Source organism: Bradyrhizobium sp. USDA 4369 (genome assembly GCF_054056435.1).
In genome coordinates this window covers 1-110,890 of sequence record NZ_JBSRYH010000002.1, presented here as the reverse complement: position 1 = coordinate 110,890, position 110,890 = coordinate 1, and the positions used below count along the sequence as shown (strand labels likewise).

Genomic DNA, 110,890 nt, shown 5'->3' with positions numbered 1-110,890 from the left:
CCGTTGGTTGATTTTGGCACGAAAGACCGAAATTTGGCATTGAGAGCCTAGGCGCTACTCAAATCTGGCACTGGCCTGTCATGTGCGCAATGACGTGGCACAAATGGCCGCCGCGTTTGAGCTGGTTTTCCCCGCTTTCTGATGAGAGCGCCGTTGACTTGGGGCTACTTTCGGGTGGGTGGTTGGGTTCGTTTGATGCACCCCAGATCGTGAGCCTCGAATGTTCGACGCGGAGAATGCCGATAGCCAGCTCTTCCTGACCCGGCTGTTTCAGTGTCTCGCCAACCCCAACACCCGCAAGATCGTCGAACTACTGGCGTTAGGACCACGCTCGTTGGGCGAATTTTTGCAAGTCATGGACAGCACGGAAGCTCGCATTAAAGCGGCCATCCAAGTCCTTCAGACGGTCGGTCTGGTGTCCGAAGGGAAGGATAGAGGGGGCACAGCCACCGTCTATCTCCTTAACCGGACCGGCTTGAACCTCGCACAGTCTTGGCTCGATCGCGTCGACTCGATCGCCGGCGATCCGATCAAGAGCGAGAATTAAGCTCGGAGATCGGCATCATCACATCCTTCAATCCATCGCTGGAACCGTCCGCGAAGCCGAAGAGCGCCTCAATGCGTGACCTGACGATTTCCTGGGCAGCCGCAGAGGGCAGGCGGGCGACAGCCGCCGACAAAGTGCCCGCGGCCTTGATCCGAGAGATCACGTCGCCCCTGGTCAGGTCTTCCGCAGCGGATGCCTTCATCTTTTGCAGAACGATCTCATCAAAGGAGGCCGGCCATCGCTTCAATTGGAGGAATCCCGCCGGCGTGTTCTTGGGAGAGATTGCAAGGCTGAGATCTTCCGGCAGCCATCTAAAGTAGCTTAACCACGCGGCAAATTTGAGTGCGTCCAGGCAAGACAGGTTGCTGACCGGGGCGGGCAGTCGGAAATCGTGGTTGAAAAGGTAACGAGCGAGCTCCCTGACTGCAGCGACAGTTTCCGGTGGACTTTGTCTGGGGGCAACTGAACGTAGGTCAAGTTTGCAGACTTGGCACGACCAGACGTTCGGAAGGTTTCTCCACGCCAGCAGGTTAAGACACTTCGGACACCGGTCTAGCAGCGTTTCACCCGTTTCGATGTCGCAAATCAGCCCCGACAGAAGCCAGGCGTTCTTTATCCGGGCGTTTTTGCCATCGGCGGCCATTCGCCCGGGAGCGAGACGGCGGCGTTCGGGAGCCAGCCATCCCACCGGCAAAACGCATCCCATGAACTCGGTGCGATCCTTGAACATACGCCACGCACCTTTCGACAGCTTTTTGTGGTCGAAGGAACCCAAGGCCGCGAGTTCAGCGATCGCGTCAGTTCTCGAAGCGATCGTCGGAACCGATTGGTCGGTCATCCCGAGATGTAACGATAGCAAGGTGTCCGTATCGATTCTGCCCATTGGCGCAAGACGTACGGCGATCGAGGCGATTGCCTCGTCTTCGAATTGCTCGATCGTGCGCAACCATGGAGTGTTGGCTCTCATATGTGCAGATCCACGTGATGTTTCGCGGTGAACACCTCTTCCGGCAGCCGGTTGAGATGCTCGTCCAGGAAGGGATTAAGACCGAGCATGATCTTCTCGTTGCGAAACACACGATCGAACCCGGCGGCGATGTCTGCTTTCGTCAGTTCCTCCGGGTCCGTTCCGTCGGTACGGATGAAAGCATGAACAGTCGCCGCGTCGACGAGAAGGGCGTGTCGGCCCGGCCGTCCCCGCTGAGCGTAGAAAGTAGCGCGCATCGTGAGGGGATCGTCTTCGTTTTCGGTGAACCAATTCTTGTGGTACGGGAGCCGATCTGAGAACGTGCCTACAAACGCATCATGCTCCTCGGTGTTGAATCCGAACGGCTCCAACTTCTTGAAGCCCCCGGATCGTTGCCGGGTGGCGTCGACTTCATCTCTCATGGTCTCGAGGGCGGGCGCGCCGATGACGCACAGAGGCGCATTGCATTGGTTTTCGAACGAAAGAATGAGGCGGCCGAGCTTCACGATGCCTTTTCTGTCGTCAGCCATGTTCTGAGCTTCGTCCAAGAAGACGCCATCGATGCCGTTGTGATTGACGTTTTCTATGAGTGTTCCGACACCCTCGTCTTCACCCAAACGAAGGCTGCTCCGATCGTTGAAGATCTTGTCGTTGATAAGACGTGCCAAAGTGCGCGGCGTGGCGCCTCCCGTAAGATCAGCGTAGATGAACCGCTTTCCATTGCCGGACAACAATTGCACCTTCGCTTTCGATATCTTCTTGCCGGTCTGTTCCCGCAAAAGGCGCTTGACGATCTCGCTCTTGCCGCAACGAGACCACCCTATGACGTACGCACTGGCGTTCTCGCCGTCGTCGCGAGCCGATCCGAGCGACAGGCGAAGCATGTCGCGGGTCTCTTTCGCTTGCGGGTGCTCGACGAAGATCTCCCGGACCGATTTCCGCTTCGCGGCCAATACCGGCGAAGAGAGGATGCTTTGATATCTGCCGTCCATATCCTAGTCGCTCCGCACTTCGTCGACCGGAAACCTCAGCTTCTTTCGCGGCTGCGTCGACGGCGAGGGCGTTACGGCAGCGGTCTCTCCGTTGACGATGGACGGCGGAAGCGGCGCAACCGGCGTGCCGTTGTGGGTCATCTCGACGGAGCGCGGCTTGAAAGTCCCGAATTTTTCGATCAGTTCTTCCGTGCGCGCCAGCGCCGGTTGTTCGGCACCATAGGCCAGCACTCCAGTCAGGCGCGGAAGTCGTGCATCCGGAAGATCGGAGGTCTTCGGCGGCACTTGGTCCAGGGGCACCATGCCCATCGTCTCCAGTGCAGTGTCGAACAGATGGTTGAATCCTTCCTGGTGAGAGGCGTGGCCTGTCGGGGCGTGCTTTTTCGCCAGAATGAACTTCCGATGCATCTGCCACTGAAAGCGATTCAGGCCATGAGCCCGCTCATCCGTCGATTTCACATCGAATTCTTTCGGAAGATGCTCGTTCCCATGATCAAGGGCGGTCGGGTCGGCAACGATAGCGCGGCCGACGTCGAGGAGTGGGATGCGGATCCTAACAGGCGTCGGCACCTGCTCTCTCGGACCGAAGCAGCCGGATCGAGCCCTCATCGCCTGTAGTTGCTTGGACTGGTACACGATGTTGTCGCGTTGAATGCCGTGCCGGTCGGTAGTCGCATCGACTTCGAGTGACGGGATCAGATCCCAGCGCTCCATTTCCTCCTTGGTCATGACCTGGGGTCGATGCGAAGGAGACGTCGCGCCGGCGAGCCAACGTTCCTCGGGGGTATCGTAGTCCATTCCGCGCTGCTTGCGGCGCGCATAGACCTCGATGAGCCACATGTGCAGCAACATGATGAAGTCGTCGATGGTGATGATGGCTTCCAGCTTGGGCCGTCTGGCGCCCCGATGTTGCGGACTCGATCCGGTCGATCCCTTCAGCCAGTCGATGAAGTCCGATTCCAAGGTTCCAAACCAGCGCTCCACATACGGTTTCGTGTCAGGCTGGTGCGGGACGGCATGCTCGAAACCGATCTGGACACGCGCGAGAGCCCTACGCATCTGCTCGCTAACGAACTCTTTCGCGTTGTCGTATCTGATCTTTCTCGGCTTACCGTAAGCGAGCCATGAACCTCTGATTTGAGGAAATCGCTTCGCGAGCCAATGCTTCGGCCTGATGGCGTTGTCCAACGCCATCAGAGCGGGGTAGAGGCCGCCCGGCTCGAAGGATGGAAACAAACCGAGCGGATAGCCCGAGTGGGTGTCCAAGATGACGCAGACCCAAAAGCGGGGAATCGCTGCAGCCGACCAAGCTTTGCCAAACGGCGTCTGTCCGAGAATGCCGAGAAAATCGAACTTGTGGTGGTCGATTTCGGCGACGTCCAAGATGCGCGTCGGCCGCTCGAACTTGCCCGAGCCGCCGAACTCGAGGTCGGCCGCCTGTTTGCCTTTGTCTTTCGCCAGCCTGATCCAAGCGTTGTAGCGACGAAATTCGGTTTGAACCGTCGTCAGTTTGGCTTCTGGAAGAGGTTTTTCGAGCGGCTCCTTCTCGGCCTCTCCGTTCGCAATCCGCTCCTCGTTCGCGGCGTTGCGCGCCTCCGTCTCCCTATTCCTGTCTAATAGGGGCGCATTCCGTTTTGATATCTCGAGGTTGACGCGAATGAGAATCTTGGTCGGCCCGAACTTTGGCGAGATGTCGAGCATCTTCCTGATTTCCAGGGCGATGATGCTGAAGATCTCGTCCGGCAGCTTGCGCTTCCGGGCTTTGATCGCGTTCAGGTGCACGCAGGCGCGTTCCTGCATCTGCGTTTCCAGCTCCTTCTTCACCCAGCGCAGCAAGGAGCGGCTCGAATTGTTCGGCTGGAAGATCTTCCTGCCGGCGGGGAGGGCCTGGTTCTCCGCGAAGATCTCGGCGTTGACCTGCTCGATGATGAGGTCGGCGTTATGGTGGCTTCGATCGAACGGCTTCCCCGGCGGCGCGATGAGCATCCGGTTCACGAAGGCGGCGATGTACCGGTATTTCGTCTCCGCGAGGGTTCGCGGTCCTTGGTTGATAGTGCCGTAGGCCTTCGCGATCAGCGCGCGGGCCTCGTCCAATGATTTGGAGACGTCGAACGTCAGCCGCATTCGGCCCGGATGATAGTATTTTTCTTCGTCGAGCAGCTCGAAGAGTCTGGTGGTCGAATAGCGGGCGACTTCGCCGCGATCGACATTCAGGAAGAGGTGGGGGCCCTGGTCGGGCATCTTGCGCAGAATCTGTGCGCAGCGTTGTCGATCAGGACGACCTGGTCGGCCTCGAGACCGTCGAACAGGATCGAATCCAATGAAGGCTCGATGTCGTTGCCTTCGGTCGCATGATAAGGAAGCGCAGTTTGCGGTTGTTCGGTGACGATATCCAGCATCAGACGTGTCCCTTGCGGACGATCGTGTCGCCGTCGATCGGCGAGAACGTGTCGATCGAGACGATATTTTCCGGGATGCGCGAGAGCACCACGCCGCGCGGGAAGATGGTCTCGGCCAGGATGGTTTCGCAGTGAGACATCGGCAATGAGCCGCCTGCCTCCATCAATGCCGAGACGAGCCGGTTCAGGTCCTCCGGTTCGATGTCCCAACGATCGTTCGCGATGATCTCATCGACGATATCCGGATCGCCCCAGCGCTTTGCAAGCCCGCGCTCCGTGACCACGCGCCAAGGCACGCCAGCGAGCCGGTAAGCGAGCCGGACGCGGCGTAGGCGAGCCCGCAGAAGCTTGGCGTCCTCCCATCTCGCCCTTCCGTCCTCGTCCCAATCCGCGGGCCTTGGCGGCCTGAGCTCCTCCCAACCCTTGACTTCGTAGCGCACGAAACGGGCAACCTTGACGGGGTATCGCACGAACGCCCCGTCTTCCTCGATCAGGTAGTCCGGGGTGTAGATCTCGTTCCGATGTTCGCCGAACAGATTCATCCGGATCGTCTCCGGTTGAGCCCAGACCCGCTTTACGCGCAGGAGGCAGTCGGCCGCCCTGACCAGACGTTCCTCGAACCCTCCTTCATGGATCAAGTGACGCCCCATCTTGCGGCTGAAATGGCCCCCGACCACGTGATTGCGCCGGCCAGTGATCACCTGCCGCGTGGCCTCGTTGTCTTCCAAACGGAAGACCTCGACGCCGTCGCAGAGATGCTCCCAGACCGGCGCGATCTTTCGACGATTACGTGGCATCGCGACCTTCGTCGAGAAGACGCATGGCCCGCGTTTCTTCGATATGATCGAGAAACGCCGTCAGGTACCTGACGCTGATGAACTCGATCGACCCATCGGTGTAGATGCGAGCCGGCCTACCGAATTGACCGTCGTGTCCATCTACGAACCGTTCGAGCTTCGCGAAGAAGCGCTCGGCTTCAGTCTTGCGGGTGAGCGAAGGGATAACGGGCATGGAAGACCTTTTCGCCAGAGAGTCGGAACGTGCAGCCGCTTGACGCTGCACGGATTCGGTCCGGCAAAAGATCACCAAGAAAGACTCTTGCGACTTGGAATCGGACGTGCGATTCTCGGTCGGCCAAGAGGATATCTTGGTCGTTCTGCCGAATGGTGACCGGAGACAATCCGGATATTGGCGGACATGGGTCTAAGGCTGGCTTTTGTGGGCGCCGAAGACCTTTCTAACTACGCGCGATCGGAGTCCGCTCCGGTCGCGCGTCTACGCAAGCTGGTGCATGATGTTGTCCTTGCCGCGCCGGTATGGCGCATCGCATTGAATAACATGCGCGTTTTGGAATCCTATCGAAATGAATCTGGTGGATTTCGGATGCGGTTTTTCGGTCGTTTTGCGGAAAATCATCTGAGTGGTCCTGATAGTGTCGCCAAATTTTGCGCCTATTGACTCTTGTCTTCGTTTGCTGCACGCGCGCGCGAAGTATGCGGCACCCCAGGCGCTAAGCGTCCCTCGTCGTAAAATATCGCCACGCACTCGCGATGCCGATTCCCAGCGCCGCTGCGACGACCTCGGGCGCCGCTCCGGATCGCGCGAGATCGAAGCCGATCGTGTTACGTAGCGAAGTCGGGACGGCCGAACGTGAGACCCCGGCTAAGCTCCTCGATCGACGGAAGGCGAGTTGAAACGAGCGCGCCGAAAGCCGGGTGCGCCGCTTGGTCACGAACAGCGGATCGTCGTCGCCGAGCTCGAACGGGACGTGATCGAGATATCCGTTTAGCCGATCGATCGCTTCTTGCGAGATCGTGGCCGGTCGAGGCTCGAGATGCGACTGGCGGACGAGGACGGCGGCAAGGATCGGGCTGAAGTCGCGAAGGTTCAACCCAACGATTTCGGCCGTCGTCAAGGCTGAAGTGGCTGCGACGTGGATCGCAGCCGAGTCGCGCATGCGCGTCCAGCTATCCTCGTGGTCCCAAGTCGAGAGAATAGTCTCGATGGATTCTTTCTCGACCGGTTCTCGGTGCACCCTGCCGCAAGGAGGAAGGCGGCAACTCAAGAGCTTTGAGCAGTCGTGCGACCCCTCCTGAGCAAGAAAGCGTGCGAAGTTTCGTAGACCTGCAAACCGCCTGTAGATGGTGGAGGCGGCGGCGCCGTCAGCGCTCCAAAGCTCCGCGACACGGTCGGCTGCCGACTGGTCCATCGCGACGACTGCGGAGATGTCGATGCTACCGATGGCCTCGGCGACATCCCTTAGATCTCGAGCGTAACAGTCGACCGTCGACGGGGCCGAGCCCGCCGTGGCAATGGCGTCGAGCCAGAAAATGCTGTCTGGAACGAAAGGTAGCGTCTGTTCCTGCGTGACCATGGAAACTCGCCAAGTTAGACTTCAAAAGTCAGGCGCCCGAGCCACCGCCGTAGCGCGTTCGGCAAGCGGCCATACCGAATGATGGCGGTCGTGCCTCTCGACGCGGCAGGCGCCGACCCGGGGCCGGCATGCCGGTCAAATGATTGGCGGCCTCCGCCAAGTCGATTTCGCAGCTCGAGATCGACGCAGAAGCGGAAACGTTCGGTATCCGGAGCGAACCTACGACACGCCCGCCTGGTTCGAACCCGCCAGGGCCGATCTCCACTGTTACGCAAAGCATATACGCCTCCATCATTTGCCTAGGGATTTTGAGTTCCGGGACGACGGTTGTCCTCGAACAGGATTCGGATCGCCTCGCCGGACAGGTGCCGCTTCTCGGCGAGGGCATTTGCGACGGCGACGATGGCGTCTTGATTACCCCGGACCAGCCGGGCGGCCCGCTTCTGCAGGCGGACCAGATCGGTTTCTACGCGCCGGCGCAGCGTCTTGTCCCGCGAAACGGCCTTGAGAACGCGACGGTAATCCGACGTAAAAGCGAGATCGTCTCCCAAACCCGTCGCATGAAGCGATGCGATCATCCGAGTGGCGATCGCCATGTCGCTCTCCTCATCAAGACCGCTGCCAACGGAAACTTCTCCAATCAGCAAATGCTCGGCAGCCCGACCGCACAAGGTAGCCACGACGCGGGCCTCGAAGTCGCGTCTTGTCGGAAGATCGCCGTCATCCTGGACTGACGTCGTCTGTCCGGCGGCGCCATCCCGCGTCCGGACGACGATGCCGCGCAGGGTGGCGCAACGCAGGACCAGGATGCCGACGGCGTGCCCGGCCTCGTGCACGCAGATTCGGCGCAAGCGCGCGGGTGGAATGGCCTCGTCGGGCAGCGCGACCGCACGGACGTCATCGGCGCGGAGCGACCGGTCCTCGCGACGGGCGATCCGTCTCGCATCGCGCGTCACCATCATGAGTTCGGCGCCCGTTGATCCCTCGAGGAGCCGTCCGAGCTCGGCACGCTCGCCGCTCTCGATCTCCGGCAGATAGTGGGAGAGAATGTTGATCGTGCCGGCGAGATCAGGACGCCGGACCTCGATGGCCTTTTCGTAGCGTCCCGGGCGCAAGAGCGCCGAGTCGATGCGATCGAGATAATTTGTGCAGGCGATGAAAATTGTCTCCTCGCCACGACCGCTGCCGCCGCGCGAAAAAGCATCGTCCAACCTGAGCATGAAGTTGGTCAAAACGGGTAACCACCAGTCACGGCCTCTACTAGAAATTGTGGATCGGTCTGGCAACGCGTCAAGCTCGTCCAATAGAAAAACACAACTATGGGTAGATATCATTTCGAACATGGCATTGGTCGCCTGCACGACCCCGCCGAGCGCTCCATCCGACCGAGCGAAAAGATCTGCGACCGAATAAGCGAGGAGGGGGCGATTCATATGCTTCGCCACCAGTTTTGCCAGGGTCGTCTTACCGGTTCCGGTTTCGCCGAACAGCACTACTGAACGGCTCAATTGGCTGAAAGGAACACGGTCTTTCAGATCGGTAGCCAAGTCTAAAAAAAATCGGCGAGCCGCGCCGTATTCGATGGCTGTCTGGAGTGACGGCAATCGATCGTCGCCTTCAGAACCGATCCGCCGCCTTGTGGCTCGCTCCATGCGGGTGACGATCTGGCGGGAGGTCGATCCGGGCCGGAAGGCGGCAGCCAAATCGTTGATGTCCAGGCCGGTGCCCACAAGAGCAGGCACGTCCGCGGTGACGGTACGGCTTAGATGCCTTTCGAGCACCTGCCGGAGGGCCTCGCCGGTTGGCGAGGACAAACGGATCGTGTGGTCCGCGCTCGCGATCAGCGTCGAGGGGAGGATATCTGACGACGTGGCGATGCCTACGACCGAGCGGCCGTCGACCAGAACCCCAGACACGCTGGAGTTTCCGACCGTCCCCTTGTGTTCGGAGCGGGAAGACCCGTCCCTGGCGATGATGTGCCAACGATCGCCGTACCGACGCTTCCAGAACCTTTCACAGGGGGAAACCCATGTCGCAGCGGGCACGATCACAATGATCGCTAACGGCGCCTTGCCGGAGACGGAGCGCCGCAGCGCCGACGTCAACGCTTCCTCGAATGCGACTTCGAGGATAGCGTCGGTCGGCAGGCGTTTTTTGTCGCCGGGCATTTCACTCTCCGGAATGTCGACTTCGATCGGACGCAGATCCCGAAAGCTCACTCGCGCAGTCTCGTCAGAGTTCTCGGTCCGAGCGGCGCCGATACAAGGTCCAGTGCGATGAGATCGATGCAGGCGAGAGCCATCACCGACGGCACCGGATCGCGGTCGGTCCGCAGGCTTTTCAAGAGATCCGCGAGCGGCATGGCTCCTTCGTCCGTCAGGGCGCCGAGGATCTGCAGGCGCAGGCCGATTTCGACCGAGTGGTCTGCGTGTTTCCAGACCATCCTCGCGTTCGTGCAGCCGGGCTCGTTGAGGATCTCGGACTCCGTCCGGACCAAAGGGCGAAGACCCAGATCGAGAAGGCTCTGCGCGACGAGTAGGCGCTGCGCCGTGGAGCGGCGTGGCCTGGCTTCGACGACATCCAAATGATAACGACCGTCGTCGCGCTGGATGACGACGGCATCTATCTTCGTCAGCGCGGTGGCGATCTGATCCTCCGACAGATACTCGATCGATCTAACAGTGGGGTCGAGCGAGGCCTGTACCAGCGCGTCCCGCATAAGATGATGCCGCACTGGTATCGCTCGGCCGCATTTTGCCGACACGAACTGACCCTTGCGGTCGAAGCCGCCACTCATCCTTTCGATGCGCATGAGTTCACCCACTTTCGCCGTGCGGATAACCGAATGAGTGGCTGGGTTCTTCCGCCAGGGCACGGAAAAGGCGCGGAAGCCGCAACCCGCGCTGCCAATCGATGGCTCCCATCTTCACGTCTCCTCGGTGCCGAACGGAGCGACGTCGACGAACGTGTCGCTCTCGCGGTCGTATCGGCCATGCAGGATACTCCGACGCTTTCCCACGACGCGCTCGAAGACGTAAGTGTCGTCACCAGGCTGAACCCGGACCGGTCGACGGCCCTCCGCGTGGGCCCCGCAGCGGGTCGTCACCCAGCGGCCGCCGTGCAGCCTGCCGGGTCCGCCGCAGACCTCGCAGGTGACAGCGCTCCGGGCCTCGGCGAGATCGACAGCCTCCTCGACCTTGGCGGCGGTCTCGGGAGAGAGGTCGCCCTCCCAATAGAAACGCAACGTTCCGAACTTCTCCTTGACTTGGATCGTATGGAAAGAGCCGCCGTCCGCCAGCACCGCGGCTCGGATCCGCCCGCACGCACGTGCCAGCAAGTCTTCCCAGCCGTCGTCGACCGACGGCCAGCCCTGGGCGCGCGGGGGATCGCCGACCGGCTGAAAGAGGTCGGCGTAGGTCGTTACCAGATCGGCGCGCCAGTCCCGACTGCGGTCAGCCATGGCGCTTCTCCTTCGCGATGTTCTCCGCCGGCGCGTGCACGAACGCGTCCGACGCCCAGTCGTATCGGACGCGTTCGAGAGTGGAGCGCCGTCTCACGATGCCCCGGCGCAGAAAGACATCGTGGAATCCCGAAATGACCGGAACGGCAGTACCCTGCTGGTGGCCCTTGCAGGCCGGGAAGATACGGAACGCGCTCGCGAACAGGCGACCCTGGGCGCCGCACTCGGCGCATGTCGAAAGCGATCGGGCCTCCGCGAGAGCAACGGCTTCTTCGACCTTGAGCGCCGACCGCTGCGGGAGCTCCGAACGGCTGGTCCAGTGGACGCGGAGAGCTCCGTGCTCAGCAACCATGTGCGTGAAGTAGACGGTGCCATCGCCCGACACGGCGGCCACGCGCTCGGCGAGCCGCGCCACGACGTTCTGCCAGCCATCGTGACACCTTGGATAGCCGGGTGCGAACGGCACGCCGCGAAAGGATCGCACGAACAGATTCGGATATCTCCGGATGAGGTCGTCTTGCCATGTCATCTCTTGGCTCCTGCAACTGGCGGCTTCACGAATTCCGTCGGCCTGTTCTCTGCTGCCGCAAAGCACTGGCCGCGCAACGCGATCAAGGCATCGGGCCCGAATTTCATGGAAAGGTCGGAGACGAGAGCGCGCCTGCACATCAGCGAGCACACGACGGGGAACGCATTGTTCAAGCCGATCGCACTGCCCAATTCCTTGATCGACATGCGCTGGTAGCTCAGGGCAGTCTCGATATCGGCGCGCAGGCTACGACCGACATCCAGTCCGCGGTGACCCCAGATGCGGTCGCTGTTGGTTGCGCGAGGCTCCGCCTGGATAGTATCCGCGTCGACCTCCACCCGAGCGATGCGATGCAGGTCGAGCGCGATCAGCAGCATTCCCTCGGAATCGAGATCGCGGTACTCGCGCTCGTCCACGATGTCGTATGCGACCGCTGTCTGCTTGAATTGCGCGACCAACATCCCGATCTCGACATCCCGGCCTGCGACCGACAACGACTCCACAAGCTCTAATGAGAGCACATCCGGATCGAGCGTCAGCTGGACAGCGAGTCTGTGAAGATTCGTGGCGCGGCCGGAACCGATCTTGGCTCGGCCGCTCGCCGAAAGGAGATCGATCGCCCGATATCGAGCTTGGGACTTTGAATGCGCCACCAATGTCTCCGACCTGTTCGGAAGGCGAAGTCTCGCAAAGGCGACGTGTTCGCATGGGGTCACCAGGCTTCGTCCTTGCGTGGGCAGATAGAGAGCAGGTGTAGTGCAGGGAGTCAAGATAGTTAGCTATCTAGAACTGGATGGGTAGCTATCTATGAATGCTGATGGCCTGTGGATATCTTCAAATAGCGGAAAATCCGGGCTTTCGCCCAAAGTGGCACAATGTTAGAGAGTGTATCAGATAGTCAGCTATCTAACGTCGAAGGAGAGGATCGTGCGCGCACCGAAGAAGGGAGCGTCCAAGGCTCGGAAACGATCGGACAAGAGGAGCCAACTCCTTGTCTACCTCCGGCCGACTCTCATCCGTCAGCTCAAGCTCGCCGCACTGGCGATGGGGCAGCCGGCGTACGAGCTTGCGGAGACCGCCATTGCGGAATGGCTGGAAAAGCGCCAGAGCGAGATCAGGCGGGCGGCCGCCGAGATTGCTGATGGCAACAAATGATCCTGCGGTCATGACCGGGCCCATTCGCTTCAATGCGGACCGCTACGTCGAATCCGGCTCTGCCGGCTTGTCCGTCCTGACTGGAAGATATAGGGACCGGTCAGGTAGGGGAGCCACCAGCCGCAGCGAGGCCTCTTTCGTCGGCGGAAACTGGGGTCTCAGCGGCGTTCCGGGGCGAGCCTGGGTATCAGGTCGTCTTCGGACGTCGTGATTGCCTTGCGCCGCCCGCCGCTGCAGGGCCTAAGAAGGATGCCGGATCCGACCTATAGTCCGCCGCGCCGATGATCTGATGCGCCGCAGGGGGCCTTTCACGGATATCTAGCACTGCCGTTCCGGTTAGCGTAGTAGTCTCGCCGCGGTGCCACCGAGTACGCGAGCGCGATCGGCGTGCGTCAGGAAGGGAAGCCCGAACCGCATATGATCAAGACATTCAAGATAGGTGCACGGTCGACGGGTAAGATCGGAGCCCCACATGATGCGGTCCGTACCGAAGGCGTCGAAGGTGCGTTGCGGATAGGGCATTAGCCGGCGAAACGGATAGGAGTCGTCGGTAGAGCAAGGCAGCGAGCTTGCCTTGACAGCGACGTTCGGAAGTCGCGCCTGGGCGAGAATCTCATCGAGATCGGCAAAACATTGCTCGTCACGCAATGCGCTTTGCGCCGTTTGCCGAACGCCTCAACTGCGCTGCCCTGGCCGCCACATTTCTTCCGCCGCTATTTCCTGGTTTTTTCCGAGGATAGCGACCGGGAGCGAGCCGAGACAGCCGTCGCAGCCTTCGCCAACATCAGGCGGCCAATATCGGCGTGATCATGCTCCGGCCGGACGGTGCGAAGCCGATAGTGCTGCTCGCGCCGAGTGGGCTGCCGTCCCCGACAGGCGACATCGGCTGCAGCGCCTCTGCCATCGCGGTAGATGGCGCGATGATTGGGTCGCTGCGCCAGTGGTGGATGAGTTCGACGAGAGTCGCGAACCGGCAACGTCCTTCCGCCGCTGACCTCACGCGGAATCACTGAACGTTTAAGACCAACATCAGCCCACCCCCACCGCCCTGCTCGACGTTGTTGTTGGCCGTGTGATGAGGGATATGGCAGTGGACCAACCACTTCCCCGGCCGGCGAGCGGTCCAAACAACGTCGTACCGTTGGCCCGGACCAACGTTCACGGTGTCCGCCTGATAACGGGCGCTTTCGGCGAGCGTGACGCCATCCACCGCCACGATCTCAAAAGGGCCGCCGTGCACATGCATGGGGTGGACGAAGTTGTTGTTGGTGCCGATGAAACGCAACTTTATCGTCTGGCCAACCCTCATCTGCACGGTGTCGGTCGCAGGAAAGGCCTTTCCATTGATGGTGAAGTAGTTGGGGAGCGCGCCCTCCATCAGCATCGCGGGATAGGTGAGCCATTCGCGCTTCAGCCACTCCTGAAGTTGTATCGTGTATTCAAGGTCCGCTTTGACCTCGGACGAGGGGTCCGCCGGCTGGATAATGAGCGCACCGTAGAGACCGAGTGCCTGCTGACGGTCGGGATGATCGTGGCTGTGATAGAAGTATGTGCCGTGCTGTCCGACGGTGTATTCGTAGCTGTGTGAACCGCCGGGCGGGACGGGCGGCTGGGTGATCTTTGCCGGCCCGTCCATCTCATTTGGTACGATTAGTCCGTGCCAATGCACCGTCGTGCTCTCGGGCAGCGCGTTGTGAAAGTTGATCCGGACGTGATCGCCTTCCGTCAATTCCAGCCGAGGCCCCGGAATTTGATGGTTATACGCGTAAGCCTGAACCGCAACGTCCGGTAAGATATTCCAGCGGATCGCGGAAGCCTCGATATCGAACACCTTGACGCCATTCTCCAGCCTTGGCTGAAGCACCTGGTCGCCGCGCGCCGTCGGCGGCGCTTCGTAGCCGACCTGTCGCGGCTTCACCGCTGCCATATCCCGCATGGCAGCGGCCGGCAGGTCGAACGTGTTGATCATTCCGGGCGGCATGATCGGGCCGTCCACATCGTGCGCGCTCAGGGTGAGGTTCACGTAGAAGCCCGGCCATACCATTCCGGTGACAAGCAGCAATGCTGTCACCCCCGCCAAAGCGGCCAGTTGCGGAACGGTCGCCTGGCTCCTCATCCCGGCGCGCCCATGATCATCACCGTGCCGATCGTGATGTCCGCCGTGTGCGTCGGACCGTTCGGTCATGAGCCCATGCTTGATGCCGGCGTGTACCATCCAAACGTTGAACGGATAGGCCGTGATGAACCCGACGATCACGCCAAGGGACATCACGCCCCAAAACGTCAGTTCGAGGGGATCCATGGCGCGCATATCACGCCCCATCATCAGGAAGCTCATCGTCGGCGCCATTCCCGCCATCATCGCATTCATGCTGATGAATTCCGGCATGAAGCTCATTTTCACGTTCTGCCAGTACGAACCGCCCATCATCCGCTTCATGAACAGCGACTGGAAGATGAAGAGCCCGAACGAGAATCCCGCCAGATATTCCACGATCAGATCGATCCACATCGGCAATCCGAGGAAGGCCGTCGTCGCTGCGGCAAGGATGATGCCGGTCGCGTCTCCGGCCACGCAGTGGATTGTGCTGCCGACCCTTGCTTCCACAGCGGGGAAGTGAATCGTTCGTGTTCTCCTGGCCGCGGCTCTTTGTCGGCGAGTACGTAGAGGAGCAGGCCGAACGGCCCCATGTAGAGCGTGATGAGGACGAACGCCCATTTCATCACGGCAGGCTCGGGATTTCCGGCGAACTGGTCGTACGCGACGTAGGCGGTCGAGATGACTGCTATAACGAACCAGCCGAGCAGAAAATAATCGTAGGGAAGGGCGATCACGGCTGCTCCAATGCGTTGTTCGTGACGAAACCGTCGCATAGGGTCTTCGTTCCTTTCTGACTCGAAGTGAGAAAATGTTGGGTTTTGCTGTAATATTTTTGACCCGCGAACGTCGCGGGCGCTCGGATATGCGCGATGTGGATCGACAAGCATGATTGAAACGATGCTGTATCCGGGCTCGACGGACCTATTGCGCGTGTTGATCGAGCGATGGCGACAGGACCCTGGGTCGACCTATCGCACGTGGTTCTTGTGGGATGAGCGCCTGAAGAACTTCAGGTCGATTCGGCGCGGCATCGCTCAGGTGGTCGAGGAGATCGGGGGCGGAACGTTCGGCAACGTGTACAGGGGCTCCTCCCTCGAAACGATCGTGGGGTCGATCGCGGAGCAGAGGCAGATCTTCAAAGGAGCCGATCACGCCTTCCTATGGAAACCGAAGCTTCGGATCCCGGACATCTATGAGGATGCCGGAAATCAGCGGGCTTTCGGTCAACTCCTGCATCACTGTTCTTGCTGCAGTACCGAGCAGGAGCTCGTCGAAGGAATCGACACGATCGATCGACTGAAGATCAAGGGTCTCGGGCCCGCTGTCGCCAATCTCCTGTACTTCCTGCACCCGACGCTGATGCCGCCATTCAACACCGCGATCGTGAACGGCTTCAATGCGATCACGGGCGCCAAGGTGAAGCTCGGCCGATGGGATCAATATCTTGGGATGCGAAGCGGCATCCTGGAGCTGAACCGCGCTTATCGGGATATTCTCTCCAACGATCTCGGCGCAATCGCGGGATTTCTGTTCGATGTCGGTACCGGGCGCTTCAGCGCGCCTCCTGTCGGCAATGGCGAGACAGCAAGAGACGCTTGGCTATCCGAGTTGTCGAAGGCGCGCGAGACCGCAAAAAGGCTCGAAGCTCCCATTGCGGCGGCGCGCGAGAACGATCTTACCCATACGGAAGTCCAAGCCTGGCTCCGCGACCTGGGCCTGGCGCTCGGTTATCGGATATGGATCGCTTCGAACGATCGGGGACGCTCATACAATGGCGCCATGTTGGCATCCGGTTGCATCGACCGTCTGCCCTCATCAATCGAAGATGCCGCGGGCGCAGAATCGATCCGGCTCATCGATGTGCTCTGGTTGGATGCCGCGAGCGATCGCGTGGTCGCTGCTTTCGAGGTCGAACACACGACCTCGATTTATTCCGGGATCGTCCGCATGCTCGATCTGGCGCTAAGCGGCGACCTGCATACCGCGGGCGGACTGTTTCTGGTTGCTCCGGACGGCAGGGAGGACGAGGTGCGTAATCAACTTCGTCGGCCGGCGTTCAGTCGCGTCGCTGACTTGCAGGTACGCTACCTGCCGTATGGCGAGCTGGAGCGGAACAAGGATGCGATCGCCCGCTTCGGGACAGGCATGAAAGGCATTCAGGCGATCGCGCGACTTCTTTGACCCGTCAGACCCGCGTCGTCCGCAGTCGCAGCGCGTTGCCGACCACGCTGACGGAGGACAGCGCCATCGCGGCCGCAGCGACGATCGGCGACAGCAGCAGTCCCAGCGTCGGATACAGGACTCCGGCCGCAATAGGGATACCTGCGGCGTTGTAGGCGAAAGCAAAGAAGAGGTTCTGCCTGATGTTCCTCATGGTGGCGCGTGACAACCGCCGCGCACGGACGATGCCGTTGAGATCTCCCTTGAGAAGAGTGACGCCCGCGCTCTCCATCGCCACGTCCGTTCCCGTGCCCATGGCGATGCCCACTTCGGCCGCCGCCAAAGCCGGCGCGTCGTTGACGCCGTCGCCCGCCATGGCGACGCTTCGTCCGTCCTTCTGCAGCTTTGCGACGACCGCACTCTTCTGATCGGGCAGTACCTCGGCTTCGACATCCGCAATGCCGAGTCTCCGGGCGACCGCCTCGGCCGTGGTCCGGTTGTCGCCCGTCAGCATGATGACCCTCACGCCCTCGGCGGCCAGGTCGCGCAGCGCCTCGGGCGTCGACTGCTTCACGGGATCGGCGATGGCCAAAATGCCCGCGAGCCTGCCGTCGGCGGCCATGTTGATGACGGTTGCACCTTCACCGCGCTGACGCTCGGCTTCGCTTTCGAGGGCAGATGTATCGACACCCTCCGAACGCAGGAAAGTCGCGTTGCCGAGGAGGATTTTCTTGCCCTCTACCGTTCCGAGGGCGCCTCTGCCGACCGGCGAGTCGAAGTCCTTGACGTCGGCCGTCTGAATTCCGCGATCCTTGGCCGCATTGACGATGGCATCCGCCAGCGGATGTTCGCTGGCGCGTTCGACGCTGGCGGCGAGCCGCAGCACGTCCGCCTCCGAATATCCACTGACCGGTACGATCGCGACGACCTTCGGTTTGCCTTCGGTCAAAGTGCCGGTCTTGTCGACGACAAGAGTGTCTATCTTCTCCATATGCTCAAGCGCCTCGGCGTTCTTGATGAGCACGCCCGCTTGTGCGCCGCGCCCGACCCCGACCATGATGGACATCGGGGTCGCCAGGCCGAGCGCGCACGGGCAGGCGATGATGAGAACACTGACCGCCGCGACGAGACCGAAGGCGAGGCGGGGCTCTGGACCGTAGACGGCCCAAGCGGCGAAAGCCGCGACAGCGATCACGATGACCGCCGGAACGAACCAACCCGCGACCTGATCCGCCAAACGCTGGATGGGCGCGCGCGAGCGCTGCGCCTGCGCCACCATCTGCACGATCTGAGACAACATCGTATCGCTGCCGACCTTTTCGGCCCGCATGACGAATCCGCCGGAGCGGTTGAGCGTGCCGGCGATCACCTTGCCGCCGACCTCCTTGCTGACCGGCATGGATTCGCCAGTCACCATCGACTCGTCGAGCGAAGATCGGCCCTCGACGATCTCGCCGTCGACTGGCACCTTTTCCCCCGGGCGGACGCGCAAACGATCGCCCGGCCGGAGCTCCGCGATCTGGACTTCCTCGTCAGAGCCGTTCTCCCGGATGCGGCGTGCCGTTTTCGGCGCGAGGTCCAATAGCGCCTTGATCGCTCCGGAAGTGGCTTCTCGCGCGCGCAACTCGAGCACCTGCCCGAGAAGCACCAGTACCGTGATGACCGCGGCCGCTTCGAAATACACGGCCACTGCGCCGTCATGACCCCGGAACGTCGAAGGAAACGCAGCGGGAAGAACCGTCGCCACCACGCTGTAGACCCAGGCGACTCCCGTACCCATCGCGATCAGCGTGAACATGTTCAGATTGCGCGTCACGACCGACTGCCAGCCGCGGACGAAGAACGGCCACCCTGCCCATAGGACGACCGGCGTCGCGAGAACGAACTGGATCCAATTGGAAAGCGACTGGTCGATCCAACCGTGAGCACCGACGAGGTGAGCGCCCATCTCGAGGACCACGACCGGAACGGAGAGGGCGAGACCCACCCAAAACCGACGGGTCATATCGACCAGCTCGGGATTGGGCCCCGCGTCCGCGGTGGCGAGCTCGGGTTCGAGCGCCATGCCGCAGATGGGGCAATTGCCTGGTCCAACCTGGCGGACCTGCGGATGCATCGGGCAGGTGTAGATCGTGCCTTCGGGCACGTCAGCCTGCGTTTTCTTCATCTCTCCGTGTAGATATTTCGCCGGATCTTCCGCGAACTTCGTCCTGCAACGGTCCGAACAGAAGTAGAAGCTCCGACCTCCGTGCTCGGCCTTGTGACGAGCCGTGTCCGGGTCCACCTCCATTCCGCAAACGGGATCCACCGTGGTCCCCTGCGCGCCACCATGATGATGGTGGTGAGCATGGTGCTCGGAAGCCGATGCGGTGGACTGGCAGTGTCCGCAGCAGTTCTTGTCGGTCTTCTCGGAATTCGGCGTGTCTGGCCGAGCCATCGTCAGCTCCATCTTGCGGAATGTACCCTAGGGGGGTATATACGTGGCATGAGAAACGACATCAAGGCTACGTGCCAGAAACGTTTGAACCGCATCGAAGGTCAGGTTCGCGGCCTGGCGAAGATGGTCGGAGAGGATCGGTATTGCATCGACATCGTCACCCAGATCTCGGCGGTCAGGGCGGCGCTTCGCCGCGTCGAGGAAGAGATCCTGCGGGATCACGTGTCCCATTGCGTGGAACATGCGATCCGCAGCGGCGACAAGGCGGATCAAAGGCGAAAGATCGCCGAGCTGATGGACGTCGTGGGCCGAGCGAACAGGTAGCGCCGATGGGATCACCAATGATTGAGCTGGATCAAAGATTCTGCATGTCCCTGGGCTATGGTATCCTCCGGGCTGATAAGGTGTTGTCCGGCTAAGGAAGTGATGGCGAGCAAGTAACAACGATGCGGTTCGTCCGAACGATTCTGGCATTCGCGATTGCCGCCTCCTTGGCGCTGGCGCCGCTCGGCGCGTCCGCGACGGGCTTGGCTATGACCGCGTCGGACAGCACTTCCACGATGCAAATGGAAGCGTCGGCCGACATGTCGATGGATTGCTGCCCGGACGACACGACAGGCACGCCCATCCACAGCGAACACCACAAGTGCGGTTCGGGATTTTGCTGCGTAGGCAGCCTGACCGCGCTTGGAGACGTGCGAAGCATCGCGTTCCGTTTCGACCCTGCCGCGGAACGTAAAGCAGCCATCCCGGCGGACCAGATCGTCACGGTCCAGGCAGGCAATCCTCCTTTTCGACCTCCTCGAATCTGATCTCACAAAGCCCGACGTCGCGCAGCAGCCTGCGACGACTGACGTGCGCGCTCCTAGCGCCACGACCGAGATCACATCATGAGGACAGGACAATGCTTTCCAAGTTCAGCACCGCGGCTTTGGCCGCCACGATTTCGCTCGCCGCGTCGGCCGCCATGGCGGGCGCCGGCGACTACGCCTTCGAACCCGTCAATCCGGAGATGAAGAAGGGCGACGATGTCACGCTCGCCGTTCGCTTGACCAACAAGCAGACCGGCAAGCCGGTATCGGACGCCGTGATCTTCAGGACACGGGTCGACATGGCTCCGGACGGGATGGCCGAAATGGAATCGCCGGTCGAGCCGCTGCCGTCAAAGGAGCCCGGCGTCTACGCTTTCAAGACCGATCTGCCGATGGCCGGCCGCTACCAGGTCACGCTCTCGGCGAAGGTTCAGGGTGAGGCGGAGACCGTCACCGGCAAGCTGATCGTCAAGGCGATCAAGTAGCACCCATCGGGTGCCGCTCGCCGGCGCCCGACATCCCGTTTTTCAGTCGTTCGGATGCGCGCTGCTGCGCGCGAGGACAACACGCCATGAATACCTTTCGTTTTCTGACTACTCTCGCGGTGGGCGGCGGCTTGAGCTTGGGGGCCTACTGGTACTTGAACGATGGGCGCTGGCCCGTCCGTACCGACATGGCTGCGGTTGCCGCAGCGGCAGACCGAACGCCGCTCTTCTATCGTGATCCGGGCGGAGAGCCGTTTTGGTCTGCCGGACCGAAAAAGGACGACCACGGACGGGATTATCTGCCCGTCTACGATGACGGCCAGACGGTCGACGAGCCGGCAAAGCCAAGGCAGCAGGCGAATTCTTCCCGCAGGATCCTCTACTATCGTAATCCGATGGGTCTCCCGGACACCTCGGCCGTGCCGAAGAAGGATCCGATGGGGATGGACTACGTCCCCGTTTACGAAGGCGATGACGCCGACGACGGGTCCGTGAAGCTGTCGCCCGGCAAGATTCAGCGCACCGGCGTCAAGTCGGAGCCGGTCGAGCGGCGCGCGATCCGAGTCTCGGTGAAGGTGCCCGGTACGATCCAGCTGGACGAGCGTCGGGTGTCCGTAATCGCCATGCGAGCCGAAAGCTTCCTCCAGAAGGTCGCGGACGTGACCACCGGAACGCGCGTCCGGGCGGGCCAGCCGCTGATGCAGATCTACAGTTCGGCGGTGGCTTCCGCGGCCGCGGAATACTTTGCGACGGTCACTTCCAAGACGGTAGGGGGCGTCGAAGTGTATGGCCGTGGGTCGCGCCAGCGACTTACGAACCTTGATGTGCCCGACCAATTCATCGCCGAGATAGAGAAATCTCACGTCGCGCCCGTCAACGTGCAGTGGTTGGCTCCGCGGGACGGCATCGTGCTCGAGCGCAACGCCATCGAGGGTATGCGGGCCAACCCAGGCGACGTGCTGTTCCGGATCGCCGACATCTCGGTGGTCTGGGCCCTGGTCGACGTGGCCGAACGCGATCTCGGGAACATCGCGGTCGGTCAGCCGGTCGAGGTCCGCGCCCGGAGTTTCCCCGGGCGGAGCTTCGCCGGAAAGATCTCGGTCATCTACCCGCAGGTGAACCGCGACACGCGGACCGCACGCGTCCGGATCGAACTCACCAACCCGGACTTCGCGCTGCTGCCCGATATGTATGTCGATGCCACGATCGACACCGCGGATGCCGCGCCAGTTCTGGCCGTGCCGGACAGCTCGGTGCTCGACACCGGCAGCCGGCAGGCGGTTCTGGTTGACAAGGGAGAAGGGCGCTTCGAGCCGAGGGAGGTGCAGCTCGGCCGCCGCGGCGGCGGCTACATCGAGGTGCGGAACGGCCTTGCCGACGGCGAGGCGGTGGTTACCTCGGCCAACTTCCTGATCGATGCGGAAAGCAACCTGAAAGCGGCGCTTAAGGGGTTCGCAGAAGCTGCGCCACAAGATCCCAGTGCCGCCGGCGACCACGCAATGGGAGAGCACAAATGATCACCCGCATCATCGCCTGGTCCGCCCGCAACCTGCTGCTTGTACTGTTCGGCACCGGCTTCGCGGCCGCGGCCGGACTATACGCGCTCGTCCACCTTCCACTGGATGCGATTCCGGACCTCTCTGACACGCAGGTCATCGTCTACACCGAGTATCCCGGCCAAGCGCCGCAGGTAATCGAGGACCAGGTCACCTATCCGTTGACGACGGCGATGCTGACGGTACCGAAATCGAAGGTCGTGCGCGGCTTTTCGTTCTTCGGGGTATCGTTCGTCTACGTGATCTTCGAGGACGGCACCGACATCTACTGGGCGCGATCGCGCGTGATGGAGTTTCTGAACAGCGCGACGTCGAGATTGCCCGCAGGTATCACTCCGACCATCGGTCCTGACGCCACGGGGGTCGGCTGGGTCTACCAGTACGCCGTCATGTCCAAGGAATTGAATCTCGCGGACACCCGCACGATCCAGGATTGGAACCTCAAGTTCGCACTGGCCAAGGCCGAGGGCGTCGCCGAGGTCGCCAGCATCGGCGGGTTCGTCAAACAGTACAACGTCGTGCTCGATCCGCAGCGGATGCGGGACCGTGGCATCAGCATGCAAAAGGTCCGAGAGGCCATCCGCGCCAGTAACGCCGACGTCGGAGGCCGCACTGTCGAACTGTCCGAGTTCGAGTACGTCATCCGCGGCAAGGGCTACGTCAAGAACATCAACGATCTCGGCAACATCGTGCTGAAGACCTCCGGAGGCACCCCGGTGCTGCTCCGGGACGTCGCCAACGTCGAGCTTGGGCCGGACGAGCGGCGTGGTATCGCCGAGCTGAACGGCGAGGGAGAGGTCGCGAGCGGTATCGTGCTGCAGCGCTTCGGCGTCAACGCTCTGGACGTCATCGAGAACGTCAAGAAGCGGTTCAAGGAGATCGCGAGCAGCCTGCCGAATTCGGTCGAGATCGTGCCGGTCTACGATCGGTCCAACCTTATCTTCGCCGCTATCGATACCCTCAAGCACACGCTCTTCGAGGAGAGCATCGTCGTCGCGCTGGTCTGCATCGTGTTCCTGCTGCACGTCCGCAGCGCATTGGTCGCGATCCTTATGCTGCCGGTCGGCGTTTTAATGGCGTTCGGCGCCATGATGCTGCTGGGGTTGGGCTCAAACATCATGAGTCTCGGCGGCATCGCGATAGCGATCGGAGCCATGGTGGACGCCGCGATCGTCATGATAGAAAACGCTCACAAGCACCTCGAACGTGCGAAGCCGGATCAGTCACGGGTTCAGATTTTGATCGACGCTGCCTCCGAAGTCGGGCCGGCGCTGTTCTTTAGCCTGCTGATCATCACGGTGTCTTTCATGCCGATCTTCACGCTGGAATCGCAGGAGGGACGGCTGTTCAGTCCGCTGGCATTCACAAAGACCTTCTCGATGGCGGCCGCGGCTCTGCTATCCGTCACCTTGGTGCCGGCTCTCATGGTGATCTTCGTGCGCGGCCGGATCGTCCCCGAGAGCAGAAATGTCATCAACCGCTTCCTGATTTGGATCTACCGGCCGGTAATCAAGGGCGTCCTGCGAGCCAAGACGCTGGTCATCCTCGCTTCGGTGGGAGTCCTTGCAGCTTCGGTCTGGCCCGCGCGACAGCTCGGTACCGAGTTCATGCCGTCGCTCAACGAGGGGACCCTTCTTTACATGCCTACCACGCTGCCGGGAATCTCGGTCACGAAGGCCGCCGAACTGATGCAGATGCAGGATCGGATCATAAAGTCGTTCCCGGAAGTCGCGTCCGTCTACGGCAAGGCGGGAAGGGCGGCCACAGCGACGGACCCGGCGCCGACCGAGATGTTCGAAACGGTCGTGAATCTCAAACCAAAGGAACAGTGGCGGCCCGGGATGACCGTCGACGGCCTGATTGCGGAAATGGACAAGGCATTGCAATTCCCGGGCGTCTCCAACGCCTGGACCATGCCGATCAAGGCGCGCATCGACATGCTGTCGACAGGCATCCGCACTCCGATCGGAGTCAAGGTGATGGGCACCGACCTGGTCGAGATCGATCGGCTCGCCAAACAGATCGAACGCGTGATCAAAGCCGTGCCCGGCACTTCGTCGGCGTACGCCGAGCGGGGCATCGGCGGTTACTATCTGGAGATCGTTCCGGATCGCGAGGCGCTGGCTCGCTACGGGATCCTGATCCAAGACTTGCAGGACACCATCGCGGCCGCGTTGGGAGGTCAGACCGTCACCACCACGGTGGAGGGCAGGCAGCGCTTCACGGTGAACATGCGCTACCCGCGCGATCTCCGCGACAATCCGAAGGCCATTGCCAATGACATCCTGGTTCCGATGCCGGCGGGCGGCGCCGTGCCGCTGGGCGAAGTCGCCAAAGTCGAACCGGCCCGCGGGCCGACGTCGATCCGGACGGAGAACGGGCAGCTTGCGACCTACATCTACGTGGACATTCGGGATCGCGACATCGGAAGCTACGTGACGGACGCGCAGCGCGCCGTCACCGACAGTATCCAATTCCCAGCCGGCTATTATGTGGTCTGGAGCGGTCAATACGAATACATGCAGCGCGCGGCTGCCCGTTTAAGGATCGTGGTTCCGGTGACGCTCACGATCATCTTCCTGCTGCTATATTTGAACTTCAAGGCATTGACTGAAACCCTGATCGTGATGCTCTCGCTGCCGTTCGCGCTGGTGGGCGGAATCTGGATGATGTGGTGGCTCGGCTTCAATCTCTCCGTCGCCGTCGCCGTCGGGTTCATCGCACTGGCGGGAGTCGCCGCAGAGACGGGCGTGGTGATGCTGATCTATCTGGATCATGCACTGGCCGAGATGAAGGCCAGGCGCAGCGCGGAGGGCCGAGCCTTCAGCCGACGTGATGTCCATGCTGCCATCATGGAGGGGGCGGTCGAGCGCGTCCGCCCCAAGATGATGACCGTAGTGGCAATCATGGCGGGACTACTGCCCATCATGTGGAGCACGGGAACGGGATCGGAGATCATGCAGCGCATTGCCGTGCCGATGATCGGCGGGATGACGTCCTCCACGTTGCTGACGTTGATCGTGATTCCGGCGATCTTCGGCCTGGTGAAGGGACGCGGGCTTCCGGAGGGCGACGCAACGACCGGGCTTGCTACTGACGACCCGCAGGATGTGCCAAGGGCTGCGTGAATCGGGAATTTGGACAGAACGGCATCGCGAGGGCACATGAATGGGCTTGCAACGATCGAGGCGGACGGCGGCGTATGCGTTCGCCCGAGCGCACGATCATGGTCCGAACCGGCTTTGGCAGAAGAGTGGCAAAACAAAACGGAGCGAAACGTGAAAGAACGAACCTCTATTATGACCCGGCGATCGCTTGTGACACTGTTGGCCGCGGCGGCCCTGATCAAGCCCGCCGAGGCGATCGCACAAGGAACCGCAATCACGGTGCACAAGGACCCGAACTGTGGATGCTGTACTTTTTGGGTGCAGCATATGCGCGACGCCGGATTCTCCGTTCGGGTCGAGGAAACCGCGGATATTGCGTCGGTTCGGGCTCGTCTCGGCATTCCGCCGAGGTTGGCTGGGTGTCACACGGCGGAGGTCGGTGGCTATCTCGTTGAGGGCCATGTGCCGGCGGATGCCATTCGGCGCCTCCTCTCGGAGACTCCCGATGCGAAGGGCATCGCCGTGCCGGGCATGCCGGTGGGATCGCCCGGTATGGAAAGTGGACATCCGCCGCAACCCTATACGGTCATACTGTTCGGGGCGGATGGCCAAAAGCCTTTCATGCGCTTCGTCGGCAAGCAGGTGATTGACTGATCGCGAACGAAGCGACGCCCTGGATGAACTCGCCACGACTTCACTTCTATCGCATGCGAAAGCGATGTCAGGTGTACGTTACGAAGACCCAGGATGGCGCCAGTCGGCAAGACCGAGCAGTTGACTCCGCCCGGGGAGGGAAAAATATCGCGCTCTCCTTTACCGAGCCGATCGTCCCCGCCGAGCAACGCGCTCGACGGACTTAGAGATTTGCGTGAGCGAGGTCGTAAAATCGGGGATATCGACCATAGCCAGTAGCAGCCCAGCAATCCAGAACAGGTTCTCGTGGGTGAACATCCCTAAAAGCCCCAGGGTGGCGACAATCTGATATTGCACCTTCTGTTCCGTGTGAGCGATGTGCTCCGGTAGATGGTGCAGACGTAACATCAAGACGCCGAACATGAAGACGAACAGCACCAGGAATATTCCCATGGCGATCATCAACGGATCCCGCTGCTCGGCCCCAGCAACGAACCAAGGCAGATGAACGCCGGGAAATTGCGCTTGTTGCTCCGTCATTGGCGGCCCCTTACTGTCCCGGGACATAGGGACCTGCCCCGATCGATCATTGATCCAAGTCAATTACCGGCTTCGCTGAGCCGCTGTGCCTTCCGCTTGACCTATAGAGATGACCTGACGCGAGTGAATTGCGACCTCTCACAGGTAAGACCCGGAACGCCGAGACCGCACGAAAGCAATTTCGACCAGACTTCCTCCGCTGTTTCCGCGAACTTGAAAAGGTCGCAGTCGGATCTGTCGATCGTGCCGCTTTCGATCAGCGCCTCGAAGTTGACGGCGGACCGCCAGTAGTGCTCGTCGAACAGCACGATGGGAATGGCGGGCGACTTCTCCGTCTGTCTCAGCGTAAGGATCTCGAACAGCTCATCGAGCGTGCCGAAACCGCCGGGGAATGCGACGAGCGCATTGGCGCGCATGGCGAGGTGCATCTTTCTCATCGCGAAGTAGTGAAATCGGAGCGTCAGGGCGGGCGTGGAGTAGGGATTGGGCTGCTGCTCCTTGGGAAGCGTGATGTTGAACCCGATGGAAGGCGCTCCCGCATCCGATGCACCGCGGTTTGCGGCTTCCATGACGCCGGGACCGCCGCCGGTCGCGATCACGTTGTCTCGGATGCCGCCGTTCGAGGTCAAGGCGCCACCACGCTCGGAAGCCAGGCGCGCGAAGGCGCGCGCTTCTCGATACCATCGCGAGTGCGGTTCAGGTCCGTCCTCTCGCACCCGCGCAGAACCAAAGACGACGATGGTGGAGCGCACCCCCCACGACCTCAGGTATTCCTCAGCCTTGGCGTACTCCAGCATGAAACGCATGCCGCGCATGGAATCGCCGAGCAGAAAATCCTGATCGAGCGCAGCCAGCGAATAGGCCGGCGAACGGATCTGCTCCGCGTTGGAAGTCGACGAGTTCTCAGTCGACCTTGTCGGCTTGTCTTCCATCGCTGCACCTATGCCACTGCTCGTTGCCTTCTATTCCGTCCTCCAATCGCAATTCTTGAGTTACGTCAACGAACTCGCGGAATCCGTTCGTATATTCCCGCAAACGCGGTCGTAGGTGTTCGAGCCGCCAAGGCACGAACGAAACTGCGGTCGAGCCCGCGAATGGGCCAAGGGCAAGGAAACGAAGGGGGGACCGAATGACTCTAAGATTGTCTTTCTTGGGTGGGGCAGGGACCGTTACAGGCTCCAAGTATCTTCTGGACTCCGGATCGCATCGCATTCTTGTCGATTGCGGCCTCTTTCAAGGAAAGCGGACTCTCCGGGAAATGAATTGGACAAGCTTCCCCGTCCACCCAGCGAGCATTTCGGCCGTCGTCCTTACTCATGCCCACCTGGATCATTCGGGCGCACTGCCGCTGCTGGTGAAGCAGGGCTTCGCGGGTCCTATCGTCTGTTCGGAGGCGACCGCCGCACTCTGCGAGGTACTGCTGCGCGATTCGGGCCACATCCAGGAGCAGGACGCACTGTTTGCCAACAAGCATGGGTTCTCGAGACACAAGCCGGCCCTTCCTCTCTACGGCGTGAAGGATGCCGAAGCTGCGCTGCGGCTACTGAGGCCGATCTCGTTTCGCCGCGAACATGCCCTGCCTGGCGGAGGACACACAGTGCTCCGACACGCTGGGCACATCCTTGGTGCAGCATCGGTCGAGCTGGAGTGGAATCTAACGTCGATCGTCTTCTCGGGGGATCTGGGGCGGCAAGACGATCCTATCATGTTGCGGCCGGAAGCCCCTACGCAGTCCGACTACCTTATCGTCGAATCGACATACGGAGACCGCTCTCATCCGACCATCGATCCGCAGCGCGAACTTGAGGAAATCGTCGCAACGACGACCAAACGAGGCGGCACGGTGGTCATTCCGGCCTTCGCGGTCGGTCGGGTCCAGGTGCTCCTCCACTACTTCGAACGCATCAAATCGGCCGGAGGGCTTACCAACGTGCCGATCTTCCTGGATAGTCCGATGGCGGTCGACGCCAGCGATATCTTCTGCAGGTTCAAATCGGATCACAAGCTCACGCATGAGGAATGCCGCAGGACATGCGCCGTCGCGACCTATATCCGCTCGGTCGAGGATTCGAAGCGTCTTGGCGGCAGCCCGATTCCCAAGGTCATCATTTCCGCGAGCGGAATGGCTACCGGCGGCCGGGTGCTTCATCACTTGAAGCGTTTCGCGCCGTATCAGAAAAATACGATCCTCTTCGTAGGCTACCAGGCCGAGGGCACTCGGGGGGCCGCGATGACGTCGGGAGCGAAGTCAGTCCGTATTCATGGCGAGGATGTACCTGTCGCTGCGGAGGTCCGGAACATAGAAGCTCTGTCAGCGCACGCCGACGCCAATGAGATCCTGACGTGGCTAAAGAGCATCGGAGGCGCTCCAAAGACGACGTTCATCACTCACGGTGAGCTGCGAGCCTCGAAGGCGCTACAGGCGCGAGTTTCGGCCGAACTCGGTTGGACCAGTCTCGTTCCGGAGCAGGGTCAGGAAGCTCTGTTGGCTTGAACCAATCCCGACCGACGGCAGTGATCCGACGCGTTCGGACCGAAGGATCACTGCCCTGCGATCACTGATCCTTCTTGGGGCCCATGTGATGCGGCACATCCGTCTTGGGACCTCCGCCGTAGTGATGGCTGCCGCCCGATCCGCTCTTCGACCCCGTGCTTTTCTTCTTGCCCATGTGATGCGATTCCGTCTTCGGCCCGCCCGAATAGTGGTGACCACCATCGTTCGATGGAGTCGTTTGTGCCATGGCGGGGGCGATGGCGAAGGACAAAACGGTGGTGGCCACGAGCAACTTGCGCGCGTTCATATGATTCTCCTGTTCGGTCTTGATGATGATCGCAAGCGATCAAACCAGATGTCTGAAGCGGAGACAATGCAGCGCGAACATCGGTCGGAGTAGTTGAGCGAGATCAATAATCGTCGTGTGGATGATGTAGTCGATGCACAAATTGAAGGCGCGGAGACGCGACGCAAGAGACGATGTATTCTTACAGAGTTCGTTCAAATTCTTTTTCACTCAGCTCAGCATCGTTTGCGACGAACGACGTGTCGATTCATTACGCCGATCTGAGCAAAAAGTTTTTCTTGGCGATTGGCTGCGCATCTGAGAGTGGTCAAGACCGTTCACAAAGCGGTCTGTCGGCATTGCGATCGGCCATCGATATTTCGAGGATAGGAAAGGCGCAATGGCCGCAACGCTGAATTGGATCATCGTACGCCCGCAGCGTGACGACGATCCGGACCGCTGCACTCGCTCGCCCGGCAGCTCAAGATAAGCCCCGGACTGTCGGGCATACTCTGTCGTCGCAGCGGGGATAACACTCGCGCGACGACAGAGTTCGAGCATTAAGATGGTGCATGATGTGGCTAGTCGAAAATTGATCCATATTGGGCGCTGCCGAATCAACATCGTCGGTTCGCGTCACCAGCTCACGTTCCGGCAGCCGAGACATCCTGGATCCGTATGAGCCTCTCATCGACCATCTACTCCCGCGCCGATAGCACGCGCCGTATAGCGGAGGCGAGGGCGGGAATCGCTTCCAAACGTCCTGAGCGAATCCGCTTCGCAAAGGTTCGCTCACCGGAGGGAAGATGATCGTTCACGCGACGACGCATAAGGTTGTCGCTATGGTGCTCGCCCGAGCCGAGCGCAGGTCGTTCGTTCCGTTGGTCGGGCTGACGGCATTTATCTCCGCGTTGTCGATGAGCGTGCCCGTGGAGTGGCTGGTCGTCGCTGCTTCATTGGCCAACCGACGCAGATGGATGTTGATCGCTTCGATTGCCGCGATGGGAAGCGCGATCGCTTCGCTCGGCCTGTATCTCGCGTTTCACCACTTCGGCTGGAATCTCTTGCTCGCCCGTTTTCCGGACCTCGCAGGCTCGCAAGCCTGGCTACAAGCTACCGATTGGCTATCAAAATACGGTCTAATGGCGATATTCGGACTGATGGCTTTGCCGTTGCCTTTCCCCAAGTTGCCCATGCTTGCGGTAGCGGGGATCTATCGGCTGCCGATCGCGGACGTCTTCGTCGCTATCCTTGTCGGCAAGGTTATCAAATATTTGGTCTACGCGTATTTGGCTACGCGGTTCCCATTGGCGCTGCGCTTTTTCACCGAACACCGCTGGATCGCTGCCAGCCTGACGGCGAGCCGCGAAGGGAGAACGCCGATCGTCTCTCCGTCGGTGCGCGGGGCCGGCAGCGAAAGAAGTGAGGAAGCTAGGATTGGCTGACGAAAAGACTGGAGGCTGGACGCTACAGATTGCCATCTTCATACAGGAGCGCTTCCGGGAGGCGACGACCCTAAGGTTCGGGCTGCCGAAACCGCAGAGAGATCTCCGACTGGACCTGTTTCGGGGTCTCGCGAATTGGTTGATCTTCCTGGGCCACATTCCCGATTCGGTCCTGGCGTGGTTTACGACGCGAAACTACGGCTTCAGCGACGGCGCCGATTTGTTCGTGCTGATCTCCGGCTACACCGCGACGTTCGTGTTCGGGAGGATCATGATGGAGCATGGCTTCGTGATAGGTGCGACCAGGCTCCTTCGTCGGGTGTGGCAGCTCTACGTCGCTCATCTCCTGCTGTTCTTCGTGTATCTGACGTCAGTGCACTATTTCGCGCACAAGTTCGATACGCCGCACTTGATGGACCAGTTCAATGTCAAACTGCTGATGGATTTCCCGGTCGAAACCCTCACGCAAGGCTTTATGCTGAAATTCAAGCCGCTCAACCTGGACGTCTTGCCACTCTATATCGTGCTGATGGCGGCATTCCCGATTGTGCTGTGGTTCATGCTCAGATGGCGCAACGCTGTTATGATCGGTTCGATCGCGCTGTACCTCGCTGCGCGTCACTACGACTGGAATTTTGCGTCTTATCCCTCGGGGGTCTGGTACTTCAACCCGCTCACATGGCAGTTGCTTTTCGTCGCCGGTGCGTGGCTTGCTCTTGGAGGAGCCGCCGCGTGCAGTGCCCTACTTCGGTCGCCCTTCATCCTGGCTCTGAGCGTCGCGTTTCTTCTGTTTGCCCTGATGGTCTCGCTGGCCGAGCGAATCCCGGAACTGCAACGTTACATTCCCGAGGTCGCCGCCGGAATGTTCATTCCAAACGACAAGACCAATCTTGCTCCCTACCGAGTCGCGCATTTGGCCAGCCTGGTATTCACCGGCATATCGCTGATTCCCGTCGATTGGCCCGGCCTTCAATGGCCCATCCTTCAGCCGCTGATCAGGTGCGGGCAGCAATCTCTGCCCGTGTTCTGCGTAGGGCTGTTCCTGTCCTTCATCGCCCATTTCGTTCTGGACTTCGGTTCGGAAGGCTTGTTGGCCCAGCTCCTGGTCGGAGGCGTGGGCCTGTGGATCCTGACGATGATTGCGTACTATCGAACCTGGTCAAAGCAGGTCGACAAGAGCTTGTCGTCCGGCCAAAGATCGAATTCATCGGGCGGCAATGTCGAATCGTGACGTTCGGTTTGCTTTGAGGTCGGCATGATAACTTCCGAGCGAATCTTCGCCGACCAGACGCAGGGCGCGATCCTGCACGGCCTTCATTGGACCGCATCCGCAATCGAACTGCTTGGAGTGCTGGTAATCGTGGGCGGCGTCGTGACTGCGACGGCGTTTGCGCTTCGCGAAATGGGGCAGGGAGCATTTGTCGATGCATTTCGGTCGTACCGGGCGAACCTTGGTCGAGGCATTTTGCTCGGGTTGGAGTTCCTGATCGCCGCAGATATCATCGGAATGGTCGCGATCGTACCGTCGTTCGATCGACTCGGAATTCTCGCGGTAATCATCGCGATCCGTACGTTCTTAAGCTTCTCCCTTCAGATCGAGATCGAAGGTCGGCTGCCTTGGCAGCGGCGCAAGCCAGCCGCCGATGAGGCGGATGGGGCGGAGCTCTAGGGCGACGATCCGGTGTCGCGGGAGGTTGGTATCCCATACAGGACCTGGAACATGCGCTCCAAAGAGGCGTCCCGATTCGATCGGGCCGTCTGGATCAGCGTGGTGACGAGATCGAAGAGGGTGCGCTCGCTCTTGAGGTAGGGATTGTCGTCTGAAAGGGGCGAGCGGTCGTCACGGATCGCCTTCGCAAGGCTTGGCAGGCCGTAAAGCCAAGGCGAAAAGGACGCCGAAAAGACATATCGACTCATCCGCATCGGGTGAAGCCATTTGGCGGTTTCCGCCAAGAAGGGATTGGAGCTCGCCCGAACGAGAGGGCTGAAGAAGGCGCTATAGATGCTTTCAGTCATCGCGGAGAAGTCCGCGATGCGCGCGAAGGCGGGATCCGGACGAGGAAACTTGAGATCTTCGACCTTCCGGGATTCGAACCGCACTGCAAAAGGTAGATTCGACAGGCTGTCCGAGGGGGCGCGATCCTCGATCTTCATTTCATACAGACCGGGCGCCAGGCCTTCGATGTCCGGAAGGCTGGCGAGAATGGCGCGATGTTCGCGTTGGGCCACTTTGCCGGAGACGAAGATCCCAAGATGACCCACGTGCGGATTCGTCAAATAGACGATACGTTGGCCGGCCTCGATCAAATCCCCAGTCGTCGGGTACACGATGGGAATCCAGCCGAGCGCCTGATGCGGCGGCGTGATGTTGTCGCCGTAGGACGCGAACACGATCAGCGGGTTCCGTATACGGCGCAGATCGGCAACGCAATGCTCGCAGATGCGGAAGCGGCCGCCCTCGAGCTGGTTGCCTATGAAGAGGTTTTCGACGATCGCCAGAATCTCTTCCTTGCTCAGGAAGAAGAAGCTTCCCCACCAGCGTTCGAATTCGAGAAAGCGTTCGCTTTCTCGATCGATATGCGTGAACAGTTGGACGTATTTCTCCCACTGCGCCTCGGGCTTCAGGCTCTCGAAGTTCTGGGCAAGCCACGCGCCGTCGAACCTTCCATCGCTGAGATCGGCAACGAGGTGTGCGAGCCAGGCTCCGCCGTTGAATCCCGCTGCGAGCCGAATCGGATTCACGCCGGCTTCGCCCGACCAATATGAGAGCGGGGAGCCGTTGAGTACCGCGGGGCCGACGAGACCGCTGCAGTCCGCGGAAAGCAGGGTCACCGCCCAACCGGCCTGGCAATTTCCGTACAGTATTGGTGGTTGCCCCGGATGCCGGGTGCTCACCGCCTCGACGAAGCGCCGAAGTGCGTGCAAGACGTCGGCGAGAGTCTGGCCGCGACACGGCTGAGGGAAGAAGGATACGAAATAGACCGGATGGCCCTCCGCCAGCGCGATGCCGACCTCGGAGTCCTGTTTGAATCCGCCGATGCCGGGTCCATGTCCTGCCCTCGGATCCAAGACCACCACAGGCGGTTTCGCCTCCGATCCGGTGTCCACATTCTCATCGAGGATGCGAAGCAGCACGTAGTTGACGGGGCGTTCGAACTGGCGAGCGTCAACGATCGTCTCGAAGCGGAAGTCGAGCAGGGGCGGAGATCCTTGCCGTTCGTGTTCGATCAGGTTGTCCGCTCGTTGCCGAAGCGTGTCCCAGAACAGGATCGAGCGCTCTAGCAGATCTCGAGCGTATGCTTGCAGCGCATCGCCGCCTTCCGGCGAGCGGGCTGGGCGCGTTGGATCGTCGCCGAGCAAGTCTTTGGGTGTTGCGAGCTGCGAGTTGGTGGCGGCGTGCATCGACTGTTCCTGAAATCAGATCGCTTCGAAGGTTCGATGCTAATAGCGAAGTCGCTGTCGCGAGACGAGTGTAATTTTTTGACGGGTCGCGCGTCTATATTAGACAGTGCAGCGTAACACGCGAAGCTATCAACCGCGTTGTTGATCTACCTCAAGATTAGTCGCACTCGAGTTGGTTAGGGAGGCGGTCGACATTTGTCTGACTGAAAGTTGGAGGAGATTATGGTGACTGCGAAAAGGTTCATGGGGACTGCGGCGACGATCATCGTCATGAGTCTTGTTTCGGTTGGGCTGGCGTCGGCCGAAGTCGCTGCGAATGGACGTGAGCGGCTCGCGATGATGGACGACATGAAGATGAAGTCCGATTCGTCGAACCCTTCGAGCATGGGAAACATGTCCCAACCCGGCGCTGCGAGCGGCGGGTCGGCAGACGACAAGATGAAGATGCAGGGGCCAGGTCAGATGCCGGGCCAGCAGCAGGACTCCGGCATGATGCAGATGATGCAGATGATGGAGCGAATGCACAATCGGATGTTGCCGTCCGGCAGCGGCATGGGAGCGGGTGTCTCGGCGAGCGGTCCCATGGACGTCACCGAGCGGCTGGAAGGTCGTATCTCTTTCCTCAAAACCGAGTTGCAGATCAACGACAAGCAATTGGCCGACTGGAATCTGTTGGCCGATGCGTTGCGTTCGAGTCGGCAACACCTGCTGGAGGCGCGAAAGCAGCTTGTCATGGACGACAACATGACGGGGCCCAACCGCATCGTTCGGTATGAGCAGCACCTGAACGAGCGTTTGGAGGCGATCAAATCGGCTCGCACCGCCTTCAGTCGGCTCTACGGATCGCTCAGTGACGGGCAAAAGCAGACGGCGGATTCCATCCTGCTGCCTTTGATCGCGACGTTCTGACGAAGGCATGCTTGAAAAACGACGATCGTATCGATGCCCAAATTTGCCTCCCGACGTAGCGCTGCTTTGCGAGCGGTGATCCTTTGCGCTTCGCTTCTTGCGACGGCCGGGCTGGCGGCGTCGCCCTCACTCCCCGGGTTGGTCCCGGGGGATGCACGCCAACATGGCGAGCCTGCCGAGACACGTTCGGCATGGCGCTTGGCGGAAGGCGGGGATGGTCACTCCGCGCACCACCCGAATAGCTCCGATACGGGAAGCGCCGGTGCGCCTATGGCAAGCCCACCGTCGGGAGGCTCGGCGCCCGCAGCGGTGCCGAGCGAGTCGAATTCTGGCATGATGGGTATGATGGGCGAGATGATGGGACGCCCGCGTAAGGAATTCTATCCGTCGTTGATGGAAATGCCCGCTCTTTCCGCCGAGCGCCGGCGCGAGCTCGAATCTCAGGCTCGCGCGCGGATCGGCGCCGAAATCGATGGCATGGCCAACGCGGAAATGGCGCTGCGGCACGCCCTCGCGTCAGGCAAGGCCATCGAAGCGGATCTTGCTTCGCGCCAAATTCGGGAGGCACTCAACCAGGTGCAGAGCGGCGTGATCGTGTTGCGCTCGCTCGAGGAAGGAAAGTCTCCGCAGCAGATCGCGCAGAACTGGTTCAAGAGCCAGATGAATCTTTCGCAATCGGAGCGCCCTTCCTCCGACGGAGTGCTGGGCGTTTCGTGGTTCCACGTCATCACGATGGGCCTGCTCGCGATCGTCTCGTTCGGCATGCTGGCCGTCTATGCCGTGCGCATGCGTCGGGCCAACGCGCTTGTCGATCGGCTGACTCGGTCGCCGGTCGCCGCATCCGGATCGATGCCGGCACCCGTGATTCCGACGGCTGATGCGCCGAGAGCAAAGGCCACGGTCGCTGCAGCCCCCGCAGCAGGCGCCGCCGCCCGGATCCAGGAGACCATTGCGCCGGCCGCGGCGACTTCAGCCGGCGGCGAGCCAACGAAGGGGAGAGGGCTCTGGAAAGGCAAATTGAAGGTCTGCGCCATCTTCAACGAGACGCCGAGTTCTAGGACCTTTCGGCTCCAGAATCCGCAAGGCGGCGCCATTCCCTTCGAATTCCTGCCGGGCCAGTTTCTGACCTACTCCGCACAGATCGACGCGAAGACCGTCAGACGATCCTACACGATCGCGTCCTCTGCGGCTCAGACGGCCTACGTGGAGACGACAATCAAGCGCGAAGATGGAGGCGTGTTCTCCGAGTACATGCACGACGAAATCAAGGAAGGCGATCTGTTGGACGTGATGGCGCCTTCCGGGGCCTTCACTTTCACCGGCAAGGAGGCAGACAGTGTCGTGCTTATCGGTGGAGGGGTCGGTATTACCCCATTGATGGCAGCGATTAGATATCTCTTCGATATTTCCTGGCCCGGGGAGGTCTATCTGGTCTACGGCGCGCAGACGACCGAGCAGTTCATCTTTCGTGACGAACTGGAGTATCTGCAACGCAGGATGAACAACCTCCACGTTGCCGCCACCATGGCGCGGGCGGCAGGTACGACCTGGATGGGGAGCGAGGGCCAGATCACGGCCGAGTTTCTTGCGCGCTCGGTCCCCGATCTGTCCAAGCGGCGCGTCCATCTATGCGGCCCTCCTGGAATGATGCAGGCACTCAAGAAGACGCTCGTCGAACTTGGCGTACCGCCGGAGCAAGTCAAGTCGGAGGCGTTCGGACCCGCGCTCGGCGCCGTGCCGCCTCCGGGACGGACGGTTATCGAAAGTGGGGAGTCCGAGATCAAGGGCGGGACGCCTTCGATCGGCCCGGCGACGGCCTCCATCCGGTTTGCCAAGTCCGGCAAGGCAGCTCCGTTGCCTCCGGACAAGAGCGTGCTTGAAGTCGCCGAGTCCATCGGCGTCTCGATCGACTATTCCTGCCGTGCGGGCACCTGCGGTATCTGCAAGACCCACCTCATCGAAGGCAGCGTCACGATGGAAGTCCAGGACGCCCTTACCGAGGAGGACAAGGCGGGGGGGATGATACTGGCCTGCCAGGCGAAGTCGGTTGGGAATCTGGTCGTCGAGGCTTGAGATGGGCGGCAGGGAGCGATTGATCGTCGATATCGTCTTCGCGAGCCTCTTGCTGCTGGCTCCGGCGTTTCTTCTCCACTCCGATCCGAGATTTGCGGGAAGCCTGGCCGGCTTCGCTTTGGGAGCATCAGCAGCCGGCTTGATGGTGCTCCTTCTCATCTACCCCCTTGCGAAGTACGTGCGCGGCTTCAAGCCTCTTCTCGGCCGTATCGTCTCCATGCGCACGCTGTTGGAATTTCACGTCTACGCCGGGATAGTCGCGGCCTTCCTCGCGCTCCTCCATACGGGACACAAGTTTCAAAGCCCGCTGGGAATCGCGCTCATCGTCAGCATGCTCGTCGTGGTCGTGACCGGCTTCGTGGGGCGGTACTACCTGCCGCAGACTGCCGCCGAGATCCGCGAACAACAATCCCGCCTCGCTACGCTACGGGCCACCTACGATCGGACCGCGCTTGCCCTTGCGGAGAGTGAGATCGGTGATCCCGGCGTTGCGCCTCCGGCAAGCGCATCGGCTGTGCAGGAGGTCCCGATACTGCAGGTCGTCGAGGGCATTTCGGACATCGAATATTCGATCGGATCCCAGGAGGCCATCAAGAAGGTCTTCATGCAGTGGATCGGTGTTCACGTAATCGCTGCGATCGCGATGTACGCGATGCTGGCGCTGCATATTGCCGGAGAGGTCTACTACGGACTTCGGTGGCTCGCGTGAGCTTCAGAGCTATCGTCTACAGCGTGTGCATCACGCTCGCCGTCGCCGGCGTGGCAGCGGTATCCGCGGCGCTGTACAAAGGCGGGTCGTCGTCCGTTGTGGGGTGGAGGGATGCAGTAGTTCCCGGACCTCTCTCGGAAAAACACGCGTTCCTGGCCGACAAATGCGAAACTTGTCACACGCCGGTGAGGGGCGTCGAGACTTCCGCCTGCATCGCCTGCCATACGACGGCCGCTGCGGACCTGGGAAAGCAGGCGACGGCGTTCCACGCGACGAGCAAAGAGTGCCGAGGGTGTCATCTCGAACATGCGGGTGGCGCCCGTCCGACCAAGATGGATCACGCAATGCTCCTGCGGATCGGCGGCTTTTCCCGAGAGCGCGGCGCTTCGGCGAACTCGATCACCGGTCAGATGATCTCGGACCTTAAGGATTTCCTGAAAGTCCCGAAGTCTGACGAAGCGGAAAAGACCGATCTCGATTGTGCGAGTTGCCATAGCAACCGAGACCCACACCGCGGATTGCTTGGACGCGAATGCGGCGGCTGCCACGCGCTGGCTTCGTGGAGTATTCCGCAGTTTCTCCATCCGTCTCCTACCTCCAAGGAATGTGCGCAATGCCATCAGGCTCCGCCAAGCCATTACATGCATCACTTCGTCATGATGGACCGATCGATCACGGGACAGGAACATGCCAGCGTCGAGCAATGCTTCCTTTGCCACCGCACCGACTCGTTCAACGACATCAAAGGTGTTGGATGGTTCAAGCACCATTGATTCAAGTTGCCCGACGCCTTTCAAGCCGATTCTTGATCTGGATCAACTTTGTGCGGCGTATGTGCCGCTATCATAAAGTTGAGATCATGGCTCCGAGCGCCAGTGTGCCCGACGCCAATGAAGCGATGCCGATTGGGCAGGGGCGACTTTGGTGTCTTTCGTTGCTGCTGATCGTGTCCATGGCTGCGGTCGATGCTCACGCCGGTGTGACCATCTCGGACCGACGCTACTGGCCCAGCGAGGCGCGGACCAGCCCGGGACGATTGATCGACATTCTTCCTCAGCCCTATGTCTACCCTGAAGCCGGTGTCGCAGCGGGGTCCCGGATCACGCCCCGTAAGAAACCGAGGAGGAACCGGTGACTGCGGAACATCACGCTTGGCCGATCGCCGGCAATGACGTTCCGCTATTGGCGCGGTGCGTAATAGGAGCTATATTTCGCGCGTTCGACCGACGGAAATGGGATGATTAGACTAACGAGGCCAGCGCGCAGGTGGTGGGGGTGGTTTGTCGCCATCACGTATCTGCTTGGCTCGCTGACCCCCCTCTCTGGCGGTCCCGCTTCCCGCCGATCTCGCCCAACTGTTGGTTCAGCGATCTCAGGTCGCCGATCACGCGCACGATCATCAGCATGGCCATAGCCACCAGCACGGTCATGATCACCAGCATGCCCTCAGCGACCATCAGCATGGTGCGTCCGGACAGCAGCACAGCCATGGTGGTGATAAGGTAGCCAGCCATTCACACCAGGAGGTTGCGCCGGCGTCCGATCCCGTCGATCGCGATTCTGACGACCAGCATGGCAATTGCTGCGGCTCCGTATTGTGTCTTAGCGCGGTCTCTCCTAAATCGCCTTCACTCCTCCAGTTCGCGCCTCTGCAATCCCGGTGCGAACTCAAGCCGGACTCCGTTTGCGCCGGCGAAGCGCTCGGTCCGCTTTATCGGCCGCCAATAGCCTGAAAGCACGCAATTGATGGGCAGTCGCGCTCCTTTTCGGGGCGCGAGTAGTCGTACGTCCGTGCTTATCAGGGGAAATCTATGTTGGCGCAAATGGTGGCGAATGACGCCGCCGCATCGAATGCATTCTCGCGAATGAAATCTAGGCGCGCGATCGCAAAGCGCGCGATTCTGATCGGTCTGCTCTGCCCGCTTCTCGCCGGCTGTGCAGTCACGACGCCCGTCAAAAATCCGGATCCAGCAGACCCGACGGCCAAGGTGGCCCGCGTCGGATATGCACCCACGACCAGGCCCTACGTCAGTCTCCGGCCAGCGGCGCCGGTCGGATGGCGGGAGCAGAACCAGCGCGTGGCACCTGCGCCGAAGAACGAAAAGTAGGGGAAGGCATGCAGCTTGCCACTTCAAACCGTACCTCGCTCATTTCCACATCGAGGCCAGGAATCGTTGCGCTGTCGTTCGCGCTGCTGCTTTCGGGCTGCGCCGCATTCTCTCCGGATGCGGGCATGTCCGGCGTCGCCGACGTCGTGTCCAATACGATCAGGAAGGATGTGATTGCCGTTCGATCCGTCGAAGACGGCGAACGAGCCGATGCCCTGGTGACGCAGCTCCTACGCCGGACCTTGTCGGTGGAGTCCGCGGTCCAGATCGCGTTGCTGAACAATCGGGGCCTCCAGGCCGCCTACAACGAGCTCGCCCTGGCCGAAGCCGACGCGATCGAGCAAAGCCTGCCGCCTAATCCCACCTTTTCCCTTTCCCGCATATCGGGGGACGGCGGATTCGAGTTCGAGCGTCAAGTCGTCGGGGACATCCTCGCGTTGGCGACGCTGCCGTTCCGCTCGGAAATCGCCCGACGACGATTCCATGAAGCGCAACTGCGTGCAGCGTTGGAGACACTGCGTCTGGCTGCCGACGTGAGACGGGCATACTACCAGGCAGCCGGGTCCAGCGAGCTGGCAGCTCTCCTGTCCGACACGAAGACGACGGCCGAGACCATCGCCCAGCTCGCGGAGAAGCTCGGGCAAACCGGTGGTCTGAACAAGTTGGATCAGGCTCGCGAACAGGTCTTCTACGCGGAAATCACCGCCGATCTCGCTACCGCCCGGCAACAAGCCACGTCCGCACGGGAACGGCTGGCACGACTGCTCGGCGTCTGGGGCGGGCAGGTCGATTTCAAGCTCCCCAAGGCTTTGCCTGCACTACCACGTAGCCCGAAGTCGCTCCCGAACATCGAAGTAGAGGCTGTAGGACGTCGCGTCGACCTTCAGATGGCTCGCATCGAACTCGATCTTCTGGCGAAGGCGCTCAATCTGACGGAGGCGACGCGCTTCGTCACGTTGCTCGATCTCGCCGGCATCAGCCGGAAGACCAAGGAGCCCGAAGGAGCGCCGTTCCGACAACGCGGCTTCGATCTTCAGTTGCAGATCCCGATCTTCGATGGCGGCGAGGTGCGCGTCCGCCAGGCCGCCGAAAGTTACAACATCGCCCTCAATCGGCTGACCGAGAAGGCAGTGAACGTGCGTTCCGAAGCGCGAGACGCATACCGGGTCTACCGCTCCACCTACGATATTGCCGGCCACTACCAGCGAGAGGTGGTGCCGTTGCGAAACATCATCTCGGATGAGGCGCAACTGCGTTACGGCAGCATGCAGATCGACGTCTTTGCGTTGCTGGCGGAAGCCAAGCTGCGGATCGCCGCGCAGCGAGCTTCCATAGATGCCCGACGCGACTTCTGGCTGGCCCACTCCGACCTGCAGAGCGTGGTCGACGGCGGAGGCCGTTCCGAAAATCAACCAGAGAGCCGTCCATCGACCAATTCGTTGGCGAGCGGAGGATGAGGAGATGAGCATGATATCGAGACGAAACTTTCTCGGCACCGCAACGGCGCTTGCGAGCGCGAGCATGGTCTCCGGACGCGTGCAGGCGGCGAGCATTCCCGAGGCGCCCACGACAGACAAGGTGACGAGCCAACCGCCACTGTATCCGACGAGCGGACGAGAGTACCGACCCGTCGTGACCCTCAATGGCTGGTCGCTGCCTTGGCGGATGAACGGGGATTGGAAGGAGTTCCACCTGGTCGCCGAGCCTGTCGTTCGTGAATTCGCACCCGGCATGAAGGCTCACCTCTGGGGCTACAACGGCCAGACGCCGGGGCCGACGATCGAGGCCGTCGAAGGCGACAAGGTCCGCATCTTCGTCACGAACAAGCTGCCGGAATACACGACCGTGCATTGGCACGGCATGATCCTGCCGTGCGGCATGGACGGCGTCGGCGGTCTGACACAGCCCCACATCAATCCGGGCAAGACGTTCGTCTACGAGTTCGAGCTCAAGCACAGCGGCACCTTCATGTACCACCCGCACGCGGACGAAATGGTCCAGATGGCGATGGGCATGATGGGAATGTTCGTGGTCCACCCCAAGGACCCACGCTTCCGGCCGGTCGACCGCGACTTCGTCTTCGTCATGAGCAGCTACGACATGGACCCGGGGACCTACGTGCCGAAGGTCACCGAGATGACGAATTTCAACATGTGGTCGTGGAATGCGCGCGTCTTTCCCGGAATCGATCCCTTGCCCGTGAGGCTCGGCGATCGCGTGCGCGTTCGGATCGGCAATCTCACGATGACCAACCATCCGATCCACCTTCACGGGCACAGCTTTTCGGTAAGCGGCACGGACGGGGGCTGGGTTTCGGAGAACGCGCAGTGGCCCGAGACCACGATTGATGTCCCGGTGGGATCGATCCGGGCTTTCGAAGTTCTGGCCGACAACCCCGGCGACTGGGCGTTCCACTGTCACAAGTCGCATCACACGATGAATGCGATGGGGCACGATCTCAGAACTCTCATCGGCGTCTCGAAGAAAGATATCGCGAAAGCGGTGAAGAGGCTCGCCCCGGATTCGATGGCGATGGGGTCGACCGGCATGGCCATGGGCGAAATGGAGATGCCGCTTCCCGACAACACGCTGCCCATGATGACGGGGTCCGGACAGTTCGGCCCGATCGAAATGGGCGGCATGTTCACGGTCGTAAAGATCCGTGAAGGCATGGCGCGCGACGACTACAGCGATCCGGGTCCGTACAAGTTTCCTCAAGGAACGGTTGCCTACGAAATCGAGACGCCGGCTACGGCGCCATCGCGGCAAGACGGCCGACCGGACGGCGGCCATCGGATGCCGATGAAGGGAATGAAGGGATGAGACGCCTGAAGACACCGAGCATGAAACCCCAGCAAGGAAGACAAGCGATGAAGAACTACACCAATGTGATCGCCGCAGTCGCGATGACGATGTCCCTTTCGACCGCAACGTTGGCCGGCCCCGGTCATCACGATGGGCATCAACACGATGAACAATCGTATTCCGCAGGCGAACCTGGCGACCCCAAAAAGCCGGCCCGTATCGTGCCGATCACGATGGGCGAGCCCGGCGGCAAGATGGCTTTCGTGCCGAACAGGGTCGAGGTGAAGAAGGGCGAACAAGTGAAGTTCATGCTGCGGAACAGCGGAGAACTCGACCACGAATTCGTACTCGCGACCCCCGCGGAGAATCTCAAGCACGCCGAAGCGATGAGGAAAAATCCGGACATGGAGCATGACGACCCGAACGCGAAGCGGCTCGCGCCGAAGCTGGTCTGGAAATTCAGCAAGGACGGCGAGTTCGAATTCGCCTGTCTCATTCCGGGTCACCGCGAGGGCAACATGATCGGAAAGATCGTCGTGAAGTAAGTCGGCCATAGCAAGAAGAAGAGGAAGAGTAGGATGTTGAAGTTATCCGTGAGATCCGCACTGTTTGCCGTCGCCATCGCGGTCGCTCCCGTCGCCGCGTTCGCGCAAGCGAACCTCGTCACCGGAGAAGTGAAAAAGGTCGACGAGGGCGCCGGCAAGATCACCCTGAAGCATGGCCCGATAAAGAGCCTGAATATGGACGACGAGGAGATGACCATGGTCTTCCGGGTCTCCGATCCGTCGATGCTCAAGCAGGTCAAGGCCGGCGATAAGGTCCAGTTCGAGGTCGAACGACAGACCGGTGGCATCACGATCACCAAGCTTCAGAAGGCGAAATGACCGCGGCCGTCGGGGCGGATCGGTGAATCGGCCCCGACGGCAACCGCGGTGTGATCAGGCCTGGAGATATCGGCCGGGGACCTGCAACGAAGTTCTCCCCGATGGTGTGGACCATGGGACTGCATGAATTCAGAATTGGGACGGAACGCTCCGAAGGCGAACTTGTACCACGCGTGCCAACGACGCTTGACTGTTGGGCGGCCGAAATCGGTCTCGGCCAGACCGAGGAGTTATCATCCGCGGGACATCTCGCGTCGCGAGGCCTGGCTTCCGTCGTCTTCGACCTTTCGGCTGCAGCCGCCGTGATCGGGATTCCGCTCGCGCTATCTCTTGCGCAAGAGGCGTCTCGTCCATGCGGCGATCACAACGCGGTCGCAGGTGTCGCACCCGGGCGATCGAGATGAAATCGGCGCGCGATAACTTATTGGTCGCTGCGAACCCGCATGGGGTACGGACGCCGGCAACCGCGCGCACTGCGGTTCGGACGGCGATCGTGGACAGCTACGATCGTCTGCGGAATTATCTTCAGAGGCGCTTCAACTCGGTCGCGGATGCGGAGGAGGTGCTGCAGGTGTTCGTCTTGAAGGCGCTCGAGCGGTCCGCCGACGTCAGAGATGCGGAGTCGGTGCGCGGTTGGCTCAGCAAGGTCTTGGCGACAACCATCGCCGATTTTCACCGGCAGACATCGCGACACAAGATCAGAGAGACACCACTCTCCACCGAACTAAGCGATCGACTTGCGGCAGTTACCGAAGTCGAACTGGCGTGCGAATGCCTCTACGCGCACTTGCTATCGCTGAAGTCGGAACATGCCGAGGTCATCCGACGAGTGGATCTTGGCGGCGAGTCGAGGGAGGCGGTGGCGGCCGATCTCGGAATAACGGTGAACAATCTTACGGTGCGCCTTTATCGTGCTCGTCAGGCGTTGAAGGAGCGCCTCGAAAGCAGATGCGTGATCTGCCGTGAAGAAAGCTTTTGGGCGTGTCGCTGCGACCGGCCATAGGTCCCGTGCTGAATCCCGCTCCGCGCCGACCGCAGGACCGCGCTTCGCGCTTTACGTCCATTGCGCGGCGTCCATCGGGAGTTGCTTGCAGGTCGCCCGCGGTGACACGCGGCAGCCCATCACGCTCCTGTCGGAGAGAACGGTGGCATGAGTGCTTCCAAAGGTCTATCGCAAGTGCGGAGCCGTGGTTGACCCGATTCAGGGCCTCCAGCCGCGTTTGCGCCGACGTGAGCCATCCCGCGACGACTGCATGCGTAGAAGTGAAGGTTACAGCACCCGCTGCGCGCCGGGGAGAGCTCGCAAGACTGCCGTCGTGGCCAGGCTGAGCAAAACGGCCAGCACGAACGTGATGAGCGCTTTGGCAATTGCGTCAAGGTCCACGTCGAACAGACCGTACTGAATCCAGAGCACGATCGGGTAGTGCACCAGGAACATGCCATATGCATATGGTCGGATCGAATCCAGCAGAGGCAAGGCGGATCGGTTCAGTCTGAGAAAGTGACCGAGTAAGGCGAACATGATCGCTGCGCTAAAGACGACAAACAGAAAGCCGTAGCTCACCTCATACCAGGCGGGCAGCCACACGGGATTGCCGAGGTGCTCCCGCTTCACGTAAATCAGGACCCACAGCAGGCAATATGTAACGATGGCGGCGAGCGCCCAACTCAAGCGAGATCTCTGGAGCTGCCCATTCGTGCCGAGCAGGCCGCGGTCCAAATTGGCCGCGCCGACGGCGGCACCGAGGAAGAAGTAGCTCGGATAGAGCAAGACGCGACTCGCCTGTACGGAAAGCGGGCCGAACTCAAACCAATGACCGGCGCCGAAGTAGACGCGCAACGGGATATAGGCCGCTCCAGTGATGACCACCAGGATTGCAAAGAACTCATGCGGCCGATCGTAACTGCGTACCGATAGCAGGTTCACCGGGTCCAACAAACGGGGCGCCACTCGGCTGAGGGCGCACGCCACGACATCGCACGCCAATAGCACCCAGAGGAACCAGACCGGTCCGCTTGGCCACGGCCCAACAGTGATCGTTTTTAACCAGAATTCGCCAAAGCTGATATCCGGAGTCTGCCGCAGTTCGAGAGCATAGTAGGCGAGGGGAATGATGGTGAAGACGGCGATTACGAAGGGTAGCCCGAGCCTGACCAAGCGTTGAGACAGAAACTCCGGAGCTGCCTTGTGAGCCAGGCCCGGCCACACGAACAGCCCCGAAAGGAAGAAGAACATAGCCATGAAGAAACTGTCGTTGGCCAGCACGATCGTATCGAAGCCGATCCACTTCTCAGCGTCGGTCCCTCCAAAGTAGGTGTAGGGAATGACGGCGTGATGCAGGAGCACCAGTAGCATCAATAACGCACGGACGCGATCGATCGCAGCGTTGTGCACTGTGACCTGCCGAATGGCACGATTGTTCTCGGGTTCGGCGTGCGACCGCAGGGCTCGGAGAAGCAGGGCGATATCCATCGTGAGGGACGGGCGACGATGACGTGCGTCGACCGGAAACAAATGAGCGCGATAGATAGACGCCGTGCGAGGAAATTTCTTACAGCATTCGACTTCCGTGCGGCCAGTTACTCCGCGGTCGTTGTGCGGATGAGCCGCAGCGCGGCCGAATTCAGGAAACGAGCTTCCTGAGAGCCTTGTCGTTCAGGACTTGGATCCGGCGTCGGCTCAGCGACTTGATCAGGCCTGCGCTTTCCAATTGTCTCATCGTTCGTGAGACCGTCTCGATCGTGAGACCCAGGTGCTCGGCGACGTCCTTGCGTGGCATCGGCAGCGTGATGAATTTCTGTGTCTCGCTGCGGGCCGTCATTCGAACGAGAAACCAGGCGATGCGTTCTTCAGCCGTCTTGTTGAGCAGAAGGGTCTGATCCTGAAGACGGACGAGTTCGTCGTCCTTCACCTGAAGGAGCTGGTGCGTGACGTCCTTTCGACGGCCAGTCAATTTGGCGATCGTGTGTACATTGATGACCCTTATTTGCGTATCGCCGATCGCGTAGCGGACAGCGAGTGCGCGCTTCCCATCTCAAGGCCGAAATAATCACCTGGCAGGTAGAAGTCTCGAATTTGCCGTCGGCCGCCGTTGGATATCCACACGGTCCTGACGGCGCCGGTCAGCACGCGATAAAGGTAGAGAGCGGGCTGGCCCTGGCCGAATATCTCGGCCCCCCGCTTGTACTGAACGATCTTCCCCATATGCGCGATCGGTTCGTCGCCGGCCGATTTTCTGCTCTTCGAGGAGGAGGGGAGAGAGCAGTCGTCGAAGCAGTGGACGGAACACCGCTCGTCGGCAATCAGGGCTGGCATGAACGTTCTCGCTGAAGAGAGTTTACGGGACGTGCAGGGTCGCGGCGACGAGAGGCGGATCCCGCCAAACTGAGCCTTCATCGCCACATCGAATAGCCACGACTTCGACGGAGCAGGGGACGCCAGCCTACCGGCGGCCCGCTGCTCGGAAGAATCTACAAGGCGAGCTCCTTCCGGGCAGGCAATTGGATGCGGTAGTGAAGCCGAGTTGTCGCGCTAGTTCTTCTTTGGTCCGATGTGATGCGGCGTCGGAGAGTTCGGGCCACCCGTATAGTGGTGGCTTCCTCCATCGGAAGCGGCCTTCGGGCCCGTGTCCTCTTTGGCCCCCATGTGATGCGGAACCTCGGTCTTGGGTCCACCGGAGTAGTGGTGGCCGTTCTTTTCGTCCGAGGTCGTTGTTTGTGCGACCGCGGGCAGCGTGGCGAAGCCAAGGGCGATGGTGGCGGCGAGTAGTTGACGACGGATCATGAGTCCTTCTCCCGTGTACTTTCAAGTGAAGTGAGATGAAGCTCTTAGACCGCAGATCTCGCGTGAGAATCTTGATTCACATCAAGAAAGAGGATCGATTGTTTGCCTTCGCGCGACGCAAATTTTATCGTGTCCTCAAGCCTTCCGGCGCGGTGAGGCCCTCAGGAAAACGCGTACGGATATGTCGCGACAACGCCCACCGGCGAGACCACGACGTGAAGTTGATGTGGGTCAAGAAGCACAGAACACATCTGACGTATGTTCTCAGATCGTCAGGGGAACAGGCAGATGCTTTCGAGAGACTACGCCGGACATGAACAGCGCGCGCGAGAAGGGATGTCGGTCAAGGCGCGAGCCGGCATAGTGCTGTTCGGATTCCTGATCGTCGCCGGAGCCCTTCTGTTCACCGAGCACCGGGCTCACGTGCTCGGCGTGTTGATCTGGCTGCCACTTCTTGCTTGCCCGTTGATGCATTTTTTCATGCATGGCGGTCATCACCACGATCGACACGGCGCCAATGATGGACCGAGGTCGTCATGAGCGAAGCGACGCCCGCCTACGGCCTATGGAGCCTGGTCATCGTCAACTCGGCGATCTTCATCCTGTTCGCATACACCTTCTTCAAACCACAGACGCCGCAGGACTGGAGTTCGTTCGGCGCCTTCAGCGCGTTCTTGATCGCGCTGTTCGTGGAGATGTACGGCTTTCCGCTTACCATATACTTCCTGTCGGGATGGCTGCAGTCTCGCTTCCCCGACGTGGATTGGTTCTCGCACGACGCCGGCCATCTTCTCGAGATGATGTTCGGCTGGAAAGCCCACCCGCATGCAGGACCATTCCATATCCTGAGTTTTCTCCTGATCGGCGCCGGCTTCCTGCTGATCTCCTCTGCCTGGAAAGTGCTCTACGAAGCGCAGCGGGTCCGTGGCATGGCCACGACCGGCCCCTATGGCTTCGTAAGACACCCGCAATACGTCGGGTTCATTCTTGTGATGCTCGGCTTTCTCGTCCAGTGGCCCACCATTCTCACGCTTGCGATGTTTCCGGTGCTGGCCGCCATGTACGTGAAACTGGCCCGCAGCGAGGAGCGTGCGGTTAGGGCGCAGTTCGGGGAAGGCTACGACAAGTACGCGGCCGAGGTGCCCGGATTCATCCCGCGTATAGGTCGTGTCATCGGGCGGAACTCTTCTGACGGCTACCGACACGGGGGAGTTTGATGGACGCACTGAAGGAAGGGCGCATTCTTGCGCTCGAATGCATCATACGCAGCCAGCTCGTCGATCGCGCGTTGGAAAACAGCAGTCCCGTGACTTGGCTCCACAGGGTCCGGGATTCCATGCGGGGGCCACTTCAAGCCGCGCAAAGCGACCGTATCCCCTCGAACCAAGCGGTAGCGGAAGGAGGCAAGGCGCTGGACGAACTCTTCCGGCAGGCCGAGATAGAGGTAAACGCAAGCCTCGAGAGAACTCCCCGCGAATTTCCCTGCGATTGAAACCCTCCGGCAGAGAGGGGTGACCAGATCCAACGCCGGAACCTGTCGCGGGCGGGGCATAGCGGGGTTTTAAGCGATCGGCGTTCGCGGTCACCTCGGGGCGACGCCGTACAGGTGGGCGACGACACCACCGACACCACCATGATGATGCTCGCCCTTCGTTGCCGCAGCGGCGCGCGGAGGACGCGTCGGGGCTTCTCAACAAAAGGTGATCTGCAAGCAGATTAGAGCAACTCCAATTGAGCGGCCGGTACCCGGACGGTACCAACTTATCCCCATTGATTCATTAGGCATCGTTGTGAAAGCCGGACCGTTGCGTTTCGCATTCTTCGCCGTGGTCGCTTTCGTGCTCTTGGGTGCGGCCAGGGCCGAAACCGGCGACGTCGAGACGACCTGGCGTCTGCTCGACTACATCGCGGTCGACTATGCAGGCGCGGTGGCGCACGGACAGGTGTCCAGCCCTTCGGAATATGCGGAGCAGAAAGAGTTTGCCGCTACAGTTGCCGAAAAGCTGCAGGCGCTCCCGCCGAAGCCCGAGAAGGAGACGCTCCTCGGCGAAGCCGATAGACTGAAGCGCGCGATCGCCGAAAAGGCCGAGCCCGAACAGGTTGCCGAGATCGCGCACCGCTTGGCGGCCGCGCTCCTTGCGGCCTATCCCGTGCCGCTTGCGCCGGCAAAAGCTCCTGATCTCGCGCGCGCTGCGACGCTGTACGTCCAGAACTGTGCAGCCTGCCACGGAGAGGCCGGCGACGGTCACGGCCCGGAGGCCGCCAAGCTGGATACCCCTCCCGTCGACTTCACGGATGCCGACCGTGCCCGTCAGCGCAGCGTGTTCGGACTCTATCAGGTCATTACGCAAGGGCTGGACGGAACGGCGATGGCGAGCTTCGAAGGACTGCCGGTCGATGAGCGCTGGGCGCTGGCGTTCTACGTCGGCCAGTTTGCCTTTCCGGACGCCCCCGCGGTGGAAGGCGAACGCCTCTGGAAGAGGGATGCGTCACTTCATCGGCTTCTTCCTGACCTGAAGACGCTGATCGGAACGATGCCCGCGGCGCTCGCCGCCAAGATCGGGCAGGACAAAGCCGACGCCCTCATCGCGTACCTGCGCCGCCATCCGGCGGCCGTCGCGCAGCAGGATGGGGCGCTATCGCTTGTCCGGACACGCTTGACGGAGAGCGTCGAGGCTGTCCGGGCGGGGGATCGCAAACGCGCTGGCGAGCTCGCATTATCCGCCTATCTGGACGGCTTCGAGCCGATCGAGCCGGCGCTGACCGCAAGCGACCGCACGCTGATGGAGCGGATCGAAGGACTGATGGGGGAGTATCGCGCGGCCGTGCAGAGTGAGACCGCAGACCTGCTCTCGGATCGCGTTCGGGTTCTGGACGGTCTCCTCGACGACGCGCAGGCGGCGTTGTCTCCGGATGCGACGAGCTCGTTGTCGACCTTCCTCGGGGCCGCGACGATCCTGCTGCGCGAGGGTCTCGAAGCGCTCCTCATCGTGGTCGCCATGATCGCCTTTCTCCGCAAAGCCGAACGGATGGAAGTCATGCCGTACGTGCACGCGGGCTGGATCGGCGCGCTCGTCGCAGGCTTCCTCACCTGGGTCGTCGCGACCTGGGTGATCGGGATCAGCGGCGCGAGCCGCGAATTGACCGAAGGGTTCGGGTCGATCTTCGCGGCGGTGGTGCTGCTGTCGGTCGGCATCTGGATGCACGGCAAGGCGCAGGCGGATCAGTGGCAGCGGTATATCCGCGAAAGGATGTCGAAGGCGCTGTCCGGCGGCTCGGCCTGGTTTCTGTTAGTCCTCGCGTTCGTCGTCGTCTATCGGGAGGTGTTCGAGACCATCCTGTTCTACGCCGCGCTCTGGCATCAGGGGAACGGCGGTGCGATCCTCGCTGGCGCGCTCAGCGCCTGCATCGCGCTGATGGTCATCGCATGGGCGATGCTGCGCTACAGCAGGCGGCTCCCGATCAGCAAGTTCTTCACCTACAGCTCCTGGCTCATGGCGGTTCTCACGGTCGTGCTCGCCGGCAAGGGTGTATCCGCGCTGCAGGAGGCCGGCATCATCGGCATCGCGCCGCTGCGCGCAGTACCCCGTCTGTCGATGGTAGGTCTTTTTCCCACCGCGCAGACCGTTGCGGCCCAGATCGCGATGATAGCCGCCCTAGCTGCCGGCTTCGCACTCAACCGCCGCAGGACCTAGGTTGGCTCGAAAATGGGAGCCGGGGAGGCGGATGCCGCTCTGCCGGTGCACCCGTCTGCCACAGCGGACTTCTAGCGATTTGTGGCCGGAGATACCCGAGGCACTGCCCGATGCCCCTGTCGTCGGCGGAAACGGGGGTCCTAGGGTCGGCGGCCATGGGATGGGCCTCTCGGGTTACCGCCTGACCTATTGGCCTGCTCACGACCGGAAACCGCGACGCGTCTTTGAAGAGCTCCTGGGGAACGCAAGACGTCCAGCGTCTTCGTCGATATGCCGAACCGCTGGTAGGAGACCGCGAGATCGCCCTTGAATACGCGCCCGCCGCGCAGCGCCGCGTACAGCTTGCGCTCCACGCGGGACTCGAGATCCGCCCTGGCGGTCAGGACCGGCAGAGTTCCTAATAAAGAAAAGTAGCTTTCTTTTATTTAGTGCTAGAAGCTAGTTAAGATTGCTTTATTAGGGCCTTAGCGATGGCCTTAAAGTAGCAGATCCGCCGCTACTCCCCGGACTAATTAGAGAACTCCGAGGATAGGATTCAGAAAACTGGATCCGATCGAAATTAGGTATTTTAATACCTCCTCCAAACGGCGCTGACTCCGGATGCGACGAGCTCGTTGTAGACCTTCCTCGGGGCAGCCGCGACGATCCTGCTGCGCGAGAGCCGGGGGGCGGATGCCGCCCTGCCGGTCCACCCGTCTGCCCCAGCGGGCTTATAGCGATTTGTGGCTGGAGATACCGAGGCGCTGCCCGATGCCCCTGTCGTCGGCGGAAACGGGGGTCCCAGGGGCGGCAGCCATGGGATGGGCCTCTCGGGTCACCCCCCTAACCTATTGGCCTGCTCACGACCGGACATCCGCGACGCGTCTTTGAAGAGCCCATGGGGAACGCAAGACGGCTTAGCTTCACATAGCTCCGGAAGGGCCGACCGGATGTCAAATCCAGCCGACGCGAGTGTTGCGTCCGTCGGCGTTGCGTCGAGTCGCGGTCTTGCCGCCGCTTGCCAATTGTAAAGGCCTTATCCGGCAGTCCCGAGGCTTGGTCGGCTCGCTGCCCCTGCGGCGAGTGACACGTCCAAGCGACTCGCCGACCCCACGCTGTCAACGCATCTTTAGATGCCTACGACGATCTTTTGCGCCATTTTCATCCGCGTTTGAAATCTCCAACTAGGGGGAGGGACGGCCGTGTCCCCAGTAGCATGCAGACGTACGACAAACGGCAGGCCTTCAAGAAAGAGCTCTCGCAATGTTAGCAATAGTCGTTTGCGTATGGCATCCCGCAACCGATGAACTTCTGTTCGAGGGCGCGAGCGCCAGCTTGAGCATCCAAGCGGTCCGCAAAGTCGTTGGCCCAAGCTTCCCGGAGGATCCGGAACCGATGACCGCCTATCCGGTGACCGAGCGGCAGGGGCGCTCGCTGCTGCGCATGATGCGGAAGAAATTCAGCGGCGAAGGCGACTTTCAGGTTTCCCGCGAACCTCTCACCGCCGCCGTTTCCAACGGACGCCATTAGCCGCTGGACGGCGGCGGGTCGTTGTTGGGACGGGGGTCGTCGATCGGGAAAGATGTCTGGGCGCTCAACGGACAGCCGACTTCGGCGCCTTCCAGACCTCTTGATCGCGAATTTGACAGTTCTCGTTGACCTTCGCGGCGCTTCGATCGCCGGGTGAACCCAGCCCTCGTTCATTCGGGCAATCCCGTCACCGTGATCGTTGTGAATCCTGAGTGGTCAGTCGTTTCAGGTTCGCCAGCAGTTGGGCCCGTACCTCTTCCTCCCCGACGCCCCAGAGGCCGGCCAGCGTTGTCTCGGCGGCGGCGGCGTCCCACGGGAAGAGAGGGCGGCCGTCGATCTGGGCAAATGGCCCGTCCGATTCCGTAAGTATGCGTTCGCGAGGCATCAGCGTGGTCATCGCGCGTCCTCTCTCGCCGGCGAGCATCGCGGGCCCCACGCTGAACCAGCATCCCTGATCGATCGCGCGTTGAAGCTCGCGTCGCGATCCGGAGAACCAGTGAAGGACGGCCACGCCGGCGTCGGCCTCGGAAGCTAGGGCGTCGAGAACGGGCGTGGCCGCGCGCCGGCTGTGGATCGTCATAACGCGGCCGCCGGCGACGTGACACATGCGCAGGATCTCGGCGAACACGCTGAGCTGGATGTCCCACGTTGTCTTGAGCTCGGGTCCGCCGTCCAGTCCGATCTCTCCGACGTACCGCGATCGCGGGAGCAGTTCCTCGAAGAGCCCGAGCTCGCCCCGGCGTTCCTGCGCGATCTGAGGATGCAGCCCGATCGCCGTACGGATGCGCGCTGCGTCCTTCGCCAGTGCCGCCGTTCCCGACCAGGCCGAGGGCGTCGTCGTCACCGACAGGACGAACAGGCTGCGCTCGATGCACTCGTTCGTTGTCGCGACCGGATCGGGATAGAGGTCGAGATGGGCGTGCAGGTCGATCACTTGACACCGTATTTTGCATGCAAGGCGCCGAGTTCGCCAAGCCCCCGGCGTAGCATATCCTTCAGCACGTCGCGCTCCTCGATACCCGGCCACGAAAGGGCTCCGCCAAGCCAGTCGTCGAACCCCGCGCCCTTCGCGGCTGCCAGCGCCATGCCGACCGAGCGGACGTCGTCGAAGCCAGCGTGATCCGGATCGTCGCGACCAAGATGTTCATAGACGTAGTCGGTCGGATCCTCTTCGCCCCACGCAAGGAAAGCCGCTCTGCGGACCTGACATGGGACGCACCGCCCGCAATGGTGATAGTTGTAGCGCTGAAAGCGGCCGCAACTCGTCGAGCTCGACGCCAACGCGCGCAGCAGGTCCTGGTCCGCGCACTCCTTCAGCATCTCGCCCTTCGTCTTCTCGGCATACGGAGTGCGGATACTCACGCCCAGTTTCGCGGCGTCGAGAACGTCCTGAAACCTCGCGAGGAAGTAGGGATGTACCGTACGGGTGCTCAAACTGCCGATGCGGCTTCCCGTCAGCGGCGGGTTGATGGCGATGAAGCCGTTTTCGCAGACGTAGAGTGGCAAGCTGCCGCCGGGACGGTATGGCTTGAGCGCAGTTGCGACGAGGACGCCGAAGGCAAGAAAGATGATCGAGCGCGCCCTTTGAGAAGTATCTTCGGTGCCCGGGACGGCCGCGTTGTCGTTCAACTGAAAATGCCGCAAACCACCGCCGATCGACGAAGCGAACCCAAGCTGCTTTTCGGCATCGCCCCGGACAGTCTTGCTGATCGCGACGGGTCGCTCGCCGGACGCTGCAAGGTCGATGGCGCCGCTTAGACTGTCGAGCCCGCCCGACAGGAGTACGACGCAGCCTTCGGGCGGCCGAAATACCTCGGCTGGCGGCTGCGGTGCCGCGCCGCCGGCGATGAAGCGGAATTGCCATCGGTCGGTCGTGAGAAACGACAGCGCGTCGGCGAGGAGGTCCGCCGTCCCGTTCCAGAACGCCGGTTCGGCGACCGCGACTTCCATCTCGAACTCGCGTGTCCAGCCATCCGGACTTAGGCTTCGTCGCCCCGCCGCATCGGCCGCCATGACGGACATCGCGATGGATAGCAGATCCCAGGCCCTGCGGTTCGGGGCCAGACGCGCCCTGCGAATCTCGTTGCGCACGGCGGCACCGGCGCTGCCGCGATCATCGGCCCCCGCCTGGCCGTAGAGAACGACCCTGAGCGTGTCTCTTTCCTTGAGCCGACGGACCTCGGCCGGTGCGCAAAGCAATTTCACTCTTCGTACCCCTCGAAGACCTCGAACGTCTCGCGCAGCGCGGCCTGGACGACGCGCGCGACGCGTCCGGCCGTGAGCGTGCGTCCCTGTTCCTTGAGCTTGCGGAAGGAGGCGGCCACAGTCTCGGCGATGTATGACCGCATTTGTTTCAGTCGAGCCAGCGCGACGGTCGCGGTTGGCGCCCTCTCGAGCAACGTCTTGCCGACATCCAGCTCGAAGCGTCGCGCCACGTCGATCGCCGTGAACTTCTCGATGACGAACTCGCGTTCGGGGGCGGACAGGTCGAGGAGGTCGGCGTCCGGGTATTGGGTCAGCAATTCGGACATCGCGTCGTGGATCGACGCGCGTTCGGCTTCCGCGTCCTGCGTCCCGTCGATGGGTCTGACCGCTTCGATGATCGCGCTCGCGATCTCCTCGGTGGAGCGCCCGGCGAGCGCAGCCGCATCGACGGGAGCGTCCGCATTGCCCTGCGCGGTGGAATAGAGGGCGTGGCCGAGCGATCCCGCCGTCTGGGCAGTGCCGCCGAACCGCTGCGTTGCGAAATTCGACCCTCCGTAGCCGTTCCGGACGTAATGTCCGAGTCCGCGCCTGAGGTCGCGGCCGTCTCCGGATCGTGCGAAGTTGCCCAGGCTCGTTCGGACGCCGCCGAACCGTCGTTCGGGTGCCAGCGGCGCCGGCTGCAGAACTGGCGGCGGCGCTGCGGGAGGCGCGGGCGGGACGCCATCGGTCGGAGGAATGCCCGGCGGGACGTCCGGAGCTCCGGGCGGGGGCGCGGGAGGTACGGGATCCTGCGGTGCAGCCGGCGTCCAAGGAGGAACCAAGGGCACGCCAGGACCGGGGCCGTCACTAGACTGCGACGTTCCCATGCTCTCTCGTCTTTCTAATCGCCGTCTTCACCGGGCGCGAAACGTCAGGCGATGAATTCCAAGCATCGAGCACGCTTCCCGACCACGGGCGGTCGCCGATCTTCGGAATGATGTTCGGTTGGATCTGCTGCGGAGGGCGGTCCGCGAGAAACGCGGCGAGCCGCGCTCCCTGCGGCGGGTCGGCATCGGCGAGAACGATGCAGGCGTTGAGGATCGGCGGGACGCCCCAATCCTGTTCCTTTCTGGCGCGCTCGAGCAAGCGGTCCATCATCACGGTGATCTCGATGCGCGAGACCCGGGTCAACCTGTCCTTGAGCTGGTGGGCCATGTCGGGATGCTCGAGCAGCGCGGAGAGCAACTCGGCCGCCTCCGAGGACAGGCGGTCTTCGGGCGTGATCAGCGGCGCCTGCTCGCGGCCGACGTAGAGCGCGCCGCGCAGGTCGTGGTCGTGAAGTGGCGGCGATAGCGCCAGCCATTCCTTCACGAAGGGAGCGTTCCACGGAGCCTTCAGATCGAGATCGCGGCCGGCCGTCGCGGCGTCTTCCCATTCCTGAAGGAACGCGGGCTTTCCCTCGCCCGAGGCGCTGACGTGCTTGACCAGTTCCGCATAGGCCGCGGTGTCGCCGATTCGCTCGAACAGCAACAGCTTGGCGAGCACCGCCTCGTCGACGCCGACGCCCTGCGCTTTCGAGATCGTCATGCGGATCGAGAGCGCGTTCAGGAAGCGCTTGATCAGCCGCGGATTTCCCAGAATTCCCGACGCTGTCGTCATGAGCGAGGCGAGCCTTTCGGCCGTGTCGAACTGGCCGACGAGATGCTCGGGCAGCTTCACGCCGAGCGACTGGACGAAGGCCCGATCGACCTTCTTTCCCTGCCACGTCCGCTTAAGCTGATCGATCATGGCGGCACGGATCTTCTCCTTGTCGTCGTCGGACAACTCGCTGTTGTCCACGAACAGCAGCATCATGTAGGCGCGGACCTCCTGGGTGCCGAGCTGCGGCACCCGGATGGGGACCTGGATGAGTTTGTCGAAGTAGTTGGTGACCAGAAGGTCGTCGCTGACGCCGACGAAGTGCTTCCGCACGGCGTGCTTGATCATGTCGTTGTCGGCAGCGATCACAAAGGCGGTGTTCTTGAGGAAGAGAAACAGGCGGATCGCTTCCAGCGTCGAGATCGTGGTTTCCGGCAGGCACCGGTCGAGATCGTCGATCAACACGACCAACGTGATCCCGAGCTCGTCGAGCGTCTGCTCGAACGCGTCGCGCAACGCCTGGATCTCCTTCGGCGGGGACGTTTCCTCCTTCGGCTTCAGCAGTTCGCCGGCTTCCTTCGCCGCGTCCGTCACGGCCTTCTTGGTGGCGTCGCCGGTTTCCTTCCCAACGCCCTCGGCCCAGACCTTCCTGCCGAGCTCGAATATCTCGCCGAAGGCCCCGACCGGAGGCACCCCGAGGTAGATCGAGGACGGCCGAGGTCGCGGCGAGCTTCGCCGCCCGGAGCCATTTCACCCGCTTGGCGAGAGCTGCGACCTTGTCAAGGGCCGTCTGTCGGCTGTCCGCTTCCTTCGCAAGCTTGTCGGCGATCACGTCCATCAACGCGGCGCGCGCATCGTCGTACCCCTGATAGAGCCAGGCGTTGAACTCGACGAAGACGTACTTGTCGGACGCCTTCTTCCCGCTCTCGTTCTCCCTGGCGGCGATGGCGGAGCGGGTCAGCTTGATCATCGAGGACTTACCGATGCCCCAGGCGCCCGACACGCCGATCGAGATCGGGCGGCCCTTGGCCTGGACGATGATCTCGGCCACGGTCTCGGCGACGCCGGAGAAGTTCAGGAAGTCCCGTTCGGTCTCGTTGTCGGGCCACATCGGCAATCTCGCGTGTGCTTAAAGGGGTGAAATCGAATAATCGGCGCTGCGAGCAACGGCAGCGTTGTTAGGTATCGTTTTCGGAATCGGTAAATGCAACCGAGACCTTTTACTTACGTCCTATAGTTGTTGTGTTTCAAGTTTCCATCGCCGCGGTCCTCTCTCCGGAAGAGGCCGGCAGAACGCCGCGAAGAAGCAGGAGGAGGGCGCGGCGGCCAACGTCAGGATCATCATCAGCTTGAAGTCGTCGAAGTAGCCGATGATCGCGGCCTGATTCCGGATGACGCCGTCGACATCTCGCCATTTCGGCCGTCCGGCGAGTGCTATTCCTATACGGAGCTGCGGCTCCGACGTCTTGACTACCGACCGGATGCGCGAAGAAGACGCCCGCGAGGGAAGAATCTATTTGATGCCGTGCGGCGGAATCGGCGTCCGAGGCGGATCGGCACGGTGAGCCGGTGCGTTCCTCGCATCGAGGTCGACACCAAAATGCTCTGCGGTCTTCTGGAGTATAAGTCCGATCTGATTCAACGTTGGTTCGAGCCTAGAATGCGGTGGTTCATCGACCATCGTGCCCTTAGTTCGCGGGTACCGATAGGCCGTCGCGTAGGCTTCTAGCCAAGAGAGCTCGATGACATCGGATCGCAACGCGTTGTCTTCAGGAAGCGCGCGGGCCATCGTATCTAGTTGGTGCTGCTGACTCCGCGGATAGTGGATGTTTTCGGATATGGCGATGGCTGAGATGATATGTTCCAGCGCTTGTTCCGCATGGTAGGCCGCATTGCGGTTCGAGCCTTCCAACAACAGCTTAAAGGCGTCCAGGTTGGCCTTCGCCAGGCGCAGGCTGGTGGCTATCACAAGCTCAGTCGACAAGGCGCACACCTTCCCGAGAAAGATCGTACCCGATCGTATTCGGTATCCCCCAGATCGCCTCTAAGTCGCGAACTTTCGTTGCGAGCAGCGTCACCGGTAGGCAGGTGCTGCGCGCGATCCGCCAAGTCTCTACAGGGTCGGTCAGTTCGTCCGGCGCGTTGTCCGGCAGGACGACGAGAAGATCCCAGTCGCTATCGGGACGGGAGTCCCCTCTCGCTCGACTTCCGAACAACCATATTTCGGCGGGTTTAAATGTCGCACGAACCGCGCTCACCAGGGGGGCAAGCTGAATTGGCGTTAGTCTGACTGGACGGTCGAGCGGCCGCTTCATGGTCTGACAACGATTTTAAGGACAACCACCAAAGCAACTATGCCTCGGTCAGGCGAGAGTCAACGCCGGCTCGCTTGCGTTAAAAATTGATGAAAACGCGCCCGCTAGGGTTGTGTTTGCTCCCCACCTCGCTAATCTTCGTTGGTTCCGGCATTACATTTGCTTTGCCGAGGAGGTTATCCGAAGGCGGATCATCGTCCATGCCGATGGCTGTTTTTGGGATAGAACCTTTTGATTTTGGATTTCGGGGACGCGGTGGGCGCATTTTGAGACGGGGTATTGAGGAGCCGATCGGCCGGACTGGGCAGGGATTGTTCGATCCTCGCTCCGATATTCGGGTCTACTCCGGACGGCTGGGCATATAGCACCGGGCCTTCGAATCCGAGGAGGATGGCCGCAGCGGCCATCGGTAACGGCGACCAATACCGACGCGCAAGATATCCCACCCAAAACAGCGTGAGGGGCGCCATGCGTGCGAGAGCGGGTCGTTTTCTGGTCATCGGCATATTGTCGTTTGCGGGCTCCCCGGCATTCGGGCAAGCCGTCGACCCCAACATCCAGGTTCGCATCGAAACTGCGCTTCCTCAACCCGTAATCAAGCCTCATCTGCCGGAGACGGAGCGGATTACGGTTCAGCGGACGGAGACTTTCACGACGATGGTCGAACGTCCGTACACGTGCGGCGAGCTCAGAAGTCCTTCGCCGGAGCTCAAGGCGAAGCTGGCGCGCGATAAGCAGTCGATGTTCCTGGATAGCAACGTCTCCTGCGAACACCTCCAGGCCTTGGTCGGACCGAAGAAGGAGAAGGTCGTCCGGCACAGGGTCGTAAGCGAGACCATCGAGAAGCAGAAGCCGCGACAGACGAGTGTTTCGTTTGCTTTGCAGTCCCAGCCGGGATTCGACACCAATGCACTGAAGAGCAATCCGGGGAAGAGCGATCGGGTACTGAACACGTCGGCCGGCGTTACGGCGATCATTCCGGTCGCCACGCTCGACTCGATTATTCTCTCGTCGCAAGCGTTGGATCAACGCTATGCGACGCTGGCGTCCAAGAACTCGGAGGTCTTGGCCAACTCCGCAACCTATTCGCATGTACTGAGCGCGGTGCGAGGGTCGGACAAGCTCGTTTCGAACGGTACCACCGTCAGCGATCTGCTCAACCTCGGCATCTCATCAAGCACCGTTTTCGGTTCGGGCTTTCGGCCGTACCAGATCGAACTTGCGACCGCATCGGCGGTGCTGGGACGGACGAACATAGATCTCGGAGGAGGGGCCACTTGTGGGCCGAAAGGCAGAGAGGTCTTCTGCACGTCCCAGGGTGTCGCCGGAGAGCTTAACTACACGACGTCGGATGTGGCGAGCCAGCGCAATGTCGCCGTGAAGGCGCAGACCAATGTCACTTGGCAGACCTCGATTCAGGGACTGTCCGTCACCGCGTCTGGCTACGTTCAGGGCAAGCATTTCACGGAAGTGCTAGGAGGACGGCAGGACGTCATATTGCTGGCGAGCGGTCGGGCCGACTGGACGTCGGGGCCTTTCACCATGAGCTTCATCTTGCAGGGGCTTCAGTCGTTTTCGACCCTTCGGACTGCGCAGTACAACAGCTTCGCATTTTATCCTCAGGCAAACCTCCACTACTCGTTCTGAGGTCGGCGGCACAATCGAGCCAAGGGGGCTTTTGGCCGGGCCGTGCAGCGCGACCTGTGGTCCGGAAGCCTCGTGCATTTGGATAATTAACAGCGTCGGCCTTATTCTTGGAACAAATCAAGAACATCGCTGCCGACCTCGAAGCCGACTCCCTCCTTGCCGGGTTGGCGGATAGGATGATTGAAATTACCCAGTCAATGGCGTATACAAATGAAGTGGAAGCCCGAGGAGATATCGTTCGATTTCCGGTATGAACTCACGTCCGGCCAAGTGGTTACCGTCCGCATTCAAACCCCGGCAGGGCCCGTATTCGCGATGGCAGAGGTCGAGGAGCGTGGGCGGACGCTGGTTCTGAATGGATTTCATATGCATTCCGACGCCGGCCGATCGGCCGTCGGCCGAGAAAATCTGCACATGCTCGCGCAGCACGTGATGGAGGTGATGGAATATGACGAACTCGTCGTTCAAGGAGCGGCTCGGACGTCTGGGGCCCGTCCAGGTCGTACCCCAGGTCAGCTCCGGTTCACCCGTCGTGATGTCCCTTCGCCCGGCAGCAAGCCGTAAACCGAACACGATTTTAGCGAGCGAATCGTTGGCTCGCCGCGGCCTCACGTTACTTCGCGCCAAACGGGCGGTCGAAGAGATGCTTCAGAGCGGTCGTATTGTGGTCGAGTTGCCAAGCGTCGAAAGCCGCCAACAGTTGGTAGCGGAGCTCGCGGACGCAGGTGTCATCGCGCGCTCGACCGATCGCAATCCCGACATCAGGCAACTGCGCGAGGGTCTCAAGCTGACGCAGGAACAGTTCGCGATGCGCTTCGGCATGGATGTGGACACCTTGCAGAACTGGGAGCGCAAACGACGCAAACCTGACAAGGCAGTCTTGGCTTACCTTCGCGTCATCGAACGCTTTCCCGATGTCGCGACCGAGGCCCAAGAAGATTCGGAAATGTCGATAAAGCAGGGCTCCCGCTAAGTCCGGCGACGTCGTCACCTGACATCTTGGACCACGGAAGCCAGACTCGGTCGTCCACGCAGTCATCAGCCACGCGGCGCCAGGAGTTCCTGCATGTGTGGCTGAACGGCACCTACAAGCTGAAACAGTAACCATCGGACGGAGGCGCGGGTGAGACTGAGAAAGGCGGCGAGACGGGTGATCAAGCGTGGCCCGTCCGCCGAGCCTGCCGAGTACGCAGCGCGGTCGAACGCAGCACGACTTGCAACGGCAAACAACGCGATTGAAGGCTTGCATGCCTCGCGGGAAACCGAGGCAATCTTGGATAGCTGGGCGCGGGGAGAAATCGACGACGACGAGTTGATGGAAGTTACGCTGAGAAAGTATGGACCGGGTGTCTGATCCTTATGTCCTGCCCAACGGCTGTCCTTCGCGAACGCCGTCCGCCGGAAGGATCAGCATAGTTTCCCCAGTGGATGAGGACCGGTAGTAAATGACTTACGAAACGCTCGGTTGGTCGAATTTCTGATCGTCGCGGGTTTCGGAGAAATAGTGGGCACTCCCCCATGAGTGGCCGATACGCTGCGACCATGACTTAACCTCGATCGCCGAGACGGCGTTTCTGTTCGGATCGAAGTCACAATCTCCCTTCAGGGTGAGAAGCGCCTTCTCATCCTCTCCGAAAGGGCCGGTGGAGCCCACCCGATCCAATTCGAAGTACAGCTCGAATGAAACCGCGACGAGTGCTTCCTTGGGGGTCGCATACCCCTTGATCTGGGCGGCCAAGGCGCGCCCCAATTCGAACGGTCCTTTTTCACTTGCAATGGCGCGAGCGTCCGAAGACACCGACTCGATGATAGACGTCGCGATCGCTCGCTCGTCGATCGACACGACCGTGTTCCCCAAAGCACTGAGGAGTTCCTGAACCGTCGGATGCAGGAATAGCTGGACGTCTCGCCTCTCGACCTCAGCCCGCAAGGCCTTCGCCAGACCGTTCGCATACTTCCGGCCATCGTAGAAGGCGTGGTCCGCGCTGACGAGATGCAGCATTCGCGTTTCGGCCAGCGACAGCCCAGCCTCCCAGATGCAGCAATCGCGGAACTGCTCGTTGTTCTCACCGCAAGGAGCGGTCTTTGAGATGATCCGAGAAAGAGCCGCACTGGCCTGCTCGAAGGTGAAGGCGATCCGTTCTATCGATCCGGAAAGTTGTTGCCAGCGCGCCGACATTCCGTCGGAGATCGCCTTGGGTGTCGGTCCGCTGACGTTCATCTCGCGGCCCGACAAATGAGTGAGAAGCGTTATGTCTCGGCGAATGTTGTGAACCGCGCGCCGCGCGAGATCGGGCATTACCTGGTTCACCTCGCGCTCGACGATTTCCGGCAGTGCCAATGTCGCCTTGGCCCCGGCGAGCGCATACAACAGCGCGCTGCCCAGCGCGGACTTCAACATCCGCTCCTCGATCCACACGTTTGCGTCGAGCAGCACCGTGAAGGTTGGCGGTTTCCTCTCCATGTACGATCCCTGCAATGTCGACGCTCAGTCTAGTCGTTCGAGCCCGGCATCGCACCTGACGAATCCACACCTCTCAACCGCGAATTTGACGGTTTTCGTTGACCTTCGCGGTGCGTCGACCGATGATTCTTGAAACACTTGGAAGGATAGCGGACGTGAAAGCTGTTGCGATAAACCCCGTGGAACGACGGATCGTTGTCGAGGACGTGGATCCGACGCCGGCCGCACTCAGACGACTGTGCGGGCCTCCCCGCCGTGTCCTGGCTACGCTACCCAATGGGGATGTCATTCTGGCGGCGGAAGGCGAGGAGGCGGACGCGGGGTTTTCGGTCGGAGGGTCGAAAGCTATCCGTAGTCCGGCGATCGTCCTCGGCCGGCACGATTCCTTTGGGGGCCGTACCGCCCCACGGTCGAGTGTCGAATTGCTTGCCGGTCTAGTACGCTGGGTGAACCCGGCCCCCGCTCCGGAGCCGGAGCATTCGGACGATGCCGTCACCGTGATCGTTGTGGATCCTGAAATCGGTTTGATCGATCACGCCGATATCGATCGCAATGCGGCCGGCTGTCAATCGGCTCCCAAATTTGACCCTTCATCGGCGTCCAATTTTGACCCCTTCGTGCGGCGGGCTTTGCTGGTAGCGCTCGTCTCGTCGGAGCTGGCCGGGATAGCGGAGGCGAGACGAGCGCGGGTGGCGTGATCGTCGTCTCGGCTTTTGAATCGCCAGCTATCGTTGCCGGTCTCGACGATGTCGCAGTGATGGGTCAACCGGTCGAGCAACGCGGTGGTCATTTTGGCGTCGCCGAACACGCTCGGCCATTCGCCGAACGCGAGATTGGTGGTCACGATGACGGAGGCGCGCTCATAGAGCCGGCTGATGAGGTGGAAGAGAAGCTGGCCACCGGACTGGGCGAAGGGCAAATAGCCGAGCTCATCCAGCACGATGAAGTCCATCCGGGTCAGATGCTCGGCGAGCCGACCTTGCCGTCCATTGCGGGTCTCGGTCTCGAGGCGATTGACGAGGTCGACTACGTTGAAGAAGCGGCCGCGGGCACCGGATCGGATGCAGCTTCTGGCGATGGCAATTGCCAGGTGGGTTTTGCCGGTGCCGGTGCCGCCAACCAGCACGACGTTGCGTTGTTGGGCGATGAAGCCGCCACCAGCGAGATCATTGACGAGAGTCTGATTGATCGGCGTGCCGTCGAACTGGAAGTCGGCGATGTCCTTGGCAAGCGGCAGCTTGGCAATGGTGAGCTGGTATTTGATTGACCTGGCTTGCTTCTCGTTGATCTCGGCGTTGAGCAGGTCACCGACAATGCGCTGAGGTTCGTGCTGGCGCTTGACGGCAGTTGCCATGATCTCGTCGAAGGCAGCCTTCATGCCGTAGAGCTTGAGTTCGCCCATGAGGTCGAAGATTTGGGTTCGTTCCATCAGATGGTCCTCCGGAGGTTGTCGTAGCGGGCACAATCGGCGATCGGCGCATGACGGAGCGTCAGTGCGGCCGGCGTCATGATGTTGGCCGGTGGGGCGGGTTCACGTTGACGGGCCAGAATATTGAGCACGACATCGGCGGAATGGACGCTGTGACTGAGCGCTTCGGCACAGGCTGCTTCCACCGCGGGCAGACCGTCCGTCAGCACCGCGTTGAGGATGTCGACCATCTGCCGATTGCCATCGTCGGTGCTGGCAAGCTTGCGCCGGATCCGCTCGATCGCAGCCGGCAGCACCCAGTCTTTGAAGGGAGCGCCGTTGCGCAAGGCGCCGGGTTTGCGGGCGAGCACCGGCACATAATGCCAGGGATCGTAGACGGTATCGCCGCGGCCGAAGGACCGCGGGTGCTCGGCAACGATGCGTCCATCCTGACGGATCACGATGCGATCGGCATAGGCTTGAACCTCGACCGGTCGTCCGACTGCGCTGGCTGCGACCGAGTACTTGTTGTTGTCGAAGCGCACCAGACAGGTCTTCGAGACCGATGCCGTCACCGCATGGAAGCCGTCGAAGCGGCCGGCATAGGGAACGAGTTTGGGGCGTTCGGCTTCGAACACTTCCCAGATCGTCTGATCGGCCAGCTCCGGATGGCGATGAGCCTTGGCGTAGGCGATGCATTTGTCGAGCAGCCAGGCGTTTAACTCGTCGAGGTTTTTGAACCGCAGCCGCGGCGTGAAGAAGCGTTCCCTGACCAGCCCGACCTGGTTCTCGACCTGCCCCTTCTCCCAGCCCGACGCTGGCGTGCAGGCGACCGGATCGACCAGATAGTGGCTGCACATCTGCAGGAAGCGGCGATTGTAGAGACGCCCTTTACCGACGAAGATCGTCTCTACGGCGGTCTTCATGTTGTCGTAGATGCCGCGGGTGCAGGTGCCTTTGAACAGGGCGAACGCCCGGTCGTGGGCGTCGAACACCATCTCCTGCGTCTCCCGCGGATAGACCCGCACGAACAGCATGCGACTGTGACAGAGCCGGACATGAGCGGCCTTCACCATCACCGTGGTGCCGCTCAGCAAGACCACCTCGTGGCTCCAGTCGAACTGGTAGGCTTCGCCTGGCGCAAAGCACAGTGGGACATAAGCGGCAACGGTCGATTGCCCGCGTTCTTTGCTCCACCGCCTGGCGTAACGCCGCACGGCATCATAACCGCCGTCGTAGCCACCCCCGCGCAGCTCTTCGAAGATCCGGATCAGCGTCAGCTGTTCACGAGCCGGTTTGGTCGTGTTCGCCGCCAGCAGCCTATCGAGCTCCGATGCCCACCGCCCTAGCTTTGGTCGTGGCTGCACCTGCCGCTCGTACTCGAAGGAGGTCTCTCCGGACCTCAGCACCTTCCGGACCGTGTTCCGCGACACCTTCAGGTCGCGGGCGATCTCCTTGATCGTCTTGCCCTTGATGAAGTGCTCGCGCCGGATCCGGGCAATCGTCTCCACGATCAGCATCCCCCACCACCTGCTTCGTTCCAAAGCAGGCAGCGCAACAGACCAACCTGTAGGGGGTCAATTTTGGACGCCGATCCCCCGGCTTAGGGGGTCAATATTGCAGGCCGAATGACACCCGCGCGCAGCATCCTCCATATATGATTTGCCACTTTGATAAAGAGAACGTTCAATCTGCTCGGATCAGAGTGTCTGGAGCTTTGAGACACCGCTGAAGACGTCGTCGGATAGCCGGCTCGGTCAATGGGTTGGTGCTGAGTATGTGCGGGATATCGACGGCATTTGCTCTGGACAGGGCGAGCGCGCCCGGCCTCGCTTAGCGGGGCAAGGTCGAGACAGACGTGCCGGAGTAGCTAATGAAAATCTTCTGGTCGTGGCAATCGGATCATGACGGCAGGATATCGCATTATTTGGTCCGCGATGCCCTTCAATCGGCGATCGCGAAGCTGCGCGTGCCCGAAGACCTTGAGGAACCCAGCGAGGCGGAGCGCCGCTTGAACCTCGAACTCGACCACGACACGAAAGGCGAAACCGGCTGGACCGATATCGCGGATTCGATCTTTCGGAAGATCGACAACGCGGCCGTGTTTGTTGGGGACGTAACGCCGGTAGGAAAGTCGAGCCGAAAGGAGAGGGGAAAGCGGCCGCGTGCGATGATGAATCCGAACGTCGCGATCGAGCTAGGTTACGCGATTAAATCGCTCACGTGGTCGCGCTGCCTGGGTGTCATGAACCTCGCCTATGGAGACATCGACGACTTGCCGTTCGACATACATCGAACGCGTAGCTGGCCGGTCACGTACACGCTGTCTGAAAACGCGTCGAGCGAGGAAGTAGCGGACGCCAAGAAAAAGCTGGCCGAGGCGTTCTATCTGAAGCTTCGACCGTTCCTGGCGAAAGTTCGGCCTAAAGCCGAGGAACTATTCGAGCGGATGCCCGCCGTAAGACCACCGGCGTTCTGGTTCGAAGCGGGCGCGTCATTGGGCACGCGTCGTGACGATGTCACCTACACTATGTCGGCGGAAAGTGTCCTTTTCCTCCGCCTTATTCCGACGGATCCTAAGCAAAGGCTTATTCCCCACGATCTGGCGGGGCAGATGGCGAGCGCGTACGGCTCCTTCGACGACTTCGGCAATCTGTTCATTCTTCGCAACGACGACGGCGCCGCTATGTGCGCGTTGAGTGACGACAGGGGCGAGGTAGAGAATATCGCTCAGTATTTCAACAATGGAGAGATTTGGGCCATCAACGCCGACATTGTGCGAATTGGACGCAGAGGAAACAACAAGTACCTGATTATGCCCCATGTCGAAGATGTCTTCCGAAAAAAGCTGCCGACGTTCGTCGCCGGCATGTTGAAAGACGGTGGTGTCAAGCTGCCCATAACGGTGATTGGCGGAGTCGCTGGCGTTAGGGGCCAAATGCTGGCGTGGAATGGCGTTGGCGAGTCTGGCTACTCGAAGATGATCCGGAATGATGTCGTGTTCGAGCGCAACCTCAACAGCGCCGATCAGGCAGCGATCGACGAATATTTGTTGGGATTGTTCGAAACTATCTTCGAAGCGTCCGGCAAGCCTAGGCCGCCGAACTTCCATGGCTTTCCGAAATGAGTTTATCGCTTCGTACACGACTACACCGCACCAAATTCCAGGACGACCTGATACGACCACATGGAGGTTGCCTTGAACGAGAAAGCCCCAGAATGGCTTGAGGCCTACGCAATTGGCCGGGACGAGATTTGGGAGAAGGACCCGCACTTCAAGGGATTTTTGGCTGCGCTTCAGGAGCTGAACAAGGAAACCGACCGCGGCGTCGCTTTGGTCGCAACATCCTTTCTGGACAAGTTGCTCATGGACATGTTGGCCGCCTTCCTCATCGAGAACGCCAGCGCCAAGGCTCTTCTGTCAGGCTTCAACGCGCCGTTCGGCAGCTTCAGCACGCGGATAGCCGGATGCCTTGCCATGGGACTCATCACTGACCTCGAAGCGCAGCAATGCGACACCCTGCGCAAGGTACGGAATCGGTTCGCGCATGAGGTCGAGATGGACTTCAACACCGACAGCGTGAAGGCGCTCTGCAACAATCTCTTGGTGCCCGAGCGAGACAAAGATGGCGACGCCCGAAGAAAATTCATGTCGGGAGCGATGATGGCTCTTACTGCTCTGCTCAACCGTCCTCACGAAGTCGGCAAGCGAAGGTTGACACTGGGCGAGTGGAGATCTTCGCTGGCATCGGCGTGAAGGGTTAGACAACAGCGTTCCCGTTCAGCGTGTCCTCGACCTCGGTACGGCCTATGCCGGCGTGGTTTGGCCTTGAGCTGAGTTTCTAGGGTACCTGATACAGGCCTGACACGCGCTGCTCGTTGATTGCAGATTCGCCGCGCAGCTTGGTCAGCGCGGCGAGCGCATTTGCTCCAATGGTGGTGTAGGCAGGATCGCCAGCTCCTTGGCGTCCCAGCTCCAGTGCCTTTTTGATCACCGACCGCAGCTCAAGGCCCGAAGCCGCTTGAACATCTCGTAGAATTCGTGGGGAGTAACCTTCGACAAAAGGGCAATGTCCTCCTCGTTCCAGCCGTGGTCCTTGGCGATCTTGAAAAGCACCTCCGCTCGATCTCGGGTGTCCGAATAAGAGTTGTACCGGTTGGTTATAGCGGTCCGCAGGTCGGGATCCTGCACCGAGAAACCCCCGCTCCGAATATCGTAGAACCCGCGAGGCTGGTCCTTATTGGCCTCCAGCCAGTCGTCGAGTACCTGCTGGGCATCTGCAGGTTTGCCCATACGCTTGAGGAACATGATCGCGCCATCCACATAGTTGATCGGTGTATGGTCGGGGTAGGTCTTCACCGCGTGGATAAGGCCTTTGCAAACCTCGTCCATGTTATCGTCGAACGAATCGCGGTAGGCGTCCCAAGGTCCTTGGACGGCGTGGCGCAGGCTGTCATTCTTGTAGTTGTCGTCCAGCTTCCTAGCTTCTTCGATGAGCTCGTCACTATCGATGAAACCTTTCTGGATGCCATCCAGCAGAACGCGGTCGAGGGCATCCACTAGTCCGAACGGATAGGCCTCAAGTAGGTCGTCCAGCTTCTTCTGGTCCTCGGTGAGCTTTCGGTCGTTTAGTGCATAGCGGGACTTGTAGCGTTCGTTGAGCGTGTAGCGCAGCAGTTCGTCCTGCTTGGCGTAAACGCACCAACCGAAGAGAACCAAACTTGAGATCGCCTGCGCCAAAACACGCGGGTCAAAACCGGTGAGGTGAGGGCGCACATCGCTTACCAGCCGCTCGATTTTCTTAAGGATGCGGATGTTGGCGATCTCAAGCTTCTGGCAATTCTCCCGCATCAATTCGTCGGAGGTCTCGGTACCCTTGAAGGCGATCTGGCACGCCTCCGCCGAGGTGGGTTCAAAGAGCAGGGAGGTGTCTATGACCTTCTCGCTGTATTTATCGAAGGCTTCGCGATCACCGGTCTTGTCCAGCTCATCTTCATTCAGGATGAGGACGATTTTGCATTTGCGCCGTTCCTTTAGGAGGGAAGCGAGCCCGAGGATGTCGATTACCCGAAGCTTCTCGCCCTTCCGCTCAATATCATCGATGCCGATGATGTAATTGCGCACGGACAGGAATGCGGCCTGCTCGGCGATGGTGGTAAGACCTGGCTTGATGACCCCGAGAGCCTTCGCGCCGAACGATTTGAGGTTTTCGCCCAACGTCTCCATCGTCGGGCCCGTAGCGATGCTCGCTATCGGAATGGCATTCTCGAAAGTCGAGAGTTTGAAGCGGTCGAGGGTATCGAGGCCGAACAAGGAGACGTAAGAGTACGACTGGAGCGCAACATCCTTGCCCACCTCTTTGAGTAGGTTCTCCCACGTGTAGGTTTTCCCGACACCCCACTTACCACGGATGCAAAGCACCTCCGGCGTGGGGTCCTTGAGAAAGCGGATGATTTCCTTGTGGAGCAGGACGAGGGCTGTCGGCTTTTCTTTTCTAGCCATGGACTACCTAAAGGGCGGTAATGCGGGTAATGGCCATTCGGCCGTCATGGAAGAAGCGTTCGAGTTTCATCAGCTCCACCATGTCGCGACCGGATAACGTGTTCCGTATCGATCGCCTGGAAGCGCCTACGATTGCATTCTTGATCTGCTGCCCGGGATTGACCGGTAGGGCCGGATTGGAGCCGATGGCCTTTGCGCCGTCAGGCCCAATCAGAAACAGCTTGAGGCTGCGCTTCTCGATGGCATTGAATATCACCCGGTTGATATGTGCATCGGCAAAGCTGTAGCCAATCACCATGAGGCGGGCCATCGGCATGTTGAGCCACCACTCGAATTGCGCGTGGTAGGCTTCAAGAAGCGGGTGTTTGCCGATGTCGGCTTCCTTATCCCCGCCCAAGATCAGCATCATGTCCCGACCGTCCTTGATGTCGATCGAGCCGTTCAGCTTGTAATAGGGCTGTAGATTACGCGTGGGCGAAAAGTCGTCACCGGCCTTGAACAACGGAATTCGAGAAGCGAGGGAGCCAAACGTCAGGGTGTCCATGGCCGGCACCAGCCCAGGACGGTGGGCGCCGACGTTCCGTGGACCCTGATAGGTGTTCTTCGCAAAATCAGTATCGGTCACAACCGGCAGGTAGTGAGTCTCGAGCAAAGTATCTTGGTTAAGTGTGAAAATCGCGTCGAATCGCATGAGAAAGCGAATGACGCCAAGCCGCGGGTCTTCAAACGCCTCGTCGAACTTCGATTGGCTAAACGCCAGCCACATGTCGCCAAACATGCGCCGGACGGCGGTGGTCAAGTTGCGCAGGTCCTGCTCCCCCTGTGGGGTATAGTTCTCCTCGAACTCCTTCCTCAACCGAGCAAGGGTCGCTTCGAAGCCTCGGTGCTGGTCGGCCCACAGGATCTTGCGAAGATTCTCGTCGTCCTCGGTAACGCCCAACAGGTATTCGAACGCCTCACTCGCGAGGTATCCGCCCCAGTTGTACGAAAAGCCGGCGCCGGTCAGCAAAATGTGGGGGATCATCATTTCTTTCGCTGGGCGGGATCGAGATGGGCGGGAAGGGGCGGCAAGGCAGGAATCTGCGAAATCGCGAACATGCCTTCCTCGAGGGCCGCGTGATGGATGTTGGTCGCGATGTAGTTCGACAGCTTGTGGCCGAAGTCGAAGTATTCGTTCAGATCGTCGGCAACCTGCCTGATCTCCTCAAGAGAGGATTGGATGACGCTGGTGTTGCCCTGACGAGAAATCGAATAAATGGCCGTCCTGTTCTGCCAAGCCTCGACCATATTCGAGTGGACCAGCAAATTGCGATTGGTCGTCAAAATACCCATGGCCTTCAGGTAATGCTTCGTCGCCGCGGCCGCATCTTCCGGCCAATCAACCTGGCTCATAAAGGTTTCGATGAGGCGGACGCGGTCGCTCGGGTTCGTCCGGGCTGAAATGACCGCGGCCTGGCGCTCCTTGAGGTTTGCGACCGCTGCAAGCATCCAAACGTGGGTCAATTCAAACCGCGCATAGTTGATACTCACGACCCCCAGCGCATGCACGCTTTCTGCCGGAGCGACTTGATATCGGGGCCAGCTCATCAGTCCTCAACCTTCAAAAGCCGCTTTATAAGGCAGGTTGAGATGGCGAAAAACAGCCGGGTACCAGGGCCGGAGTGGAGAGGGGTCGCCACCGCCGTGAGCGGTTCAACACCGAATTCGGCAGGTTCTGGATAAGATGGCGCTTCCGCCTTGAATCTGGGATGCAGGGCTGCCTGACCGCCAATCAAGGTCCGACGCGGACTCAGAACTCGAAGGTCGCGGGAGCATTCCGGTCGCAGCCGTCAGCGCCGCCAGAGGACCAAGGGTCCGAGCCTTGCCGCTATCGCACGGTAGCTGACCGCGCGATAGCGACCAACAAGGCCGAGCGCCGTCGGCGACGCACAGCTGCAGAGGCGTCTCTGCTAGGCCCGAGGGATCGGTTAGACAGCCCAGCCGCGTGCCAAATTTCAGTCTCGTTTTGAGATAGTGTCCAGGCCAACAGGGAAGACAGCGAATCCCAAAAGCTCTGTCTAATCAATCGAACCCCGTGCCAAACTGGAAACACGGCCGTGCCAAAATCACGTGTGTACGACATCGATGATGAACATGTAATTGAAAATATTAATGAATCCGTATTCGCATAACATAGATTATGGAATATATTCCTATTTTCCGAACGCCGAAATTCGCCACTTAGCTGGGTTTGTTACGACGCAGCCGCTTGTCTTCGCCGGATAGCGTCGCGTCGGCTTCGTTTCCGCATGCGTCGAACTGGAGCGATCGAAAGCATCGGTGACAGTGTCGTGGCTGGCGTCGGCTCCTCGACCGCGCGGACATCAGGCAGCTCCGTTGCTTGTTGGGCCAGTGCGGGCCGAGCCTCCATGATCTCGAGAACCGCGCGTCCCTTATCAGTGATACGCCAGCCGCCGTTCAACCGATCGATGAGACCTTGGGAGAAGATGTCCAGGTCAGGCACGCGGGCTGCCAATCGCTTCGTCCGTTCGGCCCAGTCCCGTCCGCTGGTCGCCAGAATCGCCATATCGCGCTTGATGTCCTCCATGACGGCGAACCCGTCTGGATAGCTGACCAGCACCTTGAGAACCGTCACCTGGAAGTTCACTGCCCCACCCGTACCCGGCTTCCGCGAACTTACTTCCCCTACATCTTAGGGGCATTCGATAACTCCGTCGACTCACGACATTCACCGAACTCACTAGCAACGCTATTCTGACGTGGGCCGATCAGAGCCGCGTCGCGTGGCACTACATCGCGCCGGGCAAGGTCACCGCAACGCTCCGCCTCGTGACCTTGCGCCAATACATCGGCCCGCTGACGCGTTCCGAATTATTTGTGAGTCGGCACGGCCGGGATGCGTGGTATACGGCGCCGATGACCAAACGGCATGTCGGCAAAACCTGCGCCTACTGTGGCACCGCGCCTGCGGAGACGATGGATCATGTCTTCGCGCGGGAATTTCTGCCGGTAAACCGCCGGGCGAACTTGCCCAAGGTCCCAGCCTGCAGGGCATGCAATAACGTCAAGAGCGGCCACGAGCACTATTTGACATCTGTGCTGCCGTTCGCCAGCAACCATCAGGACGCGCTCGTGGTGCTGTCTCATATGGTGGAGCCGCGCCTGAACAGAAATGCGAAGCTCAAGAGCCAGCTCACCGCCGGTCACCGCCAGGAGCTGACGCTCCAGAACGGCATCCTCGTGCCGGCGATGACCCTGCCCTTCGACAGTGACCGGGTTGGCAAGCTGTTCAAATTCATCACCCAGGGGCTGCTCCATCACCATTTCGGGGTGACGCTCGACCGGCAGAAGCACGGCGTCTGGGCAGGCCTCCTCAACCGGCAAGGCGAGGTGGTTCATCGGCAGCTGCTCGCCGGCAATGCCCGCGCCCGCATCAAAGGCGATATCGGCGCTGGCGCTCTTGTTTATGAAGGCGCGCAAGGCGTGGATTTTCCGGAGATGTCGATCTGGGAATTTCAGCTTTTCGGCGGTCTCCGTACGAGTGGTGATCCTCACGAGCCGGAGGCGGCGATCCGGCTGGTCGGCGGCGTGACTGCCTCGCACAGGGTGCTCCAGCTGCTTGATGGCGGCCAAGGCTCCGCATCACCCGCCGTGGTCCAGTCCGCTTCGCGCCAACGATCGTCGAGCGATTAAAAAATGTGCGGCGCCTGGAGGCCGAGTCCTTGCGACGTCGGCACCGCATGCGTATATCAGCGAATCCCCCGCTCGCTCGGGGCATTATTTTTCCAAATCGTTATTTTGATCATTTTTTCACGATCCTCATTGGAGAAGAGCCCGCATGACCACCTATACTTATGTCGACAATTCCAACCTCTACATCGAAGGCTCCCGCGTATCGGCCGTCAAAAAGGGCAAGGCGAAGAACATCGCCGAAGCCATGAGAAACGGCATTGTGGATCACGGTTGGGTGCTCGACTACGGAAAGCTGTACAAATACGTCAGCGGGGAGGACACCGTCGCCAAACTGTGGGGCTCGCCGCCTCCGGGCGACTCATTCTGGAAGATGGTCGACAAGGCCGGCTTCAGGACCCACGTCTACAACAAGAACGCCGGCAACAAGGAGAAGAAAGTCGACGTGGCGATCGCCACGGCCATGATGGATGACGCGTTCAACATCATCGACAAGGACAACGACGATATCCTGCTGGTTGCCGGGGACTCGGATTATGTGCCGGTTGTCGCAAAACTCATCGAGCGCGGCTTCAAGGTCGAGGTGGCCTTTTGGGGCCAAGCCGCAAAGGAGCTCCGCGACACTGCGGCGAACTTCTTCGAACTGGACGGCAAGCTTGATGAATTCACCCGGGCCGCACCGTCCGCGGCTGCGTAGCACCCGCCTGACCGGCCCTCTAAAGTTCAGGCAAAACGGCGACGGTTTGCCACACGCTGGTAGGCACCGGTGACGTTGAGCCGCATCCGGACCAGCGGCTCACTTACGCCGTACATGTCTGAGGCCTTGGCGATCGTCAGCCCAAGCGCCGCAATATGCATGGCGGCTTCATCCGAGACGAGAAGCGCGGGTCCGAGCCAGTTGGCTTCCTCTTCCATTGCCCTGTCGTAATTGCGCATGCCCGACGGGTCGAGGATTCTCATTGGCGGATGCAACAGCAGACCGTGCGCCAGCTCATGGCTGATGTCGGCGGCCTGGCGCTTTTCATCATGGGCGTCGTTGTGGACAATGAAGCGCTCCTGCCCCGCGGCCAAAGTCACCGCTGAAAAGTCCTTCTGGCCGTTCACTGTTCGCAGGTAGGCAACGGCTTCGGGCGCGATCTTGGCGTAGTCACTCAGCGGGAAGACAGGGAATTCGAGATGCTCGGCCAATTGCCAGGGGCAAAGCGGAAGGTGGGGTGCGATGTCCAGCTCCTTGCGGAGGCTGCTCGCATACCAATTTGCTTCGGCTTTGAACCCCCGACGTAAGGCCATTTCCCAGCTATTGCCTTTTCCTGAACTGCTGGTACGCGGCCTTGATGAGCGCCTCCAGTGCCTTGGCGCCCTCTTTCGATAGATTGGGATCGGCGCGCAAATGCGCCGTCAGCTCCGCCAGGGGCTCCCGCGCCTCTTTCGGCTTCTGGACGCCACGGGTGAACTGCTCGGCCTTAAGCCCGGACCAAGCGCAAAGTGCGGCCAGGCTATCCACATCCGGACGGCGCCCTTGCGACATGCGCGTTAGGCTCGATGCCGGCACGCCCGATTGTTCAGCCACCTTCTTCCAAGTGAGATCGCGCGTGATTCGCACGCTGTCGATTGCAGCAAAGAACGCCTCCCCGTCAAATTTTCCTGAAGCCATTAGCCCTGGATCCGCCTGCCTTGATCTCGGGCCCGAATCGGGCCAAAATTGCAATCTAGCAATTGATGCCGTTCTGGCAATTGCCGATTTGGAGATATCAAGCATGTCGAAATCTTCTAAGGGGGGCGGCTCCTACCGCAGCGCAACGACCGGGCAGTATGTGACTCCCAAGTATGGTCGCAGCCACCCGAGCACAACTGTCCACGAGGCCCCCGGCAAGCACGGGTCGAGCGGGCCGCATTACCGCAGCGCGATCAGCGGCCGCTATGTCACGACAAAGCACGGCCAGTCGCACCCAAACACGACCGTTAAGGACAAGTAGCCATGAACTTCATTCACAACGATTTGGGCCATCTCAACGGCGGTGAAGTGGTCGAGGTCAGCCTCGATCACGCCGCCAACGTGCGACTGATGGACGCCAGCAATTTCCAGAGTTACCGCCAGGGCGGGCAGCACCGCTACTTCGGTGGTGAAGCGCGCCAGTCCCCGATCAGACTCCGCGTCCCGCAGTCGGGTCACTGGCACGTTGCGATCGACCTGGGCGGTCGCGCCGGCACCATTCGGGCCGGCGTCCGGGTGTTCTCATAGGCACGGTGTCGTCGATGAACGCGCTCGATTTGTATGGCCTGGCTAATCCTCAAGGCTGGCGCATGATGTCCGAACAGGATTACCTGAATTCCATCTTAGCGCGCGAGCTGGTTGGCACCGGGTTGGCGTCCCCGGCCCTGCTCGTGCCCGGAACGATGGAGCCGGTGCTGCGCCAATGGGCGGGCCGCTTCTTGCTCGACGTCTCGCCCAGCGGCTCCTATGCGAAGGGTACGGCAAACCGCAGCGGCACTGACCTCGACCTCTTCATCTCACTGTCCCCGGACACGCCGGAATCCTTGGCCGACGTCCACAAGACGCTGGTGGTGGCGCTGAAGGCGGCCGGATATCAGCCGCGGCTACAGAACGTCTCGATCGGCATCAGCGTTTTCGGCCATTCCGTCGATCTGGTCCCGGGCAAGCGCCAGAACTGGCTGTAAACGACCACAGCCTCTACAAGCGGCGCGGCGACACCTGGACGAAAACCGATGTCAGCCAGCACATCGAGAAGGTCAAGAACTCGGGGCGCCAGGCCGAGATCAGGCTGATCAAGCTCTGGCGGACCCAGAAGGGGCTGGAGTTTCCGTCGTTCTATCTGGAGCTGGCGGTCATCAAGGCGCTGGAGCTGAAGTTCCTGACCCCGCTCGCCGATAACATGCGGACGATCTTCGCCTACCTGCGCGACAACATCCTGACAGCGCGGTTCGTCGATCCGGCAAACACCAACAACATCATTTCCGACGACCTGACCGTGGCGGAGAAGCAGGCGATCAAGTCCGCAGCCGCCGCAGCGCTGGCGGCGCCATACTGGCGGGACATCGTCGTATGAGCGGCTGGTCGCTCGAGAAACTCCTGGCCGGCCTGCATGGTGAGATCGAGATGCGGCTCCAGCGCAGCCGGGAGGTCATCGGCCACGCCGTCGCCAAAGGCGACGCCTCAGAGGGCATCTGGATCGAACTGCTGACGAATTACCTGCCCCAACGCTACCGCGTGGCCAAGGCTTTCGTCATTGATAGTACCGACACCACCAGCCAGCAACTCGACATCGTCATCTACGACCGGCAATACACGCCGCTGATCTTCAACCAGGACGGCACGTTGGTGATCCCGGCCGAAAGCGTCTACGCGGTGTTTGAAGCAAAGCAATCGATCGATGCCGGCCAAGTCGATTATGCGGCAAAGAAGATTGCCAGCGTCCGCGCCCTGCATCGCACCATGCGGATTCCGATCGATGTCGCCCAGGATTCCGAGATGATCTCGCCCACCATTCCGATTTGAAGTCGCCCACCCGTTCCGAGATGATGTCGCCCACGATTCCGGGATGATGTCGCCCGGGTATCGCAAGAGCGAACCCGGGGTGACGAGACCTCTTCTGGCTCCCATAGGGTCAACCTTTCGGCTTTGCGAAGGGGGACCCTGGATGCCGACGGAGAGGCTTGCGATGCGCCGTGTGCGCGATGTGATCAGGATGAAGGCGGCTGGGCTGCCGAGCCGCGAGATTGCTCGGCGGATGGGCGCGGCGCCCTCGACAGTGCGGCTGACCATCCGGCGGTTCGAGGCCGCAGGCCTGAGCTGGCCGTTGCCCGACGAACTCACGGACGCGGCCCTGGAGGCCCGCCTGTTCGCCAAGACCGGCAACGGTAACCGGCAGGGTCATCGCCGCATCGCCGAGCCCGATTGGGCGGCGGTGCACCGCGAGCTCAAGCGCAAGCACGTGACGCTGTCGATCCTGTGGGAGGAGTACATCGGCGCCGAGCCCGGCGGATACCGGTACTCGCGCTTCTGCGAGCTTTACCGCGCCTGGGAGGGACGCCTGTCGGTGACGATGCGCCAGGCGCACGCGGCCGGTGACAAGCTGTTCGTCGACTACGCGGGCGACGGCGTGCCGGTGGTGGTCGACCGCCTCACCGGCGAGCGGAGGACGGCGCAGATCTTCGTCGCCGTGCTCGGCGCCTCGAGCTTCACCTACGCGCAGGCGACGTGGACGCAGGGGCTCGCCGACTGGATCAGCGCCCATGTTGGCGCCTTCGCGGCGATCGGCGGCGTCCCGGCGCTCCTGGTGCCTGACAACACCAAAGTCGCAGTCATCAAGGCGAGCCTCTACGACCCGCAGATCAATCGCACCTATGCGGAGATGGCCGCGCATTACGGCACGGCCGTCTTGCCGGCGCGACCTCGCAAGCCGCGCGACAAGGCCAAGGTCGAGCAGGCCGTCCTCATCATCGAGCGCTGGCTGCTCGGTCGCCTGCGCCACCGCGTCTTCTACAGCCTCGCCGAGGTCAACGCAGCGATCGGCGAGTTGCTCACCAGGCTCAACGAGGAGCGGCCGATCCGGCGGCTCGGCGTGACGCGCCGCCGGCTGCTCGAGGAGATCGACCGGCCGGCGCTCAAGCCGTTGCCGGCGAGCCCCTACGTGCTCGCCGAGTGGCGGATCCGCCGCGTCAGCCTCGACTACCACGTCGAGGTGGAGAAGCATTATTACAGCGTTCCGCATCGCTTCGCGCGTGCCGAGGTCGAGGTGCGGTTCACCGCCCGCACCGTCGAGATCTTCCACAAGGGCGAGCGGATTGCCGCGCATCAGCGCATGAGGGCAATCACAAGCACACCACCGTGCCGGAGCACATGGCCTCCAGCCATCGGCGCTACGCCGGCTGGACTATCGGGCGTATCCGTCAGGACGCCGCCGCGATCGGGCCGGCAACCAGCGCATTGTGCGACCTCATTCTCGACGAGCGCTCGCACCCCGAACAAGGCTTCCGCGCCTGCCTCGGCATCCTCAGGCTCGCCGCCTCCTATGGGCGCGAACGGCTGGACGCGGCGGCTGCGCGGGCGATCGACATCGGCGCGCGCACCTATGGCTCGGTCAAGTCGATCCTCGCCAACAATCTCGATCGGCGTCCCGCTCACCAGCGCTCCGCGGACGATGCGCCGATCCTGCATGCCAACATCCGCGGACCGCGCTACTACAATTAGGAGACCGTCCCTTGCTCACCCATCCGACCCTCGACCGCCTCAACGCCCTCGGCCTCCACGGCATGGCCAAGGCCTTCGCCGACATCGAAGCCGCCGGTGAGGCTGGCAGCCTCGGTCACGCCGAATGGCTTGCTCTGCTGCTCGAACGTGAAGCCTCGCTGCGGCACGACAAACGGCTCGCCACTCGCCTGCGCTACGCCAAGCTGCGCCAGCAGGCATGCGTCGAGGACATCGACTACCGCACCCCGCGCGGTCTCGACCGCCCGCTGTTCGCCAAGCTTGTCGAGGGCCGTTGGATCGACGACCACGTCAATCTCCTGATCTGCGGCCCGGCAGGCGTCGGCAAGAGTTGGCTCGCCTCGGCGCTCGGCCACAAGGCCTGTCGCGACAATCGCTCCGTGCTCTATCAACGCGTCCCGCGCCTGTTCGACGATCTGGCGCTCGCCCGCGGCGACGGTCGTCACCCACGCCTGTTGCGCGGCCTTGGCCGTGTCGATCTGCTGATCCTCGATGATTGGGGGCTCGAGCCGCTCGATGCCGGCGCCCGTCACGACCTCCTGGAAATCCTCGAAGATCGCTACGGTCATCGCTCCACCATCGTCACCAGCCAGCTCCCCGTGGACCAGTGGCATCTGCTCATTGGAGATCCCACCTATGCCGACGCCGTGCTCGATCGCCTCGTCCACAATGCCCATCGGCTCGACCTCACCGGTGAGAGCCTGCGCCGAACTCGGCAATCCGCCCGAAAGACCTGAGCGCCGTGGACATGCCGCTGCGCTTGGACAACGCAATCGCGTTGTCCACATGCCCACAGCAACCGCAGAAGAAGAAAAAAGGTTGAAGTCGCGATTCCAGATTGACCGCGCGGCTTGACCGATGCCAGAGAACCAGCCGGCCAGAACGCCTCGCCGCTGGGCGAGATCAAATCGGAAAGGTGGGCGACATCGTCTCGGAATCCACGGGCGACTTCATATCGGTACGCCTGGGCGACTTCGTCGGAATCCGCACACCAGCCTGCCAATTCCCTCCGCTGGCGGCCTACAGCCGGCCAAGACGCCGGGGCATATCATCGGCGGCCTGCTGACGTTCGAAAGCGCATGGTCGCCGCCCATGGGCGATCCGCTGAAGAGCGCACTCCAAGCGGCGGCAGCCATTGCGCCGCTGGATATGGGCTGCGTTGCGGCCCACGGCAACTTCTACCGAAAGGATGGCGAAACGGCGATTGAGCCCAGCACCAGGGCAGCAACGGCATTCCTGCTCGAACTGATTGCGCACCTGCAGGCCGAGGCAACGGTACCGATGATCGACATCCGCGCCTACGCGAAGTTCTTGAAAGGCTGATTGTAGCGCAGGACCCGCGTGAGACGGGTCTTTTGCTGAACGGAGGAGTGATGGCCGACGTGGAGACCACGAAGCAGCTGTCAGCATTGCGGCAAACCAAGGCCGCGATCGAGCACCTACATAAGGGCCAGCTTGAATGCGCCATGACGCTGGCAGCCGCGGCCGAAGGCCAACTGCCCGAAGCAACCGTCGAATATTTGTTTCGGCTGCTGCAGCGGCTGAAACCCCAGGAAAACTTCAACCTGTTCATCAACTGGCTGAAGCATCCCACCGGCCCGGACAAGGCGACCATCTCCGAATTTGAAACGGTGCTCGTCATCGCGCGCGCGATTCAGAAGTTCGTGGCGGTCTACGAAGCCTCGTGCAGGGAATTCAACGATTTCAGCGATTGGGCGGTCGCGCAGGGGCACCTGCCAAAACCAATCGTCGAGCCGAAGTATCCAACAGCAAAGAAACCTACCACTGCCAGATAGCAGGGCTCAGTTTGCGGGCCGGTTGACGTACATGATGTACAGCTGGGGTGCGGCCCAGCCTTTGATCTTGCCATCCGTGATGGCCATCTGGCCGGCAACGAAATCAATCGGCTTGAGGTTAGGTGACGACACGAACGGGCAGCCATTCTTCTGCGCGATGTTGTGCGCAATATCCATATTGAGCTTCACGCCAGCGCCGGCAACCTGGTTGAGGTCGGTCCAGAAGTCGTTGGCCACGACCGGAGAGCGGCACAGGAACATGCCGGCGCCATCCGCAAAGCTCGGTGCTGTTCCGCAACAAAGCCAGAGCAGGGGCAGCCAGATCCGCAGCTTCATGTCCGCACCAGAGCTGTCAGCTGACGGTCAATCAAGAACGTCGGCCGCCATCGGCCCCTCTTCATAGGCTTGGCCTTCTTTTTCCAGCGTTTTCCGCCGGGTGTTCGCCGCAGTGACATACGAGCTGAGCTTATCGAAGTCTGCCTTGATATCCGCGAACTTGGGAGGACCAGGCGGTATGCCCGCCGCTTGGTCATGGCCGGAATATTTCGAGCATCGCGTCATGCCGGCATAGATCGCCTCGTAGTCGGACTTGTCGACGTGGGCGGCCCTCAGCCTCATCGTCGCGACATTGGGCCGGAAGCGGCCGACAACGCCGGCGAACAGGATTTCCTCGATCGCGTGCTCCCAGGTCTCGCGCATTTTGGTGTAGACATCCGTCACAAACGAACGATTGGCTTCGTCGGTTTCCGAATACGTTGCCTTCTTCTTTTGGAGCAGGTCGTCGATGATCGACAGCCGCTTGGTCACTCCCATGGAAATCCATGGCTGCTGGTTGTTGTCGATGATCCCGAACCGCCCATCACCGTGCTTGGCGATCCATTCCTCCCGCACGCGCACCTTCAGCTCGTGGGCCGCCTCAAGGACGGCGTAGTGGAAGAACAGGTTGTGCGTGAAGATGATCACCTGCCTGCCGGCAGCGGCCTCCTTCACCAGTCGCCTTGCGACGGCCTCCATGCGAGCGTGGTCTAGCGACGATACCGGGTCATCGACGACGATCCCGTGCCGGGCGCCGACTTCCTTCAGCTCCGCGAGAAAGCCCGCGAGCGCCAGCGCCCGCTTCTCTCCTTCGCTCAGGATGTCGCTGTTCTTGCCGACCTTCTGCTGGGCCTCCAGCCCGATATGAACCTTGCTCTTGCCCACCTCGCCACGGTCGGCGAGCTTGAGCGGCAGATGCTGCAGATCAAGTGCAACGATCTCATCCTGAAGGCTGGTTTGCAGCGACGTGGTCAAAACCTTGCGCCTGATGCGCGTGATGTGGGATGTGACGCTGGCGACGGCACAGGCCGCCGTGCACGCTTTGGTCTTCACGAGCAAATCAAGCGAGTTGCGCCGGGCCACGAACGTCCCGATGTCGGCGGAGAACTTCTTCCGCGCCTCCAGTTCATCCAGCTCCTGCTGGCGCCGCTGACGCTTGGCGGTGTCATCTGCCGAAGGCTTCAATGCCTCGATTTCCTTGGCGAGGACAGCCACTTCGCCCAGCAGCTCGTCAATCGCTGACCGGTCGAGATCTGCGAGACCGCCAAGACGCGCGTAGTCGACGGCCCTGACGGCTGCACAGACCAAGGTGTGACGCTCCTGGCTGGCCGCATAAAACCGCTCCATCCTGTCGGCCAGGGCCTGACGCGGCTTCGAGCCCTCAACGAAATTGACGAGCCTGTCCTTGATGTCCTGACCGCCGGAGATCTTCAGATCGAGGATCGCTTTGGCGATTCCCGCGAACTCGTTCCTCGCGGTCTCGGCATCCGCGTTGGCCCGGCCCTGGACATACTCGTCAAACGCGGCCAAGCGTGCCTTGGCCGGGCCGTCGAGCGGCTGATGGCAGAGGACGCAGGTGCCGGCCGTCGCCAGCTGCGGCGGTTCGGCGGCCGGGTATGCTTCGGCCGCGAAATCGCGCGCGTACATCAGCATCTGACGCCAGGTGTCACTACCCAACTGCGGAACAGCTGATTCTGCCGCCAGGGCGGCAGCGGCGGTCTTGGCGGCCTCGCGTGTCGACGCCGCCTTTTGCTGCGCCTGCTTCAGTCTCGCCAGGCCCGCGTTGCCGATCGCATCGAAGATCGCATCGGCATTGGCTACCAACTCTTGGACTGCCGACTTGCTGGCCTCCTTCACCCGCGTCAGGAGGACCGGGTCACGGCCGAGCTCTTGCTTGATCGCCTGAAGGTCGGCCTCGTCCTTGTCACTCCAGGTCGCCAAAGCCCGCATAGCCTCTTCGCTGGGCAGATGCTGATCCGGCTTTAGGTTCGCCAACAGCGCCGCGATTTTGGTGCGCTTGTCATATCCGAGCGGCAGGGGCGCCTGGTGCGCCTTGGTCAGGCGCGCTTCTTCGGCCTTGAAGCGGCTGTCCAGGGTACGCAGCACCTCAGCGAGATTGGTCAGCAGGGCCAGCTCGAATGGCAGAAACTCGATATTGCGCTCGGCGTCGACATACAGGCCGGCAGCATCGCTGTCGAAGACGGAGATTCTGCCGAGTTCCGGCGGCGGCGCGCTACGATCATCCCAAACCACGGTGCGCTTTTTATCGCCATCGACGCGGAAGGTCAGGGTCACCTCACGGGGATCGGCCGATTCCGGCTCGAATACATTGCCCCGCAACGTCACGTCATGCAGGCAATGGCAGATTTTCTTGGCAATGCGGCAATAGCCGCTCTTGCCCGAACCATTGGGCCCGTAAATGAGCGTCACGCCGTTGATCGCGAACTTCAGCGGCGGCTGCTCGGCGGCCAACCGGTCGATGTTGCGTAGCGGACCAATGGAGCCCAGAACAGTGACCGGCGCGAACCGGTTACCCGCCTTCAGGTGGGTCTTGGTCAATGCGGGCCACGCTGGCGGCTTTTCATTGGAAAGCCCAGCTGCGGTTCGAACGGCCTGCTCAAGCTGGTTGAGTTCATCGGCGTCCAGCGACGGTCTTGCGCTCAGGAGACGGATGGCTTCCTGTTGCCAGAGCGGGCGTGCAGCGCACCAGTCAAACAGATCGTCGTCACCGGCCATGGGGGCTCCGGGAAAAATTGTATGAGGGGCAATGCAAAATCATTGATTGTGGCAATGGAGGGTGGCTCGTTTCTGTTGTCAAGCGCCCTCTCCCCTCACCTTCGTTGGATCGTTGACAGCGGCTTATAGGTATATTACTATAATCCCGTGAATGATCTACTGCGCACGGTCAAGCCCACGGTTTTCGTGGGTTCGAGCAAGAAGGACCTGCGGGCTTTTCCCGCGGCTGTCCGAAGCGAGATCGGCCAGTCACTTTTCGAAGCGCAGCTCGGTGAACACCCGCGCAACGCCAAGCCCCTTAAAGGCTTGAGCGGGGTTCTGGAGATTCGCGACAACTTTGACGGCGATACCTATCGAACCGTCTACACAACGCGGCTGGAGGGCGTCCTGTACGTCCTGCACGCGTTTCAGAAAAAGTCCACCAGCGGCATTGCGACACCGCAGCGGCACATTGACCTGGTGCGCCAGCGTCTGCGGGACGCCGAAGCGATCCATAAGGCAACAAAGGGAGACCGATGATGAGCATGAAGAAAAAGCTGCCTGCCCATAGCCGGGGCACCGGCAACATTTTCGCTGACCTCGGCCTGCCAAACGCCGAGGAGCACCAGCTCAAGGCTGCCCTAGTCGTTCAGTTGAAACGGCTGATGGAAGAGCGGGAGATTACGCAAACCGATGCCGCCAAGCTGGTCGAGATGAAGCAACCGGACCTGTCCAAGCTGCTCCGGGGCCATTTCAAGCTGGTTTCGGTGGAAAAGCTGATGCGAATGCTGACAGCGTTCGATCAGGATGTCGAAATAACGGTAAAGCCGCACAGAAAGCGTGGAGAGGCTGGCCGGATCACGTTTATTCCAGCTTAAGGCGACGGAACGGGAGGGTTCATGACATTCAAGGCAACCGTGGCTGGGGCCGCGCATGAACCCATCATTCACTGCCCCAATTGCAACCACGAGATCATCTCGACTACACCATTCAGCTACAGGAGTGGTTGAAGCGCGAATGGCTGACCTATCCCGCGATGCTGATGGAAGGAGAACTCCCAAACTACTTCACGATCAACGGGAAGGCGTATCCTAATGGCTGGTGCATTGCCATATCCCGCATCACACGGCCAACAACAACGTCGAGCAGAATGGCGGGGGCGGCTTGATGCTTGTCTTGAACGTCCGGCTTACGGAATCCCTCGCCGCCCCCCTTCTGGCGGAGACTCGCCAGCGTTTTCAGGAGCAGCTTGCCAGCAAGGACGCGGAGGTTGCGCGCAAGTCTGATGAACTGCGCCAGCAGCGCGAGCAACTGCAGAAGGAGCGCGAGACACTCGATGACCAGGTCAAGCAACGCCTCGCGGCAGAACGCAGCGAGCTGGTCGCCATCGAGGCCAAGAAGGCGCGCGAGGCGGCCTCAGCTGAGCTTGCGACAAAGGCCAGCGAGAACGCTGAGCTTCGCCAGATGCTCGATGCCAACAATGCCAAGCTGGCGGAAGCGCAACAGGCCCACGCTGAAGTGATGCGCAAGCAGCGGGCGCTCGATGACGAGAAGCGCGAGCTAGACCTCACGGTCGAAAAGCGCGTGCAGGCCTCCATCGAGCAAATTCATGTCAAGGCCCGGCAGGAAGCCGATGAAGCCGCGCGGCTGCGGGTCGCGGAGAAAGACCAGACCATCGAGTCGATGACGCGGACCATCGAGGAGCTGAAACGCAAGGCCGAGCAAGGATCACAGCAGTCCCAGGGTGAGGTCCTCGAACTTGAGTTGGAGGAGCTTCTGCGCGGACGTTTTCCGACGGACACCATCGAACCGGTCGGCAAGGGCGAGCTTGGCGCCGACGTTGTCCAGCAGGTGAATGGCCAGATCGGCCAGCCTGCCGGCATGATCCTTTGGGAAACCAAGCGCACGAAGGCCTGGAGCGATGGCTGGCTGGCCAAGTTGCGTGACGATCAGCGCCGTTCCGGCGCTGACATCGCCCTCATCATTTCCCACGCCCTGCCGAAGCATATCGAGCAGTTTGACCTGGTTGACGGCGTATGGGTGGCTCATCCGCGCTGCGCACTGCCGGTTGCTGTGGCGCTGCGCCAAGGCCTGATCGACGTGAGCAGCTCGCGCCTGGTCCAGCAAGGGCAGCAAACGAAGATGGAGCAGGTCTATAACTACCTGACAGGGACCAAATTCAGGCAGCGCGTGGAGGCTGTGGTCGAGAAGTTCAATGACATGCGCGACGATCTCGACAAAGAACGAAAGTTCATGGGCCGCCAGTGGGCCAAGCGGGAGACGCAGATACTGGCCGTTATCGACACCACGGTTGGAATGGTCGGAGACCTTCAGGCCATCGCGGGCAAGGCCATGCCTGAAATTCCGAGCCTCGACCTTCCGCTACTGGAAGATAGCATCGTCACCGAGCGGGAGGCCGGATGAGGGAGCGCGAACAGCTCGCGCTCACAGGTAATGGGCTCACCTCAACCCGGTCACGAGATGCAAATATCGACCTTCGGAGATTACGCCGGTTTCTGAAGTCCTGAACCAACAGGCCTTTTTCCTGGCCGATTATATACGCTTTGGCGAACGCCTCGCCGTCTCACTACGGGAATACCGGTCCTGAGGGCTAGAATATTTGTAAGCTTCGTGCTACATATTTGGCAAATCTGTAGCGTGAAGGTACCAAATGCCGACCCCACACAATCCTCCCGCCGCCGTTCGACGGGCCCTGCGGAAACTCGGCGCCGACATCCACGATGCCCGGCGGCGTCGGCGGCTGCCGATGGCGGTCGTCGCCGAGCGCGCCTTCACGTCCCGCTCGACGCTGCAAAGAGTCGAGGCCGGCGACACCAACGTCAGTATCGGCATCTATGCCGGCGTTCTTCAGGCGCTCGGCCTGCTCGACGGCCTGATCAAGGTCGCGGACATCAGCAACGACAGTGTCGGCCAGGCGCTCGCCAGCGCCGAGCTGCCAAAGCATATCCACCTCAAGCGCAAGACCGGAGCCTCAAGCAATGGCTGACTTCGAGGTGCATATCGATCTCGGCGGCCGCACGCGCCGCATCGGACTGGCAAGGAGCAATCGTGCCCGAGGCTCAGAGACCATCCTCTTCGAATACGATGGCGCGTGGCTTGACGATCCGGACCGGTTCTCACTGGAACCCGCCCTCGCCCTGACGCGCGGCGCCTTTGCTCCTCCTGCCGGACTGGCCACGTTCGGCTCCATCGGCGACTCCGCGCCTGACACCTGGGGCCGCCGCCTCATGCAGCGCGCCGAACGCCGCCTCGCCGACCGCGAAGGCCGCGCGGTTCGCACGCTTGCAGAAAGTGACTATCTGCTCGGTGTTGCCGACGAAACGCGACTTGGCGCACTCCGCTTCCGCTGGGTCGGCGAAGAAACCTTCCAGGCGCCGACCCGCGCTGGTGTGCCCGCCCTGATCGAACTCGGCCGACTGCTCCAGATCACCGAGCGCATTCTCCGCGACGAGGAAACGGACGAAGATCTCCAGCTCATCTTCGCGCCCGGCTCTTCCCTCGGCGGTGCCCGGCCGAAGGCCTCGGTCGTCGACCAGCACGGCAATCTCTCGATCGCCAAGTTTCCGAAGGAGACCGACGACTACAGCATGGAGACCTGGGAGGGGATTGCACTGCGGCTCGCCAGCAAGGCCGGCATCGCCACTCCGCAACACGAACTGATCGAGGTGGCCGGCAAGGCCGTCATGCTGTCACGCCGTTTCGATCGCAATGACGCCGTCCGCATCCCGTTCCTGTCGGCCATGGCGATGATGGGCGCCAAAGACGGCGAGCGCGGAAGCTATCCGGAGATTGTCGACGCTCTCGCGCAACATGGTGCGCAAGGAAAGACGGACGCTCACGCCCTCTACCGGCGTGTCGTCTTCAACGTGCTGATCTCCAATGTCGATGATCATCTGCGCAACCATGGTTTCCTCTGGCTGGGAAAGACGGGATGGTCGCTCTCGCCGGCTTACGACCTCAATCCCGTCCCCGCCGACGTGAAGGCGCGGGTGCTGACGACGAACATCGACCTCGATGAAGGCACCTGCTCGCTCGATCTGCTCGAAGCCGCGTCGGAATATTTTGGGCTTACGCTGCCGCAGGCCCGCGCGATCATCAAGGACGTCGCGACCGCGACCGCGACCTGGCGCGACACGGCCAAAGCCGTCGGCGCCCGCGCGGCCGAAATCAACCGCATGGCCAGCGCGTTCGAGCACGACGATCTCAAACGAGCGCTAGCGCTTTGACACGGACATTTCTTCATAGCTTCGACCCTGCAGCCGCGAGCCCCGTGGCCGGCCCGACCGTCGATCTTGAAATCTCCGATATCGAGGATGCCGGAATTAGGGAGGTGCTGCAGACACCCGGTGCCGCCTATGGCGCGTGGTCCATTCTCGACGCGCTGCTGGCGCCGACCGGTGCGGGAACGCCCTTTGTCTTCAAGGAGCCCCTAGGACAGGCGCGCGAAGTCAAGGTCGCGCTCTCGGGTCTGTTTGGACGCTTCGTCGCCCGCGCCTATCTCGAACAACACCTCAATCTTTCGATCTTTGCACATCTCGGCAGCCGAACCATCGACTTGGACCGCCGCAGACAGGTCAGGGTCAAGCGCCTGTTTCGCGGCGACCTGCCCGATTGGATCGCCTGCGCCTCTGACCTTTCCTCCCTAACGGTGGCCGAGGCAAAAGGCTGCCATGATGTCGGAGGACCCGCGAAGGCGCTGGATCGAGCGTGGACGCAGGCTGGGCGGATCGACGTCACCGCCCAAGGTCGCAAAGTCACGGTGAAGCGCATCGCAATCGCAACGCGCTGGGGAATGGCTGAAGCTGGTCCAGCTGATGTCCATCTCTCGGTCCGCGATCCCGTCGATGAAGGCGAGCCAATCGCTCCCGAAGAGAAAAACGCGCTGTTCATCGGCCTTCTTCGGTTGCATATCGCCAACTTGATCAAGCCACTCGGTCATGCGGAATTGGCGGGCGCCCTCCATCGTCTCACGTATCAACCATTTGCCCGAAGGCTCCGGGACGATCTCGTACACGCGCGAGCGCTGCTCGATGCCGCTCCGATAAGGGACGTGGAGAAGGTAAGCGCCATTGGAGGCCTTGTCGGCGGCATCGTTACCCGCGCGGGACCAGTCACCGACGCCGATCTCGCACCCGCCGACCAGGAAGTGCTCGCTCGTCTCAACCTCCGACCGGTCCTTGTCGGGATCGAGCGCGATCTCATTCGCGCAGCCATCGACGCAGAGCCGGACACTGTGCGCAATCGCTTGGCGACGGCCGTGCATGCTGATGAATTAGCCCGGTATGACTGCGCAGGCGGCTGGATCGTACCGCTCGGCGAGGAGGGACGCATCAGCGGCGAAACCTGAAGCCCAGCCGCGGAACCAAATTATAGAAATCACCTGTATTGGCTTTTGATCCGATGACGACACTTCCCGGGCGGCGTGGTGGCGATCTCGCGCGACATGACCGAACAGAGGGACCTGCAGGACAAGCTCGCCGCGCTCGGCACCTCCGACGGTTTGACCGGCATCGCAAACCGGCGCCATTTCGACGAGCGACCGAGGAATGGACGTGGGCCAAGCGCGACGGCACGCCTCTCTCGTTGTTGCAGGTGGACGTCGATCACTTCAAGAAGTTCAACGATCAATACGGCCATCAGGCCGGCGACGCATGCCTCCGCGCGGTGGCGCGGATCCTGGCGGCCCAAGTCCGCCGGCCGGCCGTTCGCCCTCATGTTGCAGAGCACGGACGCCGGCGGCTGCGAGCCCGTCGGCGAGAAACGCGCGCCGGGCGTTTCGCGACCTCGGCATGCTGCACGCGCTGAATCTGCCGTCACCGGCTGTTTGCGCACGCTGCATCGAAATCAAGCTCCGTGGAGCCATCGCGGCTTTACCACGAGAGAGATCGCGCCTCACCTCGAAGGCGCCTGTAATGATCGCAGCGGCACGCCCGCCCCCTCAAAGGCTTTTCGGGCTGCATCGAATGTCTCTTGCTCTTTCGAGTCTGGACGGTCGAACCATGAGCCGGGAGCATACGTGGCGATGCGCTTTGCGAAGAACGATTGCGGCTCCCAATCCTGCCCTTCGCGTTTCTCGAAAATGACGATTCCATCGCGGGTGAAATAACGAGGCCCCGGAATGTTGCAATTGACCGAAAGCTGAACTCTCCACAGGTCACCCTTCTCGATCTGCTTCTCACTCACCTTCGGCAGATAGTCCACAGCTACCGGATCGCCGATTGCGCAACGGCCGCGCCGCAGAAGGTCACCCAGCATGCCTTGTGCGGTCGTCACGAAGTTGTAATTGAGGGGATCGTGCAGAAAGCGAAGGTTCACTTCCTTTTCGTCGTCGGTGACTTCGCTGGCAACGAGTGAGAGTGCGAACGCTTGCCAACCCAGCTCTATCGGCTTTGCATAAGGCGGCCCGATTTTCATCGGGCCATTTGGCGCCACAACCCAAGCAATCGTGTATTCGTCGTCTGACTTATCTGCTCGGTGCTTAGCCCACGAGAAGAAAACGGCGTCGCCCTCGTCGGTCTTTTGACCAGCCTCCCAGCCTCTCGGAACAAAATGCGCTACCTTCGAGGTCTTGGCAAATATTTGCTCGGCCGTTTCGCCCGTTTGCGAGCGCCACGTAGACTTCACCTTGTCGACAAGGGATTTGTCATCTGCATGCAGGTCGATGGTCGACAGCAAGAGAAAGAGACTCGTTAGAACTAGTGATCGCACCGAAGGTCCTTCCCCAGCCAACCGCCTCTTGCCGCTACGCCGGATTGACTGCGTCCCAAATCGTGCCGAACCCGAAACCGATGACGAGACCGGCCGGGTAGAACCAAACGTCATGCGGGTCAGGGGCAGCATACCGCAACAGCGCCAACACGCCCGCACTCGCTATTACTGCAACAGATGCCGTCATCGCCTGCCGTGTCCATTCCTTTGCCTCCTGTACAAAGAAGCCGACAAGCATCCCGATGACAAAGCCCAGTAGCACGGCGCCAACAATCGCAACCGCGTCTCTGTTAAACCACTCAAAGACTAATGCGGCTATCCCGAACACCGTTAAGCCTATCCCGAACCCGAACGCTCGCCGCCTTTCCTGTTTGTCCTTCGTTGCTTTGTCCGTCATTCTACCCCTATCCGTCGCTGTTTCATGGCTTGATGTTCGGATTTATCCGTACAGCCGCCCGTCCTGCGCCCTTCATGAGAAGGTCGGAGCTTCGGCGTGCCAACCCAAGAGCTCCAATTGCTGATTTTGAGGTGACAAACAATGAGATCACGAGGCCGATGAAGGCCGCGACCAGAGCGCGGCTAACGACGGCTTCTAATGAACGGTCGTATTCTTGCTGAGCGTAAGCCAGGGTAAAATCAGAAAGGACAGAAAGCACCGTTGAAGCCAAGGCACCAAGCATCACGGCGCGAACGCGACCTCCACCGTTGGAATTGATGCACCTTGCGACCAATGCCGTAACGGTAACGCTCAGAACAAAGCCAATAAGCAAGGAAACCATCGCCAACACGTCCGCCCACCACACGCGTCAAATCAACCTTGACTTGCTGAGAACGTAATGAGAACGTGGCGAACGGTCAATACGCGATGGGATGGGCTCGAAAGCGGAGAGCGCGGAAGTGGCGAGGTGGGTCTTTAGAACACGCGCGGGGCTGGCGCAGATTGTCCCGAATTCGATGGGCTACGATCTGGTGTTCGATGATGAAAAGTTAGAGCACCACGCTTCGCCGGGATCGGCGGCAGAGGCTCTCGCTAACGGCACATGTTTCTGGCCATCCGCCGGAGACCCGTCCAAGCTAGGTATCCCAGAAGATATCAGCGAATGGCAACGCGTCCTGTAACAAAAAAGACGCCCACGGTCAGGATCGCGGCGTTGCTTTACTCGCCTTGAGGCTCTCGACAGTCGGTTTCAACGCCGCCAGCGCTGCGCGCGCCCTTGCTTGATTGTCTGGTTCCGGAGTCTCGGTTTGGGTTAGCTTAGCGTGCCTCAAAGGGTGGTGCGGAGCCGCCGCAGGCGCGGGCTCGATTATCTGGCCCGCTCATCACCTCGCGCTTCACCGCGCGGCTTGGCACCAACGTCCTGCTTTGCGGCTCGGCGCCGGATATTGGCGAGCTCCGCAAGCTCATTCTTCAGCTCATGACGTCGGGTTTCGACAGCAGGCATGTCGTTGACGAATTGCCGAACTTGACGAGCTAACTCTTGATCTCCTGCCCCTCCAGAGCGCTGCAGCTCGGCAGCATAGTCGAGATATCGCCGCCGGACCGCCTCCTGACGTGACTTAATCTGTTCGTCCCAAGGATATTTGGCAGTCTTGCCATCTCTCGCCTCCGACAGCACCTCTTTCCGGGCGAGCCGATCGACATCGGGCACGATCTTTCGCTTGCGCATAGCGAGCACCGCTCCGCGATCGGCTTTTCGAACCCGTCCGCGGGTCCGCCGCGGCGTTGCCTCCGCCGCGATCCCGCGAAGCCTGAGTTCGCCAGCAAACCGTTCCCGCCATGCCTGAAGATCCGCCTTGCGAGGATTGAGGCGCTTGCCGTCATGGCCCAGGGACCGAACCGTCAAGTGCACGTGAGGGTGCTTGCCGTCGAGGTGCTGGACAAAGACGTAGTCGCGATTAGTGCCGAACGTCTCGATGGCAAACGCCCGGGCTGACTCCTTGACCGCGACAGCATCAGTGCCAGCCGGCATCGACAGAATGATGTTGATCGAAAGCGATCCATCACGGCGGCGCTTGTCGTCGAGGCCAGCATCATCCTCCCAGCGTTGCTGCAGATCTTTCAATCCGGAACGACCCGCCAGCGTCGCGCCCTGCTCTGTTTCCGCATCGAGGTCGCCGTTTCGCGTGATGTATGCGAGATGCGATTTGAGATGCGCCACGCCCTTGGTGCGACCGGTGATCTTGACCATCACCTCTGGTGCGCGGCGCACGATGCGTTCGAGCTTTGCACGCATCGCCGGCGTAAGGCGGCCAGGAACGGCCGGATCGGGGATATCCCACTCGGCCCGTCGTGGGCGCCGATTGGGCGTTTCCCAGACATACGAGATCGGCGGAAGTTCGGAGGCCAGGTCGGTCGGCCGCGGCGAGTAGCGTCGACTCATCGCCGCCCATCCCAATAGTCCGCGTTGCCGTGCAGCGCATGACGCAATTGCGCGAGCTCTCTTTCGATCACCTGTTTGGCCTCTTGAATTGCTGACAGATCGGGCTCAACCGCCCTGCCCTGCAGCACACTGGTGTTTGCGGCGCGCGCGATCTGATTGATGTTGCCGCCGATCCGGTTGAGCTCACGGACGATCGCGCGGAGCGCGTCATGCTCGTTCGGGGAATGCTGCACCGGCGACGCTAATCGTGAGCGCACCAGCGCGACAATCCAGCCGGTGCGGGTCATGCCGCGCTGATGTGAAACTTCCGCCAGCTGCCGCATCTCGCTCTCGCGAAATCGCACCGTCACCTTCTCCGGCCGTCCGACGGGCAACGTCAAGATACGCGGGGCTGGCGCAGCTAGCGCATCAGCAATGAGACGCCGCAGCAGCGCGGACTTACCGCCCCGGGTAGCTGCAAGAGCTGAGAACTCCGCTGCGACCTCGTCGGAGACGCGGAGCGAGATTAGAGCCATGCACTCCAATCCCAATTGCAATGTAATACATCGCTGGCGCGAAGCCTATCCTGCACTAGAAAGCAAAAAAATTTGCCCCTTGATGTTGGTTCAAACCAACACTCTCCGCATTCAGCGCTCGCCAGGGTAAAGCGATCGAGGGCCGCTGCTCTCTGTGCCGAATTCTGCTCGCGGCGGTCACTTGGCGGATTAAGCATCGCAAATACCGATCCGCCGGCAAAGGAAACGAAAGCTCTGACTGACACCGGGACTGTGGGCCGCGACTTTCCAGCAGCCTGCGGCCTCTCTACGGCGCTGTGGGGAGCGCGTTCGGCCTTCGGCTCCTGCGCTAACGCGCCATCCTTCGGATGGGAACGTCGCTCCGCCGGCCCACACCGATAGTCTGCCGCCGCGGCAGCGAAAGTGTCGAACGAGTTCATCTCGACAGGATCTCCTCGATTGTAAGCGCCGATGCTGGAACTTCTTCTTCGTGGTCCGCGCCGTCGACAAACACCACAGCGTGACGGGAGCCTTGCACCGCGAGCCGATCGACAACAAGCTGACCGAGCCGGTTCTGGTACCGAACCCTGATTGCCAGCGATGCTGCCGACCTCGATTGCGAAACGACGCGGGTTTTTGGCGGCTGATCCTCAGTTGCCGCTTCGCGGTCGTTCAAATCGTTGCGCGGGAGCACTGCTTCCGGGAGGAGATCGGATTTTTCGGATCGAGGTCGTCTAGCAGGCAAGTCATTCCGGGGAATGGCGCCGCCTGCTTGCGCGCGCACGTCCCGGGCCAGCTGCCGAGCCTGCGCGTCGGTAAAGCTGTCCTGCCTCGCACATAGCCGCTCGATCTCGTCGGGGTGCGTGCGCCAGGCCTGGTAGAGCTCATAAAGAGCACGGATCGAAGTGCCCTCAAGTCGCGCCCGAAGGAATTCCGGCATGCTCTGAACCGAGGCGTAACGCGACACCCAGTCTCTTGGCTTGCCTAGCTTGCGCGAGATTTCCGCCTGGGAATCGCCGGCGTCCAATCGGTCTGCGATGAACCTCGCGATCTCAGGCGCGCGCAGATCATCGCGCTGGATATTCTCGATCATCTGAGCGTATCGGTCGGGCAAGGCGACGTCTTGAACGAATGCGGGAATTTCACGCAGCCCGGCGCGCTGCGCGGCGCGATACCGGCGCGCGCCCATGGCGATGACATAGCGTCCATCTTCACTAGAACGGCGAAGCACAATGGGTTGCAGTACGCCATGTTCGGCAATCGATTGGGAGAGCTCCTCCAATTCCTGTTCGCTGAAGGTGCGGCGTGGTTGATCGGGGTCTTCGTCGATGCAGTCAATCGCGACCAGGAGCGGCCGCCCGCTTGCTGTGCCCGGGTTTGCCGCGACGTCGACGAGCTCTTTGAAGCTGAGATCAAGCGTCATTCGTCGTCTCCTGATCGAGCCGTTCTGCGATCTTGGCAAGAACCGCGCGAATTTCCCGACCCGCTTCTTGCGCCGAGCGACGCTTCAAGCTCCACACCGGCACCCGCTCTGCGACGGCTTCGGCATAGCCGTCCCGTGCAACGATCTGGCCTGGGAACACGTACTTGCCAGCTTCGCGCAACAACTGCTCCAAGTGTGTTCGTTGGCGCGGCGACTTGGTATTAAAGTTCGACGGCAGCAGACCGAGGAATCGCGTGTCCTGACGACCGTAGCGTCGTTGCACACCGATCACGGTCTGCATCAGCGCTTTGACGCCCTTTACGGAATAATCTTCCAGGTAAATCGGCGCCAACACATGCGAGGCGGCGACCAGGCAGGCGACGCTGCGAAGGCCAAGCGATGGCGGGGTGTCGATCACGCAGATATCGAACCGGCCGGCGGCATCGGCAAGGTTCTGCTGAAGGGTCATGACAGCTGCAGCATTGCCGCGATCGATATCCGTCAGGGAGCTGTCGGCCGGCGCCAGTGTGATGCCGTTGTTTTCCCCGGCGACAAAACGGGTCGCTGGCTTGAAGAGGTCGGCCGCCGAAATCGACCCTGTATGCTGCTTGAGCGTGTCGGTCGCGTTGCCCTGCGCATCAACATCGATCATCAGAACCCGGCGGCCCGCTTCCGCCATGAACCAGGCCAGATGCACGGCAAGCGTCGTCTTGCCGACGCCGCCCTTTTGGTTGTTGATGACGATTGTGTTCACCGGGTCGACCTTGGTGCAACCATCTGCGCCCGTTTCATCCATGTTCCTCCAGACCGCGATTCGCCTACCGGCTCGGTCCTGATTTGACCGGCCTCTTCATCCCGGGTGTTGGTTTGAACCAACGCCCAGTGCGAACACCACGCGGCAGAATCCTGAAAGCCAGGCACAAAATCCCCTGCCAGATGAGTCAGGTGGGCCGAGCCACATAGGAACGAGGCGCTCAGTCGAAATGAGTTCGCATCGATTGGACAGGCGCACACCGGAGTTGAAGCAAGACAACGAAAACCAAATGCGTGTGCGCGTGGCCGTGTTGGTTCAAACCAACACGTTCTGAGCCAGTGCCACCTCGCAATCTCGTATAGTGTGGGAAGACGAGACGGAGCCGACGCCCACCAAACCTGGACGACGGCAAGAACCGCGCGGCACCCTCGGGCGCAAATACGGCATCAACCTGCTGATGCTCTGCCAGTTGATCGACAAGAAGCGCGAAACCTATGGCGGCCGCGATGCGACGAGCAAATGGTTCGAAAGCGGCGTCCTGGATCTCGTCCTCGGCGATCAACGATCCCGAGACAGCGGACTATATCTCGAAGCGCTGCGGCGACCCGACCGTGGAGGTCGATCAGCTCAGCCATTTCTCGCAAATGTCGGCTTCGTCGCGGACACGATCGAAGCAACTCGCCCGCCGCCCGCTGATCATGGCGACGAAGTGCTGCGCATGTGAACCGACGAACAGATCATCTTCACGGCCGGCAATCCGCCGCTGCGATGCGGCCGCGCCATCTGGTTCCGACGCGCCGACATGCAGGCGTGTGTCGGTGAAAACAGGTTCCACCGGAAAAAAGGCTCCGGGACTTGATTGACGATCGAAAGATGTGTCCACGGCCTGCGAGAGGATCGTCACGCGCATGCGCGGAGACCGCGTGCGGGCTCCGGGAGCGCCGCCGTTGGCGGCGCGAGTAGAGCCGTCCCCGAAGGGGCTCGCCCCACGCCCTCGGAGCGGTTATCGCGAGGAAGATGGTTCCGGGAAATTGGCGCGCAGGTACTCAGTCGCGGCCTCCGCCGTCGAGAACGAAGCGAGCTCCAGCATCTCCTCGTCGGGCCGCTGCGGCTGTCGGACCACCGTCACCCGGCCTTCGTCAAGACAAGTACAGGGCTGCTCGCGGAATCGCAGCCATTCGGCCTGCTTGGCTTCGGCCAATGCGCAGGCAGCATCGTAGTCATCCGCAATGCCGAGATGGGTCGAGCGGTCCCATGCTCCGCCGTTCAGGCATCGAACCTCGATGCGACCATCCGGACGGGTGAGGCCGTAGGGACGATCCCACCATTGATCGAGCTGTGTCTTGCTCCGCGCTTCGTTCGGCGTCGCGTCAAAGGCCTTGGGCAGTTTCGGGTCGAGTGGAATCCGGCTCGGCATGGCGTGTCCTCTGATCGGACGGAAAATGCCAGAGAACGGGCCAGAATGGGAGCTGAATCTGGCCGGGCCGGCACGCCGAATGGCTCATGCTCGGGGCTCGCCGGCGTCGCTTCAACTGCCCCCACGAGGGATCGCGCGTGCACCTGCAATCGACCCATCGGGAAAATGAACCGATCGCCCTTGTTCGATTCAACAATCCAATTGGAAGCCGACTCCGGATGACGCTGGATGCCGCAGCTTCCGCCGGACCCTGTCCATCTTCGTCGTACCGACGCAGCCCCCAAATATGCGTGGCTCTACCTGTGTCCTTACAGCCAAGATTGTTCGGTGGCGTGGCGGTGGTCCGCAACTGGGGTCGGATCGGCACGAACGATCAGACGATGATGCAATCCTTCGACGACAGAGCGAGAGCCGGCGAGGCGTTTGACCGGCTCGAGCGGACAAGGCGACGCCGGGGGCTATGCCCCGGCGGTGGAGAACCGCTGATCGGCGGGCGATGCGTCGCCGGACGTGGTTGGCTGGTTGCGTTGCCGGATCAGCTCGGCGAGTTGCACTTCAAGCGCCTTGCGCTCCGCCGGCGTGAAGACGCATTCGCGCAGCTCAGCGCGCAATTCTTCAATGGTGTCGATGGTCATGATCGCATCACCTGTCGAAGGGAAGCAGGCCCCGCCTTGCGGCGGAGCCCGCTGGCTGAGCTCAGTCCCGGTTCGGCCGGGACCAGATCAGTTGGAGGCCATCGGCACCCTCGACCTCGGTCAGGGTGGCGTAGATCGGAGCGGGGAAGCTCGGATCGTCCAGCTTGACGGAGAGGTAGTCGCGCTCGGTGTCCTTGGCGGTCTTCTGCCAGGCCGCACCCAACTCAACGTTGCCCGAGTAGATGCGGAAGTGCGGTCCCTTGTCGGAAGGATTTTCGACGCGGATCAGTTTGGCCTTGACGTTGAGGTTGAGTGTCTTGATCGCGCCGGAGAAGCCATTGCCCGTGGAGGTGAAAGTACCGATCGTAGCCATTGTCTCATTGTGCGCCAGGAGTGTCGGGTGGGATCCGACACGCGCATTCAATGCCCCGCAGGGTGGAAGACCCTGCCCTCAACGCGCCGCGGCGCGGGGAGCGAAGCTGACGGGTGAGGCAAGCCGGGTGTCTCCGGCGCGCCATACATCAGCAGAACCCGTCAAAGCCGGATGGCTGGGGACTTCCGCCCTTGGCCAGTCCGGCGAGCGTGTCCGTCACGGAAAGGGTAACCGAACCGATGGTAGAAGCCCCGGTAGAACATGGACCTCACCAAACCGGAAGTGGGTGGGACGACCGCAAGGTCGGTGGAGCGCCGATCCGCGCTGATGAGACGCGGATCAGGGACGTGCGGATCACCGCGCGCCAAGTTTTGGCCCAGCCTGCGGTGGCCAAAGCTCGGAATCCACACGGGGTAGAGTCGGCTCCTACAACGGACGAGGGATCATTGAGTGAACCTGGGAACCTCGCGATGATTTCTTCGACTTCCAAGTCGAAGATGATCGAGATGACCGATGAATGTCATCGCGGGGGGCGGAGTCTCCGTAGTAGTCCGAGGACGGGAAAGCTGTCCACATGGCAAAGGGAGACAGTAAGTACAGCAAGCCGGCAGGAGGTGGGCACATGAAGCCCGACGCGGTGAATACCGCGTTTGTCCTCGACATGCAGCGCAAGCTGTATAGGTGGAGCAACGCGGCCCCCGAAAAGGGGTTCGCCGACTTGTTCAATCTGGTGTGTGATCGCCGCACTCTCGGCCATGCTTGGCAGAGGCTTGCCCGCAACAAGGGGAGCCAAACGCCGGGCACGGACGGGATGACGCGGCACAAGATCGAACAGCGGCCCGGTGGCGTAACACAGTTTCTCGAGGAAATCCGCGAGGAGCTGCGCACTGGAATCTATAAGCCCGAACTTGTTCGCCAACGGTTGATTCCGAAGGCAGGCAAGCCGGGACGATTCCGCCCGCTCGGCATCCCGACGCTGAAAGATCGACTGGTGCAAATGGCTCTCAAGTTCGTTCTGGAGCCCATCTTCGAGGCGGACTTCTACCCGACTTCGTTTGGGTTCCGGCGTGGACGGAGCACCCACGATGCGCTTGCGGTAGTGCAGAAACATCTGCACCCGACGATCCACGGACCATCACCGGTCCGCTTCGTCATCGAAGGCGACATCAAGGGCTGTTTCGACGCCATTGATCATCATCTGCTGATGGAGCGGGCGCGCCGCCGCATCGGGGATCGCAAGGTCCTGCGGCTCGTACTCGCGTTCCTGAAAGCAGGTATCTTGGTCGAAGGCACGGTCCGTCATCCTATCACAGGCACGCCGCAAGGCGGTGTCCTGTCGCCGCTCTTGGCGAACGTCTATCTGACGTCCCTCGACGAGCGATACGGACGATGGACACCACGACCCCGCGAACGGCTGCAGAATGCCGCTGACAGGCGGCACTATGACCGCAAACGGGGACGCCCGACATTCCAGATCGCCCGCTACGCGGACGACTTCGTTATTCTGGTTACGGGCACGGCGGACGAGGCCATGGCCGAGCGCGACAAACTTGCGACGTTCCTCATGCAGGAGCTTCGCATGGAGCTATCCCTTGAGAAAACCTTGATCACCGGTGTCGCGGATGGGTTCGACTTCCTCGGCTATCGCATCATCCAGACGACGGCGCTCCGTACCAGGCATCGTGTCGGGAATCTGTACATTCCGAAAGGGAAAGTGCAGAGATTGCGAGACGCGATCAAGGCTCGGATCACGACCTATCCAACAGGAGAGTCGTTGACCCAGCTCATTCGAGAGCTCAACCCGATCATCCTTGGTTGGCGGACCTACTACCGCCACGCCACGGGAGCTTCACGCGAGTTCAGCAAGCTGGATTGGTGGCTGTCGAACCGGGTGTTGCGCTGGCTGCGCAAGAAGCATCGCAAAGCGGCGTGGCGGACACTGCGTCGCTATCGTGTATCCAGCGAAACAAACGAGCGTAAACTTGTTTGGGGCGAGGGACACGTGCGACTTCGCAGCTTCGCCACGGGCGGCACCATGCCGTATCCGTGGCGAGGCATCATGATCACGAACGGCTGGGATGACTCGCCTGAACCGCGAGGCCGCACACATGTGGCGGCGTCGTGGAACGCGCTCAACCACCTCGCCGGATTGACGACACCCGCGACGTAAGTCGCGCATGGAGAGCCGGATGCCGGGAAACTGGCACGTCCGGTTCGGCGAGAGGCGTGCAGAAACCAGCCGCCGCGAGGCGGTATGGCGCTGCACGCCTACTCTACCCCTTGTTTTTCTCGGGCCGCGCCTATCGCGACCTCGATGGCGGTCGTGAGACCGGAGGCGATCGACCTGCACCCACAGGGCCGAAATGAAATGGAGGGCGGCCGGCAGCGACTTTCTTGGACCGCGAGGAATGGCGCGCAGCGCCAGGGGAAGAAAGTCGAGGACGGACGTTGCGGGGACAAGATCGAGAGCCCGCGAAGCGGGATCGGCCTTCGGTCAGACCAGCCTCTATCGAGGACGCAGATGGGCACGCCCGTCGGGGAAAACACATGGAATGAAGACAGGCGGCCCTAATCGATTCAGCAATTCGGATCTCAAGGCAACGGGCGCAGCAGCAAAACGCAGTTCACCTTAGCCATGCACCTAGACCACGCGTCGTCACCCGCAATGGAGATCGTCGCCATCAGCAAACTCGGGGCGTCGTCGAGATTGCATCGCAACATTGATAACGAGGCCAGTGACGTGCCCGCCATGTGGATGCAATATCGCCCTCCGCATCCGTGCCGCCCATCCTGCGAGACATCAAAGGTACTGGCGGGAGTGGACATGCCGGTCATCGACTCGGTCTATCGTCGCAGAACTCGGGAATATGATTTAGAGTCGATCTGCACCTCCTATCGAGGAAGGACACAGACAATGTCGGAAATCTCATGGCAACGAGACGGAATCGACCCTGGCTGGTTCATCGCCGAAGGCGTCGGATCGATCCGAAGCACGGCCAGCTATGGGAAGCCCGGCGGGTGGTGGTTCCTCCCCGCTTGGCTGCCTGACACTGGAGAGAACGACATCGGTCCGTTCAAGACAAAAACTGCCGCACTAAAAGAGGCGCAACGCCTCTCGGCTGCCAAAGATGTAGCGGCCCAGAAGTAATCGCGGTATCGGGCATCGGCCGCTGTTTGATGCTCGAAAAGTTGGAACCGCACTCCGCTCCCGAGAGCGGAGCCTTATCGGACGTCACGCAACGCCACCGAGGGTTCTTCACCGCCCTCTCTCGACGAGTCAGCCCTGCAGCATTGAACCGCGCCAGTGCAGACGCGGTGCGACGAATCATCGCCTGCGCCGCGCAATCTCGTCAGCGACCATGCCCTGCGCCCGCACCAGCCGCTCATGCAGGGTCTCGAACATATCGAGGATGTCATCATTCGGTTCATTCTTGCCCTGCTCGATGGCTTCGGCAACGAGTTCATCGAGGGGTGTCTCCTTCAATCGGCCCTTCTCCAGAAGCTCTTCAAACAGGCCATCGCTGTTCGGCTGTAGCTGGATACGGCCGTCAGAGTTGCACCAGGCAGTGAATATCTGCTGTCCCAGAACGGCGCCCTCGACCATCTCCGCATCCAACGGAACCAGCGTTCCCCAGGCCTCGCCCGCCTCGTCGGTGAACCCTGCGACGTACATCCGTCGCTCCACGACGTTTTCATCGCGAAGCTGGAAGAACGGCGTGAGGATGATTGGAGTGCATTTTGCCATGACGATCTCTCCGAACAGCTTTGCGCCGACACAGTGCAGCCGGGTCAGCGCGGGCACCTTCGATCACACGAAAAAGGCAAGGTCTGGGAGCGGCGCCTCCTCGTCTCACGCCCGCTTCTTGTTCCGCCGCCGAGAATTAATCTGCGCCATCAGGATCGGGCCAAGCGAAAAATCGCCGAACTCGGATTTTCGCGTCAGACCGCGCAGATAGCCGCCGGCGGAATTGATCTCGGCCCCGCTCTGCAGGATGCACGCGACGACGGCGGCGGGCACCTCGCCCATGTCTGTTTGCGCCGCTTCCCAGGCACTAGGGCTGATCCCGAGCGTCGATCGAACGACGGCCGCGGTCGCGAGAAAATCCCGCCCTTGGCGTAATCGACGATGTCGGGAGATACGCGTCGAGGACCATTCCCAAAGGATACGATCCCTCGGCAAAACGACCCCTCGATCGACCGGCCGCCAGCGCATGACGCCCGGGTACGCAATCGCCCACGGACGATCTCGGGGTCGCGAGTCTCCTGCGCGGGCGCCCTGATGAGAGAAATTGGATCTGACGCGGCAGCCAAAGCCTTATGAAATTCTGCCTCAGACCACGCATCAGCCCGAGGCGGTGGCGCAAAGAGACGCTTCCCCATCCGTCAGGCCGTTCGTTTTTCATGGAGCCGTGAGTTGATCTGCGACATCAGAATTGGTCCGAGCGAGAATTCGCCGGCTTCGGCTTTTCGTGTCAGGCCGCGCAAATATCCGCCCGCGGAACGGATCGCGTCCCCTCGCTGCAGGATGCAGCCGACCACGATTGCAGCTTGGGTCTCGCCCATCACGGTCTGCGCCTCCTCCCAGGCGCTAGGACTGATCCCAAGCATGGATCGAACGACCGCCGCCGTCGCCAGGAAATCGCGCCAGTTCGAAATTCCGCCCTTCGCATAATCGACGATGTCCGGACATGCACTTAGGACCATTCCCAACGGATACGTACTCTCGGCGACTCGCGATGGTTGAGGTTTAGGCTCAACTCTCGCCGCCCTGCCTTCTCGAAGGCGAGGTTCAAGATCAATAGGGGCGTCTGGATTTGAATTCTGTATGTGGCGCTCAGAATGGGACTCATTGGCGCTCGGATTCTTGGATTTGATGTGTGCTTCCAGAAGATTGAGCACGTCATCAGCAAGTTGCGACAGCTCGTCGGCGATCGGCTCGAGCTCCTGGCGCGTCGCGGTGCGCGGAATCTGAGCGACCATTGCGCGGAATGCGGCATGCACCTCCTGCCAATCGGCAGGCCCCTGCCCTGCCCGTCGTGTCGGGACACCTTCCTCAATGCCGGTTGCAATCATCTTCGCGATGTCGCGTCGGCACAGCGTGATCCGCTCACGCACCAGCTTAAGGGCGCGGGCCTCAGCTTCAATATCAGCCGCCAGGCTCTCGAACTCCTCAGAGCGCACGACAAGCGGCGACAGATCGAAGCCGAAGGCGAGCTCGATTTCGCCGGCATCGTCCTTCCGCGCATAGCGCTTGCCATTTGGACTGTCGCGCCTAACGATCAGTCCCGCGTCGACCAGCACGGCGAGGTGGCGCCGCAGCGTCGACGCCGGCATGCCGTGCGCCCGACGACTGAGCTGATGGTTCGACGGGAAGACGATCAGATCATCCTCCCCTGTCAGCGCGGTCTCAGGATGGAAGGTCAGGAGCGCGTTTAACACCGAGAGCGAGCGCTCCGACACCCCAAGGCGCGGCCGTGCCGTGCAGATGGCGTGGAAGATCTTCCACTTGTGCACGATCTTTTCGGGGGGACGTTCGGTTGCGATCATTTGGCTTGCCACATGGGCAAGCGTCAACGATCGCCGCCCAAAAGGCGTCGTTGGAGAGTGTGACTGCATGTCTTTGCCTCAGCTGGGCAAAGGAAACCTGCTCGCCGAAACGACGACAAAATCGCGTAGAAACTCTTGACTGCGATTCGCGAAAGTGATTCTCTGTCAGTCGCCAAACTTGAAGAGAAGGGCTTCCGGAACTCCGTTTCGGGGGCCTTTTTCTTTTGCCTTGTCTGCTCCTGGTTCGTGTTTACGGGACGAGGCCGTTAGGCCTCGCTGGTTTCCTGACCGCCGCTCGTCTTTGAAAAGGCGTCGAACAGGGCCGGGATTTGCTCGACAAGAAATGCCGCAAATGTCGTCGAGACATTCTTGTCGAGGGTAAGCTTCAATTCGCGCTCCGCGTGACGCACGTGCGCAATCTTGTCGCCAGATGCGGAAAAGACCGGCTTCTCTTCCAATGGCTTCGATGTCTCCGCGGAAGATGGACGGCTGGCTGCTGAGAATGCTGCAAGAAATCGAGCGTCGGTTTCTCGCTCTGCAAACTTCGGTTCAGCGATCGCCGCTCTGACACGTTTGAGCGCCGCGGCATCCTTGATCAAGTCAGCGAACGACTGCCAGCGGCCGCGGCCAACTTTCGGAGCCTTCCCGATGGCTTGAATAACATCGGTTGGAACTGACCGGGCCACGGCAAGGAGTTTCGAGGCCTCCGCCCGATCAATCGACAAAGCATCTTGCACGATTGACCGGCTATGTCCGGCATCTTCGATATGCATCGCGAAGGTAGCGCGCTCAATGAAACTCAGATCTTCACGTGGTGCGTTCTCGAGTCCTTGCGCCACGACAAGCGCTTCATCCGACAGCACTCGCAGGATCGCTTTGACCGAAATGCCTAGTTCGCGTGTGGCGCGAACGCGGCGATGACCATACGCACTCTGGTAGCGCCCTTTTGCTTCAGGGTGCTCCCGAACGAGAATGGGCACCTCTTGACCACGCTGTGCGATCGACTGCTTAAGTGCCTCGAACGAGCTATCATCCTGGTCGCGAAACCTGTCGGCCAGCGGGGACGGATCGATAAGCGCGGGGTCGATTTCAAGGATCATAGCCCCGGATGCGATTCTTTCGCGAAGCTCCTCGTTCTCCTTCTCGACTTCGGAAAAAGAGTCTTTCAACGAGCGGACCGAGCCTGACGAGACCCGCGGCAGGGCACCGGGCATGTTGTCAGCTGACAACGCAGTTGATTGTGGGGCCGTGAAAAGGCTCTTGATAGTGTCAGTACGTTTGCTCATCGACCCCACACCTTCTTGAGAAGTTGCGCGATTTCGGCATTGACCGCGTCGACCGATTCCAATGCCCGGTCGTAGGCGCCCCGCCCCACGGCGCCGCGCTCCAGCTCATAAAGTGATTGCTTCGTGAGGCAGGCATTGGCGATCGCCGTCGATTTCCACACTGTGGCCTGGAGCACATCCGATCCAAAAAGGGTGCGGAGGAGAGCCACGATTTGCGCTTCGGGCACGTCATTGGGATCGTGGCGCGTGATGACATACCGAATGAAATCGTGATCGAGTCGCCCGCCAGCTTCCTCGATGACGGACATGAGGTCCGACGTCATGAGGAGAAATTGGCTCATAGATGCGACATCGACCATCTGAGGATGGACGGTCACGAGCATAGCGGTCGCCGCGTTTAGCGCGCCCATGGTCAAGTAACCAAGTTGGGGTGGGCAGTCGATGACGACGACGTCATAGTCGTCGGCAACCTGGTCGATGGCGCTGGCGACACGGCGAAAGAATAGGTCGTGTCCGCGTTCACGCCGCTCGACCATTGCTCGAGGCGTAGTGTGCTCGAACTCCATAAGCTCGAGATTGCCTGGCACGAGACCTATCCCGTCAAAATAGGTCGGCCGAACGACCTCGCGCATTGGCCGCCGGTGCTCGTCATATCGTATGGCGCCGTAGAGGGTTTCGTTCGCCGCGATGTCAAACTCGGGCTGGTAGCCGAACATTGCTGACAGCGAAGCCTGCGGATCGAGGTCAATCGCGAGGACCCGAAAGCCGGCAAGGGCGAGGTATTGCGAAAGGTACAGTGCCGTCGTCGTCTTGGCGGAGCCACCTTTGAAGTTGGCGACGGTGATGATTTGGAGCTTATCGCCTGGGCGCCGGCGCGGGAGAAATTCTAATGCTTCGCGAGGCCGTGCGGTGGCTAGATACCCGCGCAACTCATGAATCTGAGCCAAGGTATAAGATCGCCGGCCTCCGATTCCCGTGGTTGGGGTCGGTCCAAGTCCGTCGAGAGAAAGTTGTCGAAGGTACCCATCGGATACACCCGCAATTCGGGCGACCTCCCCAGAGGTGAACGAGCGCAGAGACTTGCTCGCCGAAGGCGGGAAAAGTGTCGTCGCGAGCGAGCGAAGCTGGCCGGAAAGAATGGCGGCATGCCGAGAGATCCGCGCGGACGCAGTCTCGCTCATCGTAACCGAATCTTCCGCTAAGCTACCCATTTGCTTTCTCTAGACGGTTTCTGCGCGTCAGACGCTTAATGTCCGTCTTGAGAGATGGCCACGATTCTATGATTTGGGCAAGAACTAAAGGGTTAACGAGTTCTTAACGCTCGATGGTGCGCCCAACAGCGAGTCGCGGCTTTTTTGTGCGCATTGCGTTACCGTTGACAACAAGGCCGCAGCCGGTGGAGCAGCCTCAACTATAGCGTGAGTCGGCGGGACTGCACGGGCCCCCGTCATTTTTGTACCCTCGCTACCTGCTGCACCGATCAGTGTTGCTACCGTACGGATGCGCCGGCGCCCGCCTTCCATGGGCACAAACTCCCTCGCTTCTGGCCCAGTTGCCGCGCACCGGCGCCTACTTAGCGAGCGGTTGATCTATGCAACGCTAGCGCCTTGATTCCCGGCTTCCCAGCGAGCCGTTGCCGAAGTTCGCCTCCGTCGTAATCTAAGGTCGTGTCGCGACCGACGGTCTCACGAAGAGCACCCTCCCCGCTTCGCCTGACCTTGGCCTCAGGCGCTCGGGCTGGATCCAGGCGGCGTGAAGTCCGCGATGTTGGCCCGCTAGATCCAGCGGCAAGCTGGGCTCTCGCGGTGTTCGATGCGTTACTGCGGCAACTTCGGCCTAGGCATGAGCGAGCACTACACGGTCACAGGTCTCCGCAGGACGACAGGCGTCGAGCAATCGACTCCACGCTTGCTCCTGCGCCGTCTGGCCGCACCGAGGCGGAGCACCAGCCGCATCGCCGACCACTGGCGCGGCGCTGGGAACGGCCCCGCCACATCGGGGCCCCTGCGAACCGTTGCGGCAAAGAATGGCAATGTACGGTCGGGTCACCACCTCGACCTACACGCCCTGCTGCTGATCGGCCTTGTGCTAGGACGGGTCCAAGCTTGCGGTAAGGCAGGTTCGGCGCTCGGATCGAATCCCATCCCGAGCACGAGGTTTCGATGTCCTGGAGCGCGCCCTCTATCGCTGGAGACTCATAGGTTGTTGTCAGCTGACAACATCCATCCCCTTGGTCCGGACCGCGCAACGAAACATGCCGATGTTCCGATCAGGCAGCCTAACGCGCTGCCGGACCTTGGGGAATAAGCTGGCACCGGGATGGAGCCATGACGGTGCATTGTCAGAGCAGGCCGAGCTCGTCGCAACTGCTTCGGTCCAGTTCATCAGGGAGCCATCCGACACGTCCGGCATCGGAGCGGCCCTCCGTTGGCAGCAAGGCCGACCAACGACTCCAATCGGCACGTCGAATGAGACTGATCGGGCAGTCGAACGCCGACTAGCGAAAATGGTGTTATACTACCTTTCACGGCAGAGCATTGTTGGCCGCTGATAAGCAAGGGCCAGATGTTGTCAGCTGACAACAATTGCGCTGCGATTTGGGTCGAATTTGTCGACACTCGTCCCCTCCATTCACACCAAGCGAGGGCCGGGAGGAGGTTGTCCTCGACCGTGGTTTGGTCGGGGCAAGGAGCGTGGTTTTGACGCAAAAAGCGCCCGGAAGGCGAGGAGGGGGCACTGATAGAATGTTAACCATAAAGATCTCGGCCTCCGATAAGCCGTCACGAGCTTTCCCATCAAATTTGGCGAGTATCCTCGGCCTTCGTGCGGTGTATCCGGAATGTTGGTAAGGACACACGACAGGCGCTAGAGGAGCGCCTGATGGCCTTCCATATCAAGAATCCGGAGACCGACACGCTGGCCCGCAGGGTCGCCGCGCCGAAGAAAATCGGACTGACCGAGGCCGTGCACACGCCGCTCTCCCATGAACTGGAGCATGAGCAGGGCAAGCCCTCCTTGGTCGACCTGGGCGTGCAGTTCTGTCGCGATTTGAGGGCAAAGGGGAATCCGCAGAGCGACAAACCGGCCGACAAGGCATTCCGCGATGGCCTCTACGACCACACCTTGACGGCGACCGAGGCCTGAGCGCCCGGTGCGTAGGAACCGGTGGGCGAGCGCGTTCGGAGGAGGGGAGGGCACCTTCCACGGGGCGCGTCCGCTGATCGATTTCGTGCCTGGCGGGGTGAATTTGCTGGCTTCCTTGCCGCCAAGATCGCTGTTTTGCGTTCCGACGTCCAACACTAGCAACAAGCGGTGATTTGCGACCCGAGTGGGAGAAATCCGCACCCCGCGCGCGGTCGGGATCGATGGAGGCCAAGGCGCCTTCGGGCAGCCCATTGCATCAGCCTGCGATCGGACGCGTCCACCGCACCCAATGCCGACTAATGCACCGCTTCGAACCGCGTTCAGGAGGAACCCAGCTCGGCGACAGGTTCCTGTCGATCAAGAATCGCATCAGGATGCGCGCTGCAGATTGACCTCGCGCTCCTCGGCCCGCCAGGCGGCGTAGCGCAAGGCCTCGACCACGTCCTCGCGCGCGAGATAGGGATAGTCGGCAAGCAGCGCATCGATACTGCGGTCGGCCCCGATCTGGCCCACGATCATGCCGACGGTGACGCGCTGCCCACGTATGCAGGGTTTTCCGCCCATCACGGTGGGATCTTGCGTAATTCGCCTAAACTCGCTCATGCATTCCACCTCGACAATCGCAACGCCGACCTATCATAGCCGGTGCCAAGCGGCATCCGAGATGGCAGGGCATCTGGGAAGGGGACAGCGACGGTCTCTGGTCGACCTCAGAGGCCCGCGGGCGCGATTTCCGGCCCGGCGGGAACACGCATCGCTATGACGGAAGCTACTTCTATGATAGCTTCCGTTTCGACGATCCCCGTTAAGGTTATCAAGGCCTTGCCATCCGGCTACCAAATCCCAGATCCGCTACCCTGGGCCTCTATCGCCGGTCCGCTCGCCTCCGCCGAGGACGCACTCGCCCGGCTCGACGAGCGCCTCGCCAAAAGTCCGATCCGCGAGGGGTGGATCAGCCGAACGCACTTCACCGATGCGTGCGCGAGTCTATGGCTGGAAGGTGAGCTCGTCCACCTCGAAGATCTCGTTCTTCACGATGAAGGCATGGACATTCGCGCCCCCACTCACGAGCTCACCCGCGCCCACACAGTCCTGCGCACGCGCCGTCGCATCGCCGCGGAGAAACCCGACTGGGCACTATCTGCGGGCGGCCTCGCCGAGCTGCGCGGCCGGAGTGAGCAGGCCAAGGAGGGGAAGAGTAACCGGAAGGAAGGCGACGCAGCGATGGGCCACGATGGGGGCGGGGACCAGAACGAGGAGGATCTCGATGGCGCGCTCGGCATCATCGAGATCGATCCGCATCTGGCCGCCACTTTCGCGGCGGTCGATGCCGCGAATGCCAAGACCGAGCGGATGCTCGCCAGCGCGAGCCAGGTCCGATCCGAGCGGGACTCACTGGTGTACGATCTCGACTGGGACGACGACGAACGTCTCGACGACTGGCGCGCCATCGTCGACCAGAGCCACACACTGCCGCCGACGCTCGCGGCCGCGCTCGCGGCTGACGCCTGGGTCACGATCGAACCGCTGCAGCACACACTCTGGCTCGGCCGGCTGCTCGCCGCTAACCTGCTGCGCGCCCGCGGCAAGACCCGTTGGCATCTTCCCTGCCTGCATGAGGGGCTCAAAGCCATCCCGCGCGAACGCCGGCGACCGCGCGACGCCGCGGCGCGGCTCGCCATGCAGCTTGAGGCGATCACGGCTGCCGCCGACACTGGTGGCAAGGACCACGACCGCTGGCTGATGACGAAAAACCTGCTCACGCGAAAACTCGCCGGCCGCCGCGCCACCTCAAAACTGCCGGCGCTGGTCAACTACGTGTTGACCCGACCGATCGTCTCGGCCGGCATGATTGCGGCCGAACTTGGAATCACGTCCCGTGCCGCCCACGATCTCGTCGCCGAACTCGGGCTGCGTGAGGCGACCGGCAGAGGAAGGTATCGAGCCTGGGGGGTTCTTTAGACAACTCCATTCTAAGCAAAGACGCGATTGCCTGGGCATTTTGAGCAGTGCGCATTTTGGGAGTGGGTTGTCCGAAAATTGTAGGCGCATTTCGGACAAGCGTTCCGGTCGGTGCCGCCCAACGGTAAGTCGCCGAGCTAGGGCTGCGCGAGGCGACTGGTCATGGGACGTTCCGCCAAGTCAATGCGATGCTCCGCCCCGGAGCAGATGGCGATAGCCGTGCTCAGTCATTCAACGGGGGCAGGCCAGGTGGGGTTTCCCAGAAGTTCTGTAATCTTGCCCCTGGTGCGAGATCGATAACGGTCGCTCTCCTCGTTTAGATTAGTGTCAGTTATCGTAGTCCAACTACGACTTTGCCCGTCAGTTCAAACTGACCGGGACGATCATCGTGGGATGGCTGCAATTCGCAGGACAAAACTAACCAGGCTCTATACCCCGCGCCTGGTGCATCGAGCGTGCGTACATACAGACGGCCCCGCCTTTCGGCGGAGCCGCTGCGTCGGGCCGTCAATCCCGGCTGGGGCGGGACCAGATGAGCTGGAGACCTTCCTGGCCTTCCACCTCGATCAGGGTGGCGTAGATCGGAGCGGGGAAGCTCGGATCGTCCAGCTTGACCGAGAGGTAATCGCGCTCGGTGTCCCGGGCGGTCTTCTGCCAAGCCAACCAGCTTGGCCTTGGCATTGAGCGCGAGGGTGCGAACCGTGCCGGTGAAGCCGTTGCCGGTCGAGGTGAAGGTGCCGATGGTCGCCATTGTTGTGTCCTTTCAGTTTCCCGGGCCGCGCCCATCGCGGCCTCGATGGCTGGCGACAGACCGGAGGCGATCGACCCGCACCCCGAAGGGGCCGGCACGCAGTAGAGGGCAGCCAGGGCACGACTTTCTTGTCTTGCGCGAGGAATGGACGCGCGAGCGGCCAGGGGAAGAAAGTCGTAACCGGCTGTTGCGGGGATAAGAGCGAGGCGGCGCTTTAGCGACGACGGCCTTCGGTCAGACATGCCAAATCGAGGACGACGTGGGGGGTGTGCCAGAAGAAACGGCCGAGGGACACGATGGCGGACAGCGCTCGCCGTGAGCAGGAGGCCGGCGCTGAAAGTCCGCGCGAGCCAGAGCTAACGCCGCAAGAAGGGATCCAACTCCGGCCGCAGGATACGATACGGAGCCGACCTCAATCGTCACTGGTAAGTTCGTCGGGCCACATCTGCGCGCCATGAAGCACGCGCAAGATGCGAACAGTCTGACCGTCGACAAGGTACGCCGCGACATAAGGTGTGCGCGGAATGACCAACTCCCGCGTGCCAGCGACGCGCCCGGGCCGGCCACTGTCAGGAAAGTCGAGCAGGCGCCGCGCGGCATCGGCAATCTGTTCATCAACATGAACCGCGGCGCGGGGATTCTCGGCCTCGATGTAGCTGAAAATGCCGTCGCGATCGGACAACGCGAAGCGCGACCAGACGAGTTTCACCGTTCATGCTCCGCCGCTTTTCG

At 61.2% G+C, this 110,890-nt stretch carries 113 protein-coding genes and 8 pseudogenes; 60 read left to right on the top strand and 61 right to left on the bottom strand.

Annotated features, from left to right (window positions below; translation table 11 throughout):
• Positions 1-220 precede the first annotated feature (220 nt).
• On the top strand, positions 221-547 hold the full coding sequence (locus tag ACVIJ6_RS38525) for an ArsR/SmtB family transcription factor (RefSeq protein WP_049819838.1): 327 nt from the start codon (positions 221-223) through the stop codon (positions 545-547).
• Here ACVIJ6_RS38525 and ACVIJ6_RS38520 read toward each other — a convergent pair.
• From ACVIJ6_RS38520 to ACVIJ6_RS38495, 6 genes are read right to left on the bottom strand one after another with little or no spacing between them, the layout of a single operon-like run.
• Positions 531-1,514 carry a TniQ family protein gene (locus tag ACVIJ6_RS38520; RefSeq protein WP_456777201.1) on the bottom strand — a complete coding sequence of 328 codons (984 nt, stop codon included), beginning with the start codon at positions 1,512-1,514 and terminating at the stop codon, positions 531-533. The two genes, ACVIJ6_RS38525 and ACVIJ6_RS38520, sit on opposite strands and share 17 nt — an antisense overlap.
• On the bottom strand, positions 1,511-2,506 hold the full coding sequence (locus ACVIJ6_RS38515) for an ATP-binding protein (protein WP_028133018.1): 996 nt from the start codon (positions 2,504-2,506) through the stop codon (positions 1,511-1,513). Before ACVIJ6_RS38515 ends, ACVIJ6_RS38520 begins: the two co-directional genes overlap by 4 nt.
• Positions 2,507-2,509: 3 nt before the next feature.
• Positions 2,510-4,747 (bottom strand): integrase catalytic domain-containing protein, encoded by a 2,238-nt coding sequence (locus tag ACVIJ6_RS38510; RefSeq protein WP_250173575.1) that lies wholly within the window; start codon positions 4,745-4,747, stop codon positions 2,510-2,512.
• Complete coding sequence (locus ACVIJ6_RS38505) at positions 4,717-4,905, bottom strand: hypothetical protein (RefSeq protein WP_250173576.1); 189 nt, start codon at positions 4,903-4,905, stop codon at positions 4,717-4,719. The genes ACVIJ6_RS38510 and ACVIJ6_RS38505 overlap by 31 nt, the downstream gene beginning before the upstream one ends.
• On the bottom strand, positions 4,905-5,702 hold the full coding sequence (locus tag ACVIJ6_RS38500) for a hypothetical protein (protein ID WP_028133015.1): 798 nt from the start codon (positions 5,700-5,702) through the stop codon (positions 4,905-4,907). The genes ACVIJ6_RS38505 and ACVIJ6_RS38500 overlap by 1 nt, the downstream gene beginning before the upstream one ends.
• The gene (locus ACVIJ6_RS38495) at positions 5,692-5,994 is read right to left on the bottom strand and encodes a hypothetical protein (protein ID WP_155253160.1); all 303 of its coding nucleotides are present in this window, start codon (positions 5,992-5,994) and stop codon (positions 5,692-5,694) included. Before ACVIJ6_RS38495 ends, ACVIJ6_RS38500 begins: the two co-directional genes overlap by 11 nt.
• 108 nt (positions 5,995-6,102) lie before the next feature.
• Here ACVIJ6_RS38495 and ACVIJ6_RS38490 point away from each other — a divergent pair, with 108 nt between their 5' ends.
• Complete coding sequence (locus ACVIJ6_RS38490; protein WP_155253159.1) at positions 6,103-6,363, top strand: hypothetical protein; 261 nt, start codon at positions 6,103-6,105, stop codon at positions 6,361-6,363.
• 52 nt (positions 6,364-6,415) lie between these two features.
• On the opposite strand, the gene ACVIJ6_RS38485 is transcribed toward ACVIJ6_RS38490, so the two are convergent.
• The 6 genes from ACVIJ6_RS38485 to ACVIJ6_RS38460 form a co-directional block, all read right to left on the bottom strand.
• The gene (locus ACVIJ6_RS38485; RefSeq protein WP_028133013.1) at positions 6,416-7,279 is read right to left on the bottom strand and encodes a tyrosine-type recombinase/integrase; all 864 of its coding nucleotides are present in this window, start codon (positions 7,277-7,279) and stop codon (positions 6,416-6,418) included.
• 299 nt (positions 7,280-7,578) lie between these two features.
• On the bottom strand, positions 7,579-9,498 hold the full coding sequence (locus tag ACVIJ6_RS38480; RefSeq protein WP_049819837.1) for an AAA family ATPase: 1,920 nt from the start codon (positions 9,496-9,498) through the stop codon (positions 7,579-7,581).
• The gene (locus ACVIJ6_RS38475) at positions 9,495-10,103 is read right to left on the bottom strand and encodes a hypothetical protein (RefSeq protein ID WP_409889996.1); all 609 of its coding nucleotides are present in this window, start codon (positions 10,101-10,103) and stop codon (positions 9,495-9,497) included. The genes ACVIJ6_RS38480 and ACVIJ6_RS38475 overlap by 4 nt, the downstream gene beginning before the upstream one ends.
• A 102-nt stretch (positions 10,104-10,205) precedes the next feature.
• Positions 10,206-10,739 carry a hypothetical protein gene (locus ACVIJ6_RS38470; protein ID WP_049819836.1) on the bottom strand — a complete coding sequence of 178 codons (534 nt, stop codon included), beginning with the start codon at positions 10,737-10,739 and terminating at the stop codon, positions 10,206-10,208.
• On the bottom strand, positions 10,732-11,268 hold the full coding sequence (locus ACVIJ6_RS38465; RefSeq protein WP_028133011.1) for a hypothetical protein: 537 nt from the start codon (positions 11,266-11,268) through the stop codon (positions 10,732-10,734). Before ACVIJ6_RS38465 ends, ACVIJ6_RS38470 begins: the two co-directional genes overlap by 8 nt.
• On the bottom strand, positions 11,265-11,921 hold the full coding sequence (locus ACVIJ6_RS38460; protein WP_028133010.1) for a hypothetical protein: 657 nt from the start codon (positions 11,919-11,921) through the stop codon (positions 11,265-11,267). The genes ACVIJ6_RS38465 and ACVIJ6_RS38460 overlap by 4 nt, the downstream gene beginning before the upstream one ends.
• 274 nt (positions 11,922-12,195) lie before the next feature.
• Here ACVIJ6_RS38460 and ACVIJ6_RS38455 point away from each other — a divergent pair, with 274 nt between their 5' ends.
• A complete protein-coding gene (locus ACVIJ6_RS38455) occupies positions 12,196-12,423 on the top strand; it encodes a hypothetical protein (RefSeq protein WP_049819883.1) in 228 nt (75 codons plus the stop codon).
• Positions 12,424-12,759: 336 nt separating this feature from the next.
• On the opposite strand, the gene ACVIJ6_RS38450 is transcribed toward ACVIJ6_RS38455, so the two are convergent.
• Entirely contained in the window at positions 12,760-13,071 is a 312-nt protein-coding gene (locus tag ACVIJ6_RS38450) for an amidohydrolase family protein (RefSeq protein WP_080672073.1), read from the bottom strand.
• 358 nt (positions 13,072-13,429) lie between these two features.
• A pseudogene (locus ACVIJ6_RS38445) lies at positions 13,430-15,258 on the bottom strand (DUF4396 domain-containing protein).
• A 151-nt stretch (positions 15,259-15,409) separates the two neighbouring features.
• On the opposite strand from ACVIJ6_RS38445, the gene ACVIJ6_RS38440 reads away from it, so the two are divergent.
• Positions 15,410-16,705: a type II restriction endonuclease gene (locus ACVIJ6_RS38440; RefSeq protein WP_210164224.1), complete on the top strand. Its 1,296-nt coding sequence runs from the start codon at positions 15,410-15,412 to the stop codon at positions 16,703-16,705.
• Positions 16,706-16,709: 4 nt separating this feature from the next.
• On the opposite strand, the gene ACVIJ6_RS38435 is transcribed toward ACVIJ6_RS38440, so the two are convergent.
• A complete protein-coding gene (locus tag ACVIJ6_RS38435; protein WP_028133008.1) occupies positions 16,710-19,121 on the bottom strand; it encodes a heavy metal translocating P-type ATPase in 2,412 nt (803 codons plus the stop codon).
• Positions 19,122-19,169: 48 nt separating this feature from the next.
• On the opposite strand from ACVIJ6_RS38435, the gene ACVIJ6_RS38430 reads away from it, so the two are divergent.
• From ACVIJ6_RS38430 to ACVIJ6_RS38405, 6 genes are all read left to right on the top strand, one after another.
• Positions 19,170-19,445 (top strand): metal-sensitive transcriptional regulator, encoded by a 276-nt coding sequence (locus ACVIJ6_RS38430; RefSeq protein ID WP_028133007.1) that lies wholly within the window; start codon positions 19,170-19,172, stop codon positions 19,443-19,445.
• Between the two features lie 122 nt (positions 19,446-19,567).
• Entirely contained in the window at positions 19,568-19,933 is a 366-nt protein-coding gene (locus tag ACVIJ6_RS38425; RefSeq protein ID WP_028133006.1) for a hypothetical protein, read from the top strand.
• 92 nt (positions 19,934-20,025) lie between these two features.
• Entirely contained in the window at positions 20,026-20,418 is a 393-nt protein-coding gene (locus tag ACVIJ6_RS38420; protein ID WP_028133005.1) for a FixH family protein, read from the top strand.
• 86 nt (positions 20,419-20,504) lie between these two features.
• Positions 20,505-21,935, top strand: a complete 1,431-nt coding sequence (locus tag ACVIJ6_RS38415; RefSeq protein WP_028133004.1) for an efflux RND transporter periplasmic adaptor subunit — start codon at positions 20,505-20,507, stop codon at positions 21,933-21,935.
• Positions 21,932-25,102, top strand: a complete 3,171-nt coding sequence (locus ACVIJ6_RS38410; RefSeq protein ID WP_028133003.1) for an efflux RND transporter permease subunit — start codon at positions 21,932-21,934, stop codon at positions 25,100-25,102. Before ACVIJ6_RS38415 ends, ACVIJ6_RS38410 begins: the two co-directional genes overlap by 4 nt.
• Before the next feature lie 36 nt (positions 25,103-25,138).
• Entirely contained in the window at positions 25,139-25,735 is a 597-nt protein-coding gene (locus tag ACVIJ6_RS38405) for a DUF411 domain-containing protein (protein WP_311765986.1), read from the top strand.
• A gap of 159 nt (positions 25,736-25,894) precedes the next feature.
• On the opposite strand, the gene ACVIJ6_RS38400 is transcribed toward ACVIJ6_RS38405, so the two are convergent.
• The gene (locus ACVIJ6_RS38400) at positions 25,895-26,254 is read right to left on the bottom strand and encodes a hypothetical protein (RefSeq protein WP_155253157.1); all 360 of its coding nucleotides are present in this window, start codon (positions 26,252-26,254) and stop codon (positions 25,895-25,897) included.
• Between the two features lie 101 nt (positions 26,255-26,355).
• Complete coding sequence (locus ACVIJ6_RS38395; protein ID WP_049819833.1) at positions 26,356-27,186, bottom strand: LOG family protein; 831 nt, start codon at positions 27,184-27,186, stop codon at positions 26,356-26,358.
• Between the two features lie 197 nt (positions 27,187-27,383).
• Here ACVIJ6_RS38395 and ACVIJ6_RS38390 point away from each other — a divergent pair, with 197 nt between their 5' ends.
• Positions 27,384-28,748, top strand: a complete 1,365-nt coding sequence (locus ACVIJ6_RS38390) for an MBL fold metallo-hydrolase (protein ID WP_028133001.1) — start codon at positions 27,384-27,386, stop codon at positions 28,746-28,748.
• A gap of 61 nt (positions 28,749-28,809) precedes the next feature.
• Here ACVIJ6_RS38390 and ACVIJ6_RS38385 read toward each other — a convergent pair whose 3' ends face one another.
• A complete protein-coding gene (locus tag ACVIJ6_RS38385) occupies positions 28,810-29,055 on the bottom strand; it encodes a hypothetical protein (protein ID WP_028133000.1) in 246 nt (81 codons plus the stop codon).
• 785 nt (positions 29,056-29,840) lie between these two features.
• Between ACVIJ6_RS38385 and ACVIJ6_RS38380 the strand changes: the two genes are divergently transcribed.
• The 3 genes from ACVIJ6_RS38380 to ACVIJ6_RS38370 all read left to right on the top strand — a co-directional run bounded on the left by ACVIJ6_RS38380 (position 29,841) and on the right by ACVIJ6_RS38370 (position 32,148).
• Complete coding sequence (locus tag ACVIJ6_RS38380) at positions 29,841-30,479, top strand: YqaA family protein (protein WP_049819832.1); 639 nt, start codon at positions 29,841-29,843, stop codon at positions 30,477-30,479.
• Positions 30,472-31,710 (top strand): OpgC domain-containing protein, encoded by a 1,239-nt coding sequence (locus ACVIJ6_RS38375; protein WP_049819831.1) that lies wholly within the window; start codon positions 30,472-30,474, stop codon positions 31,708-31,710. The genes ACVIJ6_RS38380 and ACVIJ6_RS38375 overlap by 8 nt, the downstream gene beginning before the upstream one ends.
• Before the next feature lie 117 nt (positions 31,711-31,827).
• Entirely contained in the window at positions 31,828-32,148 is a 321-nt protein-coding gene (locus ACVIJ6_RS38370) for a DUF1622 domain-containing protein (RefSeq protein WP_409889543.1), read from the top strand.
• Here the strand turns inward: ACVIJ6_RS38370 and ACVIJ6_RS38365 are convergent.
• On the bottom strand, positions 32,145-33,881 hold the full coding sequence (locus ACVIJ6_RS38365) for a DUF3141 domain-containing protein (RefSeq protein ID WP_049819830.1): 1,737 nt from the start codon (positions 33,879-33,881) through the stop codon (positions 32,145-32,147). The two genes, ACVIJ6_RS38370 and ACVIJ6_RS38365, sit on opposite strands and share 4 nt — an antisense overlap.
• 222 nt (positions 33,882-34,103) lie before the next feature.
• On the opposite strand from ACVIJ6_RS38365, the gene ACVIJ6_RS38360 reads away from it, so the two are divergent.
• From ACVIJ6_RS38360 to ACVIJ6_RS38340, 5 genes are all read left to right on the top strand, one after another.
• Entirely contained in the window at positions 34,104-34,790 is a 687-nt protein-coding gene (locus ACVIJ6_RS38360; RefSeq protein WP_028132997.1) for a Spy/CpxP family protein refolding chaperone, read from the top strand.
• Positions 34,791-35,135: 345 nt separating this feature from the next.
• Positions 35,136-36,863 (top strand): FAD-binding oxidoreductase, encoded by a 1,728-nt coding sequence (locus tag ACVIJ6_RS38355; RefSeq protein WP_454652788.1) that lies wholly within the window; start codon positions 35,136-35,138, stop codon positions 36,861-36,863.
• A gap of 1 nt (position 36,864) precedes the next feature.
• A complete protein-coding gene (locus tag ACVIJ6_RS38350) occupies positions 36,865-37,572 on the top strand; it encodes an iron reductase (protein ID WP_028132995.1) in 708 nt (235 codons plus the stop codon).
• The gene (locus ACVIJ6_RS38345; protein WP_028132994.1) at positions 37,569-38,345 is read left to right on the top strand and encodes a cytochrome c3 family protein; all 777 of its coding nucleotides are present in this window, start codon (positions 37,569-37,571) and stop codon (positions 38,343-38,345) included. The genes ACVIJ6_RS38350 and ACVIJ6_RS38345 overlap by 4 nt, the downstream gene beginning before the upstream one ends.
• 32 nt (positions 38,346-38,377) lie before the next feature.
• Positions 38,378-38,707 carry a hypothetical protein gene (locus ACVIJ6_RS38340; RefSeq protein ID WP_028132993.1) on the top strand — a complete coding sequence of 110 codons (330 nt, stop codon included), beginning with the start codon at positions 38,378-38,380 and terminating at the stop codon, positions 38,705-38,707.
• A gap of 154 nt (positions 38,708-38,861) precedes the next feature.
• Here the strand turns inward: ACVIJ6_RS38340 and ACVIJ6_RS38335 are convergent, their stop codons facing one another.
• A complete protein-coding gene (locus tag ACVIJ6_RS38335) occupies positions 38,862-39,086 on the bottom strand; it encodes a hypothetical protein (protein ID WP_456777200.1) in 225 nt (74 codons plus the stop codon).
• Between the two features lie 602 nt (positions 39,087-39,688).
• Here ACVIJ6_RS38335 and ACVIJ6_RS38330 point away from each other — a divergent pair.
• The 5 genes from ACVIJ6_RS38330 (at position 39,689) to ACVIJ6_RS38310 (ending at position 44,372) form a co-directional block, all read left to right on the top strand.
• Positions 39,689-41,137, top strand: coding sequence for a TolC family protein (locus ACVIJ6_RS38330; protein WP_028132990.1), 1,449 nt, complete (start codon positions 39,689-39,691; stop codon positions 41,135-41,137).
• A gap of 10 nt (positions 41,138-41,147) precedes the next feature.
• On the top strand, positions 41,148-42,503 hold the full coding sequence (locus ACVIJ6_RS38325; protein WP_028132989.1) for a multicopper oxidase family protein: 1,356 nt from the start codon (positions 41,148-41,150) through the stop codon (positions 42,501-42,503).
• 47 nt (positions 42,504-42,550) lie between these two features.
• Positions 42,551-43,030 (top strand): cupredoxin domain-containing protein, encoded by a 480-nt coding sequence (locus tag ACVIJ6_RS38320; protein ID WP_028132988.1) that lies wholly within the window; start codon positions 42,551-42,553, stop codon positions 43,028-43,030.
• A 33-nt stretch (positions 43,031-43,063) separates the two neighbouring features.
• Positions 43,064-43,369 (top strand): copper-binding protein, encoded by a 306-nt coding sequence (locus tag ACVIJ6_RS38315; RefSeq protein WP_028132987.1) that lies wholly within the window; start codon positions 43,064-43,066, stop codon positions 43,367-43,369.
• A gap of 493 nt (positions 43,370-43,862) precedes the next feature.
• Complete coding sequence (locus ACVIJ6_RS38310; protein WP_245269293.1) at positions 43,863-44,372, top strand: RNA polymerase sigma factor; 510 nt, start codon at positions 43,863-43,865, stop codon at positions 44,370-44,372.
• Positions 44,373-44,639: 267 nt separating this feature from the next.
• On the opposite strand, the gene ACVIJ6_RS38305 is transcribed toward ACVIJ6_RS38310, so the two are convergent.
• From ACVIJ6_RS38305 to ACVIJ6_RS38290, 4 genes are all read right to left on the bottom strand, one after another.
• Positions 44,640-45,842, bottom strand: a complete 1,203-nt coding sequence (locus ACVIJ6_RS38305) for an acyltransferase family protein (protein ID WP_456777199.1) — start codon at positions 45,840-45,842, stop codon at positions 44,640-44,642.
• Between the two features lie 151 nt (positions 45,843-45,993).
• Positions 45,994-46,281, bottom strand: a complete 288-nt coding sequence (locus ACVIJ6_RS38300; RefSeq protein WP_250173578.1) for a helix-turn-helix domain-containing protein — start codon at positions 46,279-46,281, stop codon at positions 45,994-45,996.
• A gap of 71 nt (positions 46,282-46,352) precedes the next feature.
• Positions 46,353-46,685, bottom strand: a complete 333-nt coding sequence (locus ACVIJ6_RS38295; protein ID WP_250173579.1) for a cyclic nucleotide-binding domain-containing protein — start codon at positions 46,683-46,685, stop codon at positions 46,353-46,355.
• Positions 46,686-46,901: 216 nt separating this feature from the next.
• On the bottom strand, positions 46,902-47,153 hold the full coding sequence (locus tag ACVIJ6_RS38290; protein ID WP_080672070.1) for a hypothetical protein: 252 nt from the start codon (positions 47,151-47,153) through the stop codon (positions 46,902-46,904).
• Between the two features lie 258 nt (positions 47,154-47,411).
• On the opposite strand from ACVIJ6_RS38290, the gene ACVIJ6_RS38285 reads away from it, so the two are divergent.
• The 5 genes from ACVIJ6_RS38285 to ACVIJ6_RS38265 all read left to right on the top strand — a co-directional run bounded on the left by ACVIJ6_RS38285 (position 47,412) and on the right by ACVIJ6_RS38265 (position 52,357).
• Positions 47,412-47,693: a DUF2933 domain-containing protein gene (locus ACVIJ6_RS38285; protein WP_409880751.1), complete on the top strand. Its 282-nt coding sequence runs from the start codon at positions 47,412-47,414 to the stop codon at positions 47,691-47,693.
• Positions 47,690-48,370, top strand: coding sequence for a methyltransferase family protein (locus ACVIJ6_RS38280; RefSeq protein WP_028132982.1), 681 nt, complete (start codon positions 47,690-47,692; stop codon positions 48,368-48,370). Before ACVIJ6_RS38285 ends, ACVIJ6_RS38280 begins: the two co-directional genes overlap by 4 nt.
• Positions 48,370-48,645, top strand: a complete 276-nt coding sequence (locus ACVIJ6_RS38275) for a hypothetical protein (RefSeq protein WP_028132981.1) — start codon at positions 48,370-48,372, stop codon at positions 48,643-48,645. Before ACVIJ6_RS38280 ends, ACVIJ6_RS38275 begins: the two co-directional genes overlap by 1 nt.
• 313 nt (positions 48,646-48,958) lie before the next feature.
• Complete coding sequence (locus tag ACVIJ6_RS38270) at positions 48,959-50,848, top strand: cytochrome c/FTR1 family iron permease (RefSeq protein WP_028132980.1); 1,890 nt, start codon at positions 48,959-48,961, stop codon at positions 50,846-50,848.
• Between the two features lie 1,374 nt (positions 50,849-52,222).
• Entirely contained in the window at positions 52,223-52,357 is a 135-nt protein-coding gene (locus tag ACVIJ6_RS38265) for a hypothetical protein (RefSeq protein ID WP_283805916.1), read from the top strand.
• 187 nt (positions 52,358-52,544) lie between these two features.
• Here the strand turns inward: ACVIJ6_RS38265 and qatD are convergent, their stop codons facing one another.
• The 5 genes and pseudogenes from qatD to ACVIJ6_RS38240 all read right to left on the bottom strand — a co-directional run.
• A complete protein-coding gene (gene qatD, locus ACVIJ6_RS38260) occupies positions 52,545-53,291 on the bottom strand; it encodes a Qat anti-phage system TatD family nuclease QatD (RefSeq protein ID WP_028132979.1) in 747 nt (248 codons plus the stop codon).
• A complete protein-coding gene (qatC, locus tag ACVIJ6_RS38255; protein WP_028132978.1) occupies positions 53,288-54,562 on the bottom strand; it encodes a Qat anti-phage system QueC-like protein QatC in 1,275 nt (424 codons plus the stop codon). Before qatC ends, qatD begins: the two co-directional genes overlap by 4 nt.
• The gene (gene qatB, locus ACVIJ6_RS38250) at positions 54,559-55,428 is read right to left on the bottom strand and encodes a Qat anti-phage system associated protein QatB (protein ID WP_028132977.1); all 870 of its coding nucleotides are present in this window, start codon (positions 55,426-55,428) and stop codon (positions 54,559-54,561) included. Before qatB ends, qatC begins: the two co-directional genes overlap by 4 nt.
• Positions 55,409-56,872, bottom strand: coding sequence for a P-loop NTPase fold protein (locus tag ACVIJ6_RS38245; protein WP_456777198.1), 1,464 nt, complete (start codon positions 56,870-56,872; stop codon positions 55,409-55,411). Before ACVIJ6_RS38245 ends, qatB begins: the two co-directional genes overlap by 20 nt.
• Before the next feature lie 88 nt (positions 56,873-56,960).
• Positions 56,961-57,188 (bottom strand): annotated as a pseudogene (locus tag ACVIJ6_RS38240) (P-loop NTPase fold protein); the annotation flags it as partial.
• Between ACVIJ6_RS38240 and ACVIJ6_RS38235 the strand changes: the two are divergent.
• On the top strand, positions 57,082-57,312 hold the full coding sequence (locus tag ACVIJ6_RS38235) for a hypothetical protein (RefSeq protein WP_456777197.1): 231 nt from the start codon (positions 57,082-57,084) through the stop codon (positions 57,310-57,312). The pseudogene ACVIJ6_RS38240 and the gene ACVIJ6_RS38235 overlap by 107 nt on opposite strands.
• A 380-nt stretch (positions 57,313-57,692) precedes the next feature.
• Here ACVIJ6_RS38235 and ACVIJ6_RS38230 read toward each other — a convergent pair whose 3' ends face one another.
• The gene (locus ACVIJ6_RS38230; RefSeq protein ID WP_028132975.1) at positions 57,693-58,163 is read right to left on the bottom strand and encodes a HEPN domain-containing protein; all 471 of its coding nucleotides are present in this window, start codon (positions 58,161-58,163) and stop codon (positions 57,693-57,695) included.
• Positions 58,153-58,494 carry a nucleotidyltransferase domain-containing protein gene (locus ACVIJ6_RS38225; protein ID WP_049819828.1) on the bottom strand — a complete coding sequence of 114 codons (342 nt, stop codon included), beginning with the start codon at positions 58,492-58,494 and terminating at the stop codon, positions 58,153-58,155. Before ACVIJ6_RS38225 ends, ACVIJ6_RS38230 begins: the two co-directional genes overlap by 11 nt.
• Before the next feature lie 468 nt (positions 58,495-58,962).
• Between ACVIJ6_RS38225 and ACVIJ6_RS38220 the strand changes: the two genes are divergently transcribed.
• From ACVIJ6_RS38220 to ACVIJ6_RS38210, 3 genes are all read left to right on the top strand, one after another.
• On the top strand, positions 58,963-60,141 hold the full coding sequence (locus ACVIJ6_RS38220) for a hypothetical protein (RefSeq protein ID WP_250173581.1): 1,179 nt from the start codon (positions 58,963-58,965) through the stop codon (positions 60,139-60,141).
• A 448-nt stretch (positions 60,142-60,589) separates the two neighbouring features.
• Positions 60,590-61,114 carry a helix-turn-helix domain-containing protein gene (locus ACVIJ6_RS38215; RefSeq protein ID WP_250173582.1) on the top strand — a complete coding sequence of 175 codons (525 nt, stop codon included), beginning with the start codon at positions 60,590-60,592 and terminating at the stop codon, positions 61,112-61,114.
• 150 nt (positions 61,115-61,264) lie between these two features.
• On the top strand, positions 61,265-61,495 hold the full coding sequence (locus ACVIJ6_RS38210; protein WP_250173583.1) for an antitoxin VbhA family protein: 231 nt from the start codon (positions 61,265-61,267) through the stop codon (positions 61,493-61,495).
• Positions 61,496-61,591: 96 nt separating this feature from the next.
• Here the strand turns inward: ACVIJ6_RS38210 and ACVIJ6_RS38205 are convergent, their stop codons facing one another.
• The 3 genes and pseudogenes from ACVIJ6_RS38205 to istA (ACVIJ6_RS38195) all read right to left on the bottom strand — a co-directional run bounded on the left by ACVIJ6_RS38205 (position 61,592) and on the right by istA (ACVIJ6_RS38195) (position 65,533).
• On the bottom strand, positions 61,592-62,605 hold the full coding sequence (locus tag ACVIJ6_RS38205) for a PIN domain-containing protein (protein ID WP_409880749.1): 1,014 nt from the start codon (positions 62,603-62,605) through the stop codon (positions 61,592-61,594).
• 565 nt (positions 62,606-63,170) lie between these two features.
• Positions 63,171-64,007 (bottom strand): IS21-like element helper ATPase IstB, encoded by an 837-nt coding sequence (gene istB, locus ACVIJ6_RS38200; protein ID WP_409880753.1) that lies wholly within the window; start codon positions 64,005-64,007, stop codon positions 63,171-63,173.
• Positions 63,910-65,533, bottom strand: a pseudogene (gene istA, locus ACVIJ6_RS38195) (IS21 family transposase). Before istA (ACVIJ6_RS38195) ends, istB (ACVIJ6_RS38200) begins: the two are co-directional and overlap by 98 nt.
• 353 nt (positions 65,534-65,886) lie before the next feature.
• Here istA (ACVIJ6_RS38195) and ACVIJ6_RS38190 point away from each other — a divergent pair.
• Together ACVIJ6_RS38190 and ACVIJ6_RS38185 are read left to right on the top strand one after the other, a co-directional pair.
• Positions 65,887-67,140: a hypothetical protein gene (locus ACVIJ6_RS38190; RefSeq protein ID WP_409880748.1), complete on the top strand. Its 1,254-nt coding sequence runs from the start codon at positions 65,887-65,889 to the stop codon at positions 67,138-67,140.
• 72 nt (positions 67,141-67,212) lie between these two features.
• A complete protein-coding gene (locus ACVIJ6_RS38185) occupies positions 67,213-67,770 on the top strand; it encodes a transcriptional regulator (RefSeq protein WP_456777196.1) in 558 nt (185 codons plus the stop codon).
• 85 nt (positions 67,771-67,855) lie between these two features.
• Here ACVIJ6_RS38185 and ACVIJ6_RS38180 read toward each other — a convergent pair whose 3' ends face one another.
• The 5 genes from ACVIJ6_RS38180 to ACVIJ6_RS38160 all read right to left on the bottom strand — a co-directional run bounded on the left by ACVIJ6_RS38180 (position 67,856) and on the right by ACVIJ6_RS38160 (position 72,163).
• Positions 67,856-68,008 (bottom strand): hypothetical protein, encoded by a 153-nt coding sequence (locus tag ACVIJ6_RS38180; protein WP_409881110.1) that lies wholly within the window; start codon positions 68,006-68,008, stop codon positions 67,856-67,858.
• On the bottom strand, positions 68,005-69,516 hold the full coding sequence (locus tag ACVIJ6_RS38175) for a hypothetical protein (RefSeq protein ID WP_456777195.1): 1,512 nt from the start codon (positions 69,514-69,516) through the stop codon (positions 68,005-68,007). Before ACVIJ6_RS38175 ends, ACVIJ6_RS38180 begins: the two co-directional genes overlap by 4 nt.
• Positions 69,517-69,523: 7 nt before the next feature.
• The gene (locus tag ACVIJ6_RS38170) at positions 69,524-70,540 is read right to left on the bottom strand and encodes an SIR2 family protein (RefSeq protein WP_456777194.1); all 1,017 of its coding nucleotides are present in this window, start codon (positions 70,538-70,540) and stop codon (positions 69,524-69,526) included.
• Positions 70,540-71,103 carry a hypothetical protein gene (locus ACVIJ6_RS38165; RefSeq protein ID WP_250174163.1) on the bottom strand — a complete coding sequence of 188 codons (564 nt, stop codon included), beginning with the start codon at positions 71,101-71,103 and terminating at the stop codon, positions 70,540-70,542. Before ACVIJ6_RS38165 ends, ACVIJ6_RS38170 begins: the two co-directional genes overlap by 1 nt.
• Positions 71,104-71,749: 646 nt before the next feature.
• Complete coding sequence (locus tag ACVIJ6_RS38160; RefSeq protein WP_028132973.1) at positions 71,750-72,163, bottom strand: hypothetical protein; 414 nt, start codon at positions 72,161-72,163, stop codon at positions 71,750-71,752.
• Positions 72,164-72,345: 182 nt separating this feature from the next.
• On the opposite strand from ACVIJ6_RS38160, the gene ACVIJ6_RS38155 reads away from it, so the two are divergent.
• Both ACVIJ6_RS38155 and ACVIJ6_RS38150 read left to right on the top strand, forming a co-directional pair.
• On the top strand, positions 72,346-73,209 hold the full coding sequence (locus ACVIJ6_RS38155; protein WP_250174164.1) for an HNH endonuclease: 864 nt from the start codon (positions 72,346-72,348) through the stop codon (positions 73,207-73,209).
• A gap of 145 nt (positions 73,210-73,354) precedes the next feature.
• On the top strand, positions 73,355-73,903 hold the full coding sequence (locus tag ACVIJ6_RS38150; RefSeq protein ID WP_049819827.1) for an NYN domain-containing protein: 549 nt from the start codon (positions 73,355-73,357) through the stop codon (positions 73,901-73,903).
• A 26-nt stretch (positions 73,904-73,929) separates the two neighbouring features.
• On the opposite strand, the gene ACVIJ6_RS38145 is transcribed toward ACVIJ6_RS38150, so the two are convergent.
• The gene (locus ACVIJ6_RS38145; protein WP_028132971.1) at positions 73,930-74,496 is read right to left on the bottom strand and encodes an ImmA/IrrE family metallo-endopeptidase; all 567 of its coding nucleotides are present in this window, start codon (positions 74,494-74,496) and stop codon (positions 73,930-73,932) included.
• Positions 74,497-74,503: 7 nt separating this feature from the next.
• Positions 74,504-74,965, bottom strand: a complete 462-nt coding sequence (locus ACVIJ6_RS38140) for a hypothetical protein (RefSeq protein WP_245269292.1) — start codon at positions 74,963-74,965, stop codon at positions 74,504-74,506.
• On the opposite strand from ACVIJ6_RS38140, the gene ACVIJ6_RS38135 reads away from it, so the two are divergent.
• The 9 genes and pseudogenes from ACVIJ6_RS38135 (at position 74,964) to ACVIJ6_RS38095 (ending at position 80,232) form a co-directional block, all read left to right on the top strand.
• Positions 74,964-75,182, top strand: coding sequence for a hypothetical protein (locus ACVIJ6_RS38135; RefSeq protein WP_080672068.1), 219 nt, complete (start codon positions 74,964-74,966; stop codon positions 75,180-75,182). The two genes, ACVIJ6_RS38140 and ACVIJ6_RS38135, sit on opposite strands and share 2 nt — an antisense overlap.
• Before the next feature lie 2 nt (positions 75,183-75,184).
• Positions 75,185-75,448 carry a DUF1883 domain-containing protein gene (locus ACVIJ6_RS38130; protein ID WP_028132969.1) on the top strand — a complete coding sequence of 88 codons (264 nt, stop codon included), beginning with the start codon at positions 75,185-75,187 and terminating at the stop codon, positions 75,446-75,448.
• 14 nt (positions 75,449-75,462) lie between these two features.
• Positions 75,463-75,885 carry a nucleotidyltransferase domain-containing protein gene (locus tag ACVIJ6_RS38125; RefSeq protein WP_210164223.1) on the top strand — a complete coding sequence of 141 codons (423 nt, stop codon included), beginning with the start codon at positions 75,463-75,465 and terminating at the stop codon, positions 75,883-75,885.
• A 215-nt stretch (positions 75,886-76,100) separates the two neighbouring features.
• Positions 76,101-76,274 carry a hypothetical protein gene (locus ACVIJ6_RS38120; RefSeq protein WP_210164222.1) on the top strand — a complete coding sequence of 58 codons (174 nt, stop codon included), beginning with the start codon at positions 76,101-76,103 and terminating at the stop codon, positions 76,272-76,274.
• The gene (locus ACVIJ6_RS38115) at positions 76,271-76,723 is read left to right on the top strand and encodes a DUF6602 domain-containing protein (protein ID WP_049819826.1); all 453 of its coding nucleotides are present in this window, start codon (positions 76,271-76,273) and stop codon (positions 76,721-76,723) included. The genes ACVIJ6_RS38120 and ACVIJ6_RS38115 overlap by 4 nt, the downstream gene beginning before the upstream one ends.
• 163 nt (positions 76,724-76,886) lie before the next feature.
• A pseudogene (gene istA / locus ACVIJ6_RS38110) lies at positions 76,887-78,418 on the top strand (IS21 family transposase).
• Between the two features lie 11 nt (positions 78,419-78,429).
• Entirely contained in the window at positions 78,430-79,173 is a 744-nt protein-coding gene (gene istB / locus ACVIJ6_RS38105; RefSeq protein WP_012041725.1) for an IS21-like element helper ATPase IstB, read from the top strand.
• Positions 79,174-79,528: 355 nt separating this feature from the next.
• Entirely contained in the window at positions 79,529-79,759 is a 231-nt protein-coding gene (locus ACVIJ6_RS38100) for a hypothetical protein (RefSeq protein WP_049819825.1), read from the top strand.
• Positions 79,760-79,809: 50 nt separating this feature from the next.
• The gene (locus tag ACVIJ6_RS38095) at positions 79,810-80,232 is read left to right on the top strand and encodes a hypothetical protein (RefSeq protein ID WP_028132967.1); all 423 of its coding nucleotides are present in this window, start codon (positions 79,810-79,812) and stop codon (positions 80,230-80,232) included.
• A gap of 6 nt (positions 80,233-80,238) precedes the next feature.
• On the opposite strand, the gene ACVIJ6_RS38090 is transcribed toward ACVIJ6_RS38095, so the two are convergent.
• Entirely contained in the window at positions 80,239-80,568 is a 330-nt protein-coding gene (locus ACVIJ6_RS38090) for a hypothetical protein (RefSeq protein WP_028132966.1), read from the bottom strand.
• Positions 80,569-80,595: 27 nt separating this feature from the next.
• Positions 80,596-83,283, bottom strand: coding sequence for an AAA family ATPase (locus ACVIJ6_RS38085; RefSeq protein ID WP_028132965.1), 2,688 nt, complete (start codon positions 83,281-83,283; stop codon positions 80,596-80,598).
• A gap of 147 nt (positions 83,284-83,430) precedes the next feature.
• Here ACVIJ6_RS38085 and ACVIJ6_RS38080 point away from each other — a divergent pair, with 147 nt between their 5' ends.
• The 8 genes and pseudogenes from ACVIJ6_RS38080 (at position 83,431) to ACVIJ6_RS38045 (ending at position 89,088) form a co-directional block, all read left to right on the top strand.
• Positions 83,431-83,802, top strand: a complete 372-nt coding sequence (locus ACVIJ6_RS38080; RefSeq protein WP_028132964.1) for a type II toxin-antitoxin system RelE/ParE family toxin — start codon at positions 83,431-83,433, stop codon at positions 83,800-83,802.
• A complete protein-coding gene (locus ACVIJ6_RS38075; RefSeq protein WP_049819824.1) occupies positions 83,799-84,140 on the top strand; it encodes a helix-turn-helix domain-containing protein in 342 nt (113 codons plus the stop codon). The genes ACVIJ6_RS38080 and ACVIJ6_RS38075 overlap by 4 nt, the downstream gene beginning before the upstream one ends.
• A gap of 74 nt (positions 84,141-84,214) precedes the next feature.
• A pseudogene (locus ACVIJ6_RS38070) lies at positions 84,215-84,450 on the top strand (copper oxidase); the annotation flags it as partial.
• On the top strand, positions 84,430-85,686 hold the full coding sequence (locus ACVIJ6_RS38065; protein ID WP_049819879.1) for a DUF2130 domain-containing protein: 1,257 nt from the start codon (positions 84,430-84,432) through the stop codon (positions 85,684-85,686). The pseudogene ACVIJ6_RS38070 and the gene ACVIJ6_RS38065, both read left to right, overlap by 21 nt.
• Positions 85,687-85,933: 247 nt before the next feature.
• A complete protein-coding gene (locus tag ACVIJ6_RS38060) occupies positions 85,934-86,269 on the top strand; it encodes a helix-turn-helix domain-containing protein (RefSeq protein ID WP_028132961.1) in 336 nt (111 codons plus the stop codon).
• Complete coding sequence (locus tag ACVIJ6_RS38055) at positions 86,262-87,509, top strand: type II toxin-antitoxin system HipA family toxin (protein WP_028132960.1); 1,248 nt, start codon at positions 86,262-86,264, stop codon at positions 87,507-87,509. Before ACVIJ6_RS38060 ends, ACVIJ6_RS38055 begins: the two co-directional genes overlap by 8 nt.
• Before the next feature lie 44 nt (positions 87,510-87,553).
• The gene (locus ACVIJ6_RS38050) at positions 87,554-88,630 is read left to right on the top strand and encodes a hypothetical protein (RefSeq protein WP_245269291.1); all 1,077 of its coding nucleotides are present in this window, start codon (positions 87,554-87,556) and stop codon (positions 88,628-88,630) included.
• Between the two features lie 53 nt (positions 88,631-88,683).
• Complete coding sequence (locus ACVIJ6_RS38045; RefSeq protein ID WP_409880767.1) at positions 88,684-89,088, top strand: diguanylate cyclase; 405 nt, start codon at positions 88,684-88,686, stop codon at positions 89,086-89,088.
• An 87-nt stretch (positions 89,089-89,175) separates the two neighbouring features.
• On the opposite strand, the gene ACVIJ6_RS38040 is transcribed toward ACVIJ6_RS38045, so the two are convergent.
• From ACVIJ6_RS38040 to ACVIJ6_RS38010, 7 genes are all read right to left on the bottom strand, one after another.
• Positions 89,176-89,958, bottom strand: coding sequence for a nodulate formation efficiency C protein (locus tag ACVIJ6_RS38040; RefSeq protein ID WP_250174140.1), 783 nt, complete (start codon positions 89,956-89,958; stop codon positions 89,176-89,178).
• A gap of 67 nt (positions 89,959-90,025) precedes the next feature.
• Positions 90,026-90,388, bottom strand: coding sequence for a hypothetical protein (locus ACVIJ6_RS38035; protein WP_456777193.1), 363 nt, complete (start codon positions 90,386-90,388; stop codon positions 90,026-90,028).
• A gap of 22 nt (positions 90,389-90,410) precedes the next feature.
• Positions 90,411-90,779, bottom strand: a complete 369-nt coding sequence (locus ACVIJ6_RS38030; protein WP_456777192.1) for a hypothetical protein — start codon at positions 90,777-90,779, stop codon at positions 90,411-90,413.
• Between the two features lie 516 nt (positions 90,780-91,295).
• Positions 91,296-92,372, bottom strand: a complete 1,077-nt coding sequence (locus tag ACVIJ6_RS38025) for a relaxase/mobilization nuclease domain-containing protein (RefSeq protein WP_456777191.1) — start codon at positions 92,370-92,372, stop codon at positions 91,296-91,298.
• Positions 92,369-92,887: a plasmid mobilization protein gene (locus ACVIJ6_RS38020; protein ID WP_409880661.1), complete on the bottom strand. Its 519-nt coding sequence runs from the start codon at positions 92,885-92,887 to the stop codon at positions 92,369-92,371. Before ACVIJ6_RS38020 ends, ACVIJ6_RS38025 begins: the two co-directional genes overlap by 4 nt.
• Before the next feature lie 415 nt (positions 92,888-93,302).
• Entirely contained in the window at positions 93,303-94,289 is a 987-nt protein-coding gene (locus tag ACVIJ6_RS38015; RefSeq protein WP_409880662.1) for a ParB/RepB/Spo0J family partition protein, read from the bottom strand.
• Entirely contained in the window at positions 94,279-95,085 is an 807-nt protein-coding gene (locus ACVIJ6_RS38010) for a ParA family protein (RefSeq protein ID WP_409880663.1), read from the bottom strand. Before ACVIJ6_RS38010 ends, ACVIJ6_RS38015 begins: the two co-directional genes overlap by 11 nt.
• Positions 95,086-95,473: 388 nt before the next feature.
• Between ACVIJ6_RS38010 and ACVIJ6_RS38005 the strand changes: the two are divergent.
• Positions 95,474-95,902 (top strand): annotated as a pseudogene (locus ACVIJ6_RS38005) (type IV secretory system conjugative DNA transfer family protein); the annotation flags it as partial.
• 144 nt (positions 95,903-96,046) lie between these two features.
• Here the strand turns inward: ACVIJ6_RS38005 and ACVIJ6_RS38000 are convergent.
• Positions 96,047-96,460 (bottom strand): hypothetical protein, encoded by a 414-nt coding sequence (locus ACVIJ6_RS38000; protein ID WP_409880664.1) that lies wholly within the window; start codon positions 96,458-96,460, stop codon positions 96,047-96,049.
• An 86-nt stretch (positions 96,461-96,546) separates the two neighbouring features.
• Between ACVIJ6_RS38000 and ACVIJ6_RS37995 the strand changes: the two are divergent.
• Positions 96,547-96,858, top strand: a pseudogene (locus tag ACVIJ6_RS37995) (WGR domain-containing protein); the annotation flags it as partial.
• A gap of 60 nt (positions 96,859-96,918) precedes the next feature.
• Here the strand turns inward: ACVIJ6_RS37995 and ACVIJ6_RS37990 are convergent.
• Both ACVIJ6_RS37990 and ACVIJ6_RS37985 read right to left on the bottom strand, forming a co-directional pair.
• On the bottom strand, positions 96,919-97,095 hold the full coding sequence (locus ACVIJ6_RS37990) for a hypothetical protein (RefSeq protein ID WP_409880666.1): 177 nt from the start codon (positions 97,093-97,095) through the stop codon (positions 96,919-96,921).
• Positions 97,096-97,156: 61 nt separating this feature from the next.
• The gene (locus ACVIJ6_RS37985; RefSeq protein WP_209946377.1) at positions 97,157-97,468 is read right to left on the bottom strand and encodes a DUF736 domain-containing protein; all 312 of its coding nucleotides are present in this window, start codon (positions 97,466-97,468) and stop codon (positions 97,157-97,159) included.
• A 622-nt stretch (positions 97,469-98,090) separates the two neighbouring features.
• Between ACVIJ6_RS37985 and ltrA the strand changes: the two genes are divergently transcribed.
• Both ltrA and ACVIJ6_RS37975 read left to right on the top strand, forming a co-directional pair.
• A complete protein-coding gene (gene ltrA, locus ACVIJ6_RS37980) occupies positions 98,091-99,638 on the top strand; it encodes a group II intron reverse transcriptase/maturase (RefSeq protein ID WP_250173133.1) in 1,548 nt (515 codons plus the stop codon).
• A gap of 495 nt (positions 99,639-100,133) precedes the next feature.
• On the top strand, positions 100,134-100,616 hold the full coding sequence (locus tag ACVIJ6_RS37975) for a hypothetical protein (RefSeq protein WP_409880819.1): 483 nt from the start codon (positions 100,134-100,136) through the stop codon (positions 100,614-100,616).
• A 177-nt stretch (positions 100,617-100,793) separates the two neighbouring features.
• Here ACVIJ6_RS37975 and ACVIJ6_RS37970 read toward each other — a convergent pair whose 3' ends face one another.
• From ACVIJ6_RS37970 to repA, 5 genes are all read right to left on the bottom strand, one after another.
• The gene (locus ACVIJ6_RS37970) at positions 100,794-101,270 is read right to left on the bottom strand and encodes a hypothetical protein (RefSeq protein WP_250173135.1); all 477 of its coding nucleotides are present in this window, start codon (positions 101,268-101,270) and stop codon (positions 100,794-100,796) included.
• Between the two features lie 48 nt (positions 101,271-101,318).
• The gene (gene repC, locus ACVIJ6_RS37965) at positions 101,319-101,648 is read right to left on the bottom strand and encodes a replication initiation protein RepC (protein WP_456777190.1); all 330 of its coding nucleotides are present in this window, start codon (positions 101,646-101,648) and stop codon (positions 101,319-101,321) included.
• A 203-nt stretch (positions 101,649-101,851) separates the two neighbouring features.
• Complete coding sequence (repC, locus tag ACVIJ6_RS37960; protein ID WP_250173137.1) at positions 101,852-103,084, bottom strand: plasmid replication protein RepC; 1,233 nt, start codon at positions 103,082-103,084, stop codon at positions 101,852-101,854.
• A gap of 197 nt (positions 103,085-103,281) precedes the next feature.
• The gene (repB, locus tag ACVIJ6_RS37955; protein WP_250173138.1) at positions 103,282-104,301 is read right to left on the bottom strand and encodes a plasmid partitioning protein RepB; all 1,020 of its coding nucleotides are present in this window, start codon (positions 104,299-104,301) and stop codon (positions 103,282-103,284) included.
• Positions 104,298-105,512: a plasmid partitioning protein RepA gene (repA, locus tag ACVIJ6_RS37950; protein ID WP_250173139.1), complete on the bottom strand. Its 1,215-nt coding sequence runs from the start codon at positions 105,510-105,512 to the stop codon at positions 104,298-104,300. The genes repB and repA overlap by 4 nt, the downstream gene beginning before the upstream one ends.
• Before the next feature lie 1,669 nt (positions 105,513-107,181).
• Here repA and ACVIJ6_RS37945 point away from each other — a divergent pair.
• Complete coding sequence (locus tag ACVIJ6_RS37945) at positions 107,182-107,445, top strand: type II toxin-antitoxin system VapB family antitoxin (protein WP_250173140.1); 264 nt, start codon at positions 107,182-107,184, stop codon at positions 107,443-107,445.
• A gap of 369 nt (positions 107,446-107,814) precedes the next feature.
• Here ACVIJ6_RS37945 and ACVIJ6_RS37940 read toward each other — a convergent pair whose 3' ends face one another.
• Positions 107,815-108,048: a DUF433 domain-containing protein gene (locus ACVIJ6_RS37940; RefSeq protein ID WP_250173141.1), complete on the bottom strand. Its 234-nt coding sequence runs from the start codon at positions 108,046-108,048 to the stop codon at positions 107,815-107,817.
• A 174-nt stretch (positions 108,049-108,222) separates the two neighbouring features.
• Here ACVIJ6_RS37940 and ACVIJ6_RS37935 point away from each other — a divergent pair, with 174 nt between their 5' ends.
• A complete protein-coding gene (locus ACVIJ6_RS37935; protein ID WP_250173142.1) occupies positions 108,223-109,407 on the top strand; it encodes an RHE_PE00001 family protein in 1,185 nt (394 codons plus the stop codon).
• Positions 109,408-109,914: 507 nt separating this feature from the next.
• Here ACVIJ6_RS37935 and ACVIJ6_RS37930 read toward each other — a convergent pair.
• Positions 109,915-110,158: pseudogene (locus ACVIJ6_RS37930) on the bottom strand (DUF736 domain-containing protein).
• Positions 110,159-110,570: 412 nt separating this feature from the next.
• A complete protein-coding gene (locus ACVIJ6_RS37925) occupies positions 110,571-110,867 on the bottom strand; it encodes a type II toxin-antitoxin system RelE/ParE family toxin (RefSeq protein ID WP_169335363.1) in 297 nt (98 codons plus the stop codon).
• Between the last annotated feature and the right edge of the window lie 23 nt (positions 110,868-110,890).

What these genes read in the sequence shown, in the direction of transcription:
- ACVIJ6_RS37975 (WP_409880819.1), top strand. Translation starts at nt 100,134, where the DNA reads ATGGAGATCGTCGCCATCAGCAAACTCGGGGCGTCGTCGAGATTGCAT.
- ACVIJ6_RS38465 (WP_028133011.1), bottom strand. Translation starts at nt 11,268, where the DNA reads ATGACATGGCAAGACGACCTCATCCGGAGATATCCGAATCTGTTCGTG.
- ACVIJ6_RS38425 (WP_028133006.1), top strand. Translation starts at nt 19,568, where the DNA reads ATGCGGTTCGTCCGAACGATTCTGGCATTCGCGATTGCCGCCTCCTTG.
- ACVIJ6_RS38350 (WP_028132995.1), top strand. Translation starts at nt 36,865, where the DNA reads ATGGGCGGCAGGGAGCGATTGATCGTCGATATCGTCTTCGCGAGCCTC.
- ACVIJ6_RS38325 (WP_028132989.1), top strand. Translation starts at nt 41,148, where the DNA reads ATGATATCGAGACGAAACTTTCTCGGCACCGCAACGGCGCTTGCGAGC.
- ACVIJ6_RS38060 (WP_028132961.1), top strand. Translation starts at nt 85,934, where the DNA reads ATGCCGACCCCACACAATCCTCCCGCCGCCGTTCGACGGGCCCTGCGG.
- ACVIJ6_RS38295 (WP_250173579.1), bottom strand. Translation starts at nt 46,685, where the DNA reads ATGCCAGCCCTGATTGCCGACGAGCGGTGTTCCGTCCACTGCTTCGAC.
- ACVIJ6_RS38290 (WP_080672070.1), bottom strand. Translation starts at nt 47,153, where the DNA reads ATGATCCGTCGTCAACTACTCGCCGCCACCATCGCCCTTGGCTTCGCC.
- ACVIJ6_RS38215 (WP_250173582.1), top strand. Translation starts at nt 60,590, where the DNA reads ATGACGAACTCGTCGTTCAAGGAGCGGCTCGGACGTCTGGGGCCCGTC.
- ACVIJ6_RS38520 (WP_456777201.1), bottom strand. Translation starts at nt 1,514, where the DNA reads ATGAGAGCCAACACTCCATGGTTGCGCACGATCGAGCAATTCGAAGAC.
- ACVIJ6_RS38405 (WP_311765986.1), top strand. Translation starts at nt 25,139, where the DNA reads ATGAATGGGCTTGCAACGATCGAGGCGGACGGCGGCGTATGCGTTCGC.
- qatB (WP_028132977.1), bottom strand. Translation starts at nt 55,428, where the DNA reads ATGGGAACGTCGCAGTCTAGTGACGGCCCCGGTCCTGGCGTGCCCTTG.
- repB (WP_250173138.1), bottom strand. Translation starts at nt 104,301, where the DNA reads ATGAGCAAACGTACTGACACTATCAAGAGCCTTTTCACGGCCCCACAA.
- ACVIJ6_RS38035 (WP_456777193.1), bottom strand. Translation starts at nt 90,388, where the DNA reads ATGACGGACAAAGCAACGAAGGACAAACAGGAAAGGCGGCGAGCGTTC.
- ACVIJ6_RS38280 (WP_028132982.1), top strand. Translation starts at nt 47,690, where the DNA reads ATGAGCGAAGCGACGCCCGCCTACGGCCTATGGAGCCTGGTCATCGTC.
- ACVIJ6_RS38140 (WP_245269292.1), bottom strand. Translation starts at nt 74,965, where the DNA reads ATGCTTGATATCTCCAAATCGGCAATTGCCAGAACGGCATCAATTGCT.
- ACVIJ6_RS38170 (WP_456777194.1), bottom strand. Translation starts at nt 70,540, where the DNA reads ATGATCCCCCACATTTTGCTGACCGGCGCCGGCTTTTCGTACAACTGG.
- ACVIJ6_RS38090 (WP_028132966.1), bottom strand. Translation starts at nt 80,568, where the DNA reads ATGAAGCTGCGGATCTGGCTGCCCCTGCTCTGGCTTTGTTGCGGAACA.
- ACVIJ6_RS38095 (WP_028132967.1), top strand. Translation starts at nt 79,810, where the DNA reads ATGGCCGACGTGGAGACCACGAAGCAGCTGTCAGCATTGCGGCAAACC.
- ACVIJ6_RS37985 (WP_209946377.1), bottom strand. Translation starts at nt 97,468, where the DNA reads ATGGCTACGATCGGTACTTTCACCTCCACGGGCAATGGCTTCTCCGGC.
- ACVIJ6_RS38525 (WP_049819838.1), top strand. Translation starts at nt 221, where the DNA reads ATGTTCGACGCGGAGAATGCCGATAGCCAGCTCTTCCTGACCCGGCTG.
- ACVIJ6_RS38130 (WP_028132969.1), top strand. Translation starts at nt 75,185, where the DNA reads ATGAACTTCATTCACAACGATTTGGGCCATCTCAACGGCGGTGAAGTG.
- ACVIJ6_RS38150 (WP_049819827.1), top strand. Translation starts at nt 73,355, where the DNA reads ATGACCACCTATACTTATGTCGACAATTCCAACCTCTACATCGAAGGC.
- ACVIJ6_RS38055 (WP_028132960.1), top strand. Translation starts at nt 86,262, where the DNA reads ATGGCTGACTTCGAGGTGCATATCGATCTCGGCGGCCGCACGCGCCGC.
- ACVIJ6_RS38385 (WP_028133000.1), bottom strand. Translation starts at nt 29,055, where the DNA reads ATGAACGCGCGCAAGTTGCTCGTGGCCACCACCGTTTTGTCCTTCGCC.
- ACVIJ6_RS38330 (WP_028132990.1), top strand. Translation starts at nt 39,689, where the DNA reads ATGCAGCTTGCCACTTCAAACCGTACCTCGCTCATTTCCACATCGAGG.
- ACVIJ6_RS37940 (WP_250173141.1), bottom strand. Translation starts at nt 108,048, where the DNA reads ATGAGCGAGTTTAGGCGAATTACGCAAGATCCCACCGTGATGGGCGGA.
- ACVIJ6_RS38435 (WP_028133008.1), bottom strand. Translation starts at nt 19,121, where the DNA reads ATGGCTCGGCCAGACACGCCGAATTCCGAGAAGACCGACAAGAACTGC.
- ACVIJ6_RS38010 (WP_409880663.1), bottom strand. Translation starts at nt 95,085, where the DNA reads ATGGATGAAACGGGCGCAGATGGTTGCACCAAGGTCGACCCGGTGAAC.
- ltrA (WP_250173133.1), top strand. Translation starts at nt 98,091, where the DNA reads ATGAAGCCCGACGCGGTGAATACCGCGTTTGTCCTCGACATGCAGCGC.
- ACVIJ6_RS38175 (WP_456777195.1), bottom strand. Translation starts at nt 69,516, where the DNA reads ATGGCTAGAAAAGAAAAGCCGACAGCCCTCGTCCTGCTCCACAAGGAA.
- repC (WP_250173137.1), bottom strand. Translation starts at nt 103,084, where the DNA reads ATGCAGTCACACTCTCCAACGACGCCTTTTGGGCGGCGATCGTTGACG.
- ACVIJ6_RS38510 (WP_250173575.1), bottom strand. Translation starts at nt 4,747, where the DNA reads ATGCCCGACCAGGGCCCCCACCTCTTCCTGAATGTCGATCGCGGCGAA.
- ACVIJ6_RS38120 (WP_210164222.1), top strand. Translation starts at nt 76,101, where the DNA reads ATGCGGACGATCTTCGCCTACCTGCGCGACAACATCCTGACAGCGCGG.
- ACVIJ6_RS38415 (WP_028133004.1), top strand. Translation starts at nt 20,505, where the DNA reads ATGAATACCTTTCGTTTTCTGACTACTCTCGCGGTGGGCGGCGGCTTG.
- ACVIJ6_RS38320 (WP_028132988.1), top strand. Translation starts at nt 42,551, where the DNA reads ATGAAGAACTACACCAATGTGATCGCCGCAGTCGCGATGACGATGTCC.
- repA (WP_250173139.1), bottom strand. Translation starts at nt 105,512, where the DNA reads ATGGGTAGCTTAGCGGAAGATTCGGTTACGATGAGCGAGACTGCGTCC.
- ACVIJ6_RS38165 (WP_250174163.1), bottom strand. Translation starts at nt 71,103, where the DNA reads ATGAGCTGGCCCCGATATCAAGTCGCTCCGGCAGAAAGCGTGCATGCG.
- ACVIJ6_RS38190 (WP_409880748.1), top strand. Translation starts at nt 65,887, where the DNA reads ATGAAAATCTTCTGGTCGTGGCAATCGGATCATGACGGCAGGATATCG.
- ACVIJ6_RS38360 (WP_028132997.1), top strand. Translation starts at nt 34,104, where the DNA reads ATGGTGACTGCGAAAAGGTTCATGGGGACTGCGGCGACGATCATCGTC.
- ACVIJ6_RS38315 (WP_028132987.1), top strand. Translation starts at nt 43,064, where the DNA reads ATGTTGAAGTTATCCGTGAGATCCGCACTGTTTGCCGTCGCCATCGCG.
- ACVIJ6_RS38485 (WP_028133013.1), bottom strand. Translation starts at nt 7,279, where the DNA reads ATGGTCACGCAGGAACAGACGCTACCTTTCGTTCCAGACAGCATTTTC.
- ACVIJ6_RS38125 (WP_210164223.1), top strand. Translation starts at nt 75,463, where the DNA reads ATGAACGCGCTCGATTTGTATGGCCTGGCTAATCCTCAAGGCTGGCGC.
- ACVIJ6_RS38075 (WP_049819824.1), top strand. Translation starts at nt 83,799, where the DNA reads ATGATGAGCATGAAGAAAAAGCTGCCTGCCCATAGCCGGGGCACCGGC.
- ACVIJ6_RS38045 (WP_409880767.1), top strand. Translation starts at nt 88,684, where the DNA reads ATGACGACACTTCCCGGGCGGCGTGGTGGCGATCTCGCGCGACATGAC.
- ACVIJ6_RS38490 (WP_155253159.1), top strand. Translation starts at nt 6,103, where the DNA reads ATGGGTCTAAGGCTGGCTTTTGTGGGCGCCGAAGACCTTTCTAACTAC.
- istB (WP_409880753.1), bottom strand. Translation starts at nt 64,007, where the DNA reads ATGGGCGAACTCAAGCTCTACGGCATGAAGGCTGCCTTCGACGAGATC.
- ACVIJ6_RS38015 (WP_409880662.1), bottom strand. Translation starts at nt 94,289, where the DNA reads ATGACGCTTGATCTCAGCTTCAAAGAGCTCGTCGACGTCGCGGCAAAC.
- ACVIJ6_RS38335 (WP_456777200.1), bottom strand. Translation starts at nt 39,086, where the DNA reads ATGGCTGGCTACCTTATCACCACCATGGCTGTGCTGCTGTCCGGACGC.
- ACVIJ6_RS38220 (WP_250173581.1), top strand. Translation starts at nt 58,963, where the DNA reads ATGCGTGCGAGAGCGGGTCGTTTTCTGGTCATCGGCATATTGTCGTTT.
- ACVIJ6_RS37990 (WP_409880666.1), bottom strand. Translation starts at nt 97,095, where the DNA reads ATGACCATCGACACCATTGAAGAATTGCGCGCTGAGCTGCGCGAATGC.
- ACVIJ6_RS38115 (WP_049819826.1), top strand. Translation starts at nt 76,271, where the DNA reads ATGAGCGGCTGGTCGCTCGAGAAACTCCTGGCCGGCCTGCATGGTGAG.
- ACVIJ6_RS38265 (WP_283805916.1), top strand. Translation starts at nt 52,223, where the DNA reads ATGACCGCCTATCCGGTGACCGAGCGGCAGGGGCGCTCGCTGCTGCGC.
- ACVIJ6_RS38365 (WP_049819830.1), bottom strand. Translation starts at nt 33,881, where the DNA reads ATGCACGCCGCCACCAACTCGCAGCTCGCAACACCCAAAGACTTGCTC.
- ACVIJ6_RS38390 (WP_028133001.1), top strand. Translation starts at nt 27,384, where the DNA reads ATGACTCTAAGATTGTCTTTCTTGGGTGGGGCAGGGACCGTTACAGGC.
- ACVIJ6_RS38285 (WP_409880751.1), top strand. Translation starts at nt 47,412, where the DNA reads ATGTTCTCAGATCGTCAGGGGAACAGGCAGATGCTTTCGAGAGACTAC.
- ACVIJ6_RS38355 (WP_454652788.1), top strand. Translation starts at nt 35,136, where the DNA reads ATGGGCGAGATGATGGGACGCCCGCGTAAGGAATTCTATCCGTCGTTG.
- ACVIJ6_RS38400 (WP_155253157.1), bottom strand. Translation starts at nt 26,254, where the DNA reads ATGACGGAGCAACAAGCGCAATTTCCCGGCGTTCATCTGCCTTGGTTC.
- ACVIJ6_RS38500 (WP_028133015.1), bottom strand. Translation starts at nt 5,702, where the DNA reads ATGCCACGTAATCGTCGAAAGATCGCGCCGGTCTGGGAGCATCTCTGC.
- ACVIJ6_RS38000 (WP_409880664.1), bottom strand. Translation starts at nt 96,460, where the DNA reads ATGCCGAGCCGGATTCCACTCGACCCGAAACTGCCCAAGGCCTTTGAC.
- ACVIJ6_RS38515 (WP_028133018.1), bottom strand. Translation starts at nt 2,506, where the DNA reads ATGGACGGCAGATATCAAAGCATCCTCTCTTCGCCGGTATTGGCCGCG.
- ACVIJ6_RS38505 (WP_250173576.1), bottom strand. Translation starts at nt 4,905, where the DNA reads ATGCTGGATATCGTCACCGAACAACCGCAAACTGCGCTTCCTTATCAT.
- ACVIJ6_RS38395 (WP_049819833.1), bottom strand. Translation starts at nt 27,186, where the DNA reads ATGGAAGACAAGCCGACAAGGTCGACTGAGAACTCGTCGACTTCCAAC.
- ACVIJ6_RS38440 (WP_210164224.1), top strand. Translation starts at nt 15,410, where the DNA reads ATGATTGAAACGATGCTGTATCCGGGCTCGACGGACCTATTGCGCGTG.
- ACVIJ6_RS38380 (WP_049819832.1), top strand. Translation starts at nt 29,841, where the DNA reads ATGATCGTTCACGCGACGACGCATAAGGTTGTCGCTATGGTGCTCGCC.
- ACVIJ6_RS38430 (WP_028133007.1), top strand. Translation starts at nt 19,170, where the DNA reads ATGAGAAACGACATCAAGGCTACGTGCCAGAAACGTTTGAACCGCATC.
- ACVIJ6_RS38135 (WP_080672068.1), top strand. Translation starts at nt 74,964, where the DNA reads ATGTCGAAATCTTCTAAGGGGGGCGGCTCCTACCGCAGCGCAACGACC.
- ACVIJ6_RS38205 (WP_409880749.1), bottom strand. Translation starts at nt 62,605, where the DNA reads ATGGAGAGGAAACCGCCAACCTTCACGGTGCTGCTCGACGCAAACGTG.
- ACVIJ6_RS38275 (WP_028132981.1), top strand. Translation starts at nt 48,370, where the DNA reads ATGGACGCACTGAAGGAAGGGCGCATTCTTGCGCTCGAATGCATCATA.
- ACVIJ6_RS38470 (WP_049819836.1), bottom strand. Translation starts at nt 10,739, where the DNA reads ATGGCTGACCGCAGTCGGGACTGGCGCGCCGATCTGGTAACGACCTAC.
- ACVIJ6_RS37945 (WP_250173140.1), top strand. Translation starts at nt 107,182, where the DNA reads ATGGCCTTCCATATCAAGAATCCGGAGACCGACACGCTGGCCCGCAGG.
- ACVIJ6_RS38420 (WP_028133005.1), top strand. Translation starts at nt 20,026, where the DNA reads ATGCTTTCCAAGTTCAGCACCGCGGCTTTGGCCGCCACGATTTCGCTC.
- ACVIJ6_RS38085 (WP_028132965.1), bottom strand. Translation starts at nt 83,283, where the DNA reads ATGGCCGGTGACGACGATCTGTTTGACTGGTGCGCTGCACGCCCGCTC.
- ACVIJ6_RS38025 (WP_456777191.1), bottom strand. Translation starts at nt 92,372, where the DNA reads ATGAGTCGACGCTACTCGCCGCGGCCGACCGACCTGGCCTCCGAACTT.
- ACVIJ6_RS38410 (WP_028133003.1), top strand. Translation starts at nt 21,932, where the DNA reads ATGATCACCCGCATCATCGCCTGGTCCGCCCGCAACCTGCTGCTTGTA.
- ACVIJ6_RS38305 (WP_456777199.1), bottom strand. Translation starts at nt 45,842, where the DNA reads ATGGATATCGCCCTGCTTCTCCGAGCCCTGCGGTCGCACGCCGAACCC.
- ACVIJ6_RS38100 (WP_049819825.1), top strand. Translation starts at nt 79,529, where the DNA reads ATGGGCGATCCGCTGAAGAGCGCACTCCAAGCGGCGGCAGCCATTGCG.
- ACVIJ6_RS37935 (WP_250173142.1), top strand. Translation starts at nt 108,223, where the DNA reads ATGATAGCTTCCGTTTCGACGATCCCCGTTAAGGTTATCAAGGCCTTG.
- ACVIJ6_RS38145 (WP_028132971.1), bottom strand. Translation starts at nt 74,496, where the DNA reads ATGGCCTTACGTCGGGGGTTCAAAGCCGAAGCAAATTGGTATGCGAGC.
- ACVIJ6_RS38065 (WP_049819879.1), top strand. Translation starts at nt 84,430, where the DNA reads ATGCTTGTCTTGAACGTCCGGCTTACGGAATCCCTCGCCGCCCCCCTT.
- ACVIJ6_RS38020 (WP_409880661.1), bottom strand. Translation starts at nt 92,887, where the DNA reads ATGGCTCTAATCTCGCTCCGCGTCTCCGACGAGGTCGCAGCGGAGTTC.
- ACVIJ6_RS38225 (WP_049819828.1), bottom strand. Translation starts at nt 58,494, where the DNA reads ATGAAGCGGCCGCTCGACCGTCCAGTCAGACTAACGCCAATTCAGCTT.